The organism is Flavobacterium solisilvae (assembly GCF_012911605.1).
GTDB lineage: Bacteria > Bacteroidota > Bacteroidia > Flavobacteriales > Flavobacteriaceae > Flavobacterium > Flavobacterium solisilvae.
On sequence record NZ_JAAMPT010000201.1, the window covers coordinates 1 to 93,842 of the forward strand.

The 93,842-nt window shown below is 33.7% G+C and carries 104 protein-coding genes; 29 read left to right on the forward strand and 75 right to left on the reverse strand.

Annotated elements, in window-relative coordinates:
• The first annotated feature begins 57 nt into the window (after positions 1–57).
• The gene (locus G6042_RS04280) at positions 58–207 is read left to right on the forward strand and encodes a hypothetical protein (protein WP_169523080.1); all 150 of its coding nucleotides are present in this window, start codon (positions 58–60) and stop codon (positions 205–207) included.
• Between the two features lie 128 nt (positions 208–335).
• Here the strand turns inward: G6042_RS04280 and G6042_RS04285 are convergent, their stop codons facing one another.
• From G6042_RS04285 to G6042_RS04295, 4 genes are all read right to left on the reverse strand, one after another.
• Complete coding sequence (locus G6042_RS04285; RefSeq protein WP_169523081.1) at positions 336–797, reverse strand: UpxY family transcription antiterminator; 462 nt, start codon at positions 795–797, stop codon at positions 336–338.
• Between the two features lie 44 nt (positions 798–841).
• The gene (locus G6042_RS14425; RefSeq protein WP_262887305.1) at positions 842–967 is read right to left on the reverse strand and encodes a hypothetical protein; all 126 of its coding nucleotides are present in this window, start codon (positions 965–967) and stop codon (positions 842–844) included.
• Positions 968–1,434: 467 nt separating this feature from the next.
• Positions 1,435–4,452, reverse strand: a complete 3,018-nt coding sequence (locus tag G6042_RS04290; RefSeq protein ID WP_169523082.1) for a T9SS type A sorting domain-containing protein — start codon at positions 4,450–4,452, stop codon at positions 1,435–1,437.
• A complete protein-coding gene (locus G6042_RS04295) occupies positions 4,436–4,585 on the reverse strand; it encodes a hypothetical protein (protein WP_169523083.1) in 150 nt (49 codons plus the stop codon). The genes G6042_RS04290 and G6042_RS04295 overlap by 17 nt, the downstream gene beginning before the upstream one ends.
• Before the next feature lie 369 nt (positions 4,586–4,954).
• On the opposite strand from G6042_RS04295, the gene G6042_RS04300 reads away from it, so the two are divergent.
• Positions 4,955–5,710: a hypothetical protein gene (locus tag G6042_RS04300; RefSeq protein WP_169523084.1), complete on the forward strand. Its 756-nt coding sequence runs from the start codon at positions 4,955–4,957 to the stop codon at positions 5,708–5,710.
• Between the two features lie 3 nt (positions 5,711–5,713).
• Here the strand turns inward: G6042_RS04300 and rfbB are convergent, their stop codons facing one another.
• From rfbB to recR, 7 genes are all read right to left on the reverse strand, one after another.
• Positions 5,714–6,772: a dTDP-glucose 4,6-dehydratase gene (rfbB, locus tag G6042_RS04305; protein ID WP_169523085.1), complete on the reverse strand. Its 1,059-nt coding sequence runs from the start codon at positions 6,770–6,772 to the stop codon at positions 5,714–5,716.
• Positions 6,759–8,036: a nucleotide sugar dehydrogenase gene (locus G6042_RS04310; RefSeq protein ID WP_169523086.1), complete on the reverse strand. Its 1,278-nt coding sequence runs from the start codon at positions 8,034–8,036 to the stop codon at positions 6,759–6,761. The genes rfbB and G6042_RS04310 overlap by 14 nt, the downstream gene beginning before the upstream one ends.
• A 22-nt stretch (positions 8,037–8,058) precedes the next feature.
• The gene (locus G6042_RS04315) at positions 8,059–9,450 is read right to left on the reverse strand and encodes a UDP-glucose 6-dehydrogenase (RefSeq protein WP_169523087.1); all 1,392 of its coding nucleotides are present in this window, start codon (positions 9,448–9,450) and stop codon (positions 8,059–8,061) included.
• 5 nt (positions 9,451–9,455) lie between these two features.
• Positions 9,456–10,433 (reverse strand): SDR family oxidoreductase, encoded by a 978-nt coding sequence (locus G6042_RS04320; protein ID WP_169523088.1) that lies wholly within the window; start codon positions 10,431–10,433, stop codon positions 9,456–9,458.
• A complete protein-coding gene (locus G6042_RS04325) occupies positions 10,426–12,897 on the reverse strand; it encodes an exopolysaccharide transport family protein (protein ID WP_169523089.1) in 2,472 nt (823 codons plus the stop codon). Before G6042_RS04325 ends, G6042_RS04320 begins: the two co-directional genes overlap by 8 nt.
• Positions 12,898–12,907: 10 nt before the next feature.
• On the reverse strand, positions 12,908–13,702 hold the full coding sequence (locus G6042_RS04330; protein WP_317168039.1) for a polysaccharide biosynthesis/export family protein: 795 nt from the start codon (positions 13,700–13,702) through the stop codon (positions 12,908–12,910).
• A gap of 72 nt (positions 13,703–13,774) precedes the next feature.
• Complete coding sequence (gene recR, locus G6042_RS04335; protein ID WP_169523090.1) at positions 13,775–14,392, reverse strand: recombination mediator RecR; 618 nt, start codon at positions 14,390–14,392, stop codon at positions 13,775–13,777.
• 122 nt (positions 14,393–14,514) lie between these two features.
• Here recR and G6042_RS04340 point away from each other — a divergent pair, with 122 nt between their 5' ends.
• Positions 14,515–16,011, forward strand: coding sequence for a sodium:solute symporter (locus G6042_RS04340; RefSeq protein ID WP_169523091.1), 1,497 nt, complete (start codon positions 14,515–14,517; stop codon positions 16,009–16,011).
• Between the two features lie 189 nt (positions 16,012–16,200).
• Here G6042_RS04340 and G6042_RS04345 read toward each other — a convergent pair whose 3' ends face one another.
• Positions 16,201–16,566 (reverse strand): CoA-binding protein, encoded by a 366-nt coding sequence (locus tag G6042_RS04345; RefSeq protein ID WP_169523092.1) that lies wholly within the window; start codon positions 16,564–16,566, stop codon positions 16,201–16,203.
• An 88-nt stretch (positions 16,567–16,654) separates the two neighbouring features.
• Between G6042_RS04345 and G6042_RS04350 the strand changes: the two genes are divergently transcribed.
• Entirely contained in the window at positions 16,655–17,290 is a 636-nt protein-coding gene (locus G6042_RS04350; protein ID WP_169523093.1) for a MarC family NAAT transporter, read from the forward strand.
• Between the two features lie 73 nt (positions 17,291–17,363).
• Here the strand turns inward: G6042_RS04350 and ctlX are convergent, their stop codons facing one another.
• The 6 genes from ctlX to G6042_RS04380 form a co-directional block, all read right to left on the reverse strand.
• Positions 17,364–18,299 carry a citrulline utilization hydrolase CtlX gene (gene ctlX / locus G6042_RS04355; RefSeq protein WP_169523094.1) on the reverse strand — a complete coding sequence of 312 codons (936 nt, stop codon included), beginning with the start codon at positions 18,297–18,299 and terminating at the stop codon, positions 17,364–17,366.
• Positions 18,300–18,332: 33 nt separating this feature from the next.
• Positions 18,333–18,656 carry a hypothetical protein gene (locus G6042_RS04360; protein ID WP_169523095.1) on the reverse strand — a complete coding sequence of 108 codons (324 nt, stop codon included), beginning with the start codon at positions 18,654–18,656 and terminating at the stop codon, positions 18,333–18,335.
• Positions 18,644–18,841, reverse strand: coding sequence for a hypothetical protein (locus tag G6042_RS04365; protein ID WP_169523096.1), 198 nt, complete (start codon positions 18,839–18,841; stop codon positions 18,644–18,646). Before G6042_RS04365 ends, G6042_RS04360 begins: the two co-directional genes overlap by 13 nt.
• A 51-nt stretch (positions 18,842–18,892) precedes the next feature.
• Positions 18,893–19,807 (reverse strand): dimethylarginine dimethylaminohydrolase family protein, encoded by a 915-nt coding sequence (locus G6042_RS04370; protein ID WP_169523097.1) that lies wholly within the window; start codon positions 19,805–19,807, stop codon positions 18,893–18,895.
• A gap of 113 nt (positions 19,808–19,920) precedes the next feature.
• Positions 19,921–21,126 carry a diaminopimelate decarboxylase gene (lysA, locus tag G6042_RS04375; RefSeq protein WP_169523098.1) on the reverse strand — a complete coding sequence of 402 codons (1,206 nt, stop codon included), beginning with the start codon at positions 21,124–21,126 and terminating at the stop codon, positions 19,921–19,923.
• A 92-nt stretch (positions 21,127–21,218) separates the two neighbouring features.
• The gene (locus G6042_RS04380) at positions 21,219–21,635 is read right to left on the reverse strand and encodes a hypothetical protein (protein ID WP_169523099.1); all 417 of its coding nucleotides are present in this window, start codon (positions 21,633–21,635) and stop codon (positions 21,219–21,221) included.
• A 154-nt stretch (positions 21,636–21,789) separates the two neighbouring features.
• On the opposite strand from G6042_RS04380, the gene sucC reads away from it, so the two are divergent.
• The 5 genes from sucC to G6042_RS04405 all read left to right on the forward strand — a co-directional run bounded on the left by sucC (position 21,790) and on the right by G6042_RS04405 (position 26,374).
• Positions 21,790–22,983: an ADP-forming succinate--CoA ligase subunit beta gene (sucC, locus tag G6042_RS04385; RefSeq protein WP_169523100.1), complete on the forward strand. Its 1,194-nt coding sequence runs from the start codon at positions 21,790–21,792 to the stop codon at positions 22,981–22,983.
• A gap of 159 nt (positions 22,984–23,142) precedes the next feature.
• Positions 23,143–23,427 carry a DUF493 family protein gene (locus G6042_RS04390; protein ID WP_169523101.1) on the forward strand — a complete coding sequence of 95 codons (285 nt, stop codon included), beginning with the start codon at positions 23,143–23,145 and terminating at the stop codon, positions 23,425–23,427.
• A 3-nt stretch (positions 23,428–23,430) separates the two neighbouring features.
• Entirely contained in the window at positions 23,431–24,141 is a 711-nt protein-coding gene (locus G6042_RS04395) for a DUF4290 domain-containing protein (protein ID WP_169523168.1), read from the forward strand.
• Between the two features lie 77 nt (positions 24,142–24,218).
• Positions 24,219–25,529, forward strand: coding sequence for a UDP-N-acetylglucosamine 1-carboxyvinyltransferase (gene murA / locus G6042_RS04400; protein WP_169523102.1), 1,311 nt, complete (start codon positions 24,219–24,221; stop codon positions 25,527–25,529).
• Positions 25,530–25,606: 77 nt separating this feature from the next.
• Positions 25,607–26,374 carry a sulfite exporter TauE/SafE family protein gene (locus G6042_RS04405; protein ID WP_169523103.1) on the forward strand — a complete coding sequence of 256 codons (768 nt, stop codon included), beginning with the start codon at positions 25,607–25,609 and terminating at the stop codon, positions 26,372–26,374.
• Here G6042_RS04405 and G6042_RS04410 read toward each other — a convergent pair.
• The 3 genes from G6042_RS04410 to G6042_RS04420 all read right to left on the reverse strand — a co-directional run bounded on the left by G6042_RS04410 (position 26,371) and on the right by G6042_RS04420 (position 29,916).
• Positions 26,371–28,830 carry a DUF5686 and carboxypeptidase regulatory-like domain-containing protein gene (locus tag G6042_RS04410; protein ID WP_169523104.1) on the reverse strand — a complete coding sequence of 820 codons (2,460 nt, stop codon included), beginning with the start codon at positions 28,828–28,830 and terminating at the stop codon, positions 26,371–26,373. The two genes, G6042_RS04405 and G6042_RS04410, sit on opposite strands and share 4 nt — an antisense overlap.
• A gap of 60 nt (positions 28,831–28,890) precedes the next feature.
• Positions 28,891–29,304, reverse strand: a complete 414-nt coding sequence (aroQ, locus tag G6042_RS04415) for a type II 3-dehydroquinate dehydratase (protein ID WP_169523105.1) — start codon at positions 29,302–29,304, stop codon at positions 28,891–28,893.
• Between the two features lie 75 nt (positions 29,305–29,379).
• The gene (locus G6042_RS04420) at positions 29,380–29,916 is read right to left on the reverse strand and encodes a porin family protein (RefSeq protein WP_169523106.1); all 537 of its coding nucleotides are present in this window, start codon (positions 29,914–29,916) and stop codon (positions 29,380–29,382) included.
• A 267-nt stretch (positions 29,917–30,183) separates the two neighbouring features.
• On the opposite strand from G6042_RS04420, the gene G6042_RS04425 reads away from it, so the two are divergent.
• From G6042_RS04425 to G6042_RS04440, 4 genes are all read left to right on the forward strand, one after another.
• A complete protein-coding gene (locus G6042_RS04425; RefSeq protein ID WP_169523107.1) occupies positions 30,184–30,660 on the forward strand; it encodes a hypothetical protein in 477 nt (158 codons plus the stop codon).
• A gap of 111 nt (positions 30,661–30,771) precedes the next feature.
• A complete protein-coding gene (locus tag G6042_RS04430) occupies positions 30,772–31,416 on the forward strand; it encodes a porin family protein (protein WP_169523108.1) in 645 nt (214 codons plus the stop codon).
• A gap of 78 nt (positions 31,417–31,494) precedes the next feature.
• On the forward strand, positions 31,495–32,394 hold the full coding sequence (xerD, locus tag G6042_RS04435) for a site-specific tyrosine recombinase XerD (RefSeq protein WP_169523109.1): 900 nt from the start codon (positions 31,495–31,497) through the stop codon (positions 32,392–32,394).
• A gap of 75 nt (positions 32,395–32,469) precedes the next feature.
• Positions 32,470–32,862 carry a response regulator gene (locus tag G6042_RS04440; protein ID WP_169523110.1) on the forward strand — a complete coding sequence of 131 codons (393 nt, stop codon included), beginning with the start codon at positions 32,470–32,472 and terminating at the stop codon, positions 32,860–32,862.
• Between the two features lie 58 nt (positions 32,863–32,920).
• Here the strand turns inward: G6042_RS04440 and rny are convergent, their stop codons facing one another.
• The 3 genes from rny to G6042_RS04455 form a co-directional block, all read right to left on the reverse strand.
• Complete coding sequence (rny, locus tag G6042_RS04445; RefSeq protein ID WP_169523111.1) at positions 32,921–34,483, reverse strand: ribonuclease Y; 1,563 nt, start codon at positions 34,481–34,483, stop codon at positions 32,921–32,923.
• Positions 34,484–34,694: 211 nt separating this feature from the next.
• Entirely contained in the window at positions 34,695–34,991 is a 297-nt protein-coding gene (locus G6042_RS04450; protein ID WP_169523112.1) for a cell division protein ZapA, read from the reverse strand.
• 4 nt (positions 34,992–34,995) lie between these two features.
• Positions 34,996–35,286 carry a hypothetical protein gene (locus G6042_RS04455; protein ID WP_169523113.1) on the reverse strand — a complete coding sequence of 97 codons (291 nt, stop codon included), beginning with the start codon at positions 35,284–35,286 and terminating at the stop codon, positions 34,996–34,998.
• 188 nt (positions 35,287–35,474) lie between these two features.
• Between G6042_RS04455 and G6042_RS04460 the strand changes: the two genes are divergently transcribed.
• From G6042_RS04460 to G6042_RS04475, 4 genes are all read left to right on the forward strand, one after another.
• On the forward strand, positions 35,475–37,172 hold the full coding sequence (locus G6042_RS04460) for a M23 family metallopeptidase (RefSeq protein ID WP_169523114.1): 1,698 nt from the start codon (positions 35,475–35,477) through the stop codon (positions 37,170–37,172).
• 6 nt (positions 37,173–37,178) lie between these two features.
• Positions 37,179–39,659, forward strand: coding sequence for a TonB-dependent receptor (locus tag G6042_RS04465; protein WP_169523115.1), 2,481 nt, complete (start codon positions 37,179–37,181; stop codon positions 39,657–39,659).
• A gap of 78 nt (positions 39,660–39,737) precedes the next feature.
• Entirely contained in the window at positions 39,738–40,346 is a 609-nt protein-coding gene (locus G6042_RS04470; RefSeq protein ID WP_169523116.1) for a hypothetical protein, read from the forward strand.
• A gap of 22 nt (positions 40,347–40,368) precedes the next feature.
• Positions 40,369–41,082, forward strand: a complete 714-nt coding sequence (locus G6042_RS04475; protein WP_169523117.1) for a hypothetical protein — start codon at positions 40,369–40,371, stop codon at positions 41,080–41,082.
• 59 nt (positions 41,083–41,141) lie between these two features.
• Here the strand turns inward: G6042_RS04475 and G6042_RS04480 are convergent, their stop codons facing one another.
• The 4 genes from G6042_RS04480 to G6042_RS04495 all read right to left on the reverse strand — a co-directional run bounded on the left by G6042_RS04480 (position 41,142) and on the right by G6042_RS04495 (position 46,348).
• Positions 41,142–42,974 (reverse strand): ABC transporter ATP-binding protein, encoded by a 1,833-nt coding sequence (locus G6042_RS04480; RefSeq protein ID WP_169523118.1) that lies wholly within the window; start codon positions 42,972–42,974, stop codon positions 41,142–41,144.
• A complete protein-coding gene (locus G6042_RS04485; protein ID WP_169523119.1) occupies positions 42,974–44,701 on the reverse strand; it encodes a phospho-sugar mutase in 1,728 nt (575 codons plus the stop codon). The genes G6042_RS04480 and G6042_RS04485 overlap by 1 nt, the downstream gene beginning before the upstream one ends.
• 163 nt (positions 44,702–44,864) lie before the next feature.
• Complete coding sequence (locus G6042_RS04490; RefSeq protein WP_169523120.1) at positions 44,865–45,818, reverse strand: glycosyltransferase family 2 protein; 954 nt, start codon at positions 45,816–45,818, stop codon at positions 44,865–44,867.
• Positions 45,818–46,348, reverse strand: coding sequence for a DUF4199 domain-containing protein (locus tag G6042_RS04495; RefSeq protein ID WP_169523121.1), 531 nt, complete (start codon positions 46,346–46,348; stop codon positions 45,818–45,820). The genes G6042_RS04490 and G6042_RS04495 overlap by 1 nt, the downstream gene beginning before the upstream one ends.
• A gap of 226 nt (positions 46,349–46,574) precedes the next feature.
• On the opposite strand from G6042_RS04495, the gene G6042_RS04500 reads away from it, so the two are divergent.
• From G6042_RS04500 to mtaB, 3 genes are all read left to right on the forward strand, one after another.
• On the forward strand, positions 46,575–46,826 hold the full coding sequence (locus tag G6042_RS04500; RefSeq protein ID WP_169523122.1) for a type B 50S ribosomal protein L31: 252 nt from the start codon (positions 46,575–46,577) through the stop codon (positions 46,824–46,826).
• Positions 46,827–46,935: 109 nt separating this feature from the next.
• The gene (locus tag G6042_RS04505) at positions 46,936–48,111 is read left to right on the forward strand and encodes a GlmU family protein (protein ID WP_169523123.1); all 1,176 of its coding nucleotides are present in this window, start codon (positions 46,936–46,938) and stop codon (positions 48,109–48,111) included.
• A gap of 143 nt (positions 48,112–48,254) precedes the next feature.
• Positions 48,255–49,583 (forward strand): tRNA (N(6)-L-threonylcarbamoyladenosine(37)-C(2))-methylthiotransferase MtaB, encoded by a 1,329-nt coding sequence (gene mtaB / locus G6042_RS04510; protein WP_169523124.1) that lies wholly within the window; start codon positions 48,255–48,257, stop codon positions 49,581–49,583.
• Between the two features lie 67 nt (positions 49,584–49,650).
• Here the strand turns inward: mtaB and G6042_RS04515 are convergent, their stop codons facing one another.
• The gene (locus G6042_RS04515; protein WP_211161634.1) at positions 49,651–49,992 is read right to left on the reverse strand and encodes a hypothetical protein; all 342 of its coding nucleotides are present in this window, start codon (positions 49,990–49,992) and stop codon (positions 49,651–49,653) included.
• An 81-nt stretch (positions 49,993–50,073) separates the two neighbouring features.
• On the reverse strand, positions 50,074–50,358 hold the full coding sequence (locus G6042_RS04520; protein WP_169523169.1) for a GNAT family N-acetyltransferase: 285 nt from the start codon (positions 50,356–50,358) through the stop codon (positions 50,074–50,076).
• A gap of 94 nt (positions 50,359–50,452) precedes the next feature.
• On the opposite strand from G6042_RS04520, the gene G6042_RS04525 reads away from it, so the two are divergent.
• Positions 50,453–51,115 (forward strand): alpha/beta hydrolase, encoded by a 663-nt coding sequence (locus G6042_RS04525; protein WP_169523126.1) that lies wholly within the window; start codon positions 50,453–50,455, stop codon positions 51,113–51,115.
• Between the two features lie 54 nt (positions 51,116–51,169).
• Complete coding sequence (locus G6042_RS04530; protein ID WP_169523127.1) at positions 51,170–52,063, forward strand: lytic transglycosylase domain-containing protein; 894 nt, start codon at positions 51,170–51,172, stop codon at positions 52,061–52,063.
• Positions 52,064–52,176: 113 nt separating this feature from the next.
• Here G6042_RS04530 and G6042_RS04535 read toward each other — a convergent pair whose 3' ends face one another.
• Positions 52,177–52,692, reverse strand: coding sequence for a DUF2892 domain-containing protein (locus G6042_RS04535; RefSeq protein WP_169523128.1), 516 nt, complete (start codon positions 52,690–52,692; stop codon positions 52,177–52,179).
• A gap of 151 nt (positions 52,693–52,843) precedes the next feature.
• Here G6042_RS04535 and rpmH point away from each other — a divergent pair, with 151 nt between their 5' ends.
• Complete coding sequence (gene rpmH, locus G6042_RS04540) at positions 52,844–53,005, forward strand: 50S ribosomal protein L34 (protein ID WP_008464848.1); 162 nt, start codon at positions 52,844–52,846, stop codon at positions 53,003–53,005.
• Positions 53,006–53,297: 292 nt separating this feature from the next.
• Positions 53,298–56,147 carry a carbamoyl-phosphate synthase large subunit gene (carB, locus tag G6042_RS04545; RefSeq protein WP_169523129.1) on the forward strand — a complete coding sequence of 950 codons (2,850 nt, stop codon included), beginning with the start codon at positions 53,298–53,300 and terminating at the stop codon, positions 56,145–56,147.
• Positions 56,148–56,188: 41 nt separating this feature from the next.
• Here carB and G6042_RS04550 read toward each other — a convergent pair whose 3' ends face one another.
• The 37 genes from G6042_RS04550 to rpsL form a co-directional block, all read right to left on the reverse strand.
• The gene (locus G6042_RS04550) at positions 56,189–56,950 is read right to left on the reverse strand and encodes an NYN domain-containing protein (RefSeq protein ID WP_169523130.1); all 762 of its coding nucleotides are present in this window, start codon (positions 56,948–56,950) and stop codon (positions 56,189–56,191) included.
• A 42-nt stretch (positions 56,951–56,992) separates the two neighbouring features.
• Positions 56,993–57,397 (reverse strand): DUF2721 domain-containing protein, encoded by a 405-nt coding sequence (locus G6042_RS04555; protein ID WP_169523131.1) that lies wholly within the window; start codon positions 57,395–57,397, stop codon positions 56,993–56,995.
• A 91-nt stretch (positions 57,398–57,488) separates the two neighbouring features.
• Positions 57,489–58,781 (reverse strand): phosphopyruvate hydratase, encoded by a 1,293-nt coding sequence (eno, locus tag G6042_RS04560; RefSeq protein ID WP_169523132.1) that lies wholly within the window; start codon positions 58,779–58,781, stop codon positions 57,489–57,491.
• Positions 58,782–59,053: 272 nt separating this feature from the next.
• The gene (carA, locus tag G6042_RS04565) at positions 59,054–60,175 is read right to left on the reverse strand and encodes a glutamine-hydrolyzing carbamoyl-phosphate synthase small subunit (RefSeq protein ID WP_169523133.1); all 1,122 of its coding nucleotides are present in this window, start codon (positions 60,173–60,175) and stop codon (positions 59,054–59,056) included.
• Between the two features lie 297 nt (positions 60,176–60,472).
• On the reverse strand, positions 60,473–63,127 hold the full coding sequence (locus G6042_RS04570) for a T9SS type B sorting domain-containing protein (RefSeq protein ID WP_169523134.1): 2,655 nt from the start codon (positions 63,125–63,127) through the stop codon (positions 60,473–60,475).
• A gap of 289 nt (positions 63,128–63,416) precedes the next feature.
• Positions 63,417–63,926 carry a 50S ribosomal protein L17 gene (rplQ, locus tag G6042_RS04575; RefSeq protein ID WP_169523135.1) on the reverse strand — a complete coding sequence of 170 codons (510 nt, stop codon included), beginning with the start codon at positions 63,924–63,926 and terminating at the stop codon, positions 63,417–63,419.
• Between the two features lie 64 nt (positions 63,927–63,990).
• Entirely contained in the window at positions 63,991–64,983 is a 993-nt protein-coding gene (locus tag G6042_RS04580) for a DNA-directed RNA polymerase subunit alpha (RefSeq protein WP_121312871.1), read from the reverse strand.
• A 21-nt stretch (positions 64,984–65,004) separates the two neighbouring features.
• On the reverse strand, positions 65,005–65,610 hold the full coding sequence (gene rpsD / locus G6042_RS04585) for a 30S ribosomal protein S4 (protein ID WP_169523136.1): 606 nt from the start codon (positions 65,608–65,610) through the stop codon (positions 65,005–65,007).
• Between the two features lie 118 nt (positions 65,611–65,728).
• The gene (gene rpsK / locus G6042_RS04590; RefSeq protein WP_133533891.1) at positions 65,729–66,112 is read right to left on the reverse strand and encodes a 30S ribosomal protein S11; all 384 of its coding nucleotides are present in this window, start codon (positions 66,110–66,112) and stop codon (positions 65,729–65,731) included.
• 8 nt (positions 66,113–66,120) lie between these two features.
• The gene (gene rpsM / locus G6042_RS04595) at positions 66,121–66,495 is read right to left on the reverse strand and encodes a 30S ribosomal protein S13 (RefSeq protein ID WP_169523137.1); all 375 of its coding nucleotides are present in this window, start codon (positions 66,493–66,495) and stop codon (positions 66,121–66,123) included.
• 2 nt (positions 66,496–66,497) lie between these two features.
• The gene (ykgO, locus tag G6042_RS04600) at positions 66,498–66,614 is read right to left on the reverse strand and encodes a type B 50S ribosomal protein L36 (RefSeq protein ID WP_002987490.1); all 117 of its coding nucleotides are present in this window, start codon (positions 66,612–66,614) and stop codon (positions 66,498–66,500) included.
• Positions 66,615–66,624: 10 nt separating this feature from the next.
• Complete coding sequence (infA, locus tag G6042_RS04605; protein WP_007136545.1) at positions 66,625–66,840, reverse strand: translation initiation factor IF-1; 216 nt, start codon at positions 66,838–66,840, stop codon at positions 66,625–66,627.
• A 6-nt stretch (positions 66,841–66,846) separates the two neighbouring features.
• Positions 66,847–68,190: a preprotein translocase subunit SecY gene (gene secY, locus G6042_RS04610; protein ID WP_169523138.1), complete on the reverse strand. Its 1,344-nt coding sequence runs from the start codon at positions 68,188–68,190 to the stop codon at positions 66,847–66,849.
• 11 nt (positions 68,191–68,201) lie between these two features.
• Positions 68,202–68,654: a 50S ribosomal protein L15 gene (rplO, locus tag G6042_RS04615; RefSeq protein ID WP_169523139.1), complete on the reverse strand. Its 453-nt coding sequence runs from the start codon at positions 68,652–68,654 to the stop codon at positions 68,202–68,204.
• Positions 68,655–68,666: 12 nt separating this feature from the next.
• Positions 68,667–68,849: a 50S ribosomal protein L30 gene (gene rpmD / locus G6042_RS04620; RefSeq protein WP_169523140.1), complete on the reverse strand. Its 183-nt coding sequence runs from the start codon at positions 68,847–68,849 to the stop codon at positions 68,667–68,669.
• Positions 68,850–68,861: 12 nt separating this feature from the next.
• Positions 68,862–69,386, reverse strand: coding sequence for a 30S ribosomal protein S5 (gene rpsE, locus G6042_RS04625; protein ID WP_169523170.1), 525 nt, complete (start codon positions 69,384–69,386; stop codon positions 68,862–68,864).
• Between the two features lie 3 nt (positions 69,387–69,389).
• Entirely contained in the window at positions 69,390–69,743 is a 354-nt protein-coding gene (gene rplR / locus G6042_RS04630) for a 50S ribosomal protein L18 (RefSeq protein ID WP_169523141.1), read from the reverse strand.
• 11 nt (positions 69,744–69,754) lie between these two features.
• Positions 69,755–70,297: a 50S ribosomal protein L6 gene (rplF, locus tag G6042_RS04635; RefSeq protein ID WP_169523142.1), complete on the reverse strand. Its 543-nt coding sequence runs from the start codon at positions 70,295–70,297 to the stop codon at positions 69,755–69,757.
• A 14-nt stretch (positions 70,298–70,311) separates the two neighbouring features.
• Positions 70,312–70,710 carry a 30S ribosomal protein S8 gene (rpsH, locus tag G6042_RS04640; RefSeq protein ID WP_169523143.1) on the reverse strand — a complete coding sequence of 133 codons (399 nt, stop codon included), beginning with the start codon at positions 70,708–70,710 and terminating at the stop codon, positions 70,312–70,314.
• Between the two features lie 103 nt (positions 70,711–70,813).
• Entirely contained in the window at positions 70,814–71,083 is a 270-nt protein-coding gene (rpsN, locus tag G6042_RS04645) for a 30S ribosomal protein S14 (protein WP_169523144.1), read from the reverse strand.
• Between the two features lie 3 nt (positions 71,084–71,086).
• On the reverse strand, positions 71,087–71,638 hold the full coding sequence (gene rplE, locus G6042_RS04650) for a 50S ribosomal protein L5 (protein ID WP_169523145.1): 552 nt from the start codon (positions 71,636–71,638) through the stop codon (positions 71,087–71,089).
• Positions 71,639–71,640: 2 nt separating this feature from the next.
• Entirely contained in the window at positions 71,641–71,955 is a 315-nt protein-coding gene (gene rplX / locus G6042_RS04655; RefSeq protein WP_169523146.1) for a 50S ribosomal protein L24, read from the reverse strand.
• A gap of 12 nt (positions 71,956–71,967) precedes the next feature.
• Complete coding sequence (gene rplN / locus G6042_RS04660; RefSeq protein ID WP_007803649.1) at positions 71,968–72,336, reverse strand: 50S ribosomal protein L14; 369 nt, start codon at positions 72,334–72,336, stop codon at positions 71,968–71,970.
• A gap of 2 nt (positions 72,337–72,338) precedes the next feature.
• Complete coding sequence (rpsQ, locus tag G6042_RS04665; RefSeq protein ID WP_169523147.1) at positions 72,339–72,596, reverse strand: 30S ribosomal protein S17; 258 nt, start codon at positions 72,594–72,596, stop codon at positions 72,339–72,341.
• A gap of 19 nt (positions 72,597–72,615) precedes the next feature.
• Complete coding sequence (rpmC, locus tag G6042_RS04670; RefSeq protein ID WP_169523148.1) at positions 72,616–72,807, reverse strand: 50S ribosomal protein L29; 192 nt, start codon at positions 72,805–72,807, stop codon at positions 72,616–72,618.
• Between the two features lie 14 nt (positions 72,808–72,821).
• Positions 72,822–73,247, reverse strand: a complete 426-nt coding sequence (gene rplP / locus G6042_RS04675) for a 50S ribosomal protein L16 (protein ID WP_131476292.1) — start codon at positions 73,245–73,247, stop codon at positions 72,822–72,824.
• 18 nt (positions 73,248–73,265) lie between these two features.
• Complete coding sequence (rpsC, locus tag G6042_RS04680; protein WP_169523149.1) at positions 73,266–74,021, reverse strand: 30S ribosomal protein S3; 756 nt, start codon at positions 74,019–74,021, stop codon at positions 73,266–73,268.
• A 5-nt stretch (positions 74,022–74,026) separates the two neighbouring features.
• On the reverse strand, positions 74,027–74,437 hold the full coding sequence (rplV, locus tag G6042_RS04685) for a 50S ribosomal protein L22 (RefSeq protein ID WP_169523150.1): 411 nt from the start codon (positions 74,435–74,437) through the stop codon (positions 74,027–74,029).
• 6 nt (positions 74,438–74,443) lie between these two features.
• Positions 74,444–74,722: a 30S ribosomal protein S19 gene (rpsS, locus tag G6042_RS04690; RefSeq protein ID WP_007136562.1), complete on the reverse strand. Its 279-nt coding sequence runs from the start codon at positions 74,720–74,722 to the stop codon at positions 74,444–74,446.
• Positions 74,723–74,732: 10 nt separating this feature from the next.
• The gene (rplB, locus tag G6042_RS04695) at positions 74,733–75,557 is read right to left on the reverse strand and encodes a 50S ribosomal protein L2 (protein ID WP_169523151.1); all 825 of its coding nucleotides are present in this window, start codon (positions 75,555–75,557) and stop codon (positions 74,733–74,735) included.
• Between the two features lie 6 nt (positions 75,558–75,563).
• Positions 75,564–75,854, reverse strand: a complete 291-nt coding sequence (gene rplW, locus G6042_RS04700; RefSeq protein ID WP_121312852.1) for a 50S ribosomal protein L23 — start codon at positions 75,852–75,854, stop codon at positions 75,564–75,566.
• Between the two features lie 7 nt (positions 75,855–75,861).
• On the reverse strand, positions 75,862–76,491 hold the full coding sequence (rplD, locus tag G6042_RS04705) for a 50S ribosomal protein L4 (protein ID WP_169523152.1): 630 nt from the start codon (positions 76,489–76,491) through the stop codon (positions 75,862–75,864).
• Positions 76,491–77,108, reverse strand: coding sequence for a 50S ribosomal protein L3 (gene rplC / locus G6042_RS04710; protein ID WP_162126315.1), 618 nt, complete (start codon positions 77,106–77,108; stop codon positions 76,491–76,493). The genes rplD and rplC overlap by 1 nt, the downstream gene beginning before the upstream one ends.
• A 98-nt stretch (positions 77,109–77,206) precedes the next feature.
• Complete coding sequence (gene rpsJ / locus G6042_RS04715) at positions 77,207–77,512, reverse strand: 30S ribosomal protein S10 (protein WP_026710316.1); 306 nt, start codon at positions 77,510–77,512, stop codon at positions 77,207–77,209.
• An 11-nt stretch (positions 77,513–77,523) separates the two neighbouring features.
• On the reverse strand, positions 77,524–79,680 hold the full coding sequence (gene fusA, locus G6042_RS04720; protein WP_169523153.1) for an elongation factor G: 2,157 nt from the start codon (positions 79,678–79,680) through the stop codon (positions 77,524–77,526).
• A 10-nt stretch (positions 79,681–79,690) separates the two neighbouring features.
• Positions 79,691–80,167, reverse strand: coding sequence for a 30S ribosomal protein S7 (gene rpsG, locus G6042_RS04725; RefSeq protein ID WP_169523154.1), 477 nt, complete (start codon positions 80,165–80,167; stop codon positions 79,691–79,693).
• A 25-nt stretch (positions 80,168–80,192) separates the two neighbouring features.
• On the reverse strand, positions 80,193–80,576 hold the full coding sequence (gene rpsL / locus G6042_RS04730; RefSeq protein ID WP_007136570.1) for a 30S ribosomal protein S12: 384 nt from the start codon (positions 80,574–80,576) through the stop codon (positions 80,193–80,195).
• A gap of 251 nt (positions 80,577–80,827) precedes the next feature.
• Here rpsL and G6042_RS04735 point away from each other — a divergent pair, with 251 nt between their 5' ends.
• Both G6042_RS04735 and rlmB read left to right on the forward strand, forming a co-directional pair.
• Positions 80,828–82,417, forward strand: coding sequence for a BamA/TamA family outer membrane protein (locus G6042_RS04735; RefSeq protein WP_235933191.1), 1,590 nt, complete (start codon positions 80,828–80,830; stop codon positions 82,415–82,417).
• 52 nt (positions 82,418–82,469) lie between these two features.
• On the forward strand, positions 82,470–83,204 hold the full coding sequence (gene rlmB / locus G6042_RS04740) for a 23S rRNA (guanosine(2251)-2'-O)-methyltransferase RlmB (RefSeq protein ID WP_169523156.1): 735 nt from the start codon (positions 82,470–82,472) through the stop codon (positions 83,202–83,204).
• Positions 83,205–83,368: 164 nt separating this feature from the next.
• Here the strand turns inward: rlmB and G6042_RS04745 are convergent, their stop codons facing one another.
• A complete protein-coding gene (locus G6042_RS04745) occupies positions 83,369–84,160 on the reverse strand; it encodes a rhomboid family intramembrane serine protease (protein ID WP_169523157.1) in 792 nt (263 codons plus the stop codon).
• Between the two features lie 354 nt (positions 84,161–84,514).
• Here G6042_RS04745 and G6042_RS04750 point away from each other — a divergent pair, with 354 nt between their 5' ends.
• The gene (locus G6042_RS04750; RefSeq protein WP_169523158.1) at positions 84,515–85,792 is read left to right on the forward strand and encodes a replication-associated recombination protein A; all 1,278 of its coding nucleotides are present in this window, start codon (positions 84,515–84,517) and stop codon (positions 85,790–85,792) included.
• A 90-nt stretch (positions 85,793–85,882) separates the two neighbouring features.
• Here the strand turns inward: G6042_RS04750 and G6042_RS04755 are convergent, their stop codons facing one another.
• From G6042_RS04755 to radC, 3 genes are read right to left on the reverse strand one after another with little or no spacing between them, the layout of a single operon-like run.
• Complete coding sequence (locus G6042_RS04755; RefSeq protein ID WP_169523159.1) at positions 85,883–86,617, reverse strand: hypothetical protein; 735 nt, start codon at positions 86,615–86,617, stop codon at positions 85,883–85,885.
• A 2-nt stretch (positions 86,618–86,619) separates the two neighbouring features.
• The gene (locus G6042_RS04760; RefSeq protein ID WP_169523160.1) at positions 86,620–87,303 is read right to left on the reverse strand and encodes a YjjG family noncanonical pyrimidine nucleotidase; all 684 of its coding nucleotides are present in this window, start codon (positions 87,301–87,303) and stop codon (positions 86,620–86,622) included.
• Between the two features lie 3 nt (positions 87,304–87,306).
• Positions 87,307–87,996 carry a RadC family protein gene (radC, locus tag G6042_RS04765; RefSeq protein WP_169523161.1) on the reverse strand — a complete coding sequence of 230 codons (690 nt, stop codon included), beginning with the start codon at positions 87,994–87,996 and terminating at the stop codon, positions 87,307–87,309.
• Positions 87,997–88,049: 53 nt separating this feature from the next.
• On the opposite strand from radC, the gene G6042_RS04770 reads away from it, so the two are divergent.
• Positions 88,050–88,655, forward strand: a complete 606-nt coding sequence (locus tag G6042_RS04770; protein WP_169523162.1) for a DUF1287 domain-containing protein — start codon at positions 88,050–88,052, stop codon at positions 88,653–88,655.
• Positions 88,656–88,855: 200 nt separating this feature from the next.
• Here G6042_RS04770 and G6042_RS04775 read toward each other — a convergent pair whose 3' ends face one another.
• The 3 genes from G6042_RS04775 to G6042_RS04785 all read right to left on the reverse strand — a co-directional run bounded on the left by G6042_RS04775 (position 88,856) and on the right by G6042_RS04785 (position 91,449).
• The gene (locus G6042_RS04775; protein WP_169523163.1) at positions 88,856–89,167 is read right to left on the reverse strand and encodes a GIY-YIG nuclease family protein; all 312 of its coding nucleotides are present in this window, start codon (positions 89,165–89,167) and stop codon (positions 88,856–88,858) included.
• A gap of 166 nt (positions 89,168–89,333) precedes the next feature.
• Positions 89,334–90,689, reverse strand: coding sequence for a UDP-N-acetylmuramate--L-alanine ligase (locus G6042_RS04780; RefSeq protein WP_169523164.1), 1,356 nt, complete (start codon positions 90,687–90,689; stop codon positions 89,334–89,336).
• 70 nt (positions 90,690–90,759) lie between these two features.
• Entirely contained in the window at positions 90,760–91,449 is a 690-nt protein-coding gene (locus tag G6042_RS04785) for a tetratricopeptide repeat protein (RefSeq protein WP_169523165.1), read from the reverse strand.
• A 460-nt stretch (positions 91,450–91,909) separates the two neighbouring features.
• On the opposite strand from G6042_RS04785, the gene G6042_RS04790 reads away from it, so the two are divergent.
• Positions 91,910–93,842, forward strand: a 1,933-nt coding sequence (locus G6042_RS04790) for an IPT/TIG domain-containing protein (protein WP_169523166.1), incomplete at its 3' end; no start/stop codon positions are given.

The following is a 93,842-nucleotide window of genomic DNA, read 5'->3' on the forward strand; positions in this document are numbered from 1 at the left end:
TGCCAATTCGTAAAATTTGTGTCAACATCACAAACTTAACTACTCTTAACTCTCTACATGGTTCAAAAAGAAACGAGCAAAGCGAGTAAATCCGTAAAATCTGTACAATCCGTGGCAAAAACCAACGAGCAAAGCGAATACATCCATGAAATCAACCAAACCATTTCGTGCCAATTCGTAAAATTTGTTTCAACACCACAAACTTAACTACTCTTAACTCTCTACATGGTACAAAAAGAAACGAGCAAAGCGAGAAAATCCGTAAAATCTGTACAATCAGTGGCAAAAAACAACGAGCAAAGCGAGTAAATAAATAAAATTCGTGTAAAACAACACTACTTCTTCAGGATCACCTTAAATCCTAATTGCTCTAAAATAATCTCCATTTGGTTTTTATCCACTTTAGAAACTGTGCCTTCCAAACCCGAAAACGGTCCAGTTTCAATAGTATAAACAGAACCTACTTCAATTCCAGTTACTTCAAACGAAGTTACTACCGTATCATGAAGCCATTTTTGCAAACTCACAATTTCAGCGTTTCGAACAACAGCAGGTTTCCCAAGCCAATACAAATAACGAACCACGCCGCTAACCTGAAAAACAATATCGCGCTGTGCTTCTTCCACATTCACAAAAACATAGGATGGCAATAATGGAACTTCCACTTTTTTTTTTCGATCCGACCATTGTTTGATTTGAGTAACCAATGGACAATATACTTCTACACCTAATTTTTCAAGTCGTTCCGACACTTTTTTCTCGTGTCTAGGTTCAGTATATAAAGCATACCATGGCATATAAAACAATTTGCACCAAAGATAGGAAATTAGCCTTAATCAATTCAAAAACAAATTTCAACTTCAACCACAACTTCAACCACAACTTCAACCACAACTTCAACCACAACTTCAACCTCAACTTCAACCTCAACCTCAACCTCAACTTCAACCTCAACTTCAAAATTCAATTTCAACCTCAAACTTGAAACCTGAAACTCCCCACAAACTTGTCATTCTGAACGCAGCGCAGCGAAGTGAAGAATCTCAAAACCTTCAACCCGAAGCACGAAAACCTCAATTTTGAAACCTGAAACCCTTTGCTCAACTTAGTGCTAAAACTTCGTGAAACATTGTGCTACCAAAATCTCCAAACTTGAAACCTTCAACCCGAAACCCGAAACCCGAAACCTTCAACCCGAAACCCAGCGCAACTTTGTGAAAAAACTTCGTGAAACATTGTGCTACCAAAATCTCCAAACTTGAAACCTTCAACCCGAAACCCGAAACCCGAAACTTGAAACCCAGCGCAACTTTGTGAAAAAACTTCGTGAAACATAGTGCTACAAAAAAACTCCGACAAAGTATAAACTTCATCGGAGTTAATTTAAACAGTAATAGCTTTTCACTAATTACTTCTCACTCTTCACTTAAAAAATTATCGTTTCACTACACGAACTACTTTCGTCTGCTCGCCTTGTGTTACAATTACATTATAAACACCACTTGGATAATCGGAACCAATCGTTGCGGTTTCTAAATCGCCTGCAGTTGTGTTTTTGCTATCTACCATTCTTCCCAACATATCAAATACTTTTACATCTATTGACGCTGTTTTGTCCGTTGACGTAACATCCAATTGGAATGCATTGCTGTATGGGTTTGGATACGCCTTTACTGCAAATGGTACTTGTGCAATTCTTGCTACTGGTGCAACTGGTGCTGTTCCTGGTGTGGTAAACGTACACGATGTACTCGTTCCGCTTTCTACTCCATTTCTAAATGCTTTTACAGTAACATTATAAGTCGTTCCAGCAATCCATCCTGGTAAATCACTTAATCGTAAATAATTAACTTGTTTTGTTATATTCTCTGGAAAACCTGATACACTATACTCATAATCTGTAGCTCCAAAAACTGTTGGTGTATACAAAATAGTTGATGACGAAGTCATTACTGTTGCACAATTTGCCAAAGCTTGTGCTGGTGTTGGCATTGCTGGTGTACTTACTGTACATATCGAACTCCATTCTCCCACTTTACCATTTCGAATTGCTCGCATTCTTACCTGATATTCTCTGCTGTAATTCCAAACATCTGGTAATCCTGTCGTTAATCTAAAATTAGTAGTCAAACTAGAAATAGTTCCAATATATACACCTTCACTACTACTAATCTGAAACTCATAACTAGTAGCTCCATATACTGACGGTGAATAAACCGGTGACGAAGCAGCTGTTAATAAAGTAGCACAATTCGTTAAACTTTGAGTAGCTACAGGAACCGACGGAGTAGTTAGAGTACAAGGGATACCATATCCCTCATCACCTGAAGGAAATACTTCTCCAAACTGACGAGTTCTTACCTCAACAGTATAAGTCGTATCATAATTCCAGGTCGGAAAATGATCCGTCAATCTAAAATAATTTGTCGAACTCTCAAATTCATAATTCTCCGAACCCAAACTAACTCTAAACTGATACGCTACCGCACCAGGAACCGATGGAGAATAAACTGGTGTCGTTGCTGCAGTTAATATTGTAGTACAATTTATTAAACTTTGACCCAAAACAGGAACGGGTGGTGTAGTTATTCTACATGCAGAACTTTCACCCTGTTGCTCTCCATCAATCACTAATGAAACATAAACATCATAAGTAACTCCATACAAATGAGCCCATGAACCTAGTTGTAATAACGTAAAATATGGTGTAGAATTCGTTACAAATCCTGAAAGACTTCCTCCAACCTGAGAAATTCTAAATCGATATTGAACTGTATGCCCTTCAACGCTTACCGCATTGCAACTAATTGGTGCATTTCTGTAATTTAAAATACTTCCACAAGATGGTGATGTAATCGACACTGGTAATACCGGACAACCTGTATAAATGGTTCCTCCATTACAATCTTCAATGATATTATTATAGCAAATTGCTGGCGCACCTGGATATACATTTTGATTGAAATCATCACAGTCATCAGCATTACTTACATAGGCAATCTCTGCTGTAGAAGGATTTTCACATGCTAAAACTGCTTCGCCCGATCCAAAACCATCGCCATCGGCATCTAAATACCAAAGTTGAGGGGTAATTACCGTGTTTACAATAGAATTACTGGTCGCTGTAGTACTTGATAAATAAGTTCCACCAGTAACAGTAATTTCAACTGTTACAGCTTGACCATTAGTCAAACTTGTAGTCGTATAGGTTGACGAAGCACCCGATTGCACACTACTTCCAGCCACTTTAAAATCATAATTCACAGTTCCACCTCCAACTTGATTGGCTGTAGCTGTAAAAGTAACACTTGTTCCTGCACAAAAAGAATTATCTACATCATTACTAACTAATGAAACAGTTGGAGCATCAAACACAGTCAATACACCAGTTGAAGCATTAAAAGAAGCGGTTTGACCAAAACCTAAACCCGAAGTAGAAAGTGTAGCACTACTACTCAATGCTCCAGGTAAAACAGTATAAGTTCCTCTTGTTGGCACCGAGCTAAAGGCTACAGCAATGCCAGATGTAGTAATAGTTGCAGCATAACCTGATTTTTGAACAATCAAAGTTCCACCAGTAACTACTGTTGCTCCTGTATAGGTATTGTTTCCTGTAAAGGTAGCGGTACCATTCCCTACTTTTGTAACGGTTCCACTTCCGTTTATAACACCAGAAAAAGTTACATTTCCACCAGCATTAACTACTTCTATATTCAAAGGTTGATTTGAGTTTCTAACAATATTACCCGAGAACGTATTAGTACCCGAAGCATTTAAACCGCCAATGTATCTAGTATTTGCATTACCTGGATTAACATTGATAGTTCTAGTAAAATTAGTTCCTCCATCACTTTTAGATAAGAAAAACTTAGTAAAATTACCTAACTGTCCACCATTACCTAAATAAATGGCACTTCCTGAAGCAATATCACCTCCGTTTTCAATCCACAATTCTCCTTCATCAATTTCGGTATTACCAGTATAAGTATTCAAAGCACTTAACTTAGCAATACTGTATTGCTTAATTCGTAAAGCACCACTTCCCGATATAACATTTAAAAAACGGATTACCTTACCATTATCACCATAAACATCTATTGAATTAGAATTATTATCAATGAAATCAAAATCTAAATCTCCATCAACAGGATTAAGCTCAGCCCCAGCATTTAATGTTATTGGAGCATTAAAGACATGTCTTGTTCCTGAATTATTTTCAATTTTTGGTACTCCATTGTTAGCATTTAAAAACAATCTATAATTAGAATCTGCATTCAAAATTCTTTGACTAGACGCATTTGATGTGAAAAACAGTCTTCTAACATTAAAATCCCTAGTATTCAACTTCATGGTATTAATACCATTGCCACTAAAATACACATCATGACTATCAAAGCAATCTGGAGCTTGGCGAAATCCACCCCAACTGTTTGTTTTAAAACCATTGACCATCACCTGATGGTTCGCAAGTACTTCCCGACAACCAACTTCCATCACTCGGTCCATCTGCCCTCCAATAGACTGTCGTTTGCGAATAACCACAAAAAGACGAGACTAAAACTAAAAAAAGTAAAATTCTTTTCATAAATTTATTGTTTAATTTATTTAAATAAAATACTCACATTTAACATTAAAAAGTATCATTTTTTTTAAGGTTAAAAAAGCGAATAATGCATAAAAATAAACAATATTTTAACAATTATATAATAGACTTTAAAAACTAGTCTTCGAAAACGTTTTCGTGTTGATAAATAACGTAAGTAAGAAACTTTTGAGCTCATTTACACTTCGTAGTAGAATACACTAAATTTCAATGAAACAAAAGAAGAAAATAGTCAAAAAACCAAACTTTATATTTTGTATTTTTACAAGAATTCATCTTTATACATTCATTCGATAGTGCTTTTTAAATAATAATATGAACTCAAATATATAAAATCCTTACCCTAAAAATATGGCAAAAGTAATCGCTCCGTTTAAAATAGTAGGCACACTAGACGACCTCAACTTCTACATCGATGAGAACAACACCAACCGGGTTCGAACAAAAGGAAAAACAGGTGTGAGTAGCGAAGAGTTCTTATCAAATCCTATTTTTACTAAGGTTAAAAACCACGGAAAAGAATTTGGCAAAGCCGTAAAAAAAGCTCAAAGTTTTAGAGCCATAGCACATTATTTTTACAACAAAGCAAAAGACGGAAGCTTTGCGGGTAGAGCAAACAAACTACTACTCGAAATCATCAAAGAAGACACCATAAATCCAGAAGGCGAAAGAACATTCGAAAACGGCATGCTGCAACCCGAAACTAAAACCTATTTTTTAAATTTTGAAGGAAACAAACTCCGTCCGTTGAATGAAGTCTTAAAAGCCAACTGGCATTGGGATGAAAACGAAGCAACTTTTCGTTTTGAACAACTAATTCCCTCTAAACATATCGATTGGCCAGAAACCGCCGAACAAGCTCACCTAGCAATTGCTTTGGCTAATTGGAATTATCTCGAAAACACATTTACAACGGAATACAGTGAAGAAATTATACTAAAAAAGGATGATACAACCGTTGAAAATGGCATTTTAAAAACAAAAACACCAAAAGACAATCAGCTACACATCCTTTTTTTATATATCGGGTTTTCAAAAAACAACCGACGAAAATCAATCGAACTAAAACGAAGTTACAATACAGTAACCATCATTTGGACAAAATAACTTCTACGAATACTGCTTTTCGTAATAGTGTTGATAATCACCCGAAGTGACGTTTTTCAACCAAGTTTCGTTGGCAAGATACCAATCAATCGTTTGCGCTAAACCTTCTTCAAAAGTAACAGAAGGTTTCCATCCTAATTCACGATTTATTTTACTTGCATCGATGGCATAACGCAAATCGTGTCCTGGTCTATCTTTTACATAGGTAATCAATTGTTCTGATTCACCAATTATTCTTCCAAGTTTTTCATCCATTTTTTGGCAAAGCAATTTGACCAAATCAATATTTTGCCATTCGTTGAAACCACCAATATTATAGGTTTCGTGATTTTTCCCTTCATGGAAAACCAAATCAATAGCAACAGCGTGATCTTTTACAAACAACCAATCACGAGTATATTTTCCATCGCCATAAACTGGCAAAGGTTTTTTCTCAATAATATTATTTATAAATAATGGAATTAATTTTTCTGGAAAGTGGTTTGGTCCATAATTATTAGAACAATTAGTGATAACATAAGGCAAACCATAAGTTTCTCCATAAGCACGAACAAAATGATCAGAACTCGCTTTTGATGCCGAATAAGGAGAATTGGGATCATATGGTGTAGTTTCGGTAAATAAACCGGTGGAGCCAAGCGAACCATAAACCTCATCGGTAGAAACATGATAAAAACGTTTCCCTTCGTAATTAGTTGCCCAAATAGATTTTGCGGCATTCAACAAATTCATCGTCCCGATAACATTGGTTTTCACAAATGCCAATGGATCAGTTATCGAACGATCAACATGTGATTCTGCGGCTAGGTGAATTACACCATCAAACTGATGCTTTTGGAACAAATCATTGATAAAATCGGCATCCGTAATATCGCCTTTTACAAATTGATAATTTTCATTATTTTCAATGTCAGCAATATTTTCAAGATTTCCTGCATAGGTCAAAGCATCAAGATTGAAAATTTGATAATTTGGATATTTGTTCACAAACAATCGAACAACATGCGAACCAATAAATCCTGCACCGCCAGTAATTACTATTTTTTTATTATAATCTGCCATCTGCAACTCCGTTTAATATTCCTTTTACGTCAAATAAAACTCCATTCTCTTTCTTCATTTTAGAAAAATCGATAGTTGTAAATTCTTTATGTGCAACACCTAAAACTAATGCATCAAATGTTTCAGAAGGCAATTCATTGGTAGTAATTAAATTGTATTCATGTTTTACCTCTTCTGGTTTTGCCCATGGATCAAAAATAGTTACTTGAATACCATAATCAGTCAATGCCTGAACTACATCTACAATTTTAGTGTTTCTAACATCGGGACAATTTTCTTTAAAAGTGATTCCAAGCATTAACAAATTAGCTCCGTTGATAGCAATTCCTTTTTTAATCATTAGTTTAACCACTTGCGAAGCAACATATTCACCCATACTGTCGTTCAAACGTCTTCCAGCCAAAATGATTTCAGGATGATATCCTTTTTCTTGAGCTTTTTGCGCTAGATAATAGGGATCAACACCGATGCAATGTCCGCCAACCAATCCTGGTTTAAACGGCAAAAAGTTCCATTTGGTTCCTGCTGCTTCAAGAACAGCATGGGTATCTATTTCTAATAAATTGAAAATTTTTGCCAATTCATTTACAAACGCAATATTGATATCACGCTGTGAATTTTCAATCACTTTGGCAGCTTCGGCTACTTTAATCGTAGGTGCTAAATGTGTTCCAGCTGTAATAACTGTTTTATATAATTCGTTTACTTTTTGTCCAATTTCTGGTGTGGAACCCGAAGTTACTTTTAGAATTTTTTCAACGGTATGTTCTTTATCACCCGGATTAATTCGCTCTGGAGAATAGCCTGCAAAAAAGTCAACATTGAATTTTAATCCGCTGACTTTTTCCAAAACAGGAATACATTCTTCCTCAGTAACACCAGGATAAACGGTAGATTCATAAATAACAATATCGCCTTTTTTCAATACCTTTCCAACCGTTTCACTCGATTTGTACAACGGAGTTAAATCTGGTCGATTGTTTTTATCAACTGGCGTTGGAACAGTAACAATATAATAATTACAATCGGCTATATCATTAATATTTGAAGAGCAAAACAAACCTTTATCAACGGGAATTGAAGAAGTCAAAACTGCTTTTAGAATATCTTCTTCCACTTCCAATGTGGCATCTTGCCCCGAATTAAGTTCGGCTATTCTACTTTGATTGATGTCAAATCCTATTACTGGATATTTGGTAGCAAAAAGTCGTGCCAATGGCAATCCAACATAACCCAATCCAATAATTGCTATTTTAATGTTCATGTGAAATTTTAATTTTAATCTGTTAAGAACCAATGGCTTGATAAACAAACCCTATTTCTTTCATTTTTGCAGCATCCAATAAATTTCGTCCATCAAAAACAAATGCTGGCTTTTGCATGTTATCATAAATTCTTTGCCAATCATAGTCTTTAAATTCATCCCATTCGGTTAGAATTGCTATGGCATGAGCATCTTTACACGCTTCATACGGATTGTCAAACGACTTGATGTATTTTTGATTTTCTACTGAAGAACGAGTTTCAAGATAATCCAAATCACTCAACACTTGTTGATAAGGAACTTTTGGATCAAACAACCCAATAGTGGCTTGTTCGTTAATCAAATCATCGGCTACATAAATCGCAGCGGATTCTCTAGTATCGTTGGTATCTTTTTTGAAAGCCCAACCTAAAAACGTGATTTTTTTACCCGAAACAGTATTGTACAATGTTTGCACAATATTTCTAGAAAAACGTCTTTTTTGATGGTCATTCATTATGATTACTTGTTCCCAATAATCGGCTACTTCGTTTAAACCAAATGCTTTTGAAATATATACCAAATTCAATATATCTTTTTGGAAACATGAACCACCAAAACCAACGGATGCTTTAAGGAATTTAGAACCAATTCGGCTATCCATCCCAATCGCTTTGGCAACTTCACTTACATTCGCTTCTGTTTTTTCACACAATTCTGATATAGCATTGATGGAAGAAACACGTTGAGCTAAGAAAGCATTCGCAGTTAATTTTGACAATTCTGATGACCAAACGTTGGTTTTTAAAATTCGCTCTCTTGGAACCCAATTAGCATATACATCGACTAAAGCTTCAATAGCTTTTTGACCTTCTGGAGAAGTTTCGCCACCAATCAAAACGCGATCTGGACTAAGTAAATCTTCAACCGCAGTTCCTTCTGCTAAAAATTCTGGATTTGATAATATTTGAAACTGGACACCATTTCCGGTATTATCTAAAATACTTTTGATAGCTTCGGCTGTTCTAACAGGCAATGTCGATTTTTCTACAATGATTTTGTCGGTTTTAGAAACGCGCGCAATTTGTCGAGCACATAGTTCGATATACTTTAAATCAGCTGCCATTCCTTTTCCTGTTCCATACGTTTTCGTTGGCGTATTTACCGAAATAAATATCAATTCGGCTTCATCGATAGCCTTATCAACTTCGGTAGAAAAAAATAAGTTTTTCCCTCTAGCTTTGCCTACAATCTCGCCTAATCCTGGTTCATAAACCGGAATATTATCAACATTTTCATCATTCCAAGCGGCTATTCTTTTTTCGTTTAAATCAACAACGGTTACTTTTATGTGTGGACATTTTTCAGCAATTACTGCCATAGTTGGTCCACCAACATATCCTGCGCCGATACAGCAAATTTTTGTAATTTTCATTCTTTTTATTTTAAATTCTCCCAATACCATTTCACAGCTTCTTTCAAACCATCTTGAAACGAATACTTAGGATGATACCCTAATAATTGTTTTGCTTTTTCTATACTTGCCAATGAATGCGGTATATCGCCCACTCGATTTGGACCGTGAATTACCGCAACATCGTTTATTTTTTCATCAAATTCAGATAAATATAGTTTTAGATAATTTACTAAATCTTTTAATGTATTTCGATCACCAAAAGCGGTATTATAAACCGTATTTATCGCTTCTGGATTTTGAGTTAGCATAGCCAATTCATTCATTTGAATTACATTATCAATATAAGTGAAATCTCTTGAATAATTTCCATCACCGTTTATTACTGGACTTTCATGACCAATTAATTGAAGTACAAATTTAGGAATTACTGCGGCATAAGCACCATTTGGATCTTGTCTTCTTCCATATACGTTAAAATAGCGTAATCCAATTGTCTCGATTCCATAAGTTCTACTAAAAACATCGGCATATAATTCATTGACATATTTTGTCACTGCATAAGGCGAAAGCGGTTTCCCTATAACATCTTCTACTTTAGGCAAACTCTCTGAGTCGCCATAGGTTGAAGAACTTGCTGCATATACAAATCGTTTTACCCCAGCATCGCGCGAAGCCGTAAGCATGTTTAAAAATCCGCTTACGTTTACATCATTACTAGTAATTGGATCTTTAATGGATCGCGGCACCGAACCTAATGCGGCTTGATGCAACACAAAATCAATATCTTTAGCCGCTTCTTGACAAGTAGCAAAATCTCTAATATCGCCTTCAATAAATCGAAAATTTTCATTTTGAAAAAAAGGCTCAATATTATGTTTATGTCCCGTTGAAAGATTATCTAAACAAACAACCTTATATTCTTTTGCTAAAAAATATTCACACAAATTGGATCCAATAAATCCAGCGCCACCAGTAATTAATATTGATTTATTGTTACTCATTGTTTTTTCTTTTATGCAATATATTTTTTAGTCTAGCAATAACTCCTTTTGTTTCTTCTTCTTCTTCGTGATAACCATTAGAATAACCATATCCATAACCGTAGCCATAGCCGTAACCATATCCTGTACCATATTTAGCTTTGTTTTCATAACCATTAAAAATAATGCTAATATTAGACAATTCTCCTCTTTTTGTTCTGTTATTCAACAATGTTAACATTTCTTTTTTGGTAAAATTTTGTCGAACTACATACAGCGTCACATCACTATATTGAGCCAATTCTAATGCATCAGAAACCAATCCAACTGGCGGCGTATCAAGAATGATATAATCGTATCTTTTCTTTAATTCATCCATCATTTCTTTCATTGATTCGCCCATAATCAATTCAGAAGGATTTGGTGGAATTGGTCCAGAAGTAATTACATCTAAATAAGGAATGTGCGTTTTTTGAATTACTTCATCTAATCCTTTTTGACCAATTAAATAATTCACAGCTCCAATATCATTTTTTATATTGAAATCATCAAAAATCTTTGGTTTTCTTAAATCCAATCCTAGAATTATTGTTTTCTTTTCGCTCAACGCAAAAACGGTTGCGATATTGATGGAACAAAATGTTTTTCCTTCACCACTAATAGAAGAAGTCAGCATCAAGGTTTTTGAACCTGATAAGCTTTGTTTTTTATACAAAAATTGAAGCGAGGAACGAATAGCTCTAAACGATTCTGACAAAGCTGATTTTGGTCTTTCAAAAACAGATAAATTGGACTCGTTTACTTTTATTCCAACTATTCCAATTACTGGAATTTGTGTAATTGCCGATATATCATCTATATTTTGAATGGAATTTTTAACCAAAAACAGAACAAAAATAATCAGTAACGGAATTAATAATCCGGCAAATAAAGCAATGATATAATTTATTCCTGTTCTTGGACCAATTAAACCATCACCAACATCTTTTGCTTTATCAATAAATTGAATATCAGACATATTTGCAGCTTTTACAATCGAAGCTTCTAATCGTTTTTGCAAAAATGTATTGTAAATGTTATCGCTAAGATTATATTTTCTAGAAATACTAAGGTATTCTAATTGTTTTTCAGGAAGTATGGTTATTTCGCTTTCAAGTCTACGTAGTTTTTCGTTTACTTTTAAATTATCATATTGATATGTGCTTTTCAAAGAACTTATATTCTCTAGTAAAACTTTTTTTAGCGAACCTATTTGATTATCAATATCTTTATAAAATAAATCACCTTTTACAGATAATTTCATATCAGCTCTTTTTACTGATAATTCGATAATTTTAGCAACATTACCTACAATGTTTGGCTCTGCTATTCCAACAACTGTTGGCGCTGGCAGTTTTGAAAAATCAACACTTTTATTCAAATAGTCGTTTAACGAATTCAAATAGGCAATCTTTCTATCAATTTCGTCTTTTTGTACATCCAAAGTAAGAAACTGTTCTTTAAAGTTTGCTCCTTTATCTTCAATATCAAGTACGTTATTTTTTTTACTAAAATTCTTCAAGTCATTACCCGAAGTATTTAGTTTCTGCTCCATCTCGAGCAATGTTTGATCAATAAAACTAATGGTATTCTCGGCAAATTTATTTTTACTATCTAATTGATTTTTTTTCAAAACATCAACTGTCATATTAAGATAATCAACGAGTTTAGCTTTATTCGTACCTTCCATTTTAATTTTTAATATAGAGGCAGCTTTTTCGTCGTTAATAACATTTATAGTTTTGAATGTACTAACAGTACCATCAAAAGAGTTAAATTTAATCAAGATTTCTTCTCCTGTTTTAAATTTAACGTTAGAATCTAATTCTAATTTCCAGTTTAAATACGGCAATGAAACTATTTCTCCGACTCTATATTTTTTAGAAAATGTTTCAGCTTTAACCTTTATTGGTTCTATTGAATTATCAGAATATCGAATAACACTAGCCGAATTTGTTTCAAACGGAATACTAATTTGATAATAATTTTGATCTAGTAATGTAACCGAAATATAAAAATTTAGTAACTGAAATTCATTTTTATTAGGTACAATTTTAAAAGGAATTTGACCATAAACATCTCGATCATAATAATCAGTTCTTTTGATGTAATCAATAAAAAAATTTAACTCATCAACCACGAATTCATTATGAGAACGCGACTTTAAAGTTGTCATAATTCCTTGCACCTTATCCGATGTTCCGCCCCAATTAAAAATCAAACTTGTATTGGATGAAAACAACTGATTGTTTTCTTCTTTTATAGCTATTGTTGTTTCTAAACCATATATTTTTTGCTTTCTAACGTTAACTTGATAAGCAACTATAAAACAAAGAATTAATGAAACTAGAAACCATTTCCAATAACCTACAATCTTGATTAAAAAGCTTTTAAAATCAAAACTGTTTTTATTCTCAAAAAAAGAAAAATCTTTTACGTCTAACATTTAAGTTGATTTAATTTCTTAATAGTAAAAACACGGTAGTGGTTAACGAAAGTAGGGTTATAAAAGTTGACAACGATTCTAATCCTGTTTTTCCTGTTCCCCAAGTTTTTTGCTTTAGCGGTTTTACATAAATGTAATCGTTCGGTTGAAGATTATAAACAGGAGATTTCATAGCATTAACATCGGTTAAATCAATGTGAAATGTTTCTGTTCCATGGGGAAATTTTCTCATTACAATTACATCTTTTCTATCTCCTGTAAGATTGATATCACCTGAATTTGCAACAGCTTCAAGAATATTTACCTTTTCTTGAAACAAAATTTTCGTACCTGTTGTTCCCAATTCTCCATTGGTTACAAATCTAAAACCTGCTAATTTTACTGTTACAAAAATTCCAGCCTCAGTAGTAAAATGATCTCGAAGTAAACGTTCTTCAATCAATTTTCTAACTTCTTCAACTGTTCTACCCAATACATTTACCTCATCAAGAATTGGCAATCTAATATTACCGTGATCATCAACATGATATCCACTCATATACACTGCTTGTTCACTAACTGCTCCACTGACGCGGTTTGAGGCATTAAACATTTCTGTAAGTTCTGGATTTTTAGATTTTATTGAAACATCCAAAACATCACTGATTTGAAGTCGATAAGGTTTTTGATTAATTGCTTCTACCGATTGATTTGCTGTTTCGCCATTTGACTTATCTTGAAGATAAATTAAATCTTTTGTTGGAATACAAGAAGTAAACAAAACACTGATTAAAAGCGCAAAAAACAAGTTAAATTTATTCATCATTGAGTAAAAATTGTCAACAAAGATAGTTTTTCAAATCTAATAATAAAAATGTAAAAAACTATTATTCAATCATTATCGATTGAGAGAAATTTCAAACGGAACTCGATGTAAAATACTTCGTCCCAAAGTAACCTCATCAGCATATTCTAATTCATCACCAACGGCTATTCCGCGAGCGATTGTTGAAGTCTTTATTTCGCAATCTTTTATTTGTTTGTAGATATAAAAATTGGTTGTATCGCCTTCCATTGTAGAACTTAACGCAAAAATTAATTCTTCAATTTGTCCCGATTTTACTTTTTCTACTAGCGAATGAATATTCAACTGACTTGGACCAACGCCATCAATAGGAGAAATTTTTCCTCCCAAAACATGATAAATTCCTTTGAACTGATTCGTGTTTTCAATAGCCATAACATCGCGAACATCTTCAACTACACAAATAATTTTATGGTTTCGAGCCGAATTATTGCAAATTTCACAAACCTCAACGTCGGAAATATTATGACAGGATTTACAAAACTTTATTTCTTCTCGCATCGTGGTTAACGCTTGCGACAAAAACTGAGTTTGTTCCACAGGTTGTTTTAATAAATGTAAAACTAGACGAAGCGCTGTTCGTTTACCAATTCCAGGTAATTGCGCCATTTCGTTGACTGCTTTTTCTAACAATTTTGAAGAAAATTCCATGCGACAAAAATAGTGTAAAAAGAGAAAAGAAAATAGAACAAAGAATGCAGAGTTATCTATTCTCTATTTTCTTTCTTCTATATTCTGTTTTATTTCTATTTTAGCACAACAAAAATTCTCACATGTCAGCAGGAACTATTTTAGCTATTATCATTATTTATTTTGGAGTTCTAATTCTTATTTCGAATATTGTTTCCAAGAAAAGTTCGGATAATGATACTTTTTTTAAAGCCAATAAAAATTCCAAATGGTATTTGGTTGCTTTTGGAATGATTGGAACAGCGTTGTCTGGCGTTACTTTTATTTCGGTTCCAGGAAATGTTGGTTCACCCGAAAGTCAGTTTAGTTATTTTCAATTTGTTTTAGGAAACGCTATTGGATTTTTGATAATTGCCAAAGTATTGCTTCCGCTATATTATCGGATGAATTTAACTTCCATTTATGGTTATATCGAACAACGACTTGGCACAGTTAGTTATAAAACCGCCGCTTCTATTTTCTTGATTAGCAGAACGATTGGTTCGGCTTTCCGATTGTATTTGGTCGTGATTGTTTTGCAACGTTATGTGTTTGATTTTTTCAATGTTCCGTTTGCAGCAACGGTTTTAATTTCGCTCGGATTGATTTTTGCTTATACCTATCGCGGCGGATTAAAAACGATTATCATTACGGATACTTTACAGACTTTTTTCTTAGTTTCTTCGGTTTTTTTGACGATAATTTTTATTTGCCAAAGTTTAGATTTATCGGCAATTGAAGCTTTTGAAGCCGTAAAAAACAGTAATTATTCTAAAATTTTCTTCTATGAAGATTACTTAAAAGGCAATTTTGTTTTGAAGCAAATCCTTGGAGGAATTTTTGTTACTATCGCTATGGTTGGACTTGACCAAGACTTGATGCAAAAGAATTTAAGCTGTAAGAACATAGGCGAAGCTCAAAAAAACATGTTCACCTTTACTGGAATTTTCGTTATAATCAACATCTTTTTTCTTAGTGTTGGTGCGTTGCTTTATCTTTTTGCGACTAAAAACAATATTGAAATTCCGATGGTAAATGGTGTTGCACGAACGGATTATCTTTTTCCAGAAATTGCGTTTAATCATTTGGCTGTTTTCCCTGCAATTATTTTCCTTTTAGGATTAACGGCTGCAACTTTTGCCACAACAGATAGTGCTTTGACAGCTTTGACGACTTCGTTTTGTGTAGATTTCCTGAATATGGATAAAGTTGAAAATGCATCAAATCCTAAGAATGTAAAAACGCGTCATTTGGTTCATTTAGGTTTTTCTTTGTTGATGTTTTTGGTGATTGTTATCTTCAACTCACTGAATGACCAATCTGTCGTGACTATGATTTTTAAAGTGGCGAGTTATACTTATGGTCCGTTATTAGGATTATATGCTTTTGGTTTGTTTATGAAATCGAAAACAGTTCACGATAAATTTGTTCCGTTTATTTGCATTATTTCTCCATTGGTTTGTTTTTTCTTGGCAAAAAATTCGGCGGTGCTTTTTGGAAATTATATTATTGATAACGAATTAATTATCATTAATGGTCTGATTACGTTTATCGGTTTGTTATTGATTAGTAAACCAACGACAAGTCAGATGAAGTTTTAAAATTTAACCGCAAAGTCTTTCGTATTTAAACCTGACAGGTTTATCAATGGATAACTTTTAGCCCCGATTGAAGTGGAAATCCTGTCATTGCGAAGCTTAAAGTTTGATGAGATTGCTTCGTTCCTCGCAATGACAGATTGTAACGAAAAGCGGGAAAATGGTTTGTTGAAATGCCCAATAGATTCGCTCCTAATACTGATTGGTTGTCAATAAAACTAACGTGCAAGCGATCTCTACTTTGATGCCGTTGCTTTGCAGCAGTTGGTAAAACTCTGGATTTTCGGTTCCAGGATTGAAAAGTACTCTTTTGGGTTTGGTTTCGATGATGTAATTGTAATATTCGCGCTGACGAACTGGGTTTAAATACAAGGTTATGGTATCGATATTTTTTAGTGGAATTTGTTTTGTGTGGATTTTTATTCCGGCAACTTCGCCTGCATTTTGACCGATTGCCAAAACGGAATGTCCTTTGTCAACCAACATATTTATGGCTTTGAAAGCATATCTATCGGGCTTTGTTGTGGCGCCGAGAACGAGTGTTTTTTTGTTTTTCATATTGCAAAATTAGTGAATATTATTTTTTATTTAACGTTGCCTTTTATTGTTTGCCTATCTTTGCAGAGAATAAAAATTTTTAGAAAAAATGGAAGTCTTTTTAAACACATTTTTTGTTCTGCTTGGTGCTTTGTTTTCGGTATTGAACCCGATTGGTGCTGTGCCTATTTTTGTGGGTTTGACGCAGGATTATGACAAAGCGGAACGTTCTAGAGTTTCACTAATGACAGCGATAAATGTTTGTATTATTTTGACTATTTCGTTTTTTGTTGGTGAATATGTTTTGAAATTTTTTGGGATTACGATTTCGGCACTTCGAATTGCTGGTGGAATTTTGATTGCGAGTTCGGGTTTTGGTTTATTAAATGCTAATCCGAAAAAACGAAAAGGTATTAGCAAAAAAGTGGAAGAAGATTCGCTGAACCGAAATTCGATTGCGTTAACGCCACTGGCAATGCCGATGTTGGCTGGTCCAGGTTCGATTTCGTTATTGATTGCTTTTTATCAAGATCATAATTCAACTACCGATATTTTGGCTTCTTCATTATCCATTTTGACCGTTTCGCTGTTAATTTTCCTGATTTTGAGAAGTGCTCACTATTTGGCGAAATATCTTGGTGCTTCGGGAATTGTTACTATTTCTAGAATCGTTGGTTTCTTGACGGTTGCTATTGGAATTCAGTATATTATTAGTGCGATTTTGAGTATTATTAGAGGAATCTAAATTCAATTACGAATTAAAAATTAAGAATTATGAGAAACTCAATTCGTAATTTTTAATTCGTAATTTTCATCTTTTACTCTCTTGGAAGGAAAATTTCTGCCATCATGCAACGCGCACTTCCGCCACCGCAAGCTTCGATGGTATCTAAACTGGAATGGATAATTTCAACGTGAGCTTCGAGTTGGGCAATCTGCTTTTTGGTTAAACTTTTATAAGCCGATTCGCTCATGACTAAAAATCGTTTGTCGTCATTTCCTTTTACTTCAAGCATATTTCCGGCAAAATTATTGACTTGTTCTTCGGTAATAAGAATTACTTCTTTGTCATCGCCACGAAGACTATCAAGAACCATTTTGCGTTCTTTTTTGTCATCGATACAATCGGCACAAATCACGGCAAATGTATCGCCAAGACACATCATTACGTTAGTATGATAAATCAGTTTTCGCTCGCCGTTTACCGTTTGAAAAGCTTCGAAAATTACTGGTGTAAATTCAAAATCTTCACAAAATTCTATCATCAGTTCTTCGTCAGCTCTTGGAGAAAGTGCACAATAGGCTTTTCCGTTTTCGCGGTCGAGAAGCAAACTTCCTGTTCCTTCAAGGAAAACGTTATCTTCTTCTGCCAAAGTATAATCCATGATTTCATTGATTACAAAACCTTCGTCTTCCAAAATATCAAGAATGTCTTCTCTTCTTTCGGCACGACGATTTTCGGCAAACATTGGATATAAAACTACGTCGCCATTTTCATGAAATGAAATCCAATTGTTTGGAAAAATACTGTCTGGCGTGTTGGGTTCAAGCGTATCGTCAACGACAATAACATTCACGCCAACTTTTCTTAATTTGGCAACAAAGGCATCAAACTCTTGTTGGGCTTTTTCGTTTACTGTTTCAGGAGATAATCCGTCAAGGACTTTTTGGTAATAATTGTTTACCGCCGTTTGCTCGTTCATTCTAAACGCTACCGGACGAATCATTAGAATTGAGTTTGTTGTTTGATTCATTTTCTCTTAATTTGATAGGATTTAGAAATTAATTTATAACCATTTTGCTTCTTCGCAATGGTTGTTTATTACATGTGTTACTAAGTAATTAGATTTATGTTTTTCAAAAAACACAAACCAAGTTGTTCGTGAATTGGATTTATAAAAAATATAATTGCTACCGAAATCTATTAATTTTAAGGGTGTTTTATGAGATGGAAAAGTGGTAATACTATTTTCTACAAAATCAATGATATTATTTTTATACGATTCAGCATTTTCAAGATAAGAAAAGTAATCTTCTCTAAAAAGTAGCAAAACCAAATCAAAGAAATAATCCTCGACTTCAGGTTTATACAAGATTTTTACTTTTTCCATGGTAAAGCTCTAAGTCTTTCTGAAAGTCTTTTTTTTAATTCTTCACCAGTTATTCCTTTTTTAAACTCTTCCTCAAAATTAAAAGTTGCATTTCGTTTAATTACCGAAAGTTCTTCAAGAATCTTCTTGTCTTCTAATTTTGAAATCCAATCAATAAGTTCTTTTTTTGAAATTGTCGTTTCCATAGCTATCAATTTGATAATCAAATATAGTAATTATTTCAGTTAAGTACGAAATTAATCTCTTATCAACGGCAAAGTTGAACATCTAAGTAATCCTTCTTGCTTGGCTATTTCGGCATATGGAATTTCTTCAACTGTAAATCCATTTTCGCGAAGCCAATTGTTTAATCGGGTGAAATTTTTCTCAGAAACAACTACATTTTCATCAATAGAAAACACATTAGAATTCATGTGATACATTTCGTCTCGCGTAATGTGAAACAGATTTTCTTTTCCAAAAAGTTTTACTAAATACACATAATCGGCTTCTTCACGGAAACCGCTTTTATAGATTATTCCTTTGTTTTTTCCAACAGGTTGAAAGCAACAATCGAGATGCAATGCGTTATCACGAGCTTCCAATTTTGATTTTACCAAGTCAAATTCCTTCACAATTTTATTTGGAAACAAATCCTTAATATATTGAACACCTTGCATATTAGTTCGTGCTGTGATGTAATCTTTATAATCCGAACCTTTATATGTTCCAATGAAAATATAATCGTTCCAAAGCATCACATCGCCGCCTTCGATATGAACTTCATCTGGCGGACGAATGACTTTTGCTGGATTTATTTGGTCGATTACATATTGAATGGCATCCAATTCTCGTTCTCTATCAGGCAAAATATTGGCTTTTACAAAAACATCGTCGATGACAAAACCAATATCGCGAGTAAAAATTTGGTTGTAATTTTCAATCATATCTGGTCGAAAAACTTTTACATCGTATTTTTGAAATACTTGATTGAAAGCTTCCATTTCGTTTACCATATCAGCTTCAATCGGATAAGTTCCAGCGAGAATGTGTTCCAAAGATTTTGGATCATAAGCTTCTTCTGCAGTTGGTGTTGGACCATTATTTAAAGCTGAACCTAATACAACTGCTCTTAATCTTGAGGTTTCGTTTTTTACATTTAATTGTAGCATAAAATTAATTTTGTGCAAAAAAGCATCACTTTTTAACACGGATTTTGACAAATATAAAAAAGCTTCCCGATTAAGAGAAGCTTTGTTTATAAGTATTGAATGATTTTTTTATTTTATATTTCAATCATAATTTGATTTTGCAATAAATCATCAAACGTTTCGCGTTGTCTAATTAAATGTCCTTTGCCATTTTTCCAAAGTACTTCCGCTGGCTTAAATCTTGAGTTATAATTAGATGCCATCGAAAAACAATACGCTCCAGCATTTTTAAAACATAAAACATCACCTTCGTGAATTTCGGTAATTCTTCGATTGCTGGCAAAAGTATCTGTTTCACAAATATAACCTACAACAGTATAAAAACGTTCTTTTCCTTTTGGGTTTGAAATGTTTTCAATGGCGTGTTGTGAACCATAAAACATCGGACGAATTAAATGGTTAAATCCGCTATCAATTCCAGCAAAAACAGTAGAAGTTGTTTGTTTTATCACATTTACTTTGGCTAAAAAACAACCTGCTTCGCTTACTAAAAATTTTCCTGGTTCAAATGCTAATGTCAATTCGCGACCATATTCTTTCTCAAAAGCCAAAAATCGTTTGGTCAATTTTTTTCCTAATTCTTCAATATTCGTTTCGATATCGTCTTTTTTGTATGGAACTTTAAATCCTGAACCAAAATCTAGAAAATCCAAATCTTTGAATTGTTTTGCAGCATCAAATAAAATTTCTGCCGCATACAAGAATACTTCAATGTCTAAAATATCTGAACCTGTATGCATATGAATTCCGTTGATGTGCATTTTAGTATTTTCAACTATACGTAAAATATGTGGAATTTGATAAATCGAAATACCAAATTTACTGTCGATATGACCTACTGAAATATTCTCATTTCCACCAGCCATAACATGTGGATTGATACGAATACAAACTGGAACTTTTGGATGTTTTGTTCCAAAATGCTCTAAAACCGAAAGATTATCGATATTGATTTGAACACCAAGCGCAGCAACTTCTTCAATTTCTTCAAATGAAACGCCGTTTGGAGTAAAAATAATTTTATCAGGAGTAAAACCAGCATGTAATCCAAGTTGAACTTCTTGTATAGAAACCGTATCCAATCCTGAACCTAAGTTGTTTAATAATTTCAAAACCGAAATATTAGACAAAGCTTTCATAGCATAATTGATGCGAAGCTTTTCCACCTTGGAAAATGCATTGGTTAAGCGTTTATACTGAAATTCAATTTTTTCAGCGTCATACACATACAATGGATTTCCAAACTCGTTGGCAAGGTCTAATAAGTCTTTTGTTTGCATTATTAATTATTTTTAAATTATTTTATGCAAATCTAATCGCTCAATGTGGGAATTCCAAAGAAAAAAATACCAGAATTCGTGATTTTTGAAAGCTAATCTATCAATTCTAACCGAAAACCATCGGCATAAGTTTGATCAATAACTAATTTATCATCAACAATTGATAGACAACCCAATTCGATATTATCAATTTTTAACACTTCATCACAACCAAAATCTGATGAGCTTTCTAATATTTGGTAATTATAAACTCCTGTTTCAAAAAAATCGTAAAGCATTTGGTCAGTTGTTGTGTTGACAATCGTTACCGTGTTAGTAATTGAATTAAAACTCCAAGTTATCATACCAGGTTCTATTTCTTGATTAACACCAAGCAAACCGCCAGTTACTTTAACAAATTTCCATTCACGAGAAAGTTGATCCTGAGTAAAATTACTTTCATTATCGTTTTGACAACCAAAACTAATTAAAACTATTACCAATGATAAAACTTTGTAAAACACTTTCATATAACTATTTTTATTGAATATGATGACAATATTAATCAAAAGGTTGCGTGAAAAAATTAAAAATAAAATATACTAAATTGATATACATTTCTTTTGGGTTTAATACTAATTGATTACTTTTGTGACACTTTATTAAAGCAATTAAATTTTCAATATGAACATTCACGAATATCAAGGAAAAGAAATATTAGCTAGTTATGGCGTTCGCGTTCAACGCGGAATTGTTGCTAATAGTCCAGTTGAAGCTGTAGCAGCTGCAAAACAATTAACTGCAGAAACAGGAACAGGTTGGCACGTTATTAAAGCTCAAATCCACGCTGGTGGAAGAGGAAAAGGTGGCGGAGTTAAATTAGCAAAAAACTTGCAACAGGTTGAAGAATTGGCAGAACAAATCATTGGAATGCAATTAATCACTCCACAAACTCCACCAGAAGGGAAAAAAGTTCATAAAGTTTTAATTGCGGAAGATGTTTACTATCCAGGTGAAAGTGAAACTTCTGAATTTTATATGTCAGTTCTTTTAAACAGAGCAAGAGGAAGAAACATGATTATGTATTCAACCGAAGGTGGAATGGATATTGAAGAAGTTGCAGAACATACTCCACATTTAATTTTTACTGAAGAAATCGATCCAGCTGTTGGATTACAAGGTTTCCAAGCAAGAAGAATTGCCTTTAACTTAGGTCTTTCTGGAAATGCTTTCAAAGAAATGGTAAAATTTGTTGATGCTTTATACAATGCTTACATTGGTTCTGATGCATCTATGTTTGAAATCAACCCAGTTTTAAAAACATCTGACAATAAAATTATGGCAGTTGACGCTAAAGTAAATATCGATGATAATGCTTTATATCGTCAACCAAAATATGCAGACATGCGCGATATTCGTGAGGAAAATCCAATCGAAGTTGAAGCAAAAGAAGTTGGATTAAACTATGTTGATCTTGATGGAACTGTTGGTTGTATGGTTAACGGTGCAGGATTAGCAATGGCAACAATGGATTTAATTAAATATGCAGGTTTTGAACCAGCAAACTTCCTAGATGTTGGTGGAACTGCCGATGCAAAACGTGTGGAAACAGCTTTCCGTATCATCTTAAAAGATCCAAACGTAAAAGCAATTTTAATCAACATTTTTGGAGGAATTGTTCGTTGTGACCGTGTTGCTCAAGGTGTAATTGATGCTTATAAAAATATGGGCGATGCTATTAAAGTACCAATCATCGTTCGTCTTCAAGGAACAAACGCCGAATTAGCAAAAGAAATGATTGACCAATCTGGAATGCCAATTTTATCGGCAGTACAATTCCAAGAAGCAGCCGATCAAGTAAAAGCAGCTTTGTCATAATATAGTAAATACTTTTTTACAAATAAAAATCGGAATAGAGTTTACATCTATTCCGATTTGTTTTTTTAACACAAAATTCACTTCAAAAAACCAAAAGTAAATCGCATCCCTATAAAATCTAAAATCAATACTGTATATTTGCTTTTATTTTTACTATCAATGGATAAAAAAACCGAAGAATTTTATAGCAGACTGCGTGAGGAATTGAACAATACTTCCGTTTGGCCGAGTGAATATTTATATAAATTTATTGTACCAACAGATGCAAAAAAGATTGAAGAAGTAGAAAATGCTTTTGACAATCTTGGCGCGGTAATTCAAACTACACAATCAAAAACTGGAAAATACACTAGTCTTTCCGTCAATGTTACTATGGAAAGCCCTGAACATGTGATTGAAAAATATATTGAAGTTTCAAATATTGAAGGAATAATTTCGCTTTAAAAAATTATGGAAAAATACATCAAAGAAAATGCAAATGACGTAGTACATCATCTTGAGTACAATGCCGAAAGACCGCATTTAATTATTCCTGAGTATGGTCGTCATTTACAAAAACTAATCGATCAAGCAACTGAAATTGCCGATAGAGACGAACGTAATAAAGCGGCGAAATACATCATTCAAGTCATGGGAAGTTTAAATCCGCATTTGCGTGATGTTCCCGATTTTCAACACAAACTCTGGGACCAAATATTTATCATGTCCGATTTTAGATTGGATGTCGATTCACCATATCCAGTTCCAACACGTGAAGTGATTAACTTAAAACCAGAACGATTAGCTTATCCTCAAAAAAATCCAAAATACCGATTTTATGGCAATAACATTAAATATATGATTAATGTTGCTAACAGTTGGGAAGAAGGCGAAATGAAAAGCGCATTGGTAAAAGTAATTGCCAATCACATGAAAAAATCCTATTTAAGTTGGAACAAAGACACAGTTACTGATGCGGTGATTTTTGAGCATTTGTTAGAATTATCTGATGGGAAATTAAATTTGTTGCAAAGCTCTGAAGAATTGTTGACTACAACAGACATCATGCGAACCAACAAAAAAACATCCAACAAAAATATGCCGCAAAATGCAAAAATCAAAAACAACAAAAACGGCAAAAAACCTTTTGTAAAAAATAACAATAAAAATCCAAAATAATTGCGAGTTACGAGTTACGTGTTGCGAGTTTATACAATCCAAAACCCGAAACTTTTTTAACCCGAAACATATACAATATGGGAACATTCAAAATAGAAGGCGGAATAAGATTAAAAGGTGATGTAACGCCACAAGGTGCAAAAAACGAAGCTTTACAAGTTTTATGTCCAGCTTTATTAACCTCAGAAAAAGTTAGAGTTACTAATATTCCTGATATTATTGACGTTAATAAATTAATTACATTACTTGGAAATCTTGGTGTAAAAATCCAAAAAAATGGTCCTGGCGATTATACTTTTCAAGCCGATGAAGTAAATGTTGATTACCTAAAAACAGAAGCTTTCAAAAAAGAAGGTGGAAGTCTTCGCGGTTCTATCATGATTGTTGGTCCGCTTTTGGCTCGTTTTGGCTGTGGATATATTCCAAAACCTGGTGGAGACAAAATTGGTCGTCGTCGTTTGGACACACACTTTGAAGGATTTATCAATCTTGGAGCAAAATTTCGCTACGAAAGAGAAGACCATTTTTATGGAGTTGAAACCGATGGAAAACTAAAAGGAACGTACATGTTACTTGATGAAGCATCGGTAACTGGAACGGCAAACATTGTTATGGCAGCGGTTTTAGCCGAAGGAACAACAACAATTTACAACGCAGCTTGCGAACCTTATTTGCAACAATTGTGTAAAATGTTGAACTCAATGGGTGCAAAAATCACCGGAGTTGGTTCTAATTTATTAACAATTGAAGGAGTTGAAAGTCTTGGCGGTTGCGAACACAGAATTCTTCCTGATATGATTGAAATCGGTTCGTGGATTGGTCTTGCTGCTATGACGCGAAGCGAAATCACCATCAAAAATGTTTCTTGGGATAATCTTGGTGTAATTCCAAGTGTGTTTAGAAAATTAGGAATTACACTAGAAAAACGTGGTGATGATATTTATATTCCATCTCATGAAAATGGATATGAAATCAAAACTGATATCGATGGTTCGATTTTAACCATTGCCGATGCACCTTGGCCAGGATTTACTCCTGATTTATTGAGTATCGTTCTCGTTACAGCAACTCAAGCCAATGGCGATGTTTTAATTCACCAAAAAATGTTTGAAAGCCGTTTGTTCTTTGTAGACAAACTAATCGATATGGGTGCAAAAATTATGCTTTGTGATCCGCATCGCGCTGTGGTTATGGGACATAATTTTCAATCACAATTAAAAGCTACCGTAATGAGTTCACCAGATATTCGTGCGGGAATTTCGTTGTTGATTGCAGCATTATCTGCAAAAGGAACATCAACTATTCAAAATATCGAACAAATCGACAGAGGTTACGAACGAATTGACGAAAGACTTCGCGCACTTGGAGCAAACATTGTTCGTGTTTAATTAATTTATTTAGATATTAAATTTTAGATATATAAATCCCAAATCTTTTCAAGTTTTGGGATTTTATTTTTTTAGCTATGGAAACCTACATTATTGTTATACTTTGCATCGCTTCATTTTTCGCTGGATTTGTTGATGCTATTGTTGGTGGTGGCGGTTTAATTCAAACTCCAGTTACTATGATTGTGTTACCACAATTATCAGTTGCCAATGTAATAGGAACGCTAAAAATTCCTGCCTTCAGTGGAACCAGTTTTGCGGCATTTCAATACCTGAAAAAAGTAACTATGAACTGGAAATTATTGGCAATAATGGCGATAGTGGCTTTTGGTTCTGCTTTTTTTGGTTCCTATATGCTGACGAAAGTTAGCAACGATTTTATGAAACCTTTATTGTTGATTGTTTTAATCGGCATTGCTTTTTATACGTTTAAAAAGAAAAATTTTGGACAACATCAGGTGAAAGGTTTTAGTCAAAAGAAGCAGTTGCTTCTAGCCGTTTTAATCAGTGTCGTTATTGGTTTTTATGATGGATTTATTGGTCCAGGAACAGGAAGTTTTTTAGTATTAGGCTTTGTAACTATTTTAGGATTTGATTTTCTTCATGCTTCTGCCAATGCAAAAATGGTCAATCTGGCAACTAATTTTGGTTCGATTTGTCTTTTTGTTTTAAAAGGAAAAATAGTTTGGGCAATCGCTATTCCAATGGCTTTTTGTAATGCGCTTGGCGGATTTATTGGCGCAAAATTGGCCATAAAAAAAGGAAATACCTTCATTAGAAAGTTTTTCCTTTTTGTAGTAATCCTAACGTTAATCCGTTTTGGATATGATGTGTTTTTTACTTAAAAATTAATTCCAAACATTACGCCATCGCCTTGAAATCCATCTTGATAAGAGCGAACATAATCAATTCTCAAAATTCTAAATTTACCAAAACCTAAATTACTCAAACCAACCGAAAACTCTTGATAAGGCTTTCTATCTGGAATAGCAAGATTTTTAAATCCAAGCATTAATTTAGATTGTAATTTGTTCAACAACGGAATTTTATTCATGATAAAACCTTTGTCATTGTGTTCAATATGCGTTTCGAAATAGCTGTCGTTCGTGCTTGCTGCATAATAAGGCAACAAATTAAACGAGTTGATATACGAAGTTCCCATCATAACATGCGTTTCATTTCCGTTGAAATGTTTGTAATCTACAAATGAAATTCCTTCGGCGTTAAAAAACTTACCCGCTTTGATGTTAATTCCGGTTTCGCCTTTGTTTCCAAGTGTCAAATTATGTGTTACTCTTGCCGAAACTTTATCAAAATTATAGTTGTCTTCGCTTCCGGCAAATCCTTTTTCATAACCTATCAATAGTGTTGGAAATTTGTCGTTTCCAAGGTTGTATTTTCCATCAGGTCGAGTGATGTATTCTTGACCAAATTTTATTCTCGCTACCACATTTAGTTTTACCAAATTGTGCTTCAAAATCGCTGGATTAAATTCGTCAAAAGGCAACAACGGATTGTTTGAAGTATATAAATCGTCATTTTTAATCACGGTATAATCTGTTGTGTTGAAAAGCGGTTTTCGCTCAGCATATTCCACAGCCGCAGTCATATTCAACCCATTGAAAACTTCTCTAGAGAAACTAGCCGTTGCAAAATTCTTTTCATACAATTTCATGTAATTATCCTTGAAAAACAAGGTGCTTACCGTATTTACTAACTTCGAAATTGGCTCGTCAGGATTGAATTGATTAACCGAATTTCCTCCATAAACCGTAAGATACGATTTTGATTTGTTACTCAATTTTGCTGAGAAAAAAGCCGTTGGTCTAAACGCTTCATCCGAAAAACCATAAGCAACATTGGTTCCAAATTGATAATAGGTATTTTTGTCTTCATTTCTTTTGAAGAAAGACAAACCAACGCTAGTATTCCAACCTTGAACCGTGTTGAAACTAGTGTTCAATGCTGGTCCGTTATAATTTATCGACCATTTTTTATACGAATTCGAATAAGAATATCCATTTAAAACATCCATAAATCGGAACTTATTCTTTTTAGCATCAATAGAATCCAAGTACACTTTTGACTTTTTCTTTTCCTGAAGCGCATCTTTTTTCACATAATCTTTAACTTCTTCATCGGTTAACGGAACCGGACGAATAGTTTGCCAAAAACTGTCTTCTTTTTTGTTGGCATTTTCTTCAAAACGAACCACTTCGGCTGTAAACGTTTTCTTCTCAAATTTCTCTGGAAACTCAAAATTAGAAAACACATAAGTAAATCCGCCCGACATATTAATACCAAACATTCCGGCATCAAAATCTAGTGTTTGCGTGTTTTTTGTCCAAATTTTAGATAGATTATTATAACTAAAACTTTGTTTTAAGTTCAACGTATTCAACGCTGGATTTTGGATTTGTTTTCCAGTAAAAGTTACATCAACAGCATAAATAGCATACGTATCGTCAACGATATAAATGTATCCTGACATTACAGGTTCGGTTTCGCGACGAGGAATGATTTTGATTTTGTTGATTTGCTGACGGTTTTCAGTAAAAAATGAACCTTCAAATTTATATTTGTAGTAATTAAAAGCATTATCAGCAATTGGCGAAACTACATTGGCATCAAATTCTAGATAGTTGTCATAAAAATCAAAATTAGCATCGCTGGCATTATTAAAACTAAAACCATTGTCTTTTCCGCTTACTTTTGAAGCAACGATAACTTCTTTCAACTTATCCGGTTTTTGAAACGTCACTTTTGAAACCGTTTCAGATAAGTATAAAATGCCGCTTCGAGTTGAATCAATCACTTCATCAAAAAAATCTAGCTTTTGTCCCAAGATAGTTTTAGGTAAATTCTTCACTCTAAAAATTCCTCTCGAATAAAAATCAGCTGTATAACGAGCTGTTTTTTCTGAATTAGCCTTTTTGTTTTTGATAGCATTTCGAATAATTTCATTCGCCGGATTATCATTGATATTAACAACAACTTCGTTCAACGAAATTTCCTCTTCCAGCAAAACAATGTCCAATGGCTGTAAATTTTCATCAACATCTACAACCTGTTTGGCCGTTTTGTAACCCAGATATTGAAAGATAACAACGTGTTTTCCTGGTGTTTTAATGTTGAGTTCAAATCTTCCCAGTTCGTTTGAAGTTGTAGCATTATACGTGTTTTCTTCAAAAATATTAACAAAGGGAAGCGGTTTTCCGTTTACATCTTTTACAGTACCTTTAATTTGAGATTGTGCAATAATGGCAAAGAATAAAAATAGAAGCGTAAAGTTTTTTTTCATGGAATAGAATTTAGATTATAATTGATAGACGAATAAAAATGTAAAAGGGTTGCATTGCTTTTATAAAAACGATTGTAAAGCTAACGCATAACTTTTCATCCCAAAACCAATTATTATTCCTTTAACATTTGGAGAAATAAAAGAATGATGTCTAAATTCTTCTCTAGCAAAAGTATTACTGATGTGCACTTCAATCACAGGTGTTGTAATTGCTTTCACAGCATCGGCTATCCCAACAGACGTATGAGTATAAGCCGCAGCATTAAGAATGATACCATCATAACTAAAACCAACTTCCTGAATTTTATCAATCAATTCGCCTTCAATATTACTCTGAAAATACGCTAATTCAACAGCCGGAAATTCTGCTTTCAACTGATTATAATAATCCTCAAAAGTTTGACTACCATAAATTTCTGGTTCGCGTTTTCCTAGTAAGTTTAAATTGGGACCGTTGATAATGATGATTTTCATGGGAAGTATTTTGAGTAAAAATAAAAAACCGTTGCCAATTGGACAACGGTTTTTATAAATAACTTCTAAATCAGTTTAAAATCGATACCCAACCGATAATTGGATAACTCTGTTGGTCACTTCAGCATCTTTGTTCGCCTCAGTTAAACCCATTACATACCTTGCTTGTGCAAAAAAGTTATCGGTAATATTATAACCTAAACCAACTGCGGCAGCAAAATCAAAACTTTCCGCTTCAAATTGCTCTTCAACATCTTCATTAATTAAAAACGAAAACTGCGGTCCAGCTTCTAAGCTCAACTTCTTGCTAGTCAAATAAAATTTAGCCAAAACTGGAACAGTAACATAGTTATAGTTGATGTCTTTAGCACCAGCAGCATCAACCTTCGTTCCTTGCGAAGAATACAAAAGCTCTGGCTGTAACGATAAATTCTCAAGCAAACTTATTTCGGCTACTGCTCCAAAATGAAAGCTAGTATAAGTAGAACCATCAACTCCATCGCCTTCAAGATTTGAAAAGTTAGCACCAGCCTTTAAACCAAACTTAAACATCTGAGCGTTTACAGTGTTCATCCCAAAACACAATAACATAACAAACAAAATTTTTTTCATGTTTTTCAAAATTTATAGTGATACATATATAAACGTAAAACATCCTAATATTGTATAGTACTTTTAGTATATTTTCCCTAAAAACCATACTTTTTCAAAATATCCCTTTTTTGTTAAAAACCTTGATTTATTTATAAACAACTGTAAACAAACGATTTTAATGTTAAAAACTGTTGATAACCTTGTTAATAACTGTAAAACAACCATTAATTCTTATTAAATTAAAAATATAAATTTGATATACTTAAATTTTAAAATAAAACAAACATGAAAAAAATTATTTTAACAATTGTTGCAGTTTTCGCTTTTGGATTAGCGAATGCACAAGACGGAAAATTCAAATTGGGAGTTAATTTAGGTTTACCTATGGGAGACATTAAAGATGCTTACTCTTTTGCGATAGGAGTAGATGCTGCTTATTTATGGTCAGTTGGTGACGGTTTCCAAGCTGGTGTTACTACAGGTTATGCTCATTACATGGGAAAAGAAGATTGGATTGACGATGCAGGTTTTGTTCCTGTAGCCGGTACTGCTCAATATTCTTTCACTGACAATTTCTTCGGAGGATTGGATCTAGGATATGCTCTTGGAGTTTCTCCAAGTGGTAATGACGGTGGTTTTCTTTATCAGCCAAAAGTAGGCTATCAAGCTGAAAAATATGAAGTATATGCAGGTTATAAAGGTATTTCTGTTGATGGAGGTACTTTTTCTTCTATTAATTTAGGATTTAACTATAAGTTCTAATAACTCTTATTCAAAACATTTCAAAAACCTCTCGATTTTCGGGAGGTTTTTTTATATCAAAAGATTAATTTCATTACTTAACTTCTATATTTGCCAAAAATTTAAAACAAAATGAGAAAAATTATTTTAACCTTTATCGTATTAACTGGAATGAATTTCGTTAATGCGCAAGATCAAAACAAAGCAAAATCAAGTGATGTGAAATTTGGTTTAAAGGCTGGGTTAAACGTTACCAACATGAACGTGTCTGGTGATTTTGCTCCAGACACAAAAGCTTTACCTAATTTTCACATTGGTGCATTTGTAGAAATTGGCATCAATGAAAAATGGGCTTTTCAACCCGAATTAATCTATTCTATGCAAGGCTCAAAATTTGATATGTTATATGTTGAAGGAACAGATGTTTATAACACAGAAAACACTTTTAAATTAAATTATTTGAACATTCCATTAATGTTTAAATACAATGAAAATAAATTATTTTTTGAAGCCGGTCCACAAATTGGATTTTTAACTTCTGCAAAGTTAAAAACTAGCGTTGAAGGCTTTGGTTCGGGCAATCAAGATGTAAAAGAACTTTTTAAAACAATTGATTTAGGCTTAGGATTTGGAATTGGCTACAATTTTTCAGAACAAGTTGGAGCTAATTTGAGATATAACTTTGGTTTAACGAATATTGCTGAAACAGAAGATGGCGACAATACTAAAATTAAAAATAGTGTATTTGCTCTTTCTTTGGCTTATAAATTCAAATAGAAATAAACTTTATACGTCAAAACCTCTCAAAATTTGAGAGGTTTTTTTTATTGACGATCATTTCGTTTCTTTGTTTCTATGAATTGGAACAGCTACATCAAAAGTTTTCAGCATTATTTAAAAATTGAACGCGGAATGTCAAAAAACACCATCGACAATTACACGTTTGATTTACAACGATTGTGCAGTTATTTAGATGAGAACAACATTTCTGTTTCACCCATAAAAATTGAAGACGAAACTATTCAACAATTTATTTATACCGTTTCAAAAGAACTCAACGCACGTTCGCAAGCTCGAATTCTATCAGGCTTAAAAAGTTTTTTCTCCTATCTACTTTTTGAAGATTATCGAACGGACAATCCGATGGAATTAATTGAAACACCAAAAATTGGTCGAAAACTACCCGATACTTTATCTATTCAAGACATCGATAATCTTATTGCTGCAATTGATTTATCAAAAGATGAAGGTCATCGAAACAAAGCAATTCTCGAAACACTCTATGGTTGTGGTTTACGCGTTTCGGAGTTGGTAAATCTTAAAATTTCTGATTTATTTTTTGACGAAGGTTTTATAAAAGTTACTGGAAAAGGCAGCAAAGATCGATTTGTTCCTATTGCAAAATCGACTAAAAAGCATATTCTACTTTATAAAGATAGTACTCGAAATCACCTGCAAATTGCAAAAGGTCACGAAGACACTTTGTTTTTAAATCGACGCGGAAAACAGCTAACGCGTGCAATGATTTTCACAATAATCAAAGATTTAGCTGTTAAAATTAATTTGCAAAAAAAAATCAGTCCGCACACTTTACGCCATTCGTTTGCGACACATTTATTAGAAAATGGCGCTGACTTACGTTCTATTCAAATGATGCTTGGCCACGAATCGATAACTACTACCGAAATTTATGTTCATTTGGATAAAAAACATTTAACACAAATTATCAATTCTTTTCATCCTAGAAAAAACTAAAATCATATCGAAAAAAAGTTGTGATTTAAAAAGTTTGCTATAAATTAGCACAACCACAAATTAACACAACTTATAATGAAATTTAACGATGTTTTTGTCGTTGATGACGACAAAATTTTCCATTTCTTAATCAAAAAACTTTTATCGAGCAACAATATAGACGTTAGCCCGAATTTTTTTGAAAATGGTTTACAAGCCATTGAAGGAATTAAATCAAAGCTCAACAATGGTCAAAATCCGCCCGATTTAATCCTTTTGGATATCAATATGCCAGTTCTTGATGGATGGCAATTTTTGGAAGAATACAGATTACTAAAAGAAAGAATAAAAAAAGAAATTACAATTTATATCATAAGTTCATCAGACCACACAACTGATAAAGACAAAGCAAAATTCTATCAACCTGAGGTAAAGGATTATTTCTTAAAACCAATGACTTCCGATAGTTTAAAAAAGATATTTAATTAATAATATAAAAACGGCAACCTTAATTGGATTGCCGTATTTTATTGATTTTATTCTAAAATTACTTCGCAATATTCACAGCGCGAGTTTCACGAATAACTGTAATTTTTACTTGACCAGGATAGGTCATTTCTGTTTGGATTTTTTGAGAAATTTCAAAAGAAAGGTTTGAAGCCATTTCATCAGAAACTTTTTCACTTTCTACAATAACTCTCAATTCACGTCCAGCTTGAATAGCATAAGCATTTTTCACGCCTTGGAAACCAAAAGCAATTCCTTCCAAATCTTTTAAACGTTGAATATACGAATCTAGAACTTGACGTCTTGCGCCTGGTCTTGCTCCCGAAATAGCATCACAAACTTGAATAATAGGAGAGATTAAATATTTCATTTCAATTTCATCGTGATGCGCTCCAATGGCGTTGCAAACTTCTTCTTTTTCACCATATTTTTCAGCCCATTGCATACCTAACAATGCGTGTGGCAAATCACTTTCTGTGTCTGGAACTTTACCAATATCGTGTAAAAGTCCAGCACGTTTAGCTAGTTTTACATTCAAGCCTAATTCGGCTGCCATAATTCCACAAAGCTTGGCAACTTCTCTTGAGTGCTGTAAAAGATTTTGTCCATAAGACGAACGGTATTTCATTCTTCCAACAACTTTAATCAGCTCAGGATGCAAACCATGAATTCCTAAATCGATAACGGTACGTTTTCCAACTTCGGCAATTTCTTCGTCAATTTGTTTGGTTGTTTTAGCTACAACTTCTTCAATTCTTGCTGGGTGAATTCTTCCGTCAGTAACTAATTTATGTAATGATAAACGAGCAATTTCTCTTCTAACTGGATCAAAACAAGAAAGAATAATAGCTTCTGGCGTATCATCAACAATGATTTCAACTCCTGTAGCAGCTTCAAGCGCACGGATATTTCGTCCTTCACGACCAATAATTCTTCCTTTCACATCATCCGATTCAATGTTGAAAACAGAAACGCAGTTTTCAACAGCTTCTTCAGTCCCAACACGTTGAATAGTATTGATGATGACTTTTTTAGCTTCTTGTTGTGCCGTTAATTTTGCTTCTTCAATTGTATCTTGAATATGCGACATGGCTTTGGTTTTTGCTTCAGCTTTTAGGCTTTCAACCAATTGTTCTTTGGCTTCTTCAGCAGATAGACCAGAAATAACTTCCAATTGTTCTACTTGGCTTTTGTGAAGTTTTTCAAGTTCCTGTTGTTTTTTATCAAGAACTTCGATTTTTGCTTCATATTCTTTGGTTTTATTTTCATAATCGTCATTTACTTTCTTAGCTTTTGACAATTCGTTTGAAACCTGTGATTCTTTGTCGCGAATTCTTTTTTCTACCTCAGCAATTTTTTTGTCTTTGTTTAAAATCTCTTTTTCATGTTCTGATTTTAATTCTAAAAACTTTTCTTTTGCTTGCAGTAATTTATCTTTTTTTATGTTTTCTGCTTCAAGATTAGCATCTTTTAAAATTGATGCTGCTTCCTTTTTTGCATTTTTGATTAGGTTTGAAACATTGCTTTTTTCTAAAAACTTTGCTATTCCAAAACCTCCACCAATTCCAACTATCGCGGCGAGTATTATAAATGTAATTTCCATTTTTTGTTTGTGTTTTAGGTATAAAAAAAGCCTACATTAGGTGAATGCATAAACTCGTAAAGACAAGTTTTGAGCTAACTCACTGTTCAAGTTTTCCGCCTTGGCGGACATACTTTAGTAGCGACGATTTGCTCATTTTAATTTGTTAGTGTTGAGTTTACCAATTAAAATCTAATGTAGGCAGTGTTTTAATTTTATGTATAAGAACGTGTTATTTTCTATTGAGATATTCCAATAATAAATCATTAATTTTTGTCAATCGTTCTGCTGTTTCTGTACCGTCAATAACTTTATCAAGTTGTTTTTGTTCTACTTGTGAAGCAAATTGCAAAGCACACATGGCTAATACATCTTGCTTATCACGAACAGCATAATTCTCTTCAAATTGCTTAATCATCGTATCAATTTTTTTTGAAGCACTTCGTAAACCTTCTTCCTGTGATGGATCAACAGTTAGCGGATAAACTCGGTCGGCAATTGATATTTTTATCTTAAGCTTTTCACTCATAGCATTAATCTGATAGTTGCGCTATGCAATAATCGATTTCTTTAATTAATGAATTTATTTTCAGTTTTGTATCTCTTTTATTTTCTTCACTGCCAAGCAACGAATTTGCCATTTTTAACGAATTTGCTTCTCCTTTCAATTGTTCAATCTCTCGTGATTGAGTATCGATAGTTGCTGCAGCTTTTTTTAATTCTGTTTCCAATTGAGAAGTATAGACTTGCAAACTATTCATTTTTTCGAATAGTTTTTGAATTCTACCTTCAACAGAATCAATTATTTCTGCAATTTCACTCATTCAAATGGAATCTTCGTTTCTTAATTCACAAAGTTAGTATTCTATTTTAGTAATGCAATAGTTTTTTTGATTATTTATTAATTTTCTGAGAAGCTTGTTTAAGAATTTGTTTTTTAGCGAGTTATTTTTTTGTTAAAAAAAATGTAATTTATTACGTACTATTTTTTAAATTAGCAAAAACATCTGATATGAAAAGTTTTATAATCTTATTTTTCAGTTCACTATCATTTTTTGCCCAAAATAATTATCCAAAAGATTATTTTCGTTCTCCGCTAGATATTCCACTGCAACTGTCTGGAAATTTTGGCGAATTACGTTCCAATCATTTTCATGCTGGTTTTGATTTTAAAACACAGCAAAAAGAAGGACTAAACGTTTATGCCGCAGCCGAAGGTTATATTTCGAGAATAAAAATTTCGCATGGCGGTTATGGAAAAGCAATTTACATCACACATCCAAATGGTTACACAACCGTTTATGGACATTTGCAATCGGGTTTTGGAGAAATTGAAAAATTTATTATAAACGAACAATACAAAGCCAAATCCTATGAAATTGAATTGCTTTTACAACCAACCGATTTATTGGTAAATAAAGGCGAAATCATTGCAATATCTGGAAATACTGGCGGTTCAGATGGTCCGCATTTGCATTTTGAAATTAGAGATACAGCATCTGAAAAAATAATTAATCCGATGTATTTTGGATTTGACACCGAAATTAAGGACACCAAAAAACCATTTTTTATGGGATTGTATGTTTATCCAATCGATGAAAATTCGGTGGTAAATCAATCTAAAAGACCTTTACTTTTAACGTATGACCAACAAGTTAATGGCGATTATTTAGCCGAAAAAATCGCAGCCAATGGAAAAATTGGTTTTGGAATTGTGGTAAACGATTATGATGATGTTTCGTGGAATACAAACGGCGCGTTTAAAGTGGAAACGTTTCTCAACGGAAACGTGAGTTTTAGTTATACTTTGGACACTTTTTCATTTGACGAAACACGATACATTAATGCTTTGATTGATTACGAACGTTTTAAAAGTGAAAAACAGCGTATCCAAAAACTGTTTTCCATAAATCCGTATCCGCTGAGTATTCTTAAAACCGATGCTGATTTTGGAATTATCAATGTGACAAATAATGTAACAAAACTGTACAAAATTGAAGTTTCTGATTTTCATGGAAACACATCCAAAATCTGTATTCCAATTTCTCATTCTAACACATCATCAGTAGTTGCTGAAAAACCAAAAACATCAAAATATCATGTAAAAACGAAACGTGACAACATTTTTTCGTTAGAAAATGTTACCGTAACTATTCCAACCAATACGTTTTATGAAGATTTTTACATGGATTTTGAAGTAAAGAACAATACTGTAAAAGTACATCGCGATATTATTCCGGCACATTCTAGTTTTCAAATTGCTTTTGAAGACAGCATTTCATCTGAAAAAGATAGAGAAAAAATGTTCATTGGTCTTTTTGACGGAAAAAAAATCAATCACTACACAACAAAACGCTATAAAAATACGTTTTCAATTTACACCAAAACTTTGGGCGAATATCGGTTAGTTAAAGATACCGTTTCTCCCGAAATAATTTTGGCAAAAAATATAGCAGAAAAATGGATTTCCGACCGAAAAACAATTCATTTAACCATTTCTGATGATTTATCAGGCATAAAAAGTTATGAAGGTTACCTCAACGGAAAATGGATTTTATTGGAATATGAAAGTAAACTGAAACGTTTAACTCACAAGCTTTCTGATGGAATTGTTGCCGAAGGAAAAAACGAATTAAAAGTGATTGTTACCGATAATGTTGGAAATTCTACTATATTTGAAACACATTTTTTTAGAAGTCAAAAACCATAATATAGTTTGAAAACAAAATATTTACTCTTTTCGTTCCTATTTTTTATCCTTAGTATAAAATCGTTTTCACAAAATGCAACTGCAAAAGTAGCTGGAATTGTGCTCGATGAAAACAACAAACCTATTGAAAGCGTTAACGTTAGCTATCTTTCAAAATCATCGATTACCGATAAAAATGGTTTTTACACCATTACCGTTCCGGCAAATCAAAAAGTCGTTTTGGTTTTTACGCATGTTTCGTTAAAAAACATCACGGCAACATTACAATTGAAACCAAACGAAGAATTTGAATATCACGTTGTTATGACCGATAAAGCAGAACAACTAAGCGATGTTGTTATTACCAGCAGCCGAAGACGTGTTCAAGGAATAACCAGTATTGAACCAGAAGTTATCAGAAAAAATCCAAGTGCAATGCCTGGAATTGAAAGTGTTTTAAAAGTTTTACCTGGTGTTAATGGAAATTCTGATTTAAGTTCTGGTTATAATGTTCGCGGAGGAAATTATGACGAAAACTTAGTTTATGTAAACGAAATTGAAGTCTATCGTCCGTTTTTAGTTCGTTCTGGTCAGCAAGAAGGTTTAAGCTTCACTAATACCGATATGGTTCAAAATATTGACTTTTCGGCTGGAGGTTTTCAAGCTAAATTTGGCGATAAATTATCTTCGGTTTTGGACATTACCTATCGTCAACCGAAAAAATTTGCATTGGCTGCCGAAGCCAGTTTTCTTGGCGGAAGTATAACTGCCGATTTGGTTTCTAAGAATAAAAAATGGTCCAATATTACCGGAGTTCGTTATCGAGACAATTCACTTTTGGTTAATAGCCAGGAAACGCAAACCAACTATCGACCAACGTTTATGGATGTTCAGTCGATTGTGAATTTTAAGCCAAATGACAAATGGAATTTTAGTTTTTTAGGAAATGCTTCTCGAAATGTATACAACTATCAACCGTTGACACGTCAAACTAATTTTGGAACAATTGATGAACCAATTGCGTTGCAAGTTTTCTACGAAGGACAAGAAAATGATCAATACGAAACGCTTTTTGGAGCTTTCAAAACCGTTTTTAATGCAAACGATGACAATGTCTTCAAGTTTATAAGTTCGGTTTATCACACTAAAGAACAAGAGTATTTTGATATTTTTGCGGCTTATTTTTTAGGCGATGTTGACACTAATATTGGTTCGGAAACGTTAGGCGAAGTTACTTTTAGTCAAGGCATTGGAACGCAATTAAATCATGCTCGAAATGATTTGGATGCCTTAATTGTTAATGCTGAAATTAAAGGTGTTCACCAAGTCAATAACAAAAAACATCAAATTGATTGGGGTTTTAAATACACTCGTGAAAACATTCGCGACCGAATTGTGGAATGGGAAGTAATTGATTCCGCAGGATTTTCAATCAATCCGCCAAATTTGAATTTTGCTGGAAACGATCAACCTTACAATCCTTATATTGGTCCGTTAGTTCCATATCAAAATGTTAGAGCAACCAATTTTATTGACATTAATCGTCTTTCGGGTTATGCGCAATGGAGTTTTAAAGACCAAATTGGTTCAACGGATTATTGGTTCAATTTTGGAGTTCGTGCTCATCATTGGAAAGTAACTGGCGATAATATTTCGAATTCTAAAAATCAAACTACATTTAGTCCAAGAGCGCAATTAACTTTAAAGCCAAATTGGGAAAAAGATATGTTGTTCAAATTTGCCGTTGGATATTATCATCAACCGCCGTTTTATCGCGAGTTAAGGGATATGAATGGCGTGGTTAATCCAAATGTAAAAGCGCAACAATCGATACATTTTGTAGCAAGCAATGATTATAATTTCATGATGAATAATCGAAAGTTTAAATTAGTTACCGAAGCTTATTATAAATCGATGGATGATGTAAATACCTATACATTAGAAAATGTTAGAATTCGCTATCGAGCGAATAATGATGCAACTGCGTATGCGTATGGTTTAGACATGCGATTAAACGGAGAATTCGTTCCCGGAACTGAATCGTGGTTGAGTTTTGGTTATATGAAAACCGAAGAAAATCAAAATGGCAGAGGAAATATTGCTCGTCCAACCGATCAACGATTGAAATTTGGAATACTTTTCCAAGATTATATGCCAAATTTGCCAAGCATGAAATTATACATGAATTTGGTTTACAACACTGGTTTGCCTGGCGGTTCGCCATCTTATGCCGATGTTTATACGTATCAAAGTCGTTTGAGAGATTATCGTCGTGCTGATGTTGGTTTTTCTTATGTTTTAACCGAAAAAAATACCGAACGACCAGATGGACATTGGCTAAAACGTTTTGAGGATTTGTCTCTTGGTTTTGAAATTTTTAATATTTTCAACAATCAAAATGCGATTACCAATACTTGGGTTCGTGATGCTTACACCAAAAATCAATACGGAATTCCAAATTATATGACGACTCGTGTTTTCAATTTGAAGTTGAGCGTGAAACTGTAAATGAAAATCAGGACAAAACATAGAAAAATTTTTTATGTTCCAGGAATGATTTCATTGGTTTTAATTCCAGTTTTATGTTTGTTTTATTTCAGTTCTAAAAAAGCATTCAAAGTTGAAGGCGGTTTTGATTTAGAACTTCCAAGCAAAAAAACAATAATTTCAATAAAAGAGAATTATCCATTCATTGAACAAAGAAATAAAATCATTTTTTCATTTAATAGTTCTCTAAAATCAGAGGATGAAAATATCAAGAAGTTTCAAAAAGCTTTAAATCAATTCAATCATAAAAAAGATACTGTTAATTCTATAAATGTATATTTTGGTAAACAAATGCAATATGAAGTTTTTATAAAAATTTTGGAGATAGCTGAAATTGAAAAAACACCAACTTATATGGTTTATAAAAACGAACTGCTCATTACAAATATAAGTTCAAGCGAAATAGAAAAAACAAATAGTGAAAATAAATCAACCACGATGAATTGTGGAACACAAGATTATATTCGCAAACAAAAATTATATAATGATGAACAAAACAGATTACTTGAGAATGAAAAATTTCAAAAATCTTTTTTTAAAAAACATTGGTATTTATTTTTAGCTTTATCAGTACTTGCTCTAATTAATCTTTACTTCTTAATAAAATTCAACAGAAATAGAAAATACAATCAAAAGTCTTATATTTGAAAATGATTAAAATTCATTTGTTATGAAAAACTTTTTTTTCTTTCTGATAGTAAGTCTGGCTTTTGTTTCTTGTAAAAAAGAAGAACAAGAAAAACCAAAAGTGATTTATGAAACCCAACCTAAATCGCAAGCAAAACCTCAAGTTGATACGTCAAAAGCTGATATTGCTGACTTACCAGTTCACATGGAAGGAACTAATTTTTTGATTTTTCCTGTTGGCGATATGAATTTTTTCAAAAAACAAGGTTATGCTTCAAGCAAAAGTGATAAAAACATAAGCTATACCATTTCCAATTATGGCGAATATGAAATTACAGGTTATTTAGATAATTTGAAATTTCAGGAAATTGGCAAAGACACCATTTATGCTTTGACTGATAAAAATGTTTTGATACAATCGGCAACTTATTTGAAAAACCATGCTGATAAAACCAAACAACAATTATTGGTTTATATGTTACAAGATATAGACACCAATAAAGACAACAAACTTGATATAAACGATATTAAATCTTTATACATCAGCTCAATTGACGGTAAAAACTTTACCAAACTAACCGAAGATTTTCAAGAATTAATCGACTGGAAATATGTTCCTGCAAAAAACGGAATTTATTTTAGAGCTGTAGAAGACACCAACAAAAATGGTGAGTTTGATAGCAATGATAAAATTGTGTACAGCTTTGTTAACCTAACTTCCAAAGAATGGAAAGCCGAAGAATTTCAAGTGAATTGATTGAAGTTAAAAAGTTAAAAAAAAAAGGAATTCATTTCGTAATTCCTTTTTTTATGATGTTACTCAAAACTCTGCATAGAAACTAACCTCGCATACATTCCGTCTTTTGCAATAAGTTCGTCGTGATTTCCTTGTTCGACGATTTCGCCTTTTTGCATTACCACGATTACATCTGCTTTTTGAATAGTAGAAAGTCGATGCGCAATAACAACCGAAGTTCTGTTTTGCATCATATTTTCTAACGCGACTTGTACAAATTTTTCACTTTCAGTATCCAACGCTGAAGTTGCTTCGTCCAAAATCATAATCGGAGGATTTTTCAATACCGCGCGAGCGATAGACAAGCGTTGTTTTTGTCCGCCAGAAAGTTTGTTTCCGCTATCACCAATATTGGTTTCAATTCCGCTAGGCAAATCTTTTACAAATTCATGAGCATTGGCAACTTTCAATGCTTCAATAATTTCGTCATCAGTTGCGTCTAATTTCCCTAATCGAATATTGTCTTTAATCGTTCCATTAAACATGATGCTGTCTTGCGTGACCAAACCAGTTAAAGAACGTAGCGACTTCATTGTTACGTCTTTTATATTCTGATTGTCGATTAAAATTTCGCCTTGATTTACTTCGTAAAAACGAGTTAGCAAATTAGCAATCGTACTTTTCCCTGAACCCGACTGTCCAACCAAAGCAACTGTTTTTCCTTTTGGTATCGTTAAAGAAAAATTCTTCAAAACAGCTTCATCGTTATAGGCAAACGTGATGTTTTTTAACTCAATACTTTGATTAAATGAAGTTAATTCTTTTGCATTTTCAGTATCGGCAATCGTATTTTCTACTTCTAAAACTTCAAAAACACGTTCGGCTGCAGCTAATCCATTTTTAACTTGATAGGAAGCTTTTGAAATCGCTTTTGCTGGAGTTAAAATATTGTAAGCCAATCCAATGTAAGCAATAAAATCTGAACCTTTTAATGAACCATCAACTAAAACTAAATTTCCGCCATAAACCAATAAAACACCAATAACTAAAATCCCCATAAATTCACTTAATGGTGAAGCCAAGTTATTTTTCTTGGCGATAGAATTGGTTAATTTGTACAGACGATTAATAGAATCGTTAAAAGTTTTAGCAAAATAGTTTTCGGCATTATAGCTTTTAACCACTTTTAAACCCGTCAAAGTTTCTTCGGTGATTGATATTAAATAACCATTTTCTTGTTGCGCTTTGGTTGATTTTCCTTTTAATGATTTTCCTATTTTTGAAATAATTAAACCCGAAATTGGAATAAAAATAAATACAAAAACAGTCAGTTTCCAACTAATTGACACCATTGCAATTAACGAAAACACAATAGTTAGCGGTTCTTTTACTATAAGTTCCAAAATCATAAAAAATGAATTTTGAACTTCGTTCACGTCACCAAGCATTCTTGCCATTACATCGCCTTTTCTTTTTTCAGAATAATAAGAAACAGGTAACGACACAATTTTCGCAAACATTTTTTCACGCAAATCACGTAAAACACCATTTTTAACTTTGGTTAAATGCTGAAGCGCTAAATAATTGGATAAATTTTTCAGTAAAAAAGTAATCAAAACTATGGCGACCGTAAACATTAAGCCATATTGAACACCATATTCAGTTGAAAATTGTTTCACATAATAAGCAATATAATCTTGCCAATTTCCTACAGCGTCAATAAAACCCGTGTATTCAGGCAATTCTATTACATCTTTTTTCCTTTCGTCAAATAAAACCGAAAGAACTGGCATAATAAAAACCATTCCTAAAGTTCCAAAAAGCGCATAAAGTATGTTGAATGAGATGTTTCCAATAACATTTGGTTTATACTTTTTTGCAAAAGGAATTATTTTCTTTAAATTTTCATCCATTAGTTCAACTGCATTTCTGCTATGATATTTTTAATTTTTTGATCCAATTGTTTTTCGGCTTCTGGAATGTCATTAATACTATCGATAGCACAATTTACACTGAAATAAAACTTGATTTTTGGTTCGGTTCCACTTGGTCGTGCACAAATTTTAGAACCATCTTCCAAATAATAAATCAACACATCCGATTTTGGAATAGTCAGATTTTCAATTTCTCCGGATAATAAATTTTTCGCCGTTGAGTTTTGATAATCTTCCACCATAATCACGCGTTGTCCATTAATTTCAGAAACCGGATTATCGCGCATATCAATCATCATTTGCTTGATTTCATTTGCTCCTTCAATACCTTTTTTGGTCAATGAAATTAAATATTCTTTGTAAAAACCAAAGTCAACATACATTTGTTGCAAATAATCATAAACCGAACTTCCGTTTTCTTTGGCTTGCGCCGCAATTTCACACATTAGTAAAATCGCTCCAACAGCATCTTTATCACGAACAGCATCGCCAACCATAAAGCCGAAACTTTCTTCTCCACCGCCAATAAATTTCAACTCAGGAAAATCTTTGATGAATTTAGCAATCCATTTAAAACCTGTTAATCCAACTTTGCATTCCACGTTATATCCTGAAGCTAATTCAAGCATCATTGGTGTAGAAACGATAGTCGAACCAATAAATTCTTTACCTGTAATTTTTCCCGCTTTTCGCCATTCTTCCAATAAAAAATGCGTCATGACAACCATTGTTTGATTACCATTCAACAAAATCATTTTGCCTTCGTTGTTTCTAATGGCAACACCAAGTCGGTCACTATCAGGATCAGTTCCAAAAACAATATCCGCATTTATTTTATCAGCCAAAGCCAAAGCCATTGTCAACGCTTCTGGTTCTTCAGGATTTGGAGAAAGTACCGTTGGGAAATTCCCGTTTGGTTCTGCTTGTTCAGGAACGATATTCACATCCGTATAACCTGCTTTTTCCAACACTTTCGGAACCATTTTAATGGATGTTCCGTGAAGTGAAGTATAAGCAATTCGTAGATTTTCTCTCGCCGAAGCCGAAGTATTAAACGAAGCATTTTTCACTGTCGATTCCGCAAAAGCTTCATCAACAGCTTCATCAATATAATGTATCAAACTTTCGTTAGCTTCAAATTTAATTTCGCTATAATTCAAGTTTTCAATTACTTCAATAATTTCTCCGTCTTGTGGCGGAACCAATTGTCCTCCGTCTTGCCAATATACTTTGTAACCATTGTATTCAGGCGGATTGTGTGAAGCCGTCAATACAATTCCAGCATGACAATTCAAGTGTTTTACCGCAAAAGACAACTCTGGCGTTGGTCGCATATCCGAAAATAAATACACCGTAATTCCATTTGCCGAAAAAACATCAGCAACAATTTTACCTAACGTATCACTATTATGACGACAATCATAAGCAATTGCCACTTTCAGTTGCTCGTTTGGGAATGATTTTTTCAAATAATCCGATAAACCTTGCGTGTTTTTACCTAACGTATATTTGTTGATACGATTAGTTCCAACGCCCATAATTCCTCGCATTCCGCCAGTTCCAAACTCCAGATTTTTATAAAAACTTTCCTCTAAATCCTTCGGAGAAGAAGTCATCATATCCTTAATTTTCTCTTGTGTTTCTTGGTCAAAAACTGGTGTTAACCATTCGTTTACTTTATCTAAAATCGATTGTTCAATATGCATATTCTTATTTTTTTTCAGAAGCTAATCCTGCTATTCGCTCTATCTTTTCATCTCGTTTTGAAGAACGAGATAAAAAGGATGCCGCTACTATCAGGGCTAAACTTATCCGTAATCTTATTTTTTTTGAACTAAAACTAGTTTCTTTTTGTTTACTAAAAAATCATTAATTCGTCGTCTCCGAAACTTTATAACGTTCTTCATTATTCTTAGTGCGCAAAATAATTTCGCCAAGAAAACCAGCTAAAAATAGCTGAGTTCCAATAATCATTGTCGTTAAAGCAATGTAAAACAGTGGATTATCGGTAACCAAAATCGTTTGATAACCCGAATACAATTTTATCAATTTCAAAGCAATGATGATTCCTGTAGAAATAAATCCAACTAAAAACATCAAAACGCCAAATGCACCAAACAAATGCATTGGTCTTTTCCCATATTTTGATAAAAACCAAATCGTTATCAAATCCAAAAAGCCATTTACAAAACGGTCAATACCAAATTTTGACTCGCCATATTTTCGAGCTTGATGAATAACTACTTTTTCGCCAATTTTTCCAAAACCAGCATTTTTTGCCAAAACTGGAATATAACGATGCATTTCTCCCGAAACTTCGATATTCTTAATGACAACATTTTTGTAAGCTTTTAATCCACAATTAAAATCATTCAAATAAACTCCCGAAGTTTTTCTCGCAGCCCAATTGAATAATTTAGATGGTAAATTTTTAGTCACGGCATTGTCATAACGTTTCTTTTTCCATCCAGAAACCAAATCAAATTTTTGGTTTATAATCATGTCGTACAAATCAGGAATCTCATCTGGACTATCTTGCAAATCGGCATCCATCGTAATGATAACATCACCTTGTGCTTTGGCAAAACCAGCATGCAACGCCTGAGATTTTCCATAATTTCTTAAAAACTTAATTCCTTTTACATTAGGATTTTCAGCAGAAAGCTGCTCGATTATTTCCCATGAATCATCAGTACTTCCATCGTCAATAAAAATAACTTCATAGGAATAGTTGTGAGTTGTCATTACTTTGACAATCCATTGGTGTAATTCGGGTAACGATTCCTGCTCGTTTAAAAGCGGAATAACTATGGATAAATTCATTAAAACTGTTCTTTTGGTTTGCTTTTAAAAATTAATGCAAATACTAATCCAAAAATTGAACTAACCGCTATATTTGTAAAGAGACCTTTAATTTGAGCTCCAATACTAAAATTATCCGATTTCTCAATGCCTTCTACAGCTTTACTAATCTCTGCACTTGGAACATCAAATTTTTCCATAAATGCCACTGTAGATTTAATAGAAACTTCTTTAACTTTCTCCCCTAATTCTGGATCAATTACATTAAAAAGGAGAATGTTAAATATCACAGAAATAGAAACTCCAACAATTAGACAAATAAAATAGGTTGTAAAAGCTTCTTTAAAAGTAAAATTATCATTTAATTTTTTCTTAGTATTTGACAACAAAACAATGTTTATTACTAAATAACAAACGATAATAAACAATAATAGCCATAATGAGCCAAATAGTTCAATGTCGAACACATAAGCATATACAGTAATTAAAACGGATATCAATCCACTTATCAATCCAAATTTAATCCCATTTCTTTTTATAATCTCGTTCATGTTTTTTATGATTTAAATTAAACAACAAATATAGTAATTCCATTATTACTTAACAGCAAGTTGGCTTTATTTAAAAAAAGTTACAGTTCACTTTGATTATTGCAAAAAAGTTGTATTTTTGCACTCTCAAATTAAAAAAGAATAGTAACAAAAAGTTGTAGCTAGTTTACACCTTTCAAAAAGAAAGCTTCAAAACAAACTACTTCAATAAAATAAAAGATTTATCATGAAAAAAGGAATTCACCCAGAAAATTACAGATTAGTTGCTTTTAAAGACATGTCAAACGAAGATGTTTTTATTACTAAATCTACAGTAGAAACAAAAGAAACTATCACTCACGAAGGAGTTGAATATCCAGTTTACAAAATGGAGATTTCTAGAACATCTCACCCATTTTACACAGGTAAATCAAAACTTATCGATACTGCAGGACGTATTGATAAATTCAACAGCAAATACGCTAAAAAAGCAAAATAATTTATTTTTTAGTAGTTCAAATTTTATTAAGACCTCGAATTTATTCGGGGTTTTTTTATGAACCAAACTTTCGTAACTTTGAACTCGCAACTTTAAACTCGCAACCAAAATGAACTACATACTTTTTGACGGAACCGTTAGAAACGCACTTTTACCATTCACTTTTACTCGTCCAGTTGCCGAAATTCGCATTGGAATTCTAACTATTCGTGAAAAATGGGAAAAATATTTGGGCTATACAACCACAACTCTAACCGAAGAATATCTTTCAGAAAAATACCCAATGCTGGAAATGGAAGACAACATTATGATTAACGCTTCGTTTTTGCCAAACGATATTTTATCTGAAATGGTGAAAAATCTAGAGAAAAGCCAAGCCATTTTCAAAGGCGATGAAGTAATTGCATTTTACACTAATGATACGCAGGAAGAAGTAGATTTTGACACTTACGAAATAATAGATTATACTGAAGAATGTCTAACCGTTGAAAATACTTGGGATATTTTTGCAAAAAACGATACAGCATTACGAGAAGATTTTGAATTGATTACCGATGGAAGACATTCGCAACCTATTCCAAAATCGGTTAATGTCATTTCTCCTGAAAATATCTTCATTGAAGAAGGAGCAAAACTAGAATTTGTAACTTTAAATGCATCAACTGGACCAATTTACATCGGTAAAAATGCCGAAATTATGGAAGGTTCAGTCATTCGCGGACCATTTGCTTTATGCGAATCTGGCAGAGTGAAATTGGCTTCTAAAGTTTATGGCGCCACAACCGTTGGACCACATTCGGTAATTGGTGGCGAAGTGAGCAATTCGGTTTTGTTTGGTTATTCTAACAAAGGTCATGACGGATTTTTAGGAAATTCAGTTCTTGGAGAATGGTGCAATATTGGCGCTGATTCTAATAATTCGAACCTAAAAAACAACTACGAAGAAGTACGTTTATGGAGTTATGAAACCGAAGGTTTTGCCAAAACCGGACTGCAATTCTGCGGATTAATGATGGGCGATCATTCTAAATGTGGCATCAATACTATGTTCAATACAGGAACGGTTGTTGGGGTTTCGGCTAATATTTTTGGAAGTGGTTTTCCTAGAAATTTTGTACCTAGCTTTTCATGGGGCGGAAGTTCTGGATTTACAACTTATTTAACCAACAAAGCTTTTCAAACGGCAAAAATCGTAATGGCAAGACGTAATGTTCAATTTTCTGAAGAAGATGCTAAAATTTTAGAACACGTTTTTGAAGAAACTAAGAAGTATAGAAAAGAGTAATTAAAGTCTTTATAGTTAGCCGCAGATTCGCAGATTTTTAAAATTATTTTAATCCGTGAATCTGTGGCTATTTTTATTTTAATTTTTTACCTAAATTTGCACACTCAATTTTTTGACAACGATTTCATCAATTGAGTTTACTTATGGAAAACAGAAAAAAAGTAGCATTCTACACTTTGGGATGCAAATTGAATTTCTCAGAAACTTCTACTATTGCGAGAAATTTTCAAGACGAAGGTTTTGATAGAGTTGATTTTGAAGAAGTTGCCGATATGTATGTAATCAACACTTGCTCGGTAACCGAAAACGCCGATAAACAATTCAAACAAATTGTAAAAAAAGCCATGAAACTCAACGACAAAGCTTTTGTTGCTGCTGTTGGATGTTATGCGCAATTAAAACCAGAAGAATTGGCTGCTGTTGATGGCGTTGACTTAGTTCTTGGTGCAACTGAAAAATTCAAAATCACTGATTACATCAATGATTTGTCCAAAAATGATATGGGCGAAGTACATTCGTGTGAAATCGAAGAAGCCGATTTCTATGTAGGAAGTTATTCTATTGGAGACAGAACACGTGCTTTCTTAAAAGTTCAAGATGGTTGCGATTATAAATGCACATATTGCACCATTCCGTTAGCGCGCGGAATTTCTCGTTCTGATGCTTTGGAAAATGTATTGAAAAATGCTTACAAAATTTCACAACAAGGTATCAAAGAAATTGTGCTAACTGGTGTAAATATTGGCGATTACGGAAAAGGTGAATTCGGAAATAAAAAACACGAACATACGTTCCTCGATTTAGTAAAAGCGTTGGATGAAGTAGAAGGAATTGAACGTTTGCGAATTTCATCAATCGAACCTAATCTTTTGAAAAATGAAACTATAGAATTTGTTTCCAAAAGCAGAACGTTTGTTCCTCATTTTCATATTCCGTTGCAAAGTGGAAGTAATGAAATTTTGGGCAAAATGAAGCGTCGCTACCAACGTGAAGTTTATGTTGATAGAGTGAATAAAATTCGTGAAGTAATGCCAAATGCCTGTATTGGTGTTGACGTTATTGTAGGTTTTCCAGGTGAAACGGATGAACATTTCCTAGAAACTTATAATTTCTTAAACGAATTAGACATTTCGTATTTACACGTTTTTACTTATTCCGAAAGAGATAATACCGAAGCAGCAACTATGGAAAATGTGGTTCCGATGAATGTGCGTTCCAAAAGAAGTAAAATGCTTCGCGGATTATCGGTTAAAAAACGTCGTGCTTTCTACGAAAGTCAAATAGGAACTAACCATACAGTGCTTTTTGAAGGCGAAAACAAAGAAGGTTACATTCACGGATTTACAGAAAATTACGTAAAAGTAAAAACACCTTGGAATCCTGAATTAGTCAATACATTACATGAAATTAATTTGACCAGAATTGATGAAGATGGAAGTGTGAGAATGGAGTTTTTGAATGTCGAGGCTTAAAATAAGATTCCTACGGAATGACAAATTCTACTCAAACTTGTCATTCCGTAGGAATCTCAAAACATTTTTAATACTTATAATGAAACCTAATTTTAGTAATTCTAAAAAACGTTTCGTTGTACTGTTCGATAAATTCAAATTTATTTCTACCATTTTGATTAAAACTGATGATTTTTTCGGCAGAAATTTCATAGTAAGTTCCGTTGCCTTCCAGCATAAATTTTCCACCCGAATTGCGATAAGCCGAACGAACCAACTCAAATTCAGATAAATTCCAAGTCGTTTGATTGGCATCAAGATTGTCTATTTCAGTAAACAATCCTTGCGTTATTTCGGTTTTAATTCCATAATATTTTTGAATTTCTTCAAAAAAATGAATGACATCAGAATTTAGATTTTCGGAACTCATTTGATAAAGATAGAAAATAAAAATTCCAAATTCCAATCTTATACAATTGGAATTTGGAATTTTAACTCTTACTTTTTTTTATTATATCTTAATTCCTGGAGGAAGTAAATCTTTATAAGTAGTATTTTTTCTCATGAAAGCGGCAATTTTTGGTAAAATTGGAACAACTTTCAATTTTCGTTCATAAGCGATTTCCATGATATTTTTCAATAAATCATTGATAAACTCTTCATTATCAAAACCATCAAAAGTATTTATTCTTGTTAGAAATATTTTCTTTTCTTGAAATGAATATTCAACAGAAACCATGTTTCCATCGATGAAAGTTTCAAATTGACGTGCAAAAGTATTGTCTTTAATTTCCATTTTTTCTGAAAATACTATTTCATTCATCTACAAATAAAATAAAAGGGTTAATTTTAGGCAAAATTACTAATTTTAAACGAGTTTACAGTTAAAAATGTCTAAAATTCACGTTTACTTCATGCCCGGATTGGCGGCAAGCTCTTCAATTTTTGAACGAATTCAATTGCCAGAAGACCAATTTGAAACCCATCTGTTAGAATGGTTTATTCCAGAGAAAAATCAATCACTGACTTCTTATGCCGAAAAAATGGCTCAAAACATCCAACACGAAAACTGCATATTGATTGGTGTTTCCTTTGGTGGCGTTTTAGTTCAAGAGATGAAACAATTTGTTAATCCAAAAAAAGTGGTCATTATTTCTAGTGTAAAATCGAATGTAGAATTCCCAAAACGATTTAAAATCGCCAAAACCACCAAAGCTTATAAGTTGATGCCAACTAAATTATTCGAAAACATTGAGTTGCTAACCAAATTTTCCTTTGGTTCATCCATAGTAAAACAACGATTGGCTTTGTATGAAAAATTTCTAGCTGTTAGAGACAAACGCTATTTAGATTGGGCAATAGAGCAAATCATCAACTGGGAACGAACCGAAATTGACAACGAAATTATTCACATTCACGGCGATGCTGATGAAGTTTTTCCACCAAAATATATTAATGAATTTATTCCCGTAAAAGGCGGAACGCATATCATGATTTTGAGCAAATACAAATGGCTGAATGAGAATTTACCTAAAATTTTGTTAGGAGATTAACTTTTTTGGAGCGATTTTTGTAGCTTTACCATTATACGATTACAATTTTTTATTATGAAAAAGACAAATGCACTATTGACAACACTTGGAGTAGTTTTAATCTCTGGAATTTTCGTTTTCGGAATTTCGGGCGATAAAAAAGATAAACTTCTTCACGAAGGAACAGCAATGTATTTCCCAACAACTACTGATTTTGCTGGCGAAACTACGCCATTGCATGTTGTTGACGTTAGGGAACGATTGGATAGAGAACTGCTAATCAATGCCAATCTTCATTCGACTACAACTTTAATTTTAAAAAGAGCTAACAGAGCTTTTCCAGTAATTGAACCAATTCTTCAAAAATATGGCATTCCAGATGATTTCAAATATTTAGCCGTAATCGAAAGCGGCTTGGTCAATGCGGTTTCATCGGCTGGTGCGCGTGGCGTTTGGCAATTTATGCCCGAAACAGCTAAAGAGAAAGGAATGGAAGTTAACGATTTTGTGGACGAACGCTATCATTTAGAAAAATCAACCGAAGCTGCTTGTAAATATTTATTGACTGCCAAAAATAAATTTGGTTCTTGGACAATGGCTGCGGCTTCCTATAACGGCGGAATGAATGGTGTAAATAAAAAAATTGAAGAACAACAAGTTACCAATTATTATGATTTAGCCTTAACCGAAGAAACATCACGTTATGTTTTCAGGATTTTAGCGTTGAAAGAAATTATGAAAAATCCAGGAAAATATGGTTTCAATATTTATCCAACCGATTTGTATTCGCCAATTCCAACCAAAAAAGTCGAAGTTGACAGCACCATTACCGATTTAGCAAGCTTTGCCAAAACACAAGGAATTAACTATAAGATTTTAAAAATCCACAATCCTTGGTTACGCGACAAAAAATTAGTAAATCCAAGTAAAAAGAAATACGAAATCGAAATCCCAACGGAAGGTTATTAGTTTTCAGTCGCAGTTTTCAGTTATTAGTTTGCAAAGAAAACAAAAAAGAGCTTTAGAAAATCTAAAGCTCTTTTTTATACATGTAACTGAATACTGAAAACTGCGACTGAAAACTATATTTTCTTCATTTGCTCTTTCATCATGCTAATCTGATCTTTCAGCATACCTTGCTTATCCAGTTTTTTAGCTTCGTTCAATAAAGCAGTAGCTTCCATTTTGCGTCTTCTGGACATCGCAATTCCGGCTAAGTTCAATTTTGCAACCGCCAAATCCATATCCATATTCAAACCAAGTTCAATCGCTTTCTTAAAAAACTTTTCTGACTGATGTAAATTTGTTTGCGACAACATCAAGCCATTCAAATAATTATAATAACCTTGTTGCTTTCTAACCAAAGCCGTTTCTGGATTTTTAATCTTATCCAACCAATTTTTCGCACCAGGAAAATCTTGCTTTCTCAATTTTAAAAACGCCAATAAAATATACTCATTCTTAAAATAAAGAAAGACAGGAATCAACGATAAAAAGATAAGAAAAATTCCATTTCCAATATTACTTTCAGTAAATTGCCATATCGCTGTGGCAAAAATTAGAACCGCTAAAACGATTTTGATATTTCTGTGAAACATAATTAAAAAATTAGTTTGCAAAGGTAATAAAATCAATTAAAAATATTTTTAAAAAAGTACTTGCCAGAAAAAAAAAGGTTTGTATATTTGCACTCGGTTTTGAAAGAACCGCTTATTAAAAAATAATACACGATTTTAAAGATACAAAGCAATGAGCAAAAGAACGTTTCAACCATCGAAAAGAAAAAGAAGAAATAAACACGGATTTATGGACAGAATGGCTTCTGCAAATGGAAGAAAAGTCCTTGCTCGTCGTAGAGCTAAAGGAAGACATAAGTTGACCGTATCTTCTGAACCAAGACACAAAAAATAATGATTAGAAATTAATCAATATCAAGCCGTTACTTTTATTAGTAGCGGCTTTTTTTTAAACCTGTTCATAAATATTGATAATTTCTTGGAGCTATTTCCCGCTATCCGTTGCAATCTTTTTAATTTTAAAGAAAAATTAAAAAGGATTTCCACTACTATCGGGGCTAAAAACAACAAAGACAATTGCTATTGCTAAACACAATTTCAAAAAACAAACAACACACCAATTAAATAATACAACTATAGAAATCTAAAGATCTAAAAATCTAAGAAGTCTAAAAAATCTAACTACAATGCCAAAAGACAACTCAATCAAATCGGTTTTAATAATTGGTTCAGGACCAATAGTCATCGGACAAGCCTGCGAATTCGACTACGCAGGTTCACAATCAGCACGTTCACTTCGCGAAGAAGGAATTGAAGTAATCCTAATCAATTCCAATCCGGCAACAATTATGACCGATCCATCAATGGCAGATCACGTTTATTTATTGCCATTAACAACCAAATCCATCATCCAAATCCTAAAAGAACATCCACAAATTGACGCTGTTCTTCCAACAATGGGAGGACAAACCGCATTAAATCTTTGCCTTGAAGCCGATGAAAAAGGAATTTGGAAAGATTTTGGTATAAAACTAATTGGAGTTGACATCAACGCCATCAACATCACCGAAGACAGAGAACAATTCAAGCAATTGTTAGAAAAAATAAACGTTCCAACTGCACCAGCCAAAACCGCAACATCATTCTTAAAAGGAAAAGAAATTGCGCAGGAATTTGGTTTTCCATTAGTAATTCGTCCATCGTTTACATTGGGTGGAACTGGAGCAGCTTTTGTACACAAAAAAGAAGATTTTGATGACTTACTAACTCGTGGATTAGAAGCTTCACCAATACATGAAGTCTTGATTGACAAAGCATTATTAGGCTGGAAAGAATACGAATTAGAATTACTTAGAGATAAAAATGATAATGTAGTTATCATCTGTTCCATCGAAAATATGGATCCAATGGGAATTCATACCGGAGATTCAATTACAGTTGCTCCGGCAATGACATTATCCGACACGACATTCCAAAAAATGCGTGATATGGCAATTTTGATGATGCGTTCCATCGGAAATTTTGCTGGCGGTTGTAACGTTCAGTTTGCCGTTTCACCAGATGAAAAAGAAGATATTGTTGCCATAGAAATTAATCCGAGAGTTTCTCGTTCTTCGGCATTGGCATCAAAAGCAACGGGTTATCCAATTGCTAAAATTGCAACTAAATTAGCTTTAGGTTATCACTTAGACGAGCTTCAAAATCAAATTACCAAATCAACTTCGGCATTATTTGAACCAACATTAGATTATGTAATCGTAAAAATTCCACGTTGGAACTTCGATAAATTTGAAGGTTCAGATAGAACTTTGGGATTACAAATGAAATCCGTTGGTGAAGTTATGGGAATTGGTCGTTCTTTTCAAGAAGCCTTACATAAAGCAACACAATCGTTAGAAATTAAACGTAACGGAATTGGCGCTGACGGAAAAGGTTATAAAAATTACGAGCAAATCATCGAAAAACTGACTTTTGCTAGTTGGGATAGAGTTTTTGTGATTTACGATGCGATTGCTATGGGAATTCCATTAAGCAGAATTCATGAAATCACACGAATTGACATGTGGTTTTTGAAGCAATACGAAGAATTATACTTATTAGAAAAAGAAATTTCACAATATAAAGTAGATACTTTACCAAAAGAATTGCTTTTGGAAGCCAAACAAAAAGGTTATGGTGACCGACAAATTGCTCACATGATGGGTTGTTTAGAAAGTCAAGTGTACAAACTTCGTGAAGAAATGAATATCAATCGTGTTTATAAATTGGTTGATACTTGTGCTGCCGAATTTAAAGCAAAAACACCTTATTATTATTCCACTTTTGAAGCCGAAATAGAAACCAATGGTAAAAAATTTGTTTCCAACGAAAGTATTGTTTCCAACAGAAAAAAAGTTATTGTTTTAGGTTCGGGACCAAATCGTATCGGACAAGGAATTGAGTTTGATTATTCTTGTGTTCACGGAGTTTTAGCCGCCAAAGAATGTGGTTACGAAACCATCATGATTAACTGTAATCCTGAAACGGTTTCTACTGATTTTGATACAGCTGATAAATTGTATTTTGAACCTGTTTTTTGGGAACATATTTACGACATCATTCGCCATGAAAAACCAGAAGGTGTAATCGTTCAGCTTGGCGGACAAACCGCTTTGAAACTAGCCGAAAAATTAGACCGATACGGAATTAAAATATTAGGAACTTCGTTTGACGCTTTGGATTTAGCCGAAGACAGAGGTCGTTTTTCAGAACTTTTGGAAGAACTAAATATTCCGTTTCCAAAATTTGGTGTGGCTGAAAATGCAGATCAAGCTTCAGCTTTGGCAGATGTTTTGGACTTTCCTTTATTAGTTCGTCCGTCGTATGTTTTGGGTGGACAAGGCATGAAGATTGTTATTAATAAACAAGAATTGGAAGAACACGTAATTGATTTACTGAAAAATATTCCGGGTAATAAATTGCTGCTTGACCATTATCTTGATGGTGCGATTGAAGCCGAAGCCGATGCTATTTGCGATGGTGAAAATGTGTACATCATCGGAATTATGGAACATATCGAACCATGCGGAATTCACTCAGGTGATAGTAATGCAACTTTGCCACCGTTCAATTTGGGCGAATTTGTGATGCAGCAAATCAAAGATCATACGAAGAAAATTGCATTAGCATTAAAAACGGTTGGATTAATCAATATTCAATTTGCTATCAAAGACGATACAGTTTACATCATCGAGGCCAATCCAAGAGCTTCGAGAACGGTTCCGTTTATTGCCAAAGCATATGGCGAACCGTATGTAAATTATGCAACCAAAGTAATGCTTCGCGAAAATAAAGTAACCGATTTCACTTTTAATCCAAAATTGAATGGTTATGCCATCAAACAACCGGTTTTCTCTTTCAGCAAATTCCCGAATGTAAACAAAGCACTCGGACCGGAAATGAAATCCACAGGAGAAAGTATTTTATTCATAGATGATTTAAAAGACGATCAGTTCTATGAATTGTACAGCAGAAGAAAAATGTATTTGAGTAAATAAATAATCAAAAACTCCCAAGTCTATAAAAGCTTGGGAGTTTTTTATTTTCTTTTAACGTAAATGTGCTTGATATTATTTTTGCCGCTTTCGCGTTCGTCTACTTCAAATTTATTGATACTTTTTATTAAAGACAATAATTTTGGGAAACCATAATTTCGAGAATCGAAATCGGGCTTCTTTTTAAGCATTAGGTTTCCTAAATCACCCAAAAATGCCCAACCGTTTTCATCTTCCAAATCGGTAATGCTATCAGCAAAAAGCTTGATGATTTTTGGATCAATTTTGCTCAATGGAGTATTTTCTTGTTTGACCTTTTTTGACGATTTTTTATTGCTGTTTTCGGTTGTTATTTCAATTTCGTTTTTCTTTAAAATTTCGATATAAATAAACTTATCACAAGCTGTAATAAATGGCGTAAGTGTTTTCTTTTCGCCAATTCCAATTACTTTCATGCCAGCTTCTCTAAGTCTTGTAGCTAATCTGGTAAAATCAGAATCGCTAGAAACGATACAAAAACCATCAACTTTTCCTGTATATAGAATATCCATTGCATCGATAATTAATGCGCTATCACTTGCATTTTTCCCTGTCGAATAGCTATATTGCTGAATAGGTGTAATGGCATTTTCCAACAACACATTTTTCCATCCGGAAACGGTTGGTTTTGTCCAATCGGCGTAAATCCTTTTGAATGTTGGTGTTCCGTATTTGGCAATTTCCTCAAACATTTCTTTGACATTGGCGTAAGGAACATTGTCAGCATCAATTAGTACAGCGAGTTTAAGATCTTTAGATATTTCCATAGATTTGGTTTTTTTGAAAAAAAAGAAAACCAAAGGTAGTTATTATTTTTTCATTTCTTCTTCTTCCAAATCACTCAAATGATGACGCAAAGCCGTTACGGAAATGCTTATTTCCCAAAAAGAAATTCCTAACGAAGTTAAAAGACAAAGCAAACTGACTGCGAAAAGATAAATTCCTGCGGTTTGTTGTCCTAAAAAAAGTAATAACATCGCAAATACCGAAAGAAACAAACACAAAACACCAAAAAGTTGCATGTATCGAATTAATGATAATCTTAGATTTAAGTTTCTAATTTGTAGCAAAATACTTTTCGTGTGTTTTTCATCATAATGGGTTTTCAAACTGCGAACGATTTGTGCAATCGTCAAAAATCTATTTGTATAAGCTAATAAAATCAGCGATGTTGCAGAGAAAAGTAATGCCGGAGTTTCTATGGATAATGTCATGATTTTCTATACTTTATAAGTACTATTTCAAATTTACAAAAAAACCTGCAAGTTCTCACTCACAGGTTTTAAGTATAATTTTATTTTAAAATTACTTCTGTTTAAAAGCTTTCACACCAGGAAAATAAGCAGTATCGCCAAGTTCTTCCTCTATACGAAGCAATTGATTGTACTTTGCCATACGATCCGAACGCGAAGCCGAACCCGTTTTAATTTGTCCGCAGTTCAAAGCAACCGCTAAATCAGCAATCGTATTATCTTCAGTTTCTCCTGAACGGTGCGACATTACCGAAGTATAACCAGCATTATGCGCCATATTTACAGCAGCAATCGTTTCAGTCAAAGTTCCAATTTGGTTCACTTTAACCAAAATTGAATTAGCAATTCCTTTTTCAATTCCAGTAGAAAGACGCTCAACATTAGTTACAAATAAATCATCTCCAACTAATTGTACTTTATCGCCAACCAATTCAGTTAAATATTTCCAACCTTCCCAATCGTCTTCATACATTCCGTCTTCAATAGAAATAATTGGATAATTAGCAGCCAAAGAAGCTAAATATTCTGCTTGTTCTTTTGACGATCTCACTTTTCCTGTTTCACCTTCAAATTTTGTGTAGTCATATTTTCCGTCAACATAAAACTCCGAAGCTGCGCAGTCTAAAGCAATCATAATTTCGTCTCCAAATTTATATCCTGCATTTTCAACCGCTTTTTTAATGGTATCAAGCGCATCTTCGGTTCCGCCAGCCAAGTTTGGAGCAAAACCACCTTCGTCACCAACTGCTGTAGAAAGATGTCTATCGTGTAAAACTTTTTTCAAATTATGGAAAATCTCAGTTCCCATTTGCATTGCGTGCGTAAAAGAAGTTGCTTTTACTGGCATAATCATGAATTCTTGAAACGCAATTGGCGCATCAGAATGCGAACCACCATTAATGATATTCATCATTGGAACTGGCAATGTATTAGCCGAAACGCCACCAATATATCGGTATAATGGTAAACCAAGTTCGTTAGCAGCAGCTTTTGCAGCAGCCAAAGAAACACCAAGAATTGCATTTGCACCAAGATTTCCTTTGTTAGCCGTTCCGTCTAAATCAATCATGATTTTATCGATAAGATTTTGTTCAAAAACAGAAACTCCCATCAACTCCGCAGCAATTTTAGTATTTACATTTTCAACCGCTTTCAAAACGCCTTTACCCATAAATGCTTTTCCGCCATCGCGCAATTCAACCGCTTCGTGTTCGCCAGTTGAAGCTCCACTTGGAACAGCAGCACGACCAAGAACGCCGTTTTCAGTTACAACATCAACTTCAATAGTAGGATTTCCTCTTGAATCCAAAATTTGTCTTGCATGTACTTTGATAATAATGCTCATATTTTATGATATTAGATTTTTATGGTTTGTTTTAAGAATAATTACAAATATATTCTATCTTTTTTTATCAATTTCACAATTTTAACTAATGTTATTAACGCAAACGTTTTAGTGTAATTCAGTTTTTATGAAGCGAATGGCTTGGTTAGTTTCAGTAATCCTTTTTCCCGCTTTCCGTTACAATCTGTCATTGCGAGGAACGAAGCAATCTTATCAAATATTTGGAATGCAATGACAGGATTTTCACTACAATCGGGGCTAAAAAGTTTTCCTTAAACCGTTTGTAAACTTTTGGCTTTTTTGATATTGGCAACAAACTCATCAAAAAGATACGATGAATCATGTGGACCAGGACTTGCCTCAGGATGATATTGCACCGAGAAACACGACTTCGATTTCATTCGCATTCCAGCAACGGTATTATCATTCAAATGATAATGTGTAATTTCTAAATCAGAATGGTTTTCAAGTTCATCTCTATTCACCGCAAAACCGTGATTTTGAGATGTGATTTCACCTTTACCAGTTAAAACATTCATCACTGGATGATTAATTCCGCGATGACCGTTAAACATTTTATAAGTCGAAATTCCGTTTGCCAAACCAATAATTTGATGACCAAGACAAATTCCAAAAACAGGTTTATCAGAATTGATGATTTGCTTTGCTACATTAATTACACCTTCCAAAGGTTCAGGATCGCCTGGACCATTTGACAAGAAATAACCATCAGGATTAAACGATTGTAATTCTTCAAAAGTTGCATTGTATGGAAAGACTTTGATGTAACAATCTCTTTTAGCAAGGTTTCTCAAGATATTTCTTTTGATACCCAAATCCAATGCCGAGATTTTATAAGTAGCATTTTCATCACCAAAAAAGTAAGGTTCGGTAACCGAAACGGTTGATGCTAATTCCAAACCTTTCATATCTGGAACTTTGGCTAGTAATTCTTTCAACTCTTCTACCGAAGTTCCATCGGTGCAAATAACAGCGTTTTGCGCACCATTATCGCGAATATAACTTACTAAAGCACGAGTATCAACATCAGAAATACAGATTAGGTTTTGCTTTTCGAAATAGTCATACAAGTTACTTTCTGAATCTGGTCGTGAATGGTTAAAACTAAAGTTTTTACAAACCAATCCTGAAATCATAATTTTTTCTGATTCTACTTCTTCGGCGTTAACTCCGTAGTTTCCAATATGTGGATTTGTTGTTACCATGATTTGTCCAAAATAGGATGGATCGGTAAAGATTTCTTGGTAACCTGTCATTCCGGTATTGAAGCAAACTTCTCCAAAGGTTTTTCCTGAAATTCCAATTGATTTTCCGTAAAAAATGGTTCCATCAGCTAGTAGTAGTAGTGCTTGTGGTCGTGTTGTGTATTTCATTAGTTGTAGTTATTTTTTCAAAGATCAAATGCAGTCGCTTCGCTCGTGTCATTTGTTGTAGTTATGTTGTTGTTTTGCAAAGTTATTTTATTAACTCAGAATTTGCAATTTTTTGAGTTCTGTTTTGTAAAAAGTTTATAAACATTCCTTTTGTTTCCAATTTAGCCCCGATTGTAGTGGAAATCCTTGCCATTTTAAGGCAAGATTGTAACGAAAAGCGGGAAAATGGTTTACTGGTATTTCCTGAACTTTCGCTCCAAAAAAAAGTCCTCATTGTAGAGAACTTTTGATTTTTTCTTATCTGATTAAGCTGAAATGCCCTTTTTTAATGGTTTGTTTGCCTTGAAGATCTACCAATGTTACTGTGTACCAATAATCTGTAGCTGGTAGTTTTCGGTCGTTTTTAACTCCTGACCAGCCAAATTGATTTTGTTGCATATCCATTTTGTATAAAATTGTTCCATATCGATCGTATATTACGATTTCTGCGCTTGAATAAAATTTTCTAGTCAGTCCTTTAATTTTCCAATAGTCGTTAACTCCATCTTCATTTGGAGAGAAAAATTTTGGTATGTTCATTAGATAAACTTCTGTGGTAATCATTTTTTCGCAATTATTGATGTCTTTTACATAAACCGTATGAATCCCTGCTCCAACACCGATAAAATTGTACGAATTTCCTGAACCATAATAGTTTGATCCATCTAATGAGAATTCATAAATACTGTTTCCGCTCACAGTTACAGAAACTTCACCATCGTTTGCTTTTACATTGACAAACTCAGGTATCGTCACTTTTGTAACGCTAAATGTTTTTGATGCCGAACAAGTTAAGCCATTTTCTAGTTTAGTTACTGTTATTGAGTAATTACCTTCTTGAATGGGTTGATAAAATCTTTGTGTTGAAACGATATTTCCACCTTGATTTTTCCATGCCCAAGAAGTCATTCCGCTTGTTCCATCCAGAATTATTGGCGGTTGCATACTTGGATCACAAATTGTGTAATGGCTATCAATATTCAAATTTATGTTTGAATTTACAACTGCATTGAAAGGCATAACACCAAAACAATTGTGGCTTTCATCTTCAATTCTTACCCAAATAATGGTTGTTGGCGAAATAAAATATCGTTCTAATGGATTAATTTTTGTTTGAGCGTCAACTAAGTTTGCATAAAATGTTATGGTGAAATCGGCTGGAATTCCTAGTTCATTTCTAACATCTGTTTCTTTAAATCCCATATTGAATTGTCCTTGAGAATTATTTTCAATGGCATCTGAATTTTCGCAAACATACATTGTTCGTATTGGTAATGTATTGGCTTGATAGTTCTCAATAAAAAAATTGGTTATTGTTACGCATCCTTTTGAGCTAACAATTTTTACAAAAATTTCTTCAGGATTTGTTTGATTGGTGTAATGAAGATAATCTTGAATTTGATTACTATCGTTATTAGCATCATTTAAACTATGGTAAAATGTATAAGTGTAATCAGAATCTACATCATCAGCATAATCTTTTATGTTTTCAAGATTGAAAACGGAAAAATTATCTCCATCTGTATCACATTGAGAAAGAGTTTGGTTTGGAGGTAAATCAGGTAACGGATAAGCCACAACATCTTTGTATAATGTAACTGCTTGATTATTATCCATAACAATCCTAGCTTTTACTTTATGCTTTCCTGGAGTACTAAAAAGATGTGTCGGATTAAAATCTGTTGATGTTGTTCCGTCTCCAAAATCCCATAACACAGAAAGAATTGGTCTGTAAGCATCCAATTCAAAACTAAAGGCTACATCAACACAATCGTCTTTTGACGGTATAATTCTACTTCTCAAGTAAGAAGCAACAAAATGTGGTAAACCTCTAGTTGAAGCGACATTTTCAAATTGAATATTAGCTGGTCTATAATTGCATTCAGCACCAATATTTTCTGGATTATTTATTACACCTAAATGACCTGTTGGACTGGATAAATTACCTTGTGCAATATATATCTTACCATTTCGAGCCAATTGTATTGAACCAGGATTTGAAATAGGTATTAAATAATAATCAACAGGTTCCATTCCACCTAAATTCCTATAAGGAAACTGCACTATATAATTTCCACCTGTGTAATAAAAAATTTTTGAATCTTGCGAAAACTCGATTCCATATGGATTCAAAAAAATACCAAAAGCGGGAATTGTTGGGAGTGTAAAATAAAGTTGAAAATTAATTAAATCATTATCATACTGATAAAAATAAACTTTTTGATTAGCACTGTCTGCAAAGGCTAAGTAACTACCATCAGGTGAAAACTTCATTGCACCAAGTCTACCTAAATTTTCATCTATATCCCTTTTTACAGGAGTTGTGTCAACACCACTTGGAGTTACATTAAAAATTCTAAAAATAAATTCCCCATCAGGTACAATATAACCAAATACGGGATCAGGCTTTGTTATAGAGACTACTCGTATTGAGTCACTCTCTGGATGATGAATAGCAGCAATTCTTGAAGTCGAATTAATTTCAGCAATTCGAATGTCTTTATTTTCTGTGATGTAACCTAAAGGGTTTTGAGCATCAAACTTAACTTCTGAATAATAAACTCCGGGCAGAAAATAAATCGGATTTGTTTGAGTATTTTCTCTTGTATAAAAAATATAGTATGTTGAATAGTCATTGGGTTTTGGAACAATAATTGCCGACTGAATACCATCTATTTCACCTGACAATCCTTCACCATTTGTCATTATCTGATGATTTCTGTTCCATACAGTTTGCCCGTTAGTATAAAACATTAGATCACCTTCATCATCAGAAATACTACTACAGCCAGCTGGAGTAACCATGCTACTATCTTCTAAAATAGCAACTTCGCCAATACCAAAATCTATTCCTCCATTTTTTCCAAAATACCAATGATCAGTTTCATTTTGAGAGAAACCAACAAAAGACATAAAAAAAACAATTATGAATAGATTATATCTCTGGCGATAAATTAAAAAGTTGGTATACATGAACATTTATTAAATAGCACGTTTTTATCTAACCTTAAATCAACAAGTTAAAAAACATATTAATTAGGCAATATAAAAAATAAATATGAGAGAAATAGAAGATTGAACTATTTTAACAACTTTTTAAATGCTAAAAGTTAACAATAAAAAGTTTGAAATAAAAAATGTAAGAAATAAAAAAGGATAAACAAAAATTTGTTTATCCTTTAAATTTATGAATAGGTATTCATTATTCTGCACTTGGAGTTTCTTCTGAAGCGGTTTCTGGAGCTGATGGTGCTGGAGTTTCAGCAGCTGGAGCAGTTGTTTCTGCTTTTTTGCTTTTTCCACCACGACGGCTTTTCGATTTTTTCTCTTCTTTTTTACCTCCGTTGTATAGTTCGTTGAAATCAACTAACTCAATCATTGCCATATCAGCGTTATCACCAAGACGGTTTCCTAACTTGATGATACGAGTATAACCTCCTGGACGATCACCAACTTTTGCCGCTACTTCTCTAAAAAGTTCTGTAACTGCATATTTGTTACGTAAGTAAGCGAAAACAATACGACGGTTGTGTGTAGTATCTTCTTTTGACTTTGTAACTAGCGGTTCAACGAATTGTTTTAGCGCTTTTGCTTTAGCAACAGTTGTGTTAATACGTTTGTGTTCGATAAGTGAACAAGCCATATTAGCTAACATAGATTTTCTATGTCCAGTCTGTCTGCTTAAATGATTTACTTTTTTTCCGTGTCTCATGACGTTCTTTTTTAACCTTCATCTTGCTTCAATCCGCTAACCGGAGCGCAAAATATGAAGTAATTTATTCTTTATCTAATTTATATTTTCCTAAATCCATTCCGAAAGTTAGATTTTTATTGGCTACTAATTCGTCTAACTCTGTTAGTGATTTTTTACCAAAATTACGGAATTTCATAAGGTCATTTTTGTTGAAAGATACAAGATCTCCAAGTGTATCAACTTCGGCTGCTTTTAAACAGTTTAAAGCTCTTACTGATAAGTCCATGTCAACAAGTTTAGTTTTTAACAACTGACGCATGTGTAATGATTCTTCATCGTAAGATTCTGTTTGAGCAATTTCATCAGCTTCTAAAGTAATTCTCTCATCTGAGAATAACATAAAGTGGTGAATTAGAACTTTGGCAGCTTCTGTTAAAGCATCTTTTGGATTGATTGAACCATCAGTTTTGATTTCGAAAACTAATTTTTCATAATCTGTTTTTTGCTCAACACGGAAATTTTCAATAGCATATTTTACATTTTTTACTGGTGTAAAAATTGAGTCTGTAAATATAGTACCAATTGCTGCGTTTTGTTTTTTGTTTTCCTCTGCAGGAACATAACCACGACCTTTTTCGATAGTTAATTCCATGTTTAGGTTAACTTTACTATCAAGATTACAGATTACTAATTCTGGATTCAACACTTGAAAACCAGAGATGAATTTTTGAAAATCACCAGCAGTAATTTGATCTTTTCCTGAGATTGAGATAGAAACTGTTTCGTTATCTACATCTTCAATTTGACGTTTGAAACGTACTTGTTTAAGATTAAGGATAATTTCAGTAACATCTTCAACAACTCCTGAAATAGTAGAGAATTCATGCTCAACACCTTCGATACGAACCGAAGTGATTGCATAACCTTCTAGGGCAGAAAGTAAAACTCTTCTAAGTGCATTACCAACTGTCAATCCGTAACCAGGTTCTAAAGGTCTGAATTCAAACTTACCTTCAAAATCGGTTGAATCGATCATGATAACTTTATCGGGCTTCTGAAAATTAAATATTGCCATAATTTAGACTGATGTCAATTATTATTTGTTGTACAACTCAACGATTAATTGTTCTTTGATGTTTTCTGGAATTTGCAATCTTGCAGGAACTGAAACAAAAGTTCCTTCTTTTGTATCGTTATTCCAAGTAATCCACTCATAAACATGAGAAGAATTAGCTAATGAACGCTCGATAGCTTCAACTGATTTAGATTTTTCACGAACAGCAACTTTATCACCTGCTTTTAAGTGGTATGATGGAATGTTTACTAACTCTCCATTAACCGTAATGTGTCTGTGAGAAACGATTTGTCTTGCAGCTCTTCTTGAAGATGCAATACCCATTCTGTAAACTACGTTATCTAAACGTGCTTCACATAATTGTAAAAGGATTTCACCTGTTACACCTTTAGAAGCTGATGCTTTTTCAAATAGGTTTCTGAATTGTTTTTCCAAAATACCATAAGTGTATTTTGCTTTTTGCTTTTCCATTAACTGAACAGCATATTCAGATTTTTTACCTCTTTTTTTAGCCAACCCATGTTGTCCTGGAGGATAATTTCTTTTTTCGAAGGCTTTGTCTTCTCCGAATATTGCTTCGCCAAATTTACGAGCAATTTTTGTACTTGGACCAGTATATCTTGCCATTTTAAATTGTTTTTAGATAGAGATTATGAATTCAGGTCAAATCCTTCGATAATCTGATTTCTATCTTTTGTTATACTTGAAAAATATTATAAAGATGCTGAAATTAATTCAGCATTCATTATACTCTACGTCTTTTAGGAGGACGACATCCGTTGTGTGGCATTGGAGTAACGTCAATGATTTCTGTTACTTCAATTCCTGAATTATGAATAGATCTGATAGCAGACTCACGTCCGTTACCTGGTCCTTTTACATAAACTTTTACTTTTTTAAGACCAGCTTCTAAAGCAACTTTTCCACAATCTTCTGCTGCCATTTGAGCTGCGTATGGAGTGTTCTTTTTAGAACCTCTAAAGCCCATTTTTCCAGCTGAAGACCAAGAGATAACTTCACCTTTTTTGTTAGTCAAAGAAATGATGATGTTATTGAAGGTTGCATTAATATGAGCTTCACCCGTTGATTCAACGATAACTTTACGTTTTTTTGCAGTCGTTTTAGCCATACTATTTATTATTTAGTTGCTTTTTTCTTGTTAGCAACAGTTTTTCTTTTACCTTTTCTTGTTCTAGAGTTGTTTTTAGTTCTTTGTCCTCTTAATGGAAGACCAGCTCTGTGACGAATTCCTCTATAACATCCAATGTCCATTAAACGTTTGATGTGTAATGAAACTTCTGAACGAAGCTCACCTTCAATTTTGTAGTATGATACCGCATCACGAATTGCTCCGATTTCGTCATCATTCCAATCTTGAACTTTTTTATCTTGGCTAACTTGAGCTTTTTCTAAAATCTCAATTGCTCTACTTTTACCAATTCCGAAGATATAGGTTAAAGCGATAACTCCTCTTTTGTTTTTTGGGATATCTACCCCTGCTATTCTTGCCATAACTATCCTTGTCTTTGTTTAAATCTAGGATTCTTTTTATTAATCACGTACAATCTTCCTTTGCGACGCACGATAATGCACTCGGCACTTCTTTTTTTAACTGATGCTCTTACTTTCATATTAGTAGCTTTAGTATCTATAAGTAATTCTTGCTTTTGACAAATCGTAAGGACTCATTTCTAATTTCACTTTATCACCAGGTAATAACTTGATGTAATGCATTCGCATTTTTCCGGAAATATGAGCAATTACAATATGTCCATTTTCTAATTCTACACGGAACATAGCATTTGACAATGCTTCAATTATTGATCCGTCTTGTTCTATTGCTGATTGTTTTGCCATAAAAAATTAAGCTACTGCTTTTCTATTTTTACCACTTTTCATCAATCCATCATAGTGTTTATTCAATAAATAAGAATTTATTTGTTGAATAGTATCGATAGCAACACCAACCATAATGATTAGCGAAGTACCTCCATAGAACATTGCCCAAGATTGTTGTACATCTAAGCTTACTACTATAGCTGGGAACACAGCAATTAAAGCAAGAAATAATGCACCAGGGAATGTTATTAATGACATAATTCTATCAAGAAAATCTGATGTTTCAACACCTGGCTTTACACCAGGAATAAATCCACCGCTTCTCTTTAAATCATCGGCCATTTTGTTTGTTGGTACTGTAATTGCTGTATAGAAATAAGTAAATATTAATATTAACAATGCAAATACAAAATTGTACCAAAAACCAAACATATTACTAAACTCTCCTGCTATAGACTGAGAAGTTTCAGATTTTGAAAGACCAGCTAAAGCTGCAGGAATAAACATAATTGCTTGAGCAAAAATGATTGGCATTACTCCTGATGCGTTTAATTTTAATGGAATCCATTGTCTGTTTCCACCTAACATATCTTGTTCAAAATCTCCTGCTGTAGTACGACGAGCATACTGTACAGGAATTTTTCTAACAGCCATTACTAAAAGTACACAAGCAATTATTACTAATAGCCATACCACTATTTCAAAAACAAGAAGCATTGGACCACCATTATTGTTAGTTACTTTAGATGTAAACTCCTGAAGTAAAGCTTGAGGAAGTCTTGCTAAAATACCAACCATAATTAAAAGTGAAATACCGTTTCCAATACCTTTATCAGTAATTTTTTCTCCTAACCACATGGCAAAAATTGTACCTGTAGTAAGAATTAAAACAGATGAGAATAAGAATGAAAAAGAATCAAAACCTAAAAGGAATGCACTACTAGGTAAAGTTCTGTATAAGTTATAGATATAACCTGGACCTTGAACTAAAGTAATTGCGATTGTTAACCATCTAGTGATTTGATTTATCTTTTTTCTTCCGCTTTCACCATCTTTCTGAAGCTTTTGTAGGTATGGAATAGCAATACCCATTAATTGTACTACAATTGAAGCCGAGATGTAAGGCATAATTCCTAAAGCAAATACTGACGCTTTTGAAAAAGCTCCACCAGTAAACATATCTAGTATTGATCCAATACCTTGTTCTGTTTGTCCTGCTAAGCTATTCAATTGAGTCGCATCAATACCTGGTAAAGTAACATGTGCTCCAAATCGGTAAACTAATAACAAACCTAATGTAATTAGAATTCTGTTTTTTAGTTCTTCTATTTTCCAAACATTATTTAATGATTCAAAAAACTTCTTCATTGTTTATACAATTATAATGTTACAACTTCTCCTCCAGCAGCTTCGATAGCAGCTTTTGCAGTAGCAGTAAATTTATGAGCGGTTACTTTTAATTTTGCTTTTAACTCTCCTCTTCCTAATATTTTAACAACTTCATTTTTAGTAGCTAATCTATTTTCTACTAAAACAGTAAAATCTACTGTATCTGTTACTAAACCATTATCTACTAATGCTTGTAAAGTATCAAGATTTACACCTTGGTACTCAACACGATTAATATTTTTAAAACCAAACTTAGGCACACGTCTTTGAAGTGGCATTTGACCTCCTTCAAAACCAATCTTTTTAGAATAACCAGAACGAGATTTTGCTCCTTTGTGACCACGTGCAGCAGTACCACCTTTTCCAGAACCTTCTCCTCTACCTACTCTTTTATTTTGATTGTGTGTTGAACCTTCAGCTGGTTGCAAGTTACTTAAATTCATAACTATAATTTGTTATTTAGTTTCTTCTACAGAAACCAAGTGTTTAACTTTATTTACCATTCCAAGGATAGCAGGATTTGAATCATGCTCAACAACTTGTCCTAATCTTTTAAGCCCAAGAGCTACTAAAGTTTTCTTTTGTGTCAACGGACAGTTGATTTGACTTCTTACTTGTTTTACTAATATCTTTGCCATAATTTCCTTGAATTAACCTTTAAATACTTTTTCTAAAGAAATACCTCTTTGTTTTGCAACAGTGTAAGCACTTCTCATTTGTAATAAAGCATCAAAAGTAGCTTTAACCACATTGTGAGGATTTGATGAACCTTGAGATTTTGATAATACATCATGAATACCAACTGATTCAAGTACTGCACGAACAGCACCACCAGCAATAACTCCTGTACCATGAGACGCAGGCATTAAATATACCGCTGCTCCACCAAATTTACCTTTTTGTTCGTGAGGCACTGATTGACCACTTAAAGGAATTCTAACTAAATTCTTTTTTGCATCTTCAACTGCTTTTGCAATTGCTTCAGATACGTCTTTAGATTTTCCTAATCCGTGACCTACAACACCATTTTCATCACCTACAACAACAATAGCAGAAAAGCCAAAAGCTCTACCTCCTTTAGTTACTTTGGTAACACGATTTACACTTACCAAACGATCTTTTAATTCAAGACCGCTAGGTTTTACTAATTCTACATTTTTGTATTTAGACATAATATATTAGAATTTAAGTCCAGCGGCTCTAGCGCCTTCTGCTAATGATTTAATACGACCGTGGTATAAATAACCTCCTCTATCAAAAGTCACTGTATCAATACCAGCTTTTAAAGCTTTTTCTGCTGCTAGTTTTCCAACTGCTGCAGCAACTTCAACGTTTGTACCTTTGTTATCTATTCCTTTATCTCTCGATGAAGCTGCTAATAAAGTAACTCCGTTCACATCATCAATTAGTTGTGCATAGATTTCTTTATTACTTCTGAATACAGATAATCTTGGTTTAGCAGCAGTACCGCTAACAATCTTTCTGATTCTGAATTTAATTCTTTGTCTTCTTTCAGTTTTTGTTAATGACATAATGCTAATTTTTACGCTGATTTACCTGCTTTTCTTCTTAATACTTCACCAACAAACTTAACTCCTTTTCCTTTGTAAGGTTCTGGTTTACGGAAACCTCTGATTTTTGCAGCGATTTGACCGATTAATTGTTTGTCATGAGAAGTTAACTTCACGATTGGATTTTTTCCTTTTTCTGAAATTGTCTCTAATTTTACTTCTGGAGCAACTTCTAAAATGATATTATGAGAAAAACCTAATGCTAAGTCTAATTTTTGACCTTGATTTGAAGCTCTATAACCAACTCCAACCAATTCTAATTCTTTTGTAAAACCTTCAGATACACCTACAATCATATTATTGATTAAAGATCTGTATAATCCGTGTTTTGCTCTTTGTTCTTTATTATCAGAAGATCTTTCAACTGTTAATTGACCTTCTTCAACTTTAATAGTTACATCTGAGTAATCTTGTGAAAGTTGACCTAATTTTCCTTTTACAGTAACTGTATTTTCGTTAACTTCAACAGTTACACCTGCAGGAATTGAAATTGGATTTTTACCTATTCTTGACATTGTTTAACTGTTTATTAGTATACGTAACAAATTACTTCTCCACCAACATTTAATTGCTTAGCTTGTTTCCCAGTCATAAGACCTTTTGAAGTTGAAACAATAGCAATCCCTAATCCGTTAAGGATTCTAGGCAATTTAGCAGCACCTGCGTATTTACGTAAACCTGGTTTACTAATTCTTTGGATATCTCTAATTACTGGCTCTTTTGTATCTTTATCATACTTCAAAGCAATCTTGATGGTACCTTGAACAGTGGTATCATCAAATTTGTAACTAAGGATATATCCTTGATCAAATAAAATTTTTGTGATTTCTTTTTTTAAGTTAGAGGCTGGAATCTCAACCACTTTGTGGTTTGCCATCACTGCATTTCTAACTCTCGTAAGATAATCTGCAATTGGATCTGTATACATATGTATAAATTTGCGGTTATGGTTTTCAAAAAGTACTCACTAAATGAACCTTTAACCAGTTAAATTATTTTTTGGTTTGCAAAAGTAATAACTTTTTGCGAGATTACCAAGAAGCTTTTTTTACTCCTGGTATTAAACCTTGATTAGCCATTTCACGGAATGTTACACGTGAAATACCGAATTGACGCATATAACCTCTTGGTCTTCCTGTTAATTTGCAACGATTGTGCATACGAACTGGTGAAGCATTTTTTGGTAATTTTTGTAACCCTTCGTAATCTCCAGCTTCTAATAAAGCTTTTCTTTTCTCAGCGTACTTAGCTACCGTTTTAGCTCTTTTAACCTCACGGGCTTTCATTGATTCTTTAGCCATGTCTTAATTCTTTTTAAAAGGTAAACCTAATTCAGCCAATAATGACTTTGCTTCTTTGTCAGTGTTTGCAGAAGTTACAAATGTAATATCCAAACCTGAGATTTTGTTTACTTTGTCAATATCAATTTCTGGGAAAATGATTTGTTCAGTAACTCCAAGGTTGTAATTACCTCTTCCGTCGAAACCAGTTGCTTTGATACCATTAAAATCTCTTACACGTGGTAAAGATGAAGTAATAAGTCTATCTAAAAACTCATACATTCTTTCGCCTCTAAGAGTAACTTTTGCACCAATTGGCATACCTTTTCTCAATTTGAAAGACGCAACGTCTTTCTTAGAAATAGTAGCCACTGCTTTTTGTCCAGTAACTTTAGTTAACTCATCAACTGCATAGTCAACTAGTTTTTTATCAGAAACTGCTGCTCCAACTCCACGGCTTAAAACGATTTTTTCCAATTTTGGAACTTGCATTACGTTTTTATATCCGAATTCTTCTTTAAGGGCAGCAATTACTCTGTCCTTATATTCTTGTTTAAGTCTAGGTGTATATGCCATAACTATAATACTTGATTAGATTTTTTTGAAAATCTCACTTTCTTATCTCCTTCTGTTTTGATTCCAACTTTAGTTGCCTTTTTAGATTTTGGATCTATCAAAGCTAAGTTTGAAATATGAATTGGAGCTTCTTTCTTAACAATTCCTCCTTGAGGGTTTTTTGCACTTGGTTTTGTATGTTTTGAAACCATGTTCACACCTTCAACGATTGCTTTGTTTTTTTCACGGTCAACACTAACAACTTTACCTTCAGCACCTTTGTGGTCACCTGCGATAACTGTTACAATGTCTCCTGATTTTATTTTTAGCTTTATCATCTTACTAACGAATTAAAGCACTTCTGGTGCTAATGATACAATTTTCATGAATTGTTTTTCACGAAGTTCTCTTGCAACCGGACCAAAAACACGAGTTCCTCTCATTTCTCCTGCTGCGTTCAAAAGAACACACGCATTGTCATCGAAACGGATATAAGAACCATCAGCTCTTCTCACTTCTTTTTTGGTACGTACAACAACTGCAGTAGAAACAGCACCTTTTTTAACGTTACCGTTTGGTGTTGCATCTTTAATTGATACTACAATTTTATCTCCAACAGAGGCATAACGACGTTTCGTTCCTCCTAAAACACGGATAGTCAAAACTTCTTTTGCTCCTGTGTTATCTGCTACTTTTAATCTCGATTCTTGTTGTACCATAATTACTTAGCTCTTTCAATGATTTCAACTAATCTCCAACATTTTGTTTTTGATAAAGGTCGTGTTTCCATGATCTTTACTGTATCTCCAATGTTACAGTCATTTTTTTCGTCGTGTGCATGATACTTTTTAGTTTTCAACACGAACTTACCATATAATGGGTGTTTTACTCTTCTTTCTTCAGCAACAACAATAGATTTATCCATTTTGTTAGAAGTAACAACACCTATTCTTTCTTTTCTTAAATTTCTTTTTTCCATCTTTTCAGCTAGCATACAATTATTGTAACTCTCTTTTAGTTAGCTCAGTTGCTACTCTAGCAACAGCTCTTCTTGCACCTCTAATTTGAAGTGGGTTAGCGATTGGAGAAATAGCATGGGCAGATGTTAAATCTTGGTATGCTTTTCTCAACTCAGCAAGTTTTACTTGTAACTCAGCTGTAGATAGACCGATAATTTCTGATTGTTTCATAATAATTTTTTTGATTATGCTTCGAAATCTCTAGCAACTACAAACTTAGTTTTTACTGGAAGTTTTTGTGCTGCTAAACGCAAAGCTTCTTTAGCAACAGAAAGTGGAACTCCACCAACTTCAAACATGATTTTTCCTGGTTTAACAACAGCAGCCCAATATTCAACGGCTCCTTTTCCTTTACCCATACGTACCTCTAGAGGTTTTTTGGTAATTGGTTTATCTGGGAAAATTTTAATCCATAATTGTCCTTCTCTTTTCATAAAACGAGTTGCAGCAATACGTGCAGCTTCGATTTGACGTGAAGTTAAGAACATTCCGGTTTCATGTACTGATTTAATTCCAAACATTCCATTAGAAAGTTCGTGTCCTCTTTGAGAAACGCCCTTCATTCTACCTTTCTGTACCTTACGGTATTTTGTTCTTTTAGGCTGTAACATTTTTCTTTAGTTTAAAAATTACTTTCTTTTACGTGCATCTGGTTTACCACCTTTGTTATAAGGCTTTCTATCTCCTTTTGAAGAATCGCCACCTTTTCCACCAGAAGCTTGTTTTTTATCCATTCCAACTAGTGGAGATAAATCACGTTTTCCGTAAACCTCACCTTTCATGATCCATACTTTGATACCCATTCTACCATAAGTAGTGTGAGCTTCACCAAGAGCATAATCAATATCGGCTCTGAAAGTTGATAGAGGAATTCTTCCTTCTTTGAACATTTCTGAACGTGCCATTTCAGCTCCATTCAAACGACCAGAAATCATTACTTTGATACCTTCTGCATTCATACGCATTGCTGCTGCGATAGCCATTTTAATAGCTCTTCTGTATGAAATACGGCTTTCAATTTGACGAGCGATACTAGTCGCAACTAGATAAGCATCAAGCTCAGGTCTTTTGATTTCAAAGATATTGATTTGAACCTCTTTGTCAGTAATTTTCTTAAGTTCTTCTTTTAACTTGTCTACCTCTTGTCCGCCTTTCCCGATAATAATACCTGGTCTTGCAGTAGTGATAGTAACGGTTACAAGTTTTAAAGTTCTCTCGATGATTACTTTTGATACACTAGCTTTTGATAAACGAGCGTGGATATACTTTCTGATTTTATAATCTTCGGCAATTTTATCACCGTAATCATTTCCACCATACCAGTTTGAATCCCATCCTCTGATGATCCCAAGTCTGTTTCCAATTGGATTTGTCTTTTGTCCCATCTTTATTAATTGCTTTGTGTGTTATCTAATTGTCCTAATACGATTGTTACGTGATTAGAACGTTTTCTAATTCTGTGTGCTCTTCCTTGTGGAGCTGGACGAAGTCTTTTCAACATCATTCCACCATCTACAGTGATTGTTTTAACAAATAAGCCTGCTTCAGCTACATTTCCTTCTGCATTTTTCTGCTCCCAATTGTTGATTGCAGATAACAAAAGTTTTTCTAACTTTCTTGAAGCTTCTTTTGAGCTAAATCTTAATATATTTAAAGCTCTTTCCACTTTTTGACCTCTTACCAAGTCTGCTACTAAGCGCATTTTTCTAGGTGAAGTAGGGCAATTGTTTAATTTAGCAAATGCTATAGACTTGTTAGCCTCTTTTCTTGCGTCTGCAGTTTCTCTTTTACGAACTCCCATTGCTTCTTATTTTTTACCTTTATTTTTTGCTCCAGCATGACCCCTAAAAGATCTTGTTGGTGAAAACTCTCCTAATTTGTGTCCTACCATGTTCTCAGTTACATAAACTGGAACAAATTGACGACCATTGTGAACTGCGATAGTTTGTCCAACGAAATCTGGTGTAATCATTGAAGCTCTAGACCATGTCTTAACAACTCCTTTATTTCCTCCAGCAATGTTTTCCTGAACTTTTTTATCTAATTTATAGTGAACAAATGGTCCTTTTTTTAATGAACGTGCCATGTCTATCTAATTATTTCTTTCTGCGTTCTACAATATACTTGTTGCTCGGGTTAACTTTAGAACGAGTTCTATAACCTTTAGCTGGTAAACCTTTTCTAGAACGTGGATGACCTCCAGACGAACGTCCTTCTCCACCACCCATTGGGTGATCAACTGGGTTCATCGCAACTGGTCTTGTTCTTGGTCTTCTTCCTAACCATCTGCTTCTACCTGCTTTTCCAGATACAATCAATTGGTGATCTGAGTTAGAAACTGCTCCAATTGTAGCTGAACAAGTCAACAAAATTAATCTTGTTTCACCTGACGGCATTTTAATTGTTGCATATTTTCCATCTCTTGCCATTAACTGAGCAAATGTTCCTGCCGAACGAGCTATCGTAGCACCTTGACCTGGACGTAATTCAATACAAGAAATTACAGTTCCTAATGGAATTTTGCTTAAAGGCAAAGTATTTCCAATTTCAGGAGCTGCACCTTCACCAGATACTACAGTCTGCCCAACTTGTAAACCATTTTGAGCAATAATATATGTTTTTTCTCCATCAGCATACCAAAGTAATGCGATAAAAGCCGTTCTGTTTGGATCATATTCAATTGATTTTACTGTAGCTGGAACTCCAACTTTAGTTCTTTTAAAATCAATGATACGATACCTTTGTTTGTGACCACCGCCTGTATAACGCATGGTCATTTTTCCTTGACTATTTCTACCGCCTGAGTTTTTTATCGGTGCGATCAATGATCTCTCCGGCTTATCAGTCGTGATGGCGTCAAAACCATTCACAACTCTAAAACGCTGACCAGGGGTAATAGGTTTTAATTTTCTAACTGACATTTTGTATTAGATATTATTATAAAAATCTATTGTTTCTCCTTCTTTTACTTGAACGACAGCTTTCTTATAGCTATTCGTTTTTCCACTGATTAAACCACTTTTAGTATATTTAGTAGTTCTATCAGCTCTATAGTTCATCGTGTTAACAGAAACAACTGAAATTCCGTAAGCAGCTTCAACAGCTTTCTTAATTTGAACTTTGTTTGCTTTTTTGTCAACAACAAAACCAAAACGATTGAAAACTTCACCTTCTTTGGTGATTTTTTCAGTGATGATAGGCTTAATTATGATACTCATGGTCTAATTATTTGCTTAAATTTTCTTCAATTCCTTCTAAAGAACCCTCTAAAAGAACTAAATTATTAGCATTTAAAATCTCGTAAGTGCTTAATTCTGAATTAGTTACAACACTAGACGTTTTTAAATTACGTGACGACAAATATACATTTTTATTTGATTCACCCAACACAAATAAAGATTTTTTATTTTCTAACCCTAAAGCTTTCAAAACATTGATGAAATTTTTAGTGTTTGGTGTTTCAAAATTAAAGTCTTCAACAACTACTAAATTTGATTCTTTTACTTTTAAAGAGAAAGCCGATTTACGAGCTAATCTTTTTAAACTTTTGTTCAATTTGAACGAATAGCTTCTTGGTCTTGGACCGAAAACTGTTCCTCCACCTTTGAACAATGGACTTTTCTTAGATCCTGCACGAGCAGTACCTGTACCTTTTTGTTTTTTAATCTTGCGCGTAGAACCTGCAACTTCTGCTCTTTCTTTAGCTTTGTGCGTTCCTTGTCTTTGATTTGCTAAGTATTGCTTAACATCAAGATATACTGCGTGATTATTTGGCTCAATGCCGAATACTGAATCAGAAAGTTGTACTTTTCTTCCAGTATCTTTTCCGTTGATATCTAAAACTTTTACTTCCATTACTTCTGAATGATTACATAAGAGTTTTTGTGTCCAGGAATTGCTCCTTTAACTACTAGTAGATTCTTTTCAGCAACTACTTTCAAAACTCTAAGATTTTGTACTTTTACATTATCTCCTCCCATTCTTCCTGCCATACGCATTCCTTTGAATACACGTGATGGATAAGAAGATGCTCCTACAGAACCTGGTGCTCTTAAACGGTTATGTTGACCATGAGTAGCTTGTCCAACTCCACCAAAACCGTGACGTTTTACAACACCTTGGAAACCTTTACCTTTTGAAACACCTTGTACATCAACAAATTCTCCTTCGCTGAATACTTCCACAGTGATATTATCACCTAATTTGTAATTTTCTTCAAATCCTTGGAATTCAACGACTTTTTTCTTAGCAGAAGTTCCCGCTTTCTTAAAGTGACCTAAATCAGCTTTAGTAGCGTGTTTTTCTCCTTTGTCATCGAAACCAAGTTGAAGAGCTGAATACCCGTCAACCTCATTGGTTCTGACTTGGGTAACGACACAAGGTCCAGCTTCGATTACTGTACAAGGAATATTTTTCCCGTTTTCGTCGAAAATGCTTGTCATGCCGATTTTTTTTCCAATTAACCCAGACATATTAATAATTATTTAATGTTTATTTTTTATTTTTTCAACAAAGAAATAAGTATCAGAAATAAAATTACTCCTGATACTCATTTCAGAAAATTGTATACTTATACTTTGATTTCTACTTCAACTCCACTTGGCAATTCAAGTTTCATTAAAGCATCGATAGTTTTCGAAGAAGAACTATAGATGTCTAGTAATCTTTTGTATGAACTTACCTCAAACTGCTCTCTTGCTTTTTTGTTAACGTGTGGAGAACGTAATACAGTAAATATTTTTTTGTGCGTAGGTAACGGAATTGGACCTGTTACAACAGCACCTGTGCTTTTCACAGTTTTTACGATTTTTTCTGCTGATTTATCAACCAACATGTGATCGTAAGACTTTAATTTTATTCTAATTTTTTGACTCATCTTGATAAAAATTAAGCGTTACCTTTTGCTTTTTTGATTACTTCTTCAGAAATATTTGAAGGAGTTTGCTCGTAGTGAGAGAATTCCATTGTAGAAGTTGCTCTACCTGAAGACAATGTTCTTAATGTAGTTACATATCCAAACATTTCAGATAATGGCACGTTAGCTTTGATAGTTTTAGCTCCATTTCTGTCGCCCATATCATTTACTTGACCTCTTCTTCTATTTAAATCTCCAACAATATCACCCATATTTTCTTCTGGAGTAATAACTTCGATTTTCATGATTGGCTCAAGAATAACTGCACCAGCAGCTTTTGCTACTTCTTTGTAACCCATTTTCGCTGCTAATTCGAAAGAAAGAGCATCCGAGTCAACTGGGTGATAAGATCCGTCTAACAAGGTTACTTTTAAACTATCAACAGTATATCCAGCTAATGGTCCTGTTTTCATTGCTTCTTTGAAACCTTTTTCAACAGCAGGAATATATTCTTTAGGAACGTTTCCTCCTTTTACCTCATTAACAAACTGTAATCCCATTGGAGCTTTTCCATCTACTAAATCAGCTGGCTCTAATCGGAATACAATATCACCAAATTTACCACGACCTCCAGATTGTTTTTTGTAAACTTCTCTGTGTTGTGCTGATTTTGTAAACGCCTCTTTATATTCAACTTGTGGTTCACCTTGGTTTACCTCAACTTTAAACTCACGCTTCATACGATCTACAAGAATATCCAAGTGTAACTCACCCATTCCTGAGATAATTGTTTGTCCAGAAGCTTCGTCAGTTCTCACTGTAAATGTTGGATCTTCTTCTGCTAATTTAGCTAAAGCCATACCCATTTTATCAACGTCTGCCTTAGTTTTTGGCTCGATAGCGATACCGATTACCGGATCTGGGAATTTCATTGACTCAAGAATAATTGGGTGTTTTTCATCACACATTGTATCTCCAGTCTTGATATCTTTAAATCCAACTGCTGCACCAATATCACCTGCTTCGATATACTCGATTGGGTTTTGCTTGTTAGCATGCATTTGATAGATACGAGAAATTCTTTCTTTGTTTCCAGAACGTGTGTTCAAGATATATGAACCAGCATCTAAACGACCTGAATAAGCACGGAAGAAAGCCAAACGGCCAACATAAGGATCAGTAGCAATTTTAAATGCTAAAGCCGCAAACGGCTCTTTTACATCTGGACGACGCAAGATTTTAGTTTGATCTTCTTCTAATAAATCAGCATCATCAGGGTGAATACCTTCGATACCTTCTTTATCCAATGGAGATGGAAGATATTTACATACAGCATCCAACATGAATTGAACTCCTTTGTTTTTGAAAGAAGAACCAGCGATCATAGGAATGATAGCCATATCAATTGTAGCAGCTCTTAAAGCAGCATTGATTTCTTCTTCAGTAATCGAATCCGGATCTTCCATGTATTTGTCAAGTAGATTTTCATCGTACTCAGCAACCGCTTCAATAAGGATATCTCTGTAATGCTTAACATCGTCAACCATATCAGCTGGAATTTCAACCACATCGAAAGTTGCACCTTGAGTAGCATCATGCCAAATAATAGCTTGATTTTTTACTAAATCAACTACCCCTTTGAAATCATTTTCTTCACCAATTGGCAAAGTGATTGCAACAGCATTTGATTTTAGCATATCTCTAACTTGCTGACATACGCTCAAGAAGTTAGAACCTTGACGATCCATTTTGTTTACGAATCCCATACGTGGAACTCTATATTGATCAGCAAGTCTCCAGTTAGTTTCTGACTGTGGCTCAACACCATCAACCGCACTAAATAAGAAAACTAACCCATCCAATACACGTAAAGAACGGTTTACCTCTACAGTAAAATCAACGTGTCCTGGAGTATCAATAATATTAAAGTGGTAAGGTTTTGACTCTGGAGTCATTTTACCTTGCACAGTTGGAAAATTCCATTCACAAGTTGTAGCTGCAGAAGTAATTGTAATACCTCTTTCTTGCTCTTGCGCCATCCAGTCCATTGTTGCAGCACCATCGTGTACTTCACCAATTTTGTGTGATTTTCCAGTGTAAAATAATATACGCTCAGTTGTTGTTGTTTTACCAGCATCAATGTGAGCCGCAATACCAATATTTCTTGTAAATTTTAAATCTCTAGCCATTTCTTAAATATTAAAATCTGAAGTGAGAGAATGCTTTATTTGCTTCTGCCATTTTGTGAGTATCCATTCTCTTTTTAACAGCAGCACCTTCTTCTTTAGCCGCAGCTAAAATTTCAGAAGCTAATTTTCCAGCCATTGACTTTTCATTTCTTCTTCTAGCATAAAGTATCATCCACTTCATTGCCATAGAAATTTTTCTGTCTGGTCTAATTTGCATTGGAATTTGAAATGTTGCTCCACCAACTCTACGACTACGTACTTCTACGTGAGGCATAACATTAGTTAACGCATCTTTCCATACTTCTAACGCTGATTTTTCATCATTGTTTTTCTTTGTCTCTACGATGTCAATTGCATCATAAAATACTTTAAAAGCTGTAGATTTTTTACCATCCCACATTAAGTTGTTTACAAAACGTGTTACCAATTGGTCGTTAAACCTTGGATCTGGTAAAAGAGGTCTTTTCTTCGCTGCTCTTTTTCTCATGTCTTTTCTTTTTGAGTTTTAAAAATTACTTTTTCGCCTCTTTTGGACGTTTTGCACCATACTTAGATCTTCTTTGCGTTCTTCCAGCTACACCTGAGGTATCAAGCGCACCACGAACGATGTGGTATCTAACTCCTGGTAAATCTTTTACTCTTCCGCCTCGCACTAATACTATCGAGTGCTCTTGTAGATTATGTCCTTCTCCTGGGATGTAGGCATTCACTTCATTTCCATTAGTCAAACGTACACGCGCAACTTTACGCATTGCAGAGTTTGGTTTTTTTGGAGTAGTAGTGTAAACACGCGTACAAACACCTCTTCTTTGAGGACAAGAATCTAAAGCAACCGATTTACTCTTCTTAGTGATTTGAGTTCTTCCTGTTCTTACTAATTGTTGAATTGTTGGCATAATTAATACTAAAAATTTCTTATGTTTTAAATTTACCCTATTTTTAGGGGTTGCAAATGTAGTAATTATTTTTATCAAAACAAATCTTAATTCATTAATTTTCAAATAGATTATTTTTAAATTATTTTCTAATACTAAAGTTTGTTTTTTTACGTTAATTTGAAACCTGATAATCATTAAAATTGAAAAGATTTATCTTCATACTCTTTTTTATTCTTTGTAACCAAATCAGCTTTGGTCAAAATTTCTATTTGAAAATAACTTCCGATAAAGAAAATGAAACCAAAACAATTGATTCTATCGGATACAAAAGCAAGCATTTAAGTGTAAAAAGTCTATTAGATGAAAAAAACTTGTTTGCAAAACAGTTAACACAGTTTGGTTTTTATGATTTTCGGGAACTGGAAAGCAAAAAAGAAAATGATTCTGTTTTTAGTTTCAAATTTAACATTGGCAACCAAACAAAATCGATACATATATATATAGGTAAAGAAAATGAATTTAGCGAATTGTTTCCTGACGAAAATCCATTTCAAATTCCTGTTGCCGAAAGTGAAGCATTTCTGAACTCGATTATAAAAAAACTCGAAACCAAAGGTTATTCCATGAGCAAAGTTTCGCTAGAAAATATCGAACGCGAAAATAATTTTATCAAAGCCAATTTAAAAATTGATACTGGCAAAAAAAGACAAGTCAACAACATCGTGATTAATGGCGTTGATAAATTTCCTGAAAGCCACAAAAAGAATTTAATTCGATTATATAAAAACAAAGTTTTCAATCAGCAAACGCTTGAAAAACTTCACAACGATATCGAAAAATACCGTTTTGTAAAACAAACTAAATATCCTGAAATTTTATTCACCCAAGATTCTACAAAAATATACGTCTATCTAGAAAAAGCAAAAGCCAATACTTTTGACGGCTACATTGGTTTTACAAACGACGAACAAGACAAAGTAGTATTTAGCGGTTATGTTGATTTAATTTTGAATAATGTTCTAAATTCGGGTGAAAAACTTTCCCTATTTTGGAAAAGCGATGGTCAAGAGCAACGAACCTTTAACCTTGGTACCGAAATTCCATATATTTTCAAAAGTCCGTTTGGAATTAAAGCCAATTTGAATATTTTCAAACAAGACAGCACATTTCAAAACACGCGAACAGCTTTGGATATAGGTTACTATTTCAATTATACAACACGAGCTTATATTGGTTATCAATCCAACGAATCGAGCGATATTCAAAACGCAAACACCTTTTCGTTAAGCGATTTTGAAAGCACATTTTACACAACAGGATTTGAATACACCAACTTCAAAATTGACGATTTTCTTTTCCCAGAAAAAACCTATTTTGAAATCAAATTTGGAACTGGAAAACGAGAATCAAACATCGAAAACACCAATCAATTTTTTGGAAATCTAGTTTTCAGACACAATCTCTATTTGAACGATAAAAACATCATCAATATTAAATCGCAGAATTTCTATTTGCAAAGCACTAATTATTTAGTCAACGAACTTTTTAGATTTGGCGGCATCAATTCCATTCGCGGGTTTAACGAAAACTCGCTTCAAGGAAACCTCTTAACTTCCATTTTAACCGAATATCGCTATGTACTTTCACCTAGTCTTTATGCGCATTCCATCATTGATTATGGTTATTTTAAAGACAACACTTCGAATACTAGCGATACCTTATTAGGACTTGGTTTTGGCATTGGACTTCAAACCAAAAACGGATTATTCAACCTAATTTATGCCAACGGAAGCACCAAAGAACAAACCGCAAAACTATCTAATTCGATAGTTCACATCAGCTTGAAAGCAAACTTTTAAACTCTTAAACACATAACCTTTTAAACTTCTTAAAAAAGTTTACCTTTGCGGCATGGAAAAAGAAAACCAAATCTTCGGAATTAGAGCAATAATTGAAGCTATTTCGGCTGGAAAAGAAATTGACAAAGTTTTTATTCAAAGCGATGCACAAGGCGATTTGATGAAAGAATTAATGAAAGTGATAAAAAAAAACAGCATCAATTTCAGTTACGTTCCCGTTGAAAAATTAAACCGATTAACCCCAAATAATCACCAAGGTGCTGTGGCAACCATTGCTCCAATTACGTTTGTAAAACTAGAAACACTAGTTGATAGCGTTGTAGAAAGTGGAAAAATGCCATTGTTTTTAATCCTTGACCAATTAAGCGATGCTCGAAATTTTGGTGCCATCATCAGAACAGCAGAATGCACAGGAGTTGACGGCATTATTGTTCAAAAAACAGGTTCGGCTCCAGTAAATGGCGATACTGTAAAAACTTCGGCTGGCGCGGTTTTCAACGTACCAATTTGCAAAGTTGACCATATCAAAGACGCTATTTTTTACCTTCAAGGAAGCGGAATAAAAACCGTTGCTGCCACCGAAAAAACAGACAACAAGCTTTACGACATTTCACTCAACGAACCCGTTGCCATCATCATGGGAAGTGAAGATCGCGGCATCAATCCATCGGTTTTAAAAATCGTTGATGAAGCGGCAAAATTGCCAATGTTTGGCACCATCGGTTCGCTAAATGTTTCCGTGGCTTGCGGCGCGTTTTTGTATGAAACTGTTCGTCAAAGAGGTTAAAAGTTGCGAGTTTCGAGTTGAAACTTACAAGATAATTTGAAGCGAATCGCTCGGGATTTATCAGTAAACCGTTTTCCCGCTTTTCGTTATATTTTTACACCTGTCAGGTTTTAAAAACCTAACAGGTGTAAAAGATACCACTTCAATCGGGGCTAAAAAAGCAACTATTCTTCTTTTTTGTTATCGTCTGTAGTTTCTTTAAAAACATAAACATAATTCACTTTTGGCGGAAAAACTTCTTCTTCAACAACTTCAAGCTCTTCCGGTTTTGGAGGATTTACAAAGTTTCCATTTTCGTCAAATCGTTTCATGAACGCATCTTCCATTGGGTTGAAATCGGGTTTTTCCCATTCGTATTTTATGGATTCTTTGTAATCGGGTGTTTTGAACAAAACAGCAAAAGCAAAACCTGTTAAAAATCCAGCCAAATGTCCTTCCCAAGAAATATTGTTTCCATCAGAAAGTTCAGGACTTGGAAAAACATACCAAACCATTCCGCCATAAATCATTACAACCGTTAACGACAAAGCCATCAATCGAAAATATTGCGTCATCATTCCTTTAAAGAAAATAAAAGAAACCAATACATAAATCAATCCACTGGCGCCAATATGATACGAACTTCGACCAATTATCCATGTGATTAAACCAGAAAACAGAATACCGTACAAAAGTACTTTCAACGAAATATCGCGGTAAAAATAAATCAAAGCAGCTGTTAAAATAAAAAGCGGAAAACTGTTATTGGCAATATGTGATAAATCACCATGTAAAAACGGACTAAACAAAACACCTTGCAATCCTGAGAAAGTTCTCGGAAAAATTCCGTGTTGCGTCAAATTGAGGTTAAATCTATGTTCAATATAAAATACTATCCAAATGAGTAGCAACAAAAAAGTTGGCACTATCCAAACCGAAGGTGTAAATTTAAAATGGTTGATTTCGTTGTTATGCATTATATAAAAAACACTTCGGCTAGCTTGGTGTGATTTTGTTTAATCAAAAATACAACCAAAAATTATTTAATGCTATTTTGTCATACGCTGTTGTCATTCCGACGAAGGAGGAATCTCATCAAATTATCTAGATTATGTGATCCCTCCTTCGTCGGAATGACAAAAAACTGAAAAACAAAGCTGAAAAGAAACCAAAAGTTTGGATTTTAGCCCTGATTGAAGTGGTATCTTTTACACCTGTCAGGTTTTAAAAACCTGACAGGTGTAAAAATATAACGGAAAGCAGGAAAATGGAAAACAAAAAAGTGCGAACCATTCGCTCCAAAAAAAAATTAAAAACCTTATTTTTACGCCATGGAAGCACCACTTGCAGAACGCATCAGACCGCAACGGTTGGAAGATTATATTAGTCAGCTACATTTAGTTGGCGAAAATGGTTCGTTAACCCAACAGATTTCGAGAGGAATTATTCCGTCGATGATTTTTTGGGGTTCGCCCGGAACGGGAAAAACGACTTTGGCACAGATTATTGCGAACCAAAGTAATCGTCCGTTTTATGAGTTGAGTGCCATAAATAGTGGTGTAAAAGACATTCGCGATGTGATTGAAAAAGCCAAACAAAGTGGCGGATTATTCACGGCAAAAAACCCGATTTTGTTTATTGATGAGATTCATCGTTTTAGTAAATCGCAACAAGATTCGCTTCTTGCGGCGGTAGAAAAAGGCTGGGTTACTTTGATTGGTGCTACGACCGAAAATCCGAGTTTTGAGGTTATTCCGGCGTTATTGTCACGTTGTCAGGTGTATGTTTTAAATCCGTTTTCCAAAGATGATTTATTGGCTTTGCTAAACCGAGCAATGAAAATTGACACGGTTTTGGCGACAAAAAAAATAGAAATCGAAGAATCGGAAGCGTTGTTGCGACTTTCTGGTGGCGATGGACGCAAACTATTAAATATTTTTGAACTGGTCGTAAACGCCAGCGCTGAAGACGAAATTTTGATCACCAATCAAAAAGTATTGGATTTGGTTCAGCAAAATACCGTTTTATATGATAAAACAGGCGAACAACATTATGATATTGTTTCGGCATTTATCAAATCTATACGTGGTAGTGATCCAAATGGTGCAGTTTATTGGTTAGCACGAATGATTGAAGGTGGTGAAGATGTAAAATTCATCGCGCGACGAATGTTAATTTTGTCCAGCGAAGATATTGGCAATGCTAATCCAACCGCTTTTATTATGGCAAATAATACGTTTCAAGCGGTTTCGACTATTGGAAATCCTGAAAGTAGAATTATTTTGAGCCAATGTGCTATTTATTTAGCAACTTCGCCTAAAAGTAATGCAAGTTATATGGCAATTGGCGAAGCACAAGCTGTTGTAAAACAAACCGGAGATTTATCGGTTCCGATTCATCTTAGAAATGCACCAACGAAGTTGATGAAAGAGTTAGGCTATGGCGAAGAATACCAATACTCGCATAATTACCCAAATAATTTTTCGGAACAAGAATATTTACCCGACGAACTCAAACAAACGGCTTTCTACAAACCGGGAAATAATGCTCGCGAAAATGAGTTGCGTACTTTCTTGAAAAATCGCTGGAAGGATAAGTATGGGTATTAACAATTGCAACTTCAAAAATCAAATTCAACTTCAAGTTCAAAAATCAATTTTAACTAAGTCGTGAGTTGAAATTTATTATTTTTCTGAAAACTAAAACCTAATATTTATGGGTTCTGAAACTAATTTTCCATCAACGTAGTTTTCAAAAAACCATTTTCCATTTTTGGTAATTACGACACCTTTTTCGTCACCTCTAACTCCGATGAAAACATTGTTCTGTGATGTTTTAAACAATCGCATGATTACTCGTGGTTCGCTGTTTACAATTTGAAAACCATTAGCAATGGGTTGTGCAAAAAAGAAAACTTCTGGATTTTCAGGATTGGTTTCAAGACTATAAATTTTGCTTTCTTGCTTTGGTTCTGGTTTTTCTTCTGGGTTAGAAGCTAGTTCATTTCCGCCGTTGTATTTATAATTTAAGGTCTCAAATGATTGTGCAGCTTCGCGAAATGATTGTGTATAGGCTTTTGCAAAATCTTTTTCTTTGCTTTTTCCGACAGCTGTTTCATAAACAACTTTGTCTTTACAATCCTTTAAAATAATTTTAAGTTTGGTTGTCAAAAGTGCTTTATCTTCGATAACATCTGCAAAAAGTGCTTTACATCGGTTATTAGCGATTTCAGTTGGCAATGCTTCATCCATCATAAAAACTTCAAAACCATATTTTTGAAATAACATTTTCGTTAAACTATTCATGTTATACTTATTGGGTTCTTTTAAAAAATCGAATTTTGATGGAACAACTACATATTTATAGTCATTGACACTTTGCGCAATAGTTGTACTGAAAACAAAGAAGGCAATCAATAAAAGGTATTTTTTCATAATTAAATTATTTTTTTTAGTTCTAAAAGATGGTTAATCTTCTCAACGTCATTTGAAATATTTGTATTTTTTTCGTCAAATAAAATTGCTCGCATTCCGAAATTGATTGCGCCTTGAACATCCGCTTCAATACAATCGCCAATCATAATCGAGTTTTCTTTATTTGTTTTAGCCAAAGATAAGGCAAATTCGAATATGTTTCGATGTGGTTTTTTTACTCCTGCCTTTTCTGAATTGGTTATGGTTTTAAAATAACTTTCTATTCCTGAATTTTTAAGCTTTCTAGTTTGAACCTCGGCAAAACCATTGGTTATGATATGCAAATTGTATTTAGGAAACAAATATTCCAAAAGTTCTTTTGCCCCATCAAAAAGTAAATTATTGTCGGGTAAAAACTCAATATAATCAACTGAAATTTGGTCTATTTCTTCATCTGAAATAGTATAATTCAAGATGTCAAATGTTTGTTTCAACCGTTGATAACGCAGTTCTTCGTGAGTAATTTTGTCAACCTGATACAATTTCCAACACGCTTGATTTATTGGTGCGTAAATTTCAACAAATTGGTTGGTATCAATCTTTGGATGATGGGTTTTAAAAATTTTATCAAATGCCAAAACAGAATTTTTATCAAAATCCCAAAGCGTATGATCGAGGTCAAAAAATATATCGGTAATTGTATTCATGTTTTAAAAAATTCCTTCGTCTTGAAAACTCAAATAACCTTTTTCAGTAATTATAATATGATCAAGCACTCGAATTTCGAGTTGTTCGCCAGCCAATTTTAGTTTTTGGGTAATTTCTTTATCCGCATTGCTAGCTTCCAATTTTCCTGATGGATGATTGTGTGTCAAAATGAGTGAAGTTGCATTTTGTTCCAAAGCCATTTTAAAAACCAAACGAATATCCACAACAGTTCCTGCAATTCCGCCTTTGGAAAGCTGCGATTTATGTATAACTTTATTGGAATTATTGAGATACAAAACCCAAAATTCTTCGTGAGGTAATTCACCAATCAACGGCTGCATAATGTCGAAAACGGCTTTGCTGGATGAAATTTTCTTGAGTTCGACGGTTTCTTCTACTCTACGCCTTCTTCCTAATTCGAGTGCTGCAGCGATAGAAATGGCTTTTGCTTCGCCTATTCCTTTAAATTCCATCAATTGTTTTAAGGATAATTTCCCCAAAGCATTCAGGTTGTTATCAACGCTTGCGAGAATTCTTTTGCTTAGTGAAACCGCACTTTCATTTCGACTTCCTGAACCAATTAAAATTGCAATCAACTCAGCATCACTCAATGCTTGTTTGCCTTTTAGCATTAGTTTTTCGCGTGGCTTATCGTCTTCTGCCCAATTTTTTATGGAGAAATTTTGTTCCAAATTACTATACTAAAAATTAGATTATTACGTTCTGTAAATAAAAAGCTAAATATATGAAACGATTTTATTTTTTGCTAATTGGATTGGCGTTTTTTACGTGCAGTCAAAATCAGAAGGAAGTTAAAGCGATAGCTAATCCAAAAACATTTGAAGAAAAGCTTTCCAATACTGCCATTTCCATCATTGATGAAAGTATCGTTTACACGCCAGATTATGTTTCGATAAAATATCCAAATGGTGATGTTCCTGCCAAAACTGGAGTTTGCAGCGATGTGGTTATTCGTGCTTATCGCAAACTTGGTATTGATTTGCAAAAAGAAGTTCACGAAGATATGAAAGCTAATTTCTCAAAATATCCAACCAAATGGGGTTTGAAAAAAACGGACACTAATATTGATCATCGTCGCGTTCCAAATTTGGAAGTTTTTTTTGAACGAAAAGGAAAAAAGTTACTTATTTCTAAAAATGCTTCAGATTATAAAACTGGCGAAATGGTTACTTGGATGATTGGCGGAAAATTACCCCACATTGGAATTGTTACTCATAAAAAATCTTCAAACGGAAATCCGATGATTGTTCACAATGTTGGTGGCGGACAAGTTGCAGAAGATTGTTTGTTTAGTTGGGAAATTGTTGGGCATTATTTGTTTAAGGAATAACTTTATCCTCAAACTTGTCATTTCGTTGGAATATCATAACACTATTTTTAGATTCCTACAGAATGACAAACTGTGTGTGAATGTATTCCTTAAAATATCATTGAGATTCCTACGGAATGACAAACGGTGATTGATATTGTTTTGAAATAACAAACTGTACTAAAAAACTAACCGCAAACTTGTCATTCCGTAGGAATCTTTTACTTAAAATGTTCGTTCCAAAATTCTATGTTTGGATTAATTTCCTTTATCAAATTCAACTTCTTTTCTCTTGAAAGATTTTTTATTTCTTTTTCTCTTTCAATTGCTAATTGTATCCAAGTAAACTTTTCAAAATAAATCAGAAAATGTGCATTATATTTTGATGTAAAACTATTTGGATTTAGTTTACTTTCGTGTTGATGTAATCGGAGTTTTAAATTATTTGTTACACCAGTATATAAAACTGTTCTGTTTTTATTTGTCAATATGTAAACGTAAAAAGTATAAATTCCTTCAGTGTATTCAATCATAATCACTTTTTTAGATTCCTACGGAATGACAAACTGTGTGTGAATGTATTGCTTGAAATATCGTTGAGATTCCTACGGAATGACAAACAGTGCTTGAAATTGTTTCAGAATGACAAACTGTACTAAAAAACTAACCGCAAACTTGTCATTCCGTAGGTATCAAAACCTACTTCATCAACTCCTTCACCTCATCAAAATTCAATCCGCCATAATTTCCTGAACTCATTAATAGTAATGCTGAATTATCAAAATTTTGACTGAAAAGGAAATTCTTAAAATCGGCTGGATTAGTATAAATTATTAAATCTTCTCTTTGGAAGGATTGTGCAATTTGCTCGTAAGTTACTTCTTCTAATTGCTTAATTTTTACCGCATCGGGTGAATAAAAAACCACGGCAACATCGGCAGCGTCAAGAGCATTTTGATATTCTTTCAGAAATTCGGCGTTCAAACTACTGTATGTGTGTAATTCTAAACAAGCAATTAATTTTCTATCAGGATATTGATTTTTTACCGCTTTGGTCGTTGCCGAAACTTTGCTTGGTGAATGTGCAAAATCTTTATAAGCTACTTTTCCTTTTCCTTCGGCGATTTTTTCTAAACGTTTACTTGCGCCTTTAAAACTGGCTATGGCTTCGTAAAAATCGGCTTCGTCAACGCCCATATTTTGGCAAATCCATTTGGCTCCAGCCAAATTATTTAGATTGTGCGCACCAAAAACTTCAATTGGCATTGCTCCTTCTGGAGTTTCTAATAATGTTGTTCCGTCTTCAACAGTATATTCTGGTGTTTTATAAGGTAATCTTCTAATCGTATTTGTAGTTTCTTCGGCTACTTTTTTAACGGTTTCGTCTTCTTCATTATATACTAGAATTCCACCTTTAGTAATTTGATTTACAAAAATTTCAAATTGTTCCACATAATTATCAAACGTTGGAAACACATTAATATGATCCCAAGCAATTCCAGAAAGTAAAGCAATATTCGGTTGATACAAATGGAATTTTGGTCGTCTGTCGATTGGTGACGATAAATATTCATCGCCTTCAAGTACTATAAAATCGTTATTTTCGGTTAAATGAACCATCGTATCAAAACCTTCTAATTGTGCACCAACCATATAATCGACTTCAATATTATGATAATGCATCACGTGTAAAATCATAGATGTTATGGTCGTTTTCCCATGTGAACCACCAATAACCACTCGTGTTTTATTTTTGGATTGTTCGTATAAAAATTCGGGATACGAATAAATTTTCAATCCTAATTCTTTGGCTTTTAACAACTCTGGATTGTCTTCTTTGGCGTGCATTCCTAAAATGATTGCTTCAATGTCTTGAGTGATTTTTTCGGGAAACCAACCCATTTCTAAAGGCAATAAACCTTTTTTTTCCAAACGTGATTTTGATGGTTCAAAAATCGCGTCGTCACTTCCTGTAACTTGATATCCTTTGTTGTGTAGTGCTAATGCTAAATTGTGCATGGCTGCGCCGCCGATGGCTATGAAATGTGTACGCATTTGAAATTCCAATTATTAAAATCCCAAATCCCAAACATCTAAAGTTTTGGAATTTGGAATTTGAGTTTTGTTATTTATTATCGAATTGTTCTTTTAACTTCGTTGCTTTTGCTTTGTCTTTAATTTTGTTCAAATATAAATGATATAATTTTTGAAACGTAGTTTTTGAATTGCCAATTTCATGCGCTTTTAAATAATTAGTTTCGGCTTTTTTATAACGGTTGAAATATTCGTCGATGTAACCTTTAGAAAGATGACCATCTACTTTTGACAACTCCATTAATTCATCGGAATATTTGAGGGCTTTTTTTTCGCTACCGCCAACAATTCCAGGCAATTCGATATAAAGCATTACCAAAGCCCATCGCGTTTCGATGTGTTTTTTATCCAATTCTGCGGCTTTCAAAAAAGAATTTTCAATGTCGTCAATCATTCCGAGTGCTTTGAATTTATTGACTGACTTGGCTTTCATTCCCATTGCTCCACCATATTTATACCAATAATTTGCCGTTTTTGGAAACTGATTTTTAAGAATAGAATATTGTTTTATGGCTTCGTCCCAGTCTTTTTCATGACCGGCAATATCGCCTAGATATTCAATAGTTTTATAATGATTGGGATTGGATTTTAAATGACTTTCAAAAAGTGTTTTGGCTTGTTGGTATTTTTCTTGAGCATAAAGTTTTTCAGCTTTTTCAAAGCTTGTTTGAGAAAAAACCAACACCGGAAACAAAAAGATTAGTAAAGCAATTGATTTCATCAAACTCTCTTATATTTTAAACAAATATAAACAATTATGATTTTATGAATTAAAGTGCAGCTTACTTTTTTAAACTTCCAAAAAATAATTCCTTTATAAAACCTTCTTAAAACCTTTTCGACAAACTGCACAAAAAATCGAACAAAATCAACTAAAAATCAATTACTTATAAAAAACTATTTAAGCTATTCAAAAAAATAAAAAAATAAATAATTTATTTCCTACTTTTTTTATTAAAATTAAACTTTAATCGATATTTTTTAAACCTTAAGCGTGTTTAACAGAAAAAAAACTGCTACTTTTTCATAAAAGTTAACAACTAAGTTCTTACATTTGTTGCATTACAATTTTTTGTACAATTCAAAACAAGCATTTTGTCGAATTTATTTGCTATGTATCTGAATTTTTATACTATTCAATTAACTCGTTTTAGATTTGTTTAATGAAAACCATAACCATTATGAAAAATAATTACACAACTGTTATAAATAAAACTTTTTTTTCAACAACGAACCAGCTACTACAACTAGTTGAACGAAAATTTTTTGCAATCCTAATTTTTTCTTTTTTAGGATTTTCCAACATTGCTTTTAGTCAATTAACAAACGGTTGTGGCGATGGAGCTGCTGGTCAGATTATTGTTGGAACAAATTGTAATTTTGTAAACTTCAATTCCAATGGAAATACTGATTATTGGGATGGAGCTTCAGGATGTAATGCTGGAGACTATGATGATGCATGGGGTTGGTTTGACGCAATAAGCACTACTACAACCATATCATATTATAGTGCAAATGATGCAATTATTCATCTTTTTACAGGAAGTTGTTCTACCACGATGACAGCGCTTGCGTGTGCCGATGATTTTGGCAATGGAGGAACTGAAACAATAACTTATGCTACTACACCAGGTGTTAGATATCGAATTAGAGTTCAAAGATACAACAGTGATAATGACATGAATGGAACCATTTGTGTTACTTCGCCAATTAGTGATTTATGTGCTAATGCAACTCCTTTAACGGTAAACACAAGCTGTTCTACAACAAACTTTAATATTACCAATGCTTTTACAGACGATGGACCTGCTCCTTGTAACGGTACCTCATATAAAGATGGATGGTACACTTTTACTACTGATGCTGATACTTATTACGTTACTGCTCAAGGACAGAGTAACGACACAAAACAGTTTGGATTAGCTTTATATACAGGTACTTGCGGAGCATTAACACAAGTTTCTTGCACAGTACCCGGTGCAAATAATGCAAACTTGACAAACATAAGTGTTTTACCAAATACTACTTATTTATTACGCATTATGAGAACAGGTGGTAATAATTTCATGAACGGTACTATTTGCGTTTTCAAATCTGAACTAACAGTCCCTTCCTCAGGAAACAACTCTTACACTATGTGTTCTGGGAATTTATACGATAGTGGCGGCACAGGTAATTATGCTAATAATTCCGACGGCTATACTGTAATTTATCCAACTGCGGGTAATTTAGTTAGTGTTTCCGGTACTATAAATTCTAGAAATGGAGACTACCTTACCATTTATGATGGTATAGGAACAGGAGGAAATGTATTATGGGGTGGAAGTAATCATGGAAACAACAACATTTGTACAAATTACCCAGTACCCACAAGAACTTCAACAACAGGTCCTTTAACTGTTCGGTTTATTTCTAATGGAAATAACACCTGTGCTGGATTTAATTTAGCTATAAGTTGTGTTCCGGCAGCACCAACAATAACCTCGTTTCCTTCAAGTGCTTGTCAAGGAGAAGAGATAACCATAGGAGGTACTAATTTAGCAAATGTAACAACGGTAACTATTGGCGGTACTCCCGCTACAATTACAGCAACCACTGCTACAAGCGTAACAGTTATAGTAGGAGCAGGAACAACAGGAACAATATTTGTTAACACGCCAAGCAGTGGCAGTGCTACAAGTTCAGGGACGATTACCGTAATACCTACCGTAGGAACCCCAACCGCAATAACAGTTTCGTCAGGAACACAACCAACGTGTCAGTTAACCAATGGTACAACCACAACTACTTATACTACTACTGCTACGAACAGCACAGGTTTCAACTGGACTTTGAGCAATCCGGCAGCAGGAACCATCAATGCTACCACAGGAGAAATGACATGGGCAAATGGTTTCTCAGGAACAGTAGATATTCAAGTAACTGCCAATGGTTGTAACGGTCCATCGGCGCAAGTGGTTAGAACCGTTACCATAACGCCAACCGTAGGAACGCCAACAGCAATAACAGTTTCGTCAGGAACAGAACCGACATGTCAATTACCAAACGGTACAACGACTACAACTTATGCTACTACTGCTACAAACAGCACAGGTTTTAACTGGAGTTTGAGCA

What these genes read in the sequence shown, in the direction of transcription:
- G6042_RS04280 (WP_169523080.1), top strand. Translation starts at nt 58, where the DNA reads ATGGTTCAAAAAGAAACGAGCAAAGCGAGTAAATCCGTAAAATCTGTA.
- G6042_RS04285 (WP_169523081.1), bottom strand. Translation starts at nt 797, where the DNA reads ATGCCATGGTATGCTTTATATACTGAACCTAGACACGAGAAAAAAGTG.
- G6042_RS04290 (WP_169523082.1), bottom strand. Translation starts at nt 4,452, where the DNA reads ATGGTCAATGGTTTTAAAACAAACAGTTGGGGTGGATTTCGCCAAGCT.
- G6042_RS04295 (WP_169523083.1), bottom strand. Translation starts at nt 4,585, where the DNA reads ATGAAAAGAATTTTACTTTTTTTAGTTTTAGTCTCGTCTTTTTGTGGT.
- G6042_RS04300 (WP_169523084.1), top strand. Translation starts at nt 4,955, where the DNA reads ATGGCAAAAGTAATCGCTCCGTTTAAAATAGTAGGCACACTAGACGAC.
- rfbB (WP_169523085.1), bottom strand. Translation starts at nt 6,772, where the DNA reads ATGGCAGATTATAATAAAAAAATAGTAATTACTGGCGGTGCAGGATTT.
- G6042_RS04310 (WP_169523086.1), bottom strand. Translation starts at nt 8,036, where the DNA reads ATGAACATTAAAATAGCAATTATTGGATTGGGTTATGTTGGATTGCCA.
- G6042_RS04315 (WP_169523087.1), bottom strand. Translation starts at nt 9,450, where the DNA reads ATGAAAATTACAAAAATTTGCTGTATCGGCGCAGGATATGTTGGTGGA.
- G6042_RS04320 (WP_169523088.1), bottom strand. Translation starts at nt 10,433, where the DNA reads ATGAGTAACAATAAATCAATATTAATTACTGGTGGCGCTGGATTTATT.
- G6042_RS04325 (WP_169523089.1), bottom strand. Translation starts at nt 12,897, where the DNA reads ATGTTAGACGTAAAAGATTTTTCTTTTTTTGAGAATAAAAACAGTTTT.
- G6042_RS04330 (WP_317168039.1), bottom strand. Translation starts at nt 13,702, where the DNA reads ATGATGAATAAATTTAACTTGTTTTTTGCGCTTTTAATCAGTGTTTTG.
- recR (WP_169523090.1), bottom strand. Translation starts at nt 14,392, where the DNA reads ATGGAATTTTCTTCAAAATTGTTAGAAAAAGCAGTCAACGAAATGGCG.
- G6042_RS04340 (WP_169523091.1), top strand. Translation starts at nt 14,515, where the DNA reads ATGTCAGCAGGAACTATTTTAGCTATTATCATTATTTATTTTGGAGTT.
- G6042_RS04345 (WP_169523092.1), bottom strand. Translation starts at nt 16,566, where the DNA reads ATGAAAAACAAAAAAACACTCGTTCTCGGCGCCACAACAAAGCCCGAT.
- G6042_RS04350 (WP_169523093.1), top strand. Translation starts at nt 16,655, where the DNA reads ATGGAAGTCTTTTTAAACACATTTTTTGTTCTGCTTGGTGCTTTGTTT.
- ctlX (WP_169523094.1), bottom strand. Translation starts at nt 18,299, where the DNA reads ATGAATCAAACAACAAACTCAATTCTAATGATTCGTCCGGTAGCGTTT.
- G6042_RS04360 (WP_169523095.1), bottom strand. Translation starts at nt 18,656, where the DNA reads ATGGAAAAAGTAAAAATCTTGTATAAACCTGAAGTCGAGGATTATTTC.
- G6042_RS04365 (WP_169523096.1), bottom strand. Translation starts at nt 18,841, where the DNA reads ATGGAAACGACAATTTCAAAAAAAGAACTTATTGATTGGATTTCAAAA.
- G6042_RS04370 (WP_169523097.1), bottom strand. Translation starts at nt 19,807, where the DNA reads ATGCTACAATTAAATGTAAAAAACGAAACCTCAAGATTAAGAGCAGTT.
- lysA (WP_169523098.1), bottom strand. Translation starts at nt 21,126, where the DNA reads ATGCAAACAAAAGACTTATTAGACCTTGCCAACGAGTTTGGAAATCCA.
- G6042_RS04380 (WP_169523099.1), bottom strand. Translation starts at nt 21,635, where the DNA reads ATGAAAGTGTTTTACAAAGTTTTATCATTGGTAATAGTTTTAATTAGT.
- sucC (WP_169523100.1), top strand. Translation starts at nt 21,790, where the DNA reads ATGAACATTCACGAATATCAAGGAAAAGAAATATTAGCTAGTTATGGC.
- G6042_RS04390 (WP_169523101.1), top strand. Translation starts at nt 23,143, where the DNA reads ATGGATAAAAAAACCGAAGAATTTTATAGCAGACTGCGTGAGGAATTG.
- murA (WP_169523102.1), top strand. Translation starts at nt 24,219, where the DNA reads ATGGGAACATTCAAAATAGAAGGCGGAATAAGATTAAAAGGTGATGTA.
- G6042_RS04405 (WP_169523103.1), top strand. Translation starts at nt 25,607, where the DNA reads ATGGAAACCTACATTATTGTTATACTTTGCATCGCTTCATTTTTCGCT.
- G6042_RS04410 (WP_169523104.1), bottom strand. Translation starts at nt 28,830, where the DNA reads ATGAAAAAAAACTTTACGCTTCTATTTTTATTCTTTGCCATTATTGCA.
- aroQ (WP_169523105.1), bottom strand. Translation starts at nt 29,304, where the DNA reads ATGAAAATCATCATTATCAACGGTCCCAATTTAAACTTACTAGGAAAA.
- G6042_RS04420 (WP_169523106.1), bottom strand. Translation starts at nt 29,916, where the DNA reads ATGAAAAAAATTTTGTTTGTTATGTTATTGTGTTTTGGGATGAACACT.
- G6042_RS04425 (WP_169523107.1), top strand. Translation starts at nt 30,184, where the DNA reads ATGAAAAAAATTATTTTAACAATTGTTGCAGTTTTCGCTTTTGGATTA.
- G6042_RS04430 (WP_169523108.1), top strand. Translation starts at nt 30,772, where the DNA reads ATGAGAAAAATTATTTTAACCTTTATCGTATTAACTGGAATGAATTTC.
- xerD (WP_169523109.1), top strand. Translation starts at nt 31,495, where the DNA reads ATGAATTGGAACAGCTACATCAAAAGTTTTCAGCATTATTTAAAAATT.
- G6042_RS04440 (WP_169523110.1), top strand. Translation starts at nt 32,470, where the DNA reads ATGAAATTTAACGATGTTTTTGTCGTTGATGACGACAAAATTTTCCAT.
- rny (WP_169523111.1), bottom strand. Translation starts at nt 34,483, where the DNA reads ATGGAAATTACATTTATAATACTCGCCGCGATAGTTGGAATTGGTGGA.
- G6042_RS04450 (WP_169523112.1), bottom strand. Translation starts at nt 34,991, where the DNA reads ATGAGTGAAAAGCTTAAGATAAAAATATCAATTGCCGACCGAGTTTAT.
- G6042_RS04455 (WP_169523113.1), bottom strand. Translation starts at nt 35,286, where the DNA reads ATGAGTGAAATTGCAGAAATAATTGATTCTGTTGAAGGTAGAATTCAA.
- G6042_RS04460 (WP_169523114.1), top strand. Translation starts at nt 35,475, where the DNA reads ATGAAAAGTTTTATAATCTTATTTTTCAGTTCACTATCATTTTTTGCC.
- G6042_RS04475 (WP_169523117.1), top strand. Translation starts at nt 40,369, where the DNA reads ATGAAAAACTTTTTTTTCTTTCTGATAGTAAGTCTGGCTTTTGTTTCT.
- G6042_RS04480 (WP_169523118.1), bottom strand. Translation starts at nt 42,974, where the DNA reads ATGGATGAAAATTTAAAGAAAATAATTCCTTTTGCAAAAAAGTATAAA.
- G6042_RS04485 (WP_169523119.1), bottom strand. Translation starts at nt 44,701, where the DNA reads ATGCATATTGAACAATCGATTTTAGATAAAGTAAACGAATGGTTAACA.
- G6042_RS04490 (WP_169523120.1), bottom strand. Translation starts at nt 45,818, where the DNA reads ATGAATTTATCCATAGTTATTCCGCTTTTAAACGAGCAGGAATCGTTA.
- G6042_RS04495 (WP_169523121.1), bottom strand. Translation starts at nt 46,348, where the DNA reads ATGAACGAGATTATAAAAAGAAATGGGATTAAATTTGGATTGATAAGT.
- G6042_RS04500 (WP_169523122.1), top strand. Translation starts at nt 46,575, where the DNA reads ATGAAAAAAGGAATTCACCCAGAAAATTACAGATTAGTTGCTTTTAAA.
- G6042_RS04505 (WP_169523123.1), top strand. Translation starts at nt 46,936, where the DNA reads ATGAACTACATACTTTTTGACGGAACCGTTAGAAACGCACTTTTACCA.
- mtaB (WP_169523124.1), top strand. Translation starts at nt 48,255, where the DNA reads ATGGAAAACAGAAAAAAAGTAGCATTCTACACTTTGGGATGCAAATTG.
- G6042_RS04515 (WP_211161634.1), bottom strand. Translation starts at nt 49,992, where the DNA reads ATGAGTTCCGAAAATCTAAATTCTGATGTCATTCATTTTTTTGAAGAA.
- G6042_RS04520 (WP_169523169.1), bottom strand. Translation starts at nt 50,358, where the DNA reads ATGGAAATTAAAGACAATACTTTTGCACGTCAATTTGAAACTTTCATC.
- G6042_RS04525 (WP_169523126.1), top strand. Translation starts at nt 50,453, where the DNA reads ATGTCTAAAATTCACGTTTACTTCATGCCCGGATTGGCGGCAAGCTCT.
- G6042_RS04530 (WP_169523127.1), top strand. Translation starts at nt 51,170, where the DNA reads ATGAAAAAGACAAATGCACTATTGACAACACTTGGAGTAGTTTTAATC.
- G6042_RS04535 (WP_169523128.1), bottom strand. Translation starts at nt 52,692, where the DNA reads ATGTTTCACAGAAATATCAAAATCGTTTTAGCGGTTCTAATTTTTGCC.
- rpmH (WP_008464848.1), top strand. Translation starts at nt 52,844, where the DNA reads ATGAGCAAAAGAACGTTTCAACCATCGAAAAGAAAAAGAAGAAATAAA.
- carB (WP_169523129.1), top strand. Translation starts at nt 53,298, where the DNA reads ATGCCAAAAGACAACTCAATCAAATCGGTTTTAATAATTGGTTCAGGA.
- G6042_RS04550 (WP_169523130.1), bottom strand. Translation starts at nt 56,950, where the DNA reads ATGGAAATATCTAAAGATCTTAAACTCGCTGTACTAATTGATGCTGAC.
- G6042_RS04555 (WP_169523131.1), bottom strand. Translation starts at nt 57,397, where the DNA reads ATGACATTATCCATAGAAACTCCGGCATTACTTTTCTCTGCAACATCG.
- eno (WP_169523132.1), bottom strand. Translation starts at nt 58,781, where the DNA reads ATGAGCATTATTATCAAAGTACATGCAAGACAAATTTTGGATTCAAGA.
- carA (WP_169523133.1), bottom strand. Translation starts at nt 60,175, where the DNA reads ATGAAATACACAACACGACCACAAGCACTACTACTACTAGCTGATGGA.
- G6042_RS04570 (WP_169523134.1), bottom strand. Translation starts at nt 63,127, where the DNA reads ATGTCTTTTGTTGGTTTCTCTCAAAATGAAACTGATCATTGGTATTTT.
- rplQ (WP_169523135.1), bottom strand. Translation starts at nt 63,926, where the DNA reads ATGAGACACGGAAAAAAAGTAAATCATTTAAGCAGACAGACTGGACAT.
- G6042_RS04580 (WP_121312871.1), bottom strand. Translation starts at nt 64,983, where the DNA reads ATGGCAATATTTAATTTTCAGAAGCCCGATAAAGTTATCATGATCGAT.
- rpsD (WP_169523136.1), bottom strand. Translation starts at nt 65,610, where the DNA reads ATGGCAAGATATACTGGTCCAAGTACAAAAATTGCTCGTAAATTTGGC.
- rpsK (WP_133533891.1), bottom strand. Translation starts at nt 66,112, where the DNA reads ATGGCTAAAACGACTGCAAAAAAACGTAAAGTTATCGTTGAATCAACG.
- rpsM (WP_169523137.1), bottom strand. Translation starts at nt 66,495, where the DNA reads ATGGCAAGAATAGCAGGGGTAGATATCCCAAAAAACAAAAGAGGAGTT.
- ykgO (WP_002987490.1), bottom strand. Translation starts at nt 66,614, where the DNA reads ATGAAAGTAAGAGCATCAGTTAAAAAAAGAAGTGCCGAGTGCATTATC.
- infA (WP_007136545.1), bottom strand. Translation starts at nt 66,840, where the DNA reads ATGGCAAAACAATCAGCAATAGAACAAGACGGATCAATAATTGAAGCA.
- secY (WP_169523138.1), bottom strand. Translation starts at nt 68,190, where the DNA reads ATGAAGAAGTTTTTTGAATCATTAAATAATGTTTGGAAAATAGAAGAA.
- rplO (WP_169523139.1), bottom strand. Translation starts at nt 68,654, where the DNA reads ATGAATTTAAGTAACTTGCAACCAGCTGAAGGTTCAACACACAATCAA.
- rpmD (WP_169523140.1), bottom strand. Translation starts at nt 68,849, where the DNA reads ATGGCAAAGATATTAGTAAAACAAGTAAGAAGTCAAATCAACTGTCCG.
- rplR (WP_169523141.1), bottom strand. Translation starts at nt 69,743, where the DNA reads ATGTCATTAACAAAAACTGAAAGAAGACAAAGAATTAAATTCAGAATC.
- rplF (WP_169523142.1), bottom strand. Translation starts at nt 70,297, where the DNA reads ATGTCAAGAATAGGTAAAAATCCAATTTCAATTCCTGCAGGTGTAACT.
- rpsH (WP_169523143.1), bottom strand. Translation starts at nt 70,710, where the DNA reads ATGTATACAGATCCAATTGCAGATTATCTTACGAGAGTTAGAAATGCA.
- rpsN (WP_169523144.1), bottom strand. Translation starts at nt 71,083, where the DNA reads ATGGCTAAAGAATCAATGAAAGCCCGTGAGGTTAAAAGAGCTAAAACG.
- rplE (WP_169523145.1), bottom strand. Translation starts at nt 71,638, where the DNA reads ATGGCATATACACCTAGACTTAAACAAGAATATAAGGACAGAGTAATT.
- rplX (WP_169523146.1), bottom strand. Translation starts at nt 71,955, where the DNA reads ATGATAAAGCTAAAAATAAAATCAGGAGACATTGTAACAGTTATCGCA.
- rplN (WP_007803649.1), bottom strand. Translation starts at nt 72,336, where the DNA reads ATGGTACAACAAGAATCGAGATTAAAAGTAGCAGATAACACAGGAGCA.
- rpsQ (WP_169523147.1), bottom strand. Translation starts at nt 72,596, where the DNA reads ATGGAAAAAAGAAATTTAAGAAAAGAAAGAATAGGTGTTGTTACTTCT.
- rpmC (WP_169523148.1), bottom strand. Translation starts at nt 72,807, where the DNA reads ATGAAACAATCAGAAATTATCGGTCTATCTACAGCTGAGTTACAAGTA.
- rplP (WP_131476292.1), bottom strand. Translation starts at nt 73,247, where the DNA reads ATGTTACAGCCTAAAAGAACAAAATACCGTAAGGTACAGAAAGGTAGA.
- rpsC (WP_169523149.1), bottom strand. Translation starts at nt 74,021, where the DNA reads ATGGGACAAAAGACAAATCCAATTGGAAACAGACTTGGGATCATCAGA.
- rplV (WP_169523150.1), bottom strand. Translation starts at nt 74,437, where the DNA reads ATGGGAGTTCGTAAAAGAGAAACTGCAGACGCAAGAAAAGAGGCTAAC.
- rpsS (WP_007136562.1), bottom strand. Translation starts at nt 74,722, where the DNA reads ATGGCACGTTCATTAAAAAAAGGACCATTTGTTCACTATAAATTAGAT.
- rplB (WP_169523151.1), bottom strand. Translation starts at nt 75,557, where the DNA reads ATGTCAGTTAGAAAATTAAAACCTATTACCCCTGGTCAGCGTTTTAGA.
- rplW (WP_121312852.1), bottom strand. Translation starts at nt 75,854, where the DNA reads ATGAGTATCATAATTAAGCCTATCATCACTGAAAAAATCACCAAAGAA.
- rplD (WP_169523152.1), bottom strand. Translation starts at nt 76,491, where the DNA reads ATGGAAGTAAAAGTTTTAGATATCAACGGAAAAGATACTGGAAGAAAA.
- rplC (WP_162126315.1), bottom strand. Translation starts at nt 77,108, where the DNA reads ATGTCTGGGTTAATTGGAAAAAAAATCGGCATGACAAGCATTTTCGAC.
- rpsJ (WP_026710316.1), bottom strand. Translation starts at nt 77,512, where the DNA reads ATGAGTCAAAAAATTAGAATAAAATTAAAGTCTTACGATCACATGTTG.
- fusA (WP_169523153.1), bottom strand. Translation starts at nt 79,680, where the DNA reads ATGGCTAGAGATTTAAAATTTACAAGAAATATTGGTATTGCGGCTCAC.
- rpsG (WP_169523154.1), bottom strand. Translation starts at nt 80,167, where the DNA reads ATGAGAAAAAGAGCAGCGAAGAAAAGACCTCTTTTACCAGATCCAAGG.
- rpsL (WP_007136570.1), bottom strand. Translation starts at nt 80,576, where the DNA reads ATGCCAACAATTCAACAATTAGTAAGAACAGGAAGAACTCAAATCACT.
- rlmB (WP_169523156.1), top strand. Translation starts at nt 82,470, where the DNA reads ATGGAAAAAGAAAACCAAATCTTCGGAATTAGAGCAATAATTGAAGCT.
- G6042_RS04745 (WP_169523157.1), bottom strand. Translation starts at nt 84,160, where the DNA reads ATGCATAACAACGAAATCAACCATTTTAAATTTACACCTTCGGTTTGG.
- G6042_RS04750 (WP_169523158.1), top strand. Translation starts at nt 84,515, where the DNA reads ATGGAAGCACCACTTGCAGAACGCATCAGACCGCAACGGTTGGAAGAT.
- G6042_RS04755 (WP_169523159.1), bottom strand. Translation starts at nt 86,617, where the DNA reads ATGAAAAAATACCTTTTATTGATTGCCTTCTTTGTTTTCAGTACAACT.
- G6042_RS04760 (WP_169523160.1), bottom strand. Translation starts at nt 87,303, where the DNA reads ATGAATACAATTACCGATATATTTTTTGACCTCGATCATACGCTTTGG.
- G6042_RS04770 (WP_169523162.1), top strand. Translation starts at nt 88,050, where the DNA reads ATGAAACGATTTTATTTTTTGCTAATTGGATTGGCGTTTTTTACGTGC.
- G6042_RS04775 (WP_169523163.1), bottom strand. Translation starts at nt 89,167, where the DNA reads ATGATTGAATACACTGAAGGAATTTATACTTTTTACGTTTACATATTG.
- G6042_RS04780 (WP_169523164.1), bottom strand. Translation starts at nt 90,689, where the DNA reads ATGCGTACACATTTCATAGCCATCGGCGGCGCAGCCATGCACAATTTA.
- G6042_RS04785 (WP_169523165.1), bottom strand. Translation starts at nt 91,449, where the DNA reads ATGAAATCAATTGCTTTACTAATCTTTTTGTTTCCGGTGTTGGTTTTT.